81 protein-coding genes, 1 tRNA gene, 1 pseudogene and 1 riboswitch (1 of these 84 only partly in view) are annotated in these 115343 nt (G+C 62.9%); of the genes and pseudogenes, 44 read left to right on the plus strand and 39 right to left on the minus strand.

Translation table 11 applies throughout. The features are described 5' to 3' along the window. The 4 genes in view from PI93_RS11125 to PI93_RS11140 are tightly spaced (at most 45 nt apart) and all read right to left on the minus strand, a layout consistent with a single transcriptional unit that may run on beyond the window. Positions 1 to 1033, minus strand: partial view of an amidase gene (locus tag PI93_RS11125; RefSeq protein WP_039368026.1) — the 5' portion only. The gene continues 353 nt to the left of window position 1, outside the view; the window shows 1033 of its 1386 coding nt (coding positions 1–1033); it begins with the start codon at positions 1031 to 1033; its stop codon lies beyond the left edge, outside the window. Between the two features lie 2 nt (positions 1034 to 1035). Next, the gene (locus tag PI93_RS11130) at positions 1036 to 1758 is read right to left on the minus strand and encodes a GntR family transcriptional regulator (protein WP_080759096.1); all 723 of its coding nucleotides are present in this window, start codon (positions 1756 to 1758) and stop codon (positions 1036 to 1038) included. A 14-nt stretch (positions 1759 to 1772) separates the two neighbouring features. Then, positions 1773 to 2459, minus strand: a complete 687-nt coding sequence (locus PI93_RS11135) for a DUF2848 domain-containing protein (RefSeq protein WP_039368024.1) — start codon at positions 2457 to 2459, stop codon at positions 1773 to 1775. Between the two features lie 45 nt (positions 2460 to 2504). Then, the gene (locus PI93_RS11140) at positions 2505 to 2831 is read right to left on the minus strand and encodes a hypothetical protein (protein WP_144400434.1); all 327 of its coding nucleotides are present in this window, start codon (positions 2829 to 2831) and stop codon (positions 2505 to 2507) included. A gap of 89 nt (positions 2832 to 2920) precedes the next feature. Here PI93_RS11140 and PI93_RS11145 point away from each other — a divergent pair, with 89 nt between their 5' ends. Further along, positions 2921 to 4708: a cation:proton antiporter gene (locus PI93_RS11145; protein WP_039368021.1), complete on the plus strand. Its 1788-nt coding sequence runs from the start codon at positions 2921 to 2923 to the stop codon at positions 4706 to 4708. 111 nt (positions 4709 to 4819) lie between these two features. Here PI93_RS11145 and PI93_RS11150 read toward each other — a convergent pair whose 3' ends face one another. From PI93_RS11150 to PI93_RS11160, 3 genes are all read right to left on the minus strand, one after another. Next, the gene (locus PI93_RS11150; RefSeq protein WP_039368018.1) at positions 4820 to 5386 is read right to left on the minus strand and encodes a PaaI family thioesterase; all 567 of its coding nucleotides are present in this window, start codon (positions 5384 to 5386) and stop codon (positions 4820 to 4822) included. Positions 5387 to 5538: 152 nt separating this feature from the next. Next, positions 5539 to 6270 carry a 3,4-dihydroxy-2-butanone-4-phosphate synthase gene (gene ribB / locus PI93_RS11155; RefSeq protein ID WP_080759095.1) on the minus strand — a complete coding sequence of 244 codons (732 nt, stop codon included), beginning with the start codon at positions 6268 to 6270 and terminating at the stop codon, positions 5539 to 5541. A 97-nt stretch (positions 6271 to 6367) separates the two neighbouring features. Continuing rightward, positions 6368 to 6547: riboswitch (FMN riboswitch) on the minus strand. Between the two features lie 219 nt (positions 6548 to 6766). Next, positions 6767 to 6967: a heavy-metal-associated domain-containing protein gene (locus tag PI93_RS11160; protein WP_039368017.1), complete on the minus strand. Its 201-nt coding sequence runs from the start codon at positions 6965 to 6967 to the stop codon at positions 6767 to 6769. 270 nt (positions 6968 to 7237) lie between these two features. On the opposite strand from PI93_RS11160, the gene PI93_RS11165 reads away from it, so the two are divergent. The 5 genes and pseudogenes from PI93_RS11165 to PI93_RS11185 all read left to right on the plus strand — a co-directional run bounded on the left by PI93_RS11165 (position 7238) and on the right by PI93_RS11185 (position 14586). Continuing rightward, complete coding sequence (locus tag PI93_RS11165; RefSeq protein ID WP_039368014.1) at positions 7238 to 9751, plus strand: heavy metal translocating P-type ATPase; 2514 nt, start codon at positions 7238 to 7240, stop codon at positions 9749 to 9751. 187 nt (positions 9752 to 9938) lie between these two features. After that, the gene (locus tag PI93_RS11170; protein WP_080759099.1) at positions 9939 to 10745 is read left to right on the plus strand and encodes an endonuclease/exonuclease/phosphatase family protein; all 807 of its coding nucleotides are present in this window, start codon (positions 9939 to 9941) and stop codon (positions 10743 to 10745) included. Between the two features lie 7 nt (positions 10746 to 10752). After that, a pseudogene (gene cueR / locus PI93_RS11175) lies at positions 10753 to 11133 on the plus strand (Cu(I)-responsive transcriptional regulator); the annotation flags it as partial. Between the two features lie 489 nt (positions 11134 to 11622). Then, entirely contained in the window at positions 11623 to 11763 is a 141-nt protein-coding gene (locus tag PI93_RS11180; protein WP_072617503.1) for a DUF3563 family protein, read from the plus strand. Between the two features lie 648 nt (positions 11764 to 12411). After that, positions 12412 to 14586: a TonB-dependent receptor gene (locus PI93_RS11185; protein WP_052240520.1), complete on the plus strand. Its 2175-nt coding sequence runs from the start codon at positions 12412 to 12414 to the stop codon at positions 14584 to 14586. 103 nt (positions 14587 to 14689) lie between these two features. Here the strand turns inward: PI93_RS11185 and PI93_RS11190 are convergent, their stop codons facing one another. From PI93_RS11190 to PI93_RS11205, 4 genes are all read right to left on the minus strand, one after another. After that, positions 14690 to 15154, minus strand: a complete 465-nt coding sequence (locus tag PI93_RS11190; protein WP_039368011.1) for a DUF995 domain-containing protein — start codon at positions 15152 to 15154, stop codon at positions 14690 to 14692. Positions 15155 to 15370: 216 nt separating this feature from the next. Further along, positions 15371 to 16036 carry a DUF799 domain-containing protein gene (locus PI93_RS11195; protein WP_039368009.1) on the minus strand — a complete coding sequence of 222 codons (666 nt, stop codon included), beginning with the start codon at positions 16034 to 16036 and terminating at the stop codon, positions 15371 to 15373. Next, on the minus strand, positions 16033 to 16404 hold the full coding sequence (locus tag PI93_RS11200) for a DUF4810 domain-containing protein (RefSeq protein ID WP_039368007.1): 372 nt from the start codon (positions 16402 to 16404) through the stop codon (positions 16033 to 16035). Before PI93_RS11200 ends, PI93_RS11195 begins: the two co-directional genes overlap by 4 nt. A 130-nt stretch (positions 16405 to 16534) precedes the next feature. Then, positions 16535 to 17176 carry a CsgG/HfaB family protein gene (locus PI93_RS11205; protein WP_052240526.1) on the minus strand — a complete coding sequence of 214 codons (642 nt, stop codon included), beginning with the start codon at positions 17174 to 17176 and terminating at the stop codon, positions 16535 to 16537. Positions 17177 to 17470: 294 nt separating this feature from the next. On the opposite strand from PI93_RS11205, the gene PI93_RS11210 reads away from it, so the two are divergent. Then, entirely contained in the window at positions 17471 to 17947 is a 477-nt protein-coding gene (locus PI93_RS11210) for a nuclear transport factor 2 family protein (RefSeq protein ID WP_039368004.1), read from the plus strand. Positions 17948 to 18018: 71 nt separating this feature from the next. Here the strand turns inward: PI93_RS11210 and PI93_RS11215 are convergent, their stop codons facing one another. After that, positions 18019 to 19329: an Nramp family divalent metal transporter gene (locus PI93_RS11215; RefSeq protein WP_039368001.1), complete on the minus strand. Its 1311-nt coding sequence runs from the start codon at positions 19327 to 19329 to the stop codon at positions 18019 to 18021. Positions 19330 to 19477: 148 nt separating this feature from the next. Here PI93_RS11215 and PI93_RS11220 point away from each other — a divergent pair, with 148 nt between their 5' ends. The 5 genes from PI93_RS11220 (at position 19478) to PI93_RS11240 (ending at position 26003) form a co-directional block, all read left to right on the plus strand. Further along, positions 19478 to 20374 (plus strand): hypothetical protein, encoded by an 897-nt coding sequence (locus PI93_RS11220; RefSeq protein WP_052240519.1) that lies wholly within the window; start codon positions 19478 to 19480, stop codon positions 20372 to 20374. Next, positions 20304 to 21911: a Y-family DNA polymerase gene (locus PI93_RS11225; protein ID WP_039367998.1), complete on the plus strand. Its 1608-nt coding sequence runs from the start codon at positions 20304 to 20306 to the stop codon at positions 21909 to 21911. The genes PI93_RS11220 and PI93_RS11225 overlap by 71 nt, the downstream gene beginning before the upstream one ends. A gap of 20 nt (positions 21912 to 21931) precedes the next feature. After that, positions 21932 to 25219: an error-prone DNA polymerase gene (locus PI93_RS11230; protein WP_080759092.1), complete on the plus strand. Its 3288-nt coding sequence runs from the start codon at positions 21932 to 21934 to the stop codon at positions 25217 to 25219. 187 nt (positions 25220 to 25406) lie between these two features. Continuing rightward, entirely contained in the window at positions 25407 to 25628 is a 222-nt protein-coding gene (locus tag PI93_RS11235) for a type II toxin-antitoxin system RelE/ParE family toxin (protein WP_306439126.1), read from the plus strand. Between the two features lie 63 nt (positions 25629 to 25691). Further along, positions 25692 to 26003, plus strand: a complete 312-nt coding sequence (locus PI93_RS11240; RefSeq protein WP_039367990.1) for a HigA family addiction module antitoxin — start codon at positions 25692 to 25694, stop codon at positions 26001 to 26003. A 58-nt stretch (positions 26004 to 26061) separates the two neighbouring features. On the opposite strand, the gene PI93_RS11245 is transcribed toward PI93_RS11240, so the two are convergent. The 6 genes from PI93_RS11245 to PI93_RS11270 all read right to left on the minus strand — a co-directional run bounded on the left by PI93_RS11245 (position 26062) and on the right by PI93_RS11270 (position 35050). Continuing rightward, a complete protein-coding gene (locus PI93_RS11245) occupies positions 26062 to 27432 on the minus strand; it encodes a nucleobase:cation symporter-2 family protein (RefSeq protein WP_039367988.1) in 1371 nt (456 codons plus the stop codon). Positions 27433 to 28030: 598 nt separating this feature from the next. Continuing rightward, the gene (locus PI93_RS11250) at positions 28031 to 29539 is read right to left on the minus strand and encodes an HDOD domain-containing protein (RefSeq protein ID WP_080759091.1); all 1509 of its coding nucleotides are present in this window, start codon (positions 29537 to 29539) and stop codon (positions 28031 to 28033) included. Between the two features lie 17 nt (positions 29540 to 29556). Then, positions 29557 to 31296, minus strand: a complete 1740-nt coding sequence (locus PI93_RS11255) for a putative bifunctional diguanylate cyclase/phosphodiesterase (protein ID WP_052240517.1) — start codon at positions 31294 to 31296, stop codon at positions 29557 to 29559. A 562-nt stretch (positions 31297 to 31858) separates the two neighbouring features. Beyond that, positions 31859 to 32587 (minus strand): cysteate racemase, encoded by a 729-nt coding sequence (cuyB, locus tag PI93_RS11260; protein ID WP_039367984.1) that lies wholly within the window; start codon positions 32585 to 32587, stop codon positions 31859 to 31861. Between the two features lie 95 nt (positions 32588 to 32682). Beyond that, a complete protein-coding gene (locus PI93_RS11265) occupies positions 32683 to 33585 on the minus strand; it encodes a transporter substrate-binding domain-containing protein (RefSeq protein ID WP_039367982.1) in 903 nt (300 codons plus the stop codon). Positions 33586 to 33793: 208 nt separating this feature from the next. After that, a complete protein-coding gene (locus PI93_RS11270; protein ID WP_039368144.1) occupies positions 33794 to 35050 on the minus strand; it encodes a D-amino acid dehydrogenase in 1257 nt (418 codons plus the stop codon). Between the two features lie 222 nt (positions 35051 to 35272). Here PI93_RS11270 and PI93_RS11275 point away from each other — a divergent pair, with 222 nt between their 5' ends. Continuing rightward, positions 35273 to 36232 carry a LysR family transcriptional regulator gene (locus PI93_RS11275; RefSeq protein WP_039367979.1) on the plus strand — a complete coding sequence of 320 codons (960 nt, stop codon included), beginning with the start codon at positions 35273 to 35275 and terminating at the stop codon, positions 36230 to 36232. A gap of 15 nt (positions 36233 to 36247) precedes the next feature. Here the strand turns inward: PI93_RS11275 and PI93_RS11280 are convergent, their stop codons facing one another. After that, entirely contained in the window at positions 36248 to 36868 is a 621-nt protein-coding gene (locus PI93_RS11280; RefSeq protein WP_039367976.1) for a hypothetical protein, read from the minus strand. Between the two features lie 71 nt (positions 36869 to 36939). After that, the gene (dbpA, locus tag PI93_RS11285) at positions 36940 to 38352 is read right to left on the minus strand and encodes an ATP-dependent RNA helicase DbpA (protein WP_039367973.1); all 1413 of its coding nucleotides are present in this window, start codon (positions 38350 to 38352) and stop codon (positions 36940 to 36942) included. A 126-nt stretch (positions 38353 to 38478) separates the two neighbouring features. Between dbpA and PI93_RS11290 the strand changes: the two genes are divergently transcribed. The 5 genes from PI93_RS11290 (at position 38479) to PI93_RS11310 (ending at position 47905) form a co-directional block, all read left to right on the plus strand. Then, positions 38479 to 43524 (plus strand): NAD-glutamate dehydrogenase, encoded by a 5046-nt coding sequence (locus PI93_RS11290; RefSeq protein WP_039367970.1) that lies wholly within the window; start codon positions 38479 to 38481, stop codon positions 43522 to 43524. A gap of 184 nt (positions 43525 to 43708) precedes the next feature. Beyond that, positions 43709 to 44731: a PhnD/SsuA/transferrin family substrate-binding protein gene (locus PI93_RS11295; protein WP_052240515.1), complete on the plus strand. Its 1023-nt coding sequence runs from the start codon at positions 43709 to 43711 to the stop codon at positions 44729 to 44731. Between the two features lie 73 nt (positions 44732 to 44804). After that, entirely contained in the window at positions 44805 to 45338 is a 534-nt protein-coding gene (locus PI93_RS11300; protein WP_039367967.1) for an OsmC family protein, read from the plus strand. A 68-nt stretch (positions 45339 to 45406) separates the two neighbouring features. Further along, positions 45407 to 46522: an LLM class flavin-dependent oxidoreductase gene (locus tag PI93_RS11305; protein ID WP_039367964.1), complete on the plus strand. Its 1116-nt coding sequence runs from the start codon at positions 45407 to 45409 to the stop codon at positions 46520 to 46522. A gap of 162 nt (positions 46523 to 46684) precedes the next feature. Further along, positions 46685 to 47905 (plus strand): MFS transporter, encoded by a 1221-nt coding sequence (locus PI93_RS11310; RefSeq protein WP_039367961.1) that lies wholly within the window; start codon positions 46685 to 46687, stop codon positions 47903 to 47905. A gap of 24 nt (positions 47906 to 47929) precedes the next feature. On the opposite strand, the gene pdxR is transcribed toward PI93_RS11310, so the two are convergent. Further along, positions 47930 to 49498, minus strand: a complete 1569-nt coding sequence (pdxR, locus tag PI93_RS11315) for a MocR-like pyridoxine biosynthesis transcription factor PdxR (RefSeq protein ID WP_052240514.1) — start codon at positions 49496 to 49498, stop codon at positions 47930 to 47932. A 273-nt stretch (positions 49499 to 49771) separates the two neighbouring features. Between pdxR and PI93_RS11320 the strand changes: the two genes are divergently transcribed. Beyond that, positions 49772 to 50497 carry a GNAT family N-acetyltransferase gene (locus PI93_RS11320; RefSeq protein ID WP_039367959.1) on the plus strand — a complete coding sequence of 242 codons (726 nt, stop codon included), beginning with the start codon at positions 49772 to 49774 and terminating at the stop codon, positions 50495 to 50497. A gap of 129 nt (positions 50498 to 50626) precedes the next feature. Here the strand turns inward: PI93_RS11320 and PI93_RS11325 are convergent, their stop codons facing one another. The 3 genes from PI93_RS11325 to PI93_RS11335 form a co-directional block, all read right to left on the minus strand. Next, positions 50627 to 51919: an NCS2 family permease gene (locus PI93_RS11325; RefSeq protein WP_039367957.1), complete on the minus strand. Its 1293-nt coding sequence runs from the start codon at positions 51917 to 51919 to the stop codon at positions 50627 to 50629. Positions 51920 to 52010: 91 nt separating this feature from the next. Then, positions 52011 to 53051 (minus strand): porin, encoded by a 1041-nt coding sequence (locus PI93_RS11330; protein WP_039367955.1) that lies wholly within the window; start codon positions 53049 to 53051, stop codon positions 52011 to 52013. 917 nt (positions 53052 to 53968) lie between these two features. Next, on the minus strand, positions 53969 to 54808 hold the full coding sequence (locus PI93_RS11335; RefSeq protein WP_039367953.1) for a metal-dependent hydrolase: 840 nt from the start codon (positions 54806 to 54808) through the stop codon (positions 53969 to 53971). A gap of 156 nt (positions 54809 to 54964) precedes the next feature. On the opposite strand from PI93_RS11335, the gene PI93_RS11340 reads away from it, so the two are divergent. The 3 genes from PI93_RS11340 (at position 54965) to PI93_RS11350 (ending at position 58911) form a co-directional block, all read left to right on the plus strand. Beyond that, positions 54965 to 55615, plus strand: a complete 651-nt coding sequence (locus tag PI93_RS11340; RefSeq protein WP_224786327.1) for a TetR/AcrR family transcriptional regulator — start codon at positions 54965 to 54967, stop codon at positions 55613 to 55615. A gap of 66 nt (positions 55616 to 55681) precedes the next feature. Further along, the gene (locus tag PI93_RS11345) at positions 55682 to 57289 is read left to right on the plus strand and encodes a Na/Pi cotransporter family protein (RefSeq protein WP_039368137.1); all 1608 of its coding nucleotides are present in this window, start codon (positions 55682 to 55684) and stop codon (positions 57287 to 57289) included. A gap of 395 nt (positions 57290 to 57684) precedes the next feature. After that, positions 57685 to 58911 (plus strand): arabinose transporter, encoded by a 1227-nt coding sequence (locus PI93_RS11350; RefSeq protein WP_080759088.1) that lies wholly within the window; start codon positions 57685 to 57687, stop codon positions 58909 to 58911. Here the strand turns inward: PI93_RS11350 and PI93_RS11355 are convergent. Continuing rightward, a complete protein-coding gene (locus tag PI93_RS11355; RefSeq protein ID WP_236105598.1) occupies positions 58886 to 59734 on the minus strand; it encodes a PhzF family phenazine biosynthesis protein in 849 nt (282 codons plus the stop codon). The genes PI93_RS11350 and PI93_RS11355 overlap by 26 nt on opposite strands. A 687-nt stretch (positions 59735 to 60421) precedes the next feature. Here PI93_RS11355 and PI93_RS11360 point away from each other — a divergent pair. Further along, entirely contained in the window at positions 60422 to 61732 is a 1311-nt protein-coding gene (locus PI93_RS11360) for an MFS transporter (RefSeq protein ID WP_039367944.1), read from the plus strand. Positions 61733 to 61900: 168 nt separating this feature from the next. On the opposite strand, the gene PI93_RS11365 is transcribed toward PI93_RS11360, so the two are convergent. The 5 genes from PI93_RS11365 to PI93_RS11385 form a co-directional block, all read right to left on the minus strand. Beyond that, positions 61901 to 64141, minus strand: a complete 2241-nt coding sequence (locus tag PI93_RS11365; protein ID WP_039367941.1) for an NADP-dependent isocitrate dehydrogenase — start codon at positions 64139 to 64141, stop codon at positions 61901 to 61903. Positions 64142 to 64619: 478 nt separating this feature from the next. Beyond that, a tRNA-Val gene (locus PI93_RS11370) sits at positions 64620 to 64694 on the minus strand. 267 nt (positions 64695 to 64961) lie between these two features. Then, positions 64962 to 65702: a DNA polymerase III subunit epsilon gene (dnaQ, locus tag PI93_RS11375; RefSeq protein ID WP_039367938.1), complete on the minus strand. Its 741-nt coding sequence runs from the start codon at positions 65700 to 65702 to the stop codon at positions 64962 to 64964. A 100-nt stretch (positions 65703 to 65802) separates the two neighbouring features. Then, the gene (gene rnhA / locus PI93_RS11380) at positions 65803 to 66249 is read right to left on the minus strand and encodes a ribonuclease HI (protein WP_039367935.1); all 447 of its coding nucleotides are present in this window, start codon (positions 66247 to 66249) and stop codon (positions 65803 to 65805) included. A gap of 11 nt (positions 66250 to 66260) precedes the next feature. Further along, the gene (locus PI93_RS11385) at positions 66261 to 67121 is read right to left on the minus strand and encodes a methyltransferase domain-containing protein (protein ID WP_039367933.1); all 861 of its coding nucleotides are present in this window, start codon (positions 67119 to 67121) and stop codon (positions 66261 to 66263) included. Positions 67122 to 67135: 14 nt separating this feature from the next. Between PI93_RS11385 and gloB the strand changes: the two genes are divergently transcribed. The 4 genes from gloB (at position 67136) to mdtD (ending at position 74034) form a co-directional block, all read left to right on the plus strand. Further along, positions 67136 to 67963 carry a hydroxyacylglutathione hydrolase gene (gloB, locus tag PI93_RS11390; protein ID WP_052240511.1) on the plus strand — a complete coding sequence of 276 codons (828 nt, stop codon included), beginning with the start codon at positions 67136 to 67138 and terminating at the stop codon, positions 67961 to 67963. A 327-nt stretch (positions 67964 to 68290) separates the two neighbouring features. Then, positions 68291 to 69997, plus strand: coding sequence for a transglycosylase SLT domain-containing protein (locus PI93_RS11395; RefSeq protein WP_039367930.1), 1707 nt, complete (start codon positions 68291 to 68293; stop codon positions 69995 to 69997). A 431-nt stretch (positions 69998 to 70428) separates the two neighbouring features. After that, a complete protein-coding gene (locus PI93_RS11400) occupies positions 70429 to 72330 on the plus strand; it encodes a propionate--CoA ligase (protein WP_039375876.1) in 1902 nt (633 codons plus the stop codon). 249 nt (positions 72331 to 72579) lie between these two features. Next, positions 72580 to 74034, plus strand: coding sequence for a multidrug transporter subunit MdtD (gene mdtD, locus PI93_RS11405; RefSeq protein WP_080759523.1), 1455 nt, complete (start codon positions 72580 to 72582; stop codon positions 74032 to 74034). Positions 74035 to 74169: 135 nt separating this feature from the next. Here mdtD and PI93_RS11410 read toward each other — a convergent pair whose 3' ends face one another. Further along, positions 74170 to 75096, minus strand: coding sequence for a LysR family transcriptional regulator (locus tag PI93_RS11410; protein WP_039375875.1), 927 nt, complete (start codon positions 75094 to 75096; stop codon positions 74170 to 74172). Positions 75097 to 75325: 229 nt separating this feature from the next. Here PI93_RS11410 and PI93_RS11415 point away from each other — a divergent pair, with 229 nt between their 5' ends. Beyond that, positions 75326 to 76723 (plus strand): M20 family metallopeptidase, encoded by a 1398-nt coding sequence (locus tag PI93_RS11415; protein WP_039375874.1) that lies wholly within the window; start codon positions 75326 to 75328, stop codon positions 76721 to 76723. Beyond that, the gene (locus PI93_RS11420) at positions 76720 to 78075 is read left to right on the plus strand and encodes an MFS transporter (RefSeq protein WP_039375871.1); all 1356 of its coding nucleotides are present in this window, start codon (positions 76720 to 76722) and stop codon (positions 78073 to 78075) included. The genes PI93_RS11415 and PI93_RS11420 overlap by 4 nt, the downstream gene beginning before the upstream one ends. 119 nt (positions 78076 to 78194) lie before the next feature. Here PI93_RS11420 and PI93_RS11425 read toward each other — a convergent pair whose 3' ends face one another. From PI93_RS11425 to PI93_RS11440, 4 genes are all read right to left on the minus strand, one after another. Beyond that, positions 78195 to 78479 (minus strand): DUF5076 domain-containing protein, encoded by a 285-nt coding sequence (locus PI93_RS11425; protein ID WP_158453291.1) that lies wholly within the window; start codon positions 78477 to 78479, stop codon positions 78195 to 78197. A gap of 406 nt (positions 78480 to 78885) precedes the next feature. Continuing rightward, positions 78886 to 79494: a hypothetical protein gene (locus tag PI93_RS11430; RefSeq protein WP_144400435.1), complete on the minus strand. Its 609-nt coding sequence runs from the start codon at positions 79492 to 79494 to the stop codon at positions 78886 to 78888. Between the two features lie 471 nt (positions 79495 to 79965). After that, positions 79966 to 90756 (minus strand): hemagglutinin repeat-containing protein, encoded by a 10791-nt coding sequence (locus tag PI93_RS11435; protein ID WP_080759125.1) that lies wholly within the window; start codon positions 90754 to 90756, stop codon positions 79966 to 79968. 9 nt (positions 90757 to 90765) lie between these two features. After that, entirely contained in the window at positions 90766 to 92535 is a 1770-nt protein-coding gene (locus PI93_RS11440; protein ID WP_236105595.1) for a ShlB/FhaC/HecB family hemolysin secretion/activation protein, read from the minus strand. A 597-nt stretch (positions 92536 to 93132) separates the two neighbouring features. On the opposite strand from PI93_RS11440, the gene PI93_RS11445 reads away from it, so the two are divergent. From PI93_RS11445 to PI93_RS11475, 7 genes are all read left to right on the plus strand, one after another. Beyond that, positions 93133 to 95475, plus strand: coding sequence for a bifunctional salicylyl-CoA 5-hydroxylase/oxidoreductase (locus PI93_RS11445; protein ID WP_039368964.1), 2343 nt, complete (start codon positions 93133 to 93135; stop codon positions 95473 to 95475). 9 nt (positions 95476 to 95484) lie between these two features. Then, positions 95485 to 96306, plus strand: coding sequence for an SDR family NAD(P)-dependent oxidoreductase (locus PI93_RS11450; RefSeq protein WP_052240582.1), 822 nt, complete (start codon positions 95485 to 95487; stop codon positions 96304 to 96306). 35 nt (positions 96307 to 96341) lie between these two features. Further along, positions 96342 to 97205, plus strand: a complete 864-nt coding sequence (locus PI93_RS11455; RefSeq protein ID WP_039368963.1) for an enoyl-CoA hydratase family protein — start codon at positions 96342 to 96344, stop codon at positions 97203 to 97205. A 13-nt stretch (positions 97206 to 97218) separates the two neighbouring features. Beyond that, positions 97219 to 98403 carry an acyl-CoA dehydrogenase family protein gene (locus PI93_RS11460; protein ID WP_039368961.1) on the plus strand — a complete coding sequence of 395 codons (1185 nt, stop codon included), beginning with the start codon at positions 97219 to 97221 and terminating at the stop codon, positions 98401 to 98403. Positions 98404 to 98442: 39 nt separating this feature from the next. Then, positions 98443 to 100086: an AMP-binding protein gene (locus PI93_RS11465; protein WP_039368958.1), complete on the plus strand. Its 1644-nt coding sequence runs from the start codon at positions 98443 to 98445 to the stop codon at positions 100084 to 100086. A 70-nt stretch (positions 100087 to 100156) separates the two neighbouring features. Next, complete coding sequence (locus PI93_RS11470; RefSeq protein WP_052240581.1) at positions 100157 to 100627, plus strand: acyl-CoA thioesterase; 471 nt, start codon at positions 100157 to 100159, stop codon at positions 100625 to 100627. Between the two features lie 2 nt (positions 100628 to 100629). Further along, positions 100630 to 101037: a RidA family protein gene (locus PI93_RS11475; RefSeq protein ID WP_039369083.1), complete on the plus strand. Its 408-nt coding sequence runs from the start codon at positions 100630 to 100632 to the stop codon at positions 101035 to 101037. Positions 101038 to 101285: 248 nt separating this feature from the next. On the opposite strand, the gene PI93_RS11480 is transcribed toward PI93_RS11475, so the two are convergent. From PI93_RS11480 to PI93_RS11490, 3 genes are all read right to left on the minus strand, one after another. Next, the gene (locus tag PI93_RS11480; protein ID WP_039368956.1) at positions 101286 to 101831 is read right to left on the minus strand and encodes an ureidoglycolate lyase; all 546 of its coding nucleotides are present in this window, start codon (positions 101829 to 101831) and stop codon (positions 101286 to 101288) included. Positions 101832 to 101926: 95 nt separating this feature from the next. Further along, a complete protein-coding gene (alc, locus tag PI93_RS11485; protein WP_039368954.1) occupies positions 101927 to 102949 on the minus strand; it encodes an allantoicase in 1023 nt (340 codons plus the stop codon). 86 nt (positions 102950 to 103035) lie between these two features. Continuing rightward, complete coding sequence (locus PI93_RS11490; protein WP_039368952.1) at positions 103036 to 104367, minus strand: C4-dicarboxylate transporter DctA; 1332 nt, start codon at positions 104365 to 104367, stop codon at positions 103036 to 103038. Positions 104368 to 104807: 440 nt separating this feature from the next. Between PI93_RS11490 and PI93_RS11495 the strand changes: the two genes are divergently transcribed. From PI93_RS11495 to PI93_RS11530, 8 genes are all read left to right on the plus strand, one after another. After that, positions 104808 to 105575, plus strand: coding sequence for an SDR family NAD(P)-dependent oxidoreductase (locus PI93_RS11495; RefSeq protein WP_039368950.1), 768 nt, complete (start codon positions 104808 to 104810; stop codon positions 105573 to 105575). Further along, complete coding sequence (gene treF / locus PI93_RS11500) at positions 105572 to 107215, plus strand: alpha,alpha-trehalase TreF (RefSeq protein ID WP_080759124.1); 1644 nt, start codon at positions 105572 to 105574, stop codon at positions 107213 to 107215. Before PI93_RS11495 ends, treF begins: the two co-directional genes overlap by 4 nt. Positions 107216 to 107274: 59 nt before the next feature. After that, positions 107275 to 108036 carry a FadR/GntR family transcriptional regulator gene (locus tag PI93_RS11505; RefSeq protein ID WP_039368947.1) on the plus strand — a complete coding sequence of 254 codons (762 nt, stop codon included), beginning with the start codon at positions 107275 to 107277 and terminating at the stop codon, positions 108034 to 108036. Between the two features lie 194 nt (positions 108037 to 108230). Next, the gene (carA, locus tag PI93_RS11510; protein WP_039368944.1) at positions 108231 to 109376 is read left to right on the plus strand and encodes a glutamine-hydrolyzing carbamoyl-phosphate synthase small subunit; all 1146 of its coding nucleotides are present in this window, start codon (positions 108231 to 108233) and stop codon (positions 109374 to 109376) included. A 39-nt stretch (positions 109377 to 109415) separates the two neighbouring features. After that, on the plus strand, positions 109416 to 110084 hold the full coding sequence (gene leuE, locus PI93_RS11515) for a leucine efflux protein LeuE (RefSeq protein ID WP_039368942.1): 669 nt from the start codon (positions 109416 to 109418) through the stop codon (positions 110082 to 110084). A gap of 18 nt (positions 110085 to 110102) precedes the next feature. Next, positions 110103 to 113345: a carbamoyl-phosphate synthase large subunit gene (gene carB, locus PI93_RS11520; RefSeq protein WP_039368939.1), complete on the plus strand. Its 3243-nt coding sequence runs from the start codon at positions 110103 to 110105 to the stop codon at positions 113343 to 113345. 297 nt (positions 113346 to 113642) lie between these two features. Continuing rightward, a complete protein-coding gene (gene greA / locus PI93_RS11525; RefSeq protein ID WP_039368936.1) occupies positions 113643 to 114119 on the plus strand; it encodes a transcription elongation factor GreA in 477 nt (158 codons plus the stop codon). Next, positions 114103 to 114618, plus strand: coding sequence for a DUF4149 domain-containing protein (locus PI93_RS11530; RefSeq protein ID WP_052240580.1), 516 nt, complete (start codon positions 114103 to 114105; stop codon positions 114616 to 114618). The genes greA and PI93_RS11530 overlap by 17 nt, the downstream gene beginning before the upstream one ends. Positions 114619 to 114753: 135 nt before the next feature. Here the strand turns inward: PI93_RS11530 and yhbY are convergent, their stop codons facing one another. Next, positions 114754 to 115254: a ribosome assembly RNA-binding protein YhbY gene (yhbY, locus tag PI93_RS11535; protein ID WP_039368934.1), complete on the minus strand. Its 501-nt coding sequence runs from the start codon at positions 115252 to 115254 to the stop codon at positions 114754 to 114756. Positions 115255 to 115343: the final 89 nt, after the last annotated feature.

The following is a 115343-nucleotide window of genomic DNA, read 5'->3' on the forward strand; positions in this document are numbered from 1 at the left end:
TGGCCGGCTCACCCTTGCGAATGCGCACCAGCACGCGCGGATCGTATTCCTGCGCATGTTCGGCGAGCCGCTTGCGATGCCACGCATACGCCTCGATGGGCGAGAAGCCGAAGCGATTCATCGCGGGCAAGCCATCGAACGGCGTGAACTTGAACTCCACGAGCGTGGCGCCGGCCTTGGCGAGTGCGGCGAGCGCACGCTCGTAGATCGCGATGGCGGCCGGTTCCGCGCCATCCAGCACGACATTCGTCAAGACGCCGAAGCGCATGCCGCGAACATCGCGCGGCGTTGCCGGGGTTTCGTCGACGGCATGACCGCTGAGGATGGCGTCGACCCGGGCGCAGCAATCGACCGAGCGACCGATCGGGCCGACCGAGTCCAGCGAGGTCGACAACGGCAGCGCACCGTCGCGCGGCGTGCGAGAGGCGGTCGGCTTGAAACCCGTGAGGCCGCAGAACGCCGAGGGAATGCGGATCGAGCCCCCCGTGTCGGTGCCGAGTCCGATGGCGGCCATGCCGTCGGCCACCGACGCGGCCGCGCCCGACGACGAACCGCCGGCGATATGACCGGCTTCGCGCTGCCACGGTGAGCGCGGCGTGCCGTAGTGGGGATTGAGCCCCAGGCCCGAGAACGCGAATTCGGTCATGTTGGTGCGCCCGACAATCACGGCGCCTGCCTGGCGCAACCGCGCGACAGCAAGGGCGTCGTGTTCGGCGGGGGGCGCGTCGGACAGGACTTTGGAGCCTGCCCGCGTGACTTGCCCCGCTACGTCGAACAAATCTTTCACCGACACGGGGACGCCCATCAGCGGCGACAGGCGGACACCTGCGCGGCGCAAGGTGTCGAGGCCGTCGGCAGCGTGACGCGCGGCCTGGGCGTCGACCTGCGTGAAGACGACCTTGCCCTGACCGGCGGGATCGGCGATGCGCTCAAGGGCCTGCTCGGTCAGCGCGCGGCTGGTGGTGCGGCCGGCGTCGAGCGCGGCGGCGAGTTCGGACAGCGGGCTTTTCAGATCGATGGCGTCGGTGCTCATGTTCAGATCGCTTTCAGGATGTGAGTGCGGAATTCTTCGATATGCCGGGTGATGGCGCGGCGGGCGCGCTCGGCGTCATGCGCGGCGAGGGCTTCGAATAGCTCGAGATGCTCCTCGTAGACACCTTCCAGATGACTGGGCGTCGAGAGCGCGAGAAACCAGAAGCGCAGCGAGCGTTCGTGCAGGCCGCGTAACAGCTCGGCGAGCGTTTGATTGCGCGAGGCGCGTGAGATGGCCAGATGGAAGTCGCGGTCGATGCGCATCATCGCCGCCACGTCCCGCGTGGCAATTGCATCGCGTGAGCGAGCCAGTACCGCCTCGATGGCGGCGAGGTCGTCGGGCGTAGCGGCGCGTGCCGCCAGCCCCACGCAGTATGTCTCGTTGACCATGCGCACGTCGATGATTTCGAGGGCGTCATTGAGCGAGACAGGCGCGACCATCGCGCCTTTGCGCGGCAGGATGACCAGTAACCCCTCCAGCGCGAGCCTGTGCATCGCCTGATGCACGGGGGTGCGTCCAAGTCCCGTCGACTGCATCAACTGCGCTTCGTTGAGCGTCTCGCCGGGGCGCAGACGCAGCGTAATGATGTCGTGCTTGATGGCTTCGTAAGCACGCTCCGTCAGGCTCCGGCCGTCGGTGGCGGCAGGCGGATCGGCGGGGGCGGCCACGGCAGCGCTTGCGGCGGTGGTGGTGTGGCTTGGCGCGAAAGGGGTGTCGTCGGGCATCAGGTCGGGCGGTGTCAGTCGGCAATGGCCAGCGCCTGCGTGGCGTAGCGATGCCGGATCGTGCGGCCGAGGACAGGGTCGTGCAGTTCGATATCGAACCGCTCGCCGCCAGCCACGCCGCCAATGGCAGCGAGTGTGCCACAGAACATTGCAGCGCCTGCCGGCAGGCCATCCGGGCCGAGTCGGGCCATCAGTTCCTGCGGCGAGAGCAGGCTGGCAACCGTGCCATCCTGATACAGGCGCCGTTCGCCCTCGCGCGTGACCCACGAGCGCAGCGTCAACTGATCCCAATGCGGGGCAACGTCGCCAAAGCGCCAGGCTTGGCGTGCGATCGGCTTTGCGCAGACTTGTTTGGACACCGTCACGCCATAGGCTTCGACTTCGCGGTCGGTGTGGTCCGAACCCACGCTCACGAGCAGATCGTCGCCACAGCGCAACAGCACGCATTCGGCTTCGCCGCTGCTGGTCTGGCCGACGACGTCGATGGTATCGACCTGCGTCAGCAGTGCAGGGGCGAGACGGTAGAAGCACGGCGTGCTCGACGGGCGGCGCACGCCCAGAGCGGCCAACTCGGCAATGTGGTGTTCCACAGCGTCGCGATCACGCCCGGCCCAGCCGGCAATGATCAGCGTGTCGATGGACGCATCGACGTTCGAGGGGGCACTGCCCCCCGATATCTCGAAGGAAAGACGGAAACTCATACGTCGGCAACTCCTGTGAAATTTAATTGATATTTGTGTGATATTTCACATGGCAGCGAGACAAAAAGCAAGAAGAAAAATTTCGTCGAGCATGACGAAAAACGGGAATTTTTTATGAAAAGCCCCGTCAATCTTGGGTTGCGCGCGTGTTCGCCCATCGCGTATATTGGTTCGGCGCCAGTTTCTGGCCGGGTGTTCGTTGGCTTTTGCCAATTTGGCCAACGTGCCGGAGACCCTTCGGGTGGCCGGGCAGGTCAGCGTCCCGGCGGCAGGTCCGTCATGGGCGCGACCGGGCGAACGAACGCAACGTCTATCAAGCCGGCAGCACGCGGCCGGCTTCCCACCTTCATCAAGCATCACGTCTTTCGACATCGCTGCGGCCCGGCAGGGGCGCGGCGTGTGACCGGCGTGGAGTCAAGAACAGCAATATCGGCGCAAACGCCGCGGGGAGAACGTATCGGATGCATCACGCCATCGACTTCATTCAGGATCTGGCCGTCATCATGCTGCTGGCAGGCATCGTGACGGTCATCTTCAACCGGTTCCGGCAGCCGGTCGTACTCGGCTATATCGTGGCGGGTGTGATCATCGGCCCGTACACACCGCCGTTCGCATTGATACATGACGAGAAGACCATCGGCATTCTGGCCGAGCTTGGTGTTGTGTTCCTGATGTTCTCGCTGGGGCTTGAGTTCAGCCTGCGCAAGCTCGCGCGGGTGGGGGTGACCGCATTTGTGGCGGCGATCACCGAAATCGTGCTGATGCTCTGGCTGGGCTACGAGATCGGCCGCTTCTTCGGCTGGAAGGCGATGGACTCGATCTTCCTCGGTGCAATGCTCGCCGTTTCGTCGACCACCATCATCGTCAAGGCGCTCGACGAACTGGGGATGAAGCGCGAGCGATTCGCTCAGCTCATTTTCGGCGTGCTCATCGTCGAAGACGTGCTTGCCATCGGCATGATCGCGCTGCTCTCGGGCATTGCCATCAGCGGTTCGGTCGACGCCGGTGAGGCCACCTTTACGCTGGGCAAGCTGCTGCTGTTCATGGTGGTCTCGCTCGTGGTGGGCATTCTGCTCGTGCCGCGCATTCTCGCTTACGTGGCGAAGTTCAAGAGCGACGAGATGTTGCTGATCGTCGTGCTGGGGCTGTGCTTCGGCTTCTGCCTGCTGGTCATTCAGATGGGTTACAGCGTGGCGCTCGGCGCGTTCCTGATCGGCGCCATCATGGCCGAGGCGCGAGAGTTGCACACGATTGAGCGGCTCGTGGCGCCGCTGCGCGACATGTTCAGTGCCGTGTTCTTCGTCACCATTGGTCTGCTGCTCGACCCGCATGTCCTCGTCACCTACGTCTGGCCGATTCTGGTCATCACGTTGGCCGTCGTGATCGGCAAGATCGTGTCGTGCGGTCTGGGTGCGTATCTCTCGGGACAGGATGGTCGAACGTCGATGCGCGTCGGCATGGGGCTGTCGCAGATCGGCGAGTTCTCGTTCATCATCGCGTCGCTCGGGCTGTCGCTCAAGGTGACCAGCGACTTCCTCTATCCGATTGCCGTGGCTGTGTCGGTCATCACGACGCTGCTCACGCCGTATCTGATCAAGAGCGCCGATCCGGTCACCGGATGGCTCGGCCGCGCAATGCCGGGGCGCCTGTCCTATGTGCTCGGGCAGTACACCCAGTGGTTGCAGAGCATTCAGTTGACGGGGGACAGTGCGGCGCTTGTGACCATCGTGCGACGCATCGTGGTGAGCGTTGCGATCAACCTGGCGCTGGTCGTCACCATCTTCCTCGGTGGCGCGTTCTTCTATCGCCGGCTGGCCGACCTGATGTCGCCGTGGGTGCGTGACCCGAGCCTGCAAAGCGCCGTGGTGTGGGGCGGTGCGCTGGTGATCTCGCTGCCGTTCCTGATCGCGGTGTACCGAAAGCTCAAGTCGCTCTCGCTGTTGCTCGTGGAGTTGTCGGTGCCGCCGAGCCTGACCGGTCGGTACACCCTTCAGGTGCGCCGTGTGGTGGCCGAGATCCTGCCGATCGCCGCCATGGTCGGGGTGATTCTGCTGGTGGCGGCGCTCTCGGCAAGCATTCTGCCGTCGACGGAAATGATTGCGTTGATCGTGGCGGGTACCGTGGTGCTCGCGATCGTGATGCGAAGCTGGTTCGTGCGCATGCACGCCAAGCTGCAAATTGCCCTCAAGGAGACGCTCGAACATCAGCCCGATGGCGAGCAGCACGGCGGCGGTCCGTCGTCGCATTGATTGACGGCGCGCCCGCCGCGATGGGGCGTCGGGTGCTGGGCACACGCAACAAAAAGCCCGCCGGGGTCTCCTCCGGCGGGCTTTTTTATCGTTTGACGCTGTGACGCAGGCTTACGCCTTGCGTGGCGGGAAATCGAAGATCAGACACGTGGTCGTGGCGTGAGCGTAGAGCGTGCCGTCTGGCCCGATGATGCGGCCCTCTGCAATGCCGACCTGACGCCCGACCTGAATGATATTGCCCTCGGCACGCACGCACGGAACATCGCGCGTGAGGGCACGGACCATGTTTGTCTTGAGTTCCAGCGTGGTGTAGCTGCGTCCGGCGGGCAACGTGGAATGAATGGCGCAGGCGACGGCGGAATCCAGCAGGGTGGCGTACCAGCCGCCATGCACGGAGCCGAGTGGGTTGTAATACGGCAACGCGGGCCGGCCCTGAAAGACGGCGCGGCCGTTCGCGACCTCAATGGCCAGGAAGCCGAGCGTCTCGCTGATCGGCGGCATGGGCAGCTTGCCCTCGAACATGGCCTGAAAGATCTCCAGACCGCTCAGGCCGATCACGTCGGACGGCGTGGCAACGCCATAACGCAGCGGACCGTTGCGAGCGAGCCGTTCGCGCACGGCGGCTTCGTCGGCTTCCCATTGCGCCAGTACGCTGGCGGCATCCGATTGGGTATTCATGGTGTCTTCCTCGTAACTTTTATAATGCTAGCGATGTGGCCGATTATAGAAGTCGCCGCGTGCGCTGGGGGCATTCCGCGTTAGAGGGAAGTGTCGAGGCGAGGGCGCCGGTAGCCGTGACTTCTGTCACTGGCGACGCCCTCGTCGCCGACTCAGGCGGCTTGCGCGTGGCTGAGACGGTAGTTGGCCAACTCGTCGATGGTCAGGATCGGCAGGCCGTGCTGCCCGGCAAAGCGTTCGATGTCCGCGCCACGCGTCATCGTGCCGTCCGGGTTCATCAACTCGCACAGCACGGCGGCGGGCTTCAGGCCGGCGAGCATTGCCAGATCGACCGAGCCTTCCGTATGACCGCGGCGCGTGAGCACGCCGCCCGGTTGCGCGCGCAACGGGAAGACGTGGCCCGGACGGGACAGGTCGGAGGGCTGTGCATCGTCGGCAATCGCGGCGCGGATCGTGGTCACGCGATCGGCCGCCGAGACGCCCGTGCTCACGCCCTGACGCGCTTCGATCGTCACCGTGAACGCGGTGCCGTAACGGCTTTGGTTCTGCTCGACCATGGGCGGCAGATCGAGACGGCGCAGCGTTTCGTCGGGCAGGCACAGGCAGACGATACCGCTGCACTCACGGATCAGCATGGCCATGGTGGCCGGCGTGATTTTCTCGGCGGCGACGATCAGATCGGCCTCGTTTTCGCGGTCGAGATCGTCCATCAGAATGACCGGACGGCCTTCGCGCATGGCTTGCAGCGAGGCGGCCAGACGGACTTCGACCGGTGGCAGGTTCGTGAAAGCCGGGTAGGCGTGCAGATCGTCGGTCGTGCCAGCCACGTTGGCCGATGCGATGTCTTGCGGTGCAGCTTGGGTCGTGCGGGTGATAACGGACATGAAACGCTCCTCGCGTAAGTCAATCGGGCGAAAAACGTTTTCGGGGCATGCGAACGGACGTCACCATGGAACGGTATCCCATGGCACGCGGGTATCGACGCATCTTCTCTCATCCGGACTATGACCGTCGGCTCTGGCTTCGCACCAGATCTGCTGACCCTGCCGATGTCACGAAAGCGACGGTGGCAGGCGCTCGCGGGCTCATGACGCAAGCAGCTTGCGCTGCGTGGTGTCACATACCGCCGGTGGGGACTTTCACCCCGCCCTGAAGACGTGTATGCCGCACGCTCGGCGCCGCGAAGTCACTTATCGCGTGGCGTCTTTGCGTATTCGGCGAGAGAGAGCGTAGCACAAGGTGTTGCGAGTTTGCAGGGAAGACTGCGCGGCGCGCGTGGGATTGGGGATGGGGAGGGGAGGGTTTGTTGCAAGCGGGAGGCCGGATGCCGCAACGCCGTGTCAGGCGCGTGGCATCCGGGACGTCATGTGAGGAGGGCGTTCAGGCCGAGGTGCCCTTGACTGTGTAGCCGGCGTCGGTGATGGCGGCGCTGACTTCGGTCGGTGAAAGACGGCTTTCGACGTCGACGCGGCCAGCGCCCAGATCTACGTTGACCTTGGCTGCCGCATCGCGCTCGGTGATCGCCCGCGTGACGGCTTTGACGCAATGACCGCAGCTCATACCTTCGACTTGCACTTGCATGGGGAACTCCTTGAAAGAGGTTTCGGGGGCACTGATCAGATGAACCGATCATAGACCTTCCTACGGCAGGAAGCTCAAGCGCTTTTTCAGAGGATTCGTGAGACTGGTGAGAGGCTGCCCAAACCTGAGCGGTTCACGGCGCGCTATCGTGGGGGCAGACGAGGTTGTCATGGTGCGGACTTCGGCATATGGGCGCGAATCGCTTGACCTTCCTGTCATGGCAAGGTCTATCCTGTGACGCATGATGACACTCCTCCTGGAGATCCGGAAATGACTCAGAACTGGTCGGTCGGTATTGAAGGCATGACCTGCGCTTCGTGTGTAACGCGAGTCGAGAAGGCGTTGCGGCGTGCGCCGGGCGTTGCCAGCGCCAATGTGAATCTCGCGACCGGAACGGCGGCCGTGGAGGCCGCACCCGACGTGACACCCCTCGCGTTGCTGGGTGCCGTCGAGACGGCTGTCAGCGACGCGGGGTATCAAGTCTCGGAGCGGTCGTTCGAGTTGGCGATCGGCGGGATGACCTGTGCGTCATGCGCCGGGCGTGTGGAAAAAGCGCTTCGAAACGTGCCGGGCGTCGTCGAAGCCAACGTCAATCTGGCGACGGAACGTGCTGCCGTGCGGGGCGTGCGTGGTGTTGTCGACGTCGCGGCCCTCACGGCTGCGGTTGAGAAGGCCGGGTATGAAGCGTCGCCGGTGACGGACCCCGCGCAGGCGGCGACCTCGCAGGAGGGCCCCGCGTGGTGGCCGGTGGCGGTGGCGGCGGTATTGTCCCTGCCGTTGCTGTTGCCGATGCTGTTGGCGCCGTTCGGCGTTCATCTGATGCCGCCGCCGTGGGTGCAATGGTTGCTCGCGACACCGGTGCAGTTCTGGCTGGGTGCCCGATTCTATCGGGCCGGGTACAAGGCGGTGCGCGCGGGCAGCGGCAATATGGATTTGCTGGTGGCCTTGGGCACATCGGCGGCCTATGGTCTGAGTCTGTACGAATGGTGGCGGGCTCCTGCGGACAGCATGCCGCATCTCTATTTCGAAGCGGCGGCGGTCGTCATTACGCTGGTGCTGCTTGGCAAGTGGCTCGAAGCGCGGGCGAAGCGTCGCACGGTGGAAGCAATTCGCGCACTCGCGGCCCTGCGTCCGGAGACGGCGCGGGTGCTGCGCGACCCGCTAGGCACGGCGAACGAGGTCACGGTGCCGCTGGCCCAGGTGAAGGTGGGCGATTGGGTTGTGGTGCGGGCCGGTGAGCGTGTGCCGGTCGACGGTGAGATTCGAGACGGCGCAAGCCAGCTCGATGAGTCGTTGCTGACTGGTGAGCCGTTGCCCATCGATAAAGCGGCTGGCGACAAGGTCGTCGGTGGCTCGATTAATGGGGCCGGGACCTTGCGCGTGGAAACAACGGCCGTGGGTGCCGATACAGCACTGGCCCGGATTATCCGGATGGTCGAGGATGCGCAGGCGGGCAAGGCGCCGATCCAACGTGCGGTCGACCGGGTGGCGGCAGTCTTTGTGCCGGTGGTCGTCTTCATTGCGATCGCTACGGTCGTCGGGGGCTTGGCACTCGGTATCGGCCTCGAGGCGGCATTGCTCAACGCGGTGGCGGTGCTGGTCATCGCTTGCCCCTGTGCGCTGGGACTGGCGACACCCGCCGCGATCATGGTCGGCACCGGGGCGGCGGCGCGGCAAGGCATTCTCATCAAGGATGCCGAGGCGCTGGAACTGGCGCACCGGATCAGCGTCGTTGCCTTCGATAAGACGGGGACGTTGACGGAAGGGAAACCGCGTCTGGTGGCCCATCTGCCGGCGCCGGGAACGAGTGCCGAGACCTTGTTGCGCTGGGCCGCTGCGGTGCAGTCGGGAAGTTCGCATCCGCTGGCGAAAGCGGTGACGACTGCCGCACAGGAGGCAGGACTGGGAGCGGCGGTACCGGTGGCATCCGAGATTGCGGCGTTGCCCGGCAGAGGCATGCGGGCGCATGTGGAAGACGCCGGCGATGTGGGCGAGCTGCGCGGTGTCCATCGTCTGCAACTGGGCAATGCGCGGTTGCTGGACGAATTGGGCGTTTCGCAGGGAGCGCTGGCTGACGAGGCTAAACGGCTGGCGGCTGAGGGGCGTACTGTCTCATGGCTGGTCGAGACCGGTGACGGGGAAACAAGTGCGGGGGCGGCGCGGCTGCTTGGGCTGCTGGCGTTCGGTGACACGCTCAAAGCGACGGCGAGGCCGGCCATCGAGCGGTTGCATGCGCTCGGCGTGCGCTGCGTGATGGTGACGGGAGACAACGCGGGCAGCGCCAAGGCCGTCGCCGATGCCTTGGGACTCGACGAAGTTCACGCAGACGTGCTGCCGGAGCACAAAGCGCAAGTCATTGCGCAACTCAAGCGCGATGGGGCGGTCGTAGCCATGGTGGGTGATGGCGTCAACGATGCACCGGCGCTTGCCGCCGCCGATGTCGGCATTGCGATGGGGTCCGGCACCGATGTCGCCATGCAGACGGCGGGCATCACGCTGATGCGGGGTGATCCGTTGCGCGTTGCCGATGCCATCGATGTTTCCCGCCGAACATGGTCAAAGATTCGTCAGAACCTGTTCTGGGCGTTCGCTTACAACGTGATCGGGATTCCGCTGGCGGCCTTCGGGCTGTTGAGCCCGGTGATCGCCGGGGCGGCGATGGCGCTCAGCAGCGTCAGTGTCGTGAGCAATGCGCTGCTGCTGCGCCGATGGCGGCCGGCGGCGCAAGAGGTCAACGCGAGCACTGCCAGTGGGGTTGGCGAGGCTCGTCGCGTCGGCGCCTGAGGGGAGTTTGACGGGCGGTTTGCCCCGGCATAAGGTGAACGGCGCATAATGAATCGATCAGGGGTGACACCGGGGCAGGGTTTGGCCGGTGTATCGCCCAGACTTCTATCTGGCTTGAAATTCGCCAAAAGCGGCATCATCTAGGTGATATCGTCTGTCTTTTGGCGCGGAGTCAATGCTGCCGAATATGAATAGTCTGCATATCGCGAGTTACAACATCCACAAGGGCTTTTCCGCATTCAACCGCTTGCGCGTTCACGAATTGCGCGCCGGATTGGAGGGGCTCGCGCCGGATCTCGTCTTTCTTCAGGAAGTGCAGGGCATGCACCAACGGCATGCGGTGCGTCACAGCAACTGGCCGATACAGCCACAACACGAGTTTCTGGCGCAGGGGATGTGGCACGATCACGCTTATGGGCGCAATGTCGTCTATGAACATGGGCATCACGGCAATGCGATTCTGAGCCGCTATCCGATCGTCAGGTCGGACAACCATGACATCACGACCTATAGTTTCGAGAAGCGCGGCATGCTTCATTGCGAGATTGCCGTGCCGGGCCTGAAGCAGCCGCTGCATTGTCTATGTGTGCATTTGTCGTTGGCAGGGCACGGCCGCCGCCGCCAGTTCGAGATGCTGACGGAGCGCGTTGCCGATGCCATTCCTGCCGATGCGCCGTTGATCATCGCCGGCGATTTCAACGATTGGAGCAATCAGGCAGATCGGCTGCTGGCGGAAAAGCTGGCGCTGACCGAGGTGTTTCAGAACAGTGTGGGGCGTCCTGCACGTAGTTTTCCGAGCGGATTGCCGCTTTTGCGACTTGACCGCATTTATGCACGCGGTTTTCATATCGAAGGGGCGCAAGTATTGCACGGGCGTCCCTGGTCACGGATTTCCGATCACGCGCCTATCAGCGCCCGGCTTGTGCTGTCGGATGACGACAAGTCAATGAACGGTTTCTCCACCCCGTCGTTCAACCCTCGTTCCCCCCAGTGAGGTAGTCATGAACATCGGACAAGCGGCACAGGCCAGCGGCGTGACGGCCAAGATGATCCGGTACTACGAAAGTATCGGCCTGATGCCTCCGAGCCCTCGCTCCGAGGCAGGTTACCGGCGATATGGGGAGCAGGATCTTCATCTGCTTCGTTTCATTCGCCAATCGAGACGATTGGGTTTCGGGATTGACCAGATCCGCCAATTGCTGGCGCTGTGGCAGGATCGTGGCCGTTCCAGTGCGCAGGTGAAGGCGCTTGCCCAATCTCATGTGGACGAACTCAATCAGCGTATTGGCGAACTGGTCGCCATGCGCGACACGCTCTCGCATCTCGCCATGCATTGCCACGGCGACGACCGCCCCGATTGTCCGATTCTGGAAGGCATTGCTGCCGCGGCGCTACCTGACAACGTCGCCACCAAAGCCGAGTGTTCCTCAAACGCGATGACGTCGTGTAGCCCAGCCCAGCAGGCCGCTGCCACAGCGGCTGCGGCGACCGAAGCCCCAGCCCCGGCGGGGAACGCGCTTGGCGAGGGCGAAGGGCAGCCCCGTCACATTCCTCAGGGATAAACCGCTACGGGACGCCGCGACTGGGCGTCCCAAACTTCATATGACGCGCCGCAATAGCGGCGCTTTTTTTATTTCCCGAATTTTGACAGACCCCTGCGGCAGTGCGTCGCAGCGCGGTGTTGTGGCGCGCCAACAATCATTTATCTTATTGATTTTCATGGAATTTATTTGGAATCGATTGCATTCGAAGCGAGTCTCTAGCAGATTTTTTGTGGTTTTCACATATAGGGGCTAACCCTTAACGGGAAAACCCTATATAATGCGAAGCACTGCTGCGATGCAGCACACTAAATGAACTGGAGAAACGTCATGTTTGCCGCCCTGTTTGAAGTCGTGAACACTTGGTTTGAAACTGCTGAACGTCGTCGTCGTGAAGCGTTCCTGGCTGAGTCGAAGGACATCATTGAACTGGAACAACGTATCCGCGCGCTCGAAACCGCCGGTTACTAAGCTGTCTGTAGGAAGTCCTTCCGGACGAACGGTCGTCGCTGGCGCAATCAGGCAAGTCGATCGTCACACCGGGCGATCCCCGTCATCGATGTGATGACGTGCGACGGCGCCCAACCGTCAGTTCGGATGCCAATTCCTGTCGTTCCCAGGATTGGCTCGCGTAAGCCCGCCACGTTGGCGGGCTTTGTCGTTTACGCGTCGAATCGGATGCCGTCTCTCGCGTCTCCTAACGAAACTGGCAGGTTGTCTCAACGGGCCAATGAACCTGCCGGACCGTTGCTCCGGAACGCGCATTGCACCTCAATTCCTCCACCGCATTCGCAGGTCTCCTCATTCATCATTGGTGCAAATGTTATTGATAATCATTTTTATTATCATTAAACTTTCGCCGAATTGAGGTGTCGCGCCAAGGGTGGCGGCTCTCTCGACGGTGCCGGCGTTGTCTGTCGTGCCTCTCCAACGGGGAGGGCGGCCATCGAGCGGTAGGTCTTCCCCTGTTCTGGCACGTCATCCCAGTTGCCGGAGCCCACCACAGCGAAGTTGTTCCTCATGCCGCTCGTCTCCCGTTTGTCGCGTACTACGCGTCTTCCACGTGCTCGCGTCGTTGTACCTGCCTCCACTACCCCACCCCGGTCAATACTGCGCCCGATGGTCGCCGCTTCCGCGCTGGCGTTTGGGACGTTCGTTTTCGGCACGGGGGCGCTGGCGCAGGGCGCACCGGCAGGCGGGGCGACCCAACCGGGAGCGACTGATACCCGGAACGACGTGGCGTTGCCGGCCGTGACGGTGCAGGGTGCTCGGGAGACGTCGCCGAACGAGGTACCGCCTGCGTATGTCGGTGGTCAGGTGGCGCGAGGGATGAGCTTTGGCGTGCTCGGCAATCAGAACAATCTGGATGTTCCCTTCAGCATGAGCGCATACACGTCGAAGATGATCGAAGACCAGCAGGCCCGCACGCTGGCGGACGTGCTGGATAACGATCCGTCGGTGCGGATGTCGCGCGGCTTCGGCAATTTCGCTCAGACGTTTGTCATCCGTGGTTTCACACTGGCCGGTGACGACATTTCTCTCAACGGTCTCTACGGCATCACCCCGCGACAACTCGTATCGACAGAAGCGCTCGAGCGTGTGGAGTTGTTCAAGGGGGCCAACGCGTTTCTTAACGGCGCTTCGCCGGGTGGCTCGTCCATTGGTGGCGGCGTGAACTTGCAACTCAAGCGAGCGGAAGACACGCCGCTTACCCGCGTGACCCTCGACAGTAGCGGTTCGGGGGAACTGGGCGCACATGTAGACGTTGGCCGTCGCTTTGGCAGCGAAGGACAGTTCGGTATTCGCGTGAACCAGGCCGTGCGTGATGGCGAAACGTCCGTCGAGCGCGAGCATCAGAATTCGAACACCACGGCCGTGGCCCTCGATTGGCGCGGCGACAAGTTACGCCTGTCGGCCGACTTCCTCTATCAGAAGGAGCACATTGGCAACGGCCGCGCGCTGTATAACTTTACGGGCAATGGGTTGCCGACGCCGCCCGCCGCAACGTCGAACTACGCACAGTCGTGGAGCTACACCACGTTGGAAGACAGTGTCGGTATTCTGCGCGCCGAGTACGATTTTCTGCCGAACTGGACGGCGTATGTCACTGGCGGCGTGCGTCACACGAACGAAAATGGCGAGTACTCGAACCCAACGTGGAAGGGCTCGCCGAGCACCATCACGGCCACGCGCCTGAACGCGCCGCATCAGGAAGACGCCCTGTCGGGTGAGATGGGCGTGCGCGGGCGCTTCACGACGGGGCCGGTGTCGCATTTCGTGACGGCCGGCGTGTCGGGCACGCGTCTGGACTCTCAGTCAGCATTCACATATGCGCCGGCGTTCTCGACGAGTTTCGTCAATCCACCGCAAGTTCCGTATCCGGCGGCCACATCGCGGGGCGGCAATCTGGACGATCCGCAGACGACGGCACTCACACTGCTGCGTAGCGTCTCGGCCTCGGACACGCTGGGCTTCTTCAACGACCGCGTGCTGGCCACGGTCGGGGTGCGTCACCAGTCGATCGGTGTGAACAACTACGGCTACACCGGCTTGCAGACGCTCGCCTACAACGACGCCATCACCACGCCGCTGTTCGGTCTCGTGATCAAGCCTTGGCAGAACGTCTCGTTGTTTGCGAACCGTAGCGAAGGGCTGGCCGCCGGTACCACGGCGCCGCAGGGCACGCTCAACTACGGTCAGTCGCTGCCGCCGTATCGCTCGAAGCAGATCGAATTCGGGGCGAAGTACGACACGGCGCGTTTGGGTGCGTCGATTGCGTTCTATCAGATCGAGAAGCCGTCGGCTTATACGAACGCGTCCAACGTCTATGTGGCCGACGGACTTGAGCGCCATCGCGGCATCGAAACATCGGTGTACGGAAGCCCGATCAAGGATGTGCGCCTGATCGCCGGCGTGTCCTACATCAACGGCGAGTTGCTCAATCAATCGAACGCGGCCACGAACGGCAATCGTCCGGTGGGCGTGCCGACGTTCCAGTACAACCTCGGCGCGGAGTACGACATTCCTTGGGTGCCGGGGCTGACGCTGAATGCACGCTGGATTCATACCGGCCGCGAGTCCGCGAACATTGCGAACACCGCATCGATTCCGGCATGGGACCGCTTCGATCTCGGCGCGCGTTACGCCACGCAGATTTACGGCAAGCCAACGACCTTGCGCGTAAGCGTGCTCAATGTGACGAACAAGGCGTATTGGTCGAGCGTGTCGTCGAGCAATTACCTCACACTGGGTGCACCGCGCACGGTGCTGCTGTCCATGACGACCGACTTCTGACTCGCCCCCTGACTGCCACACTGACGACGGAAAACGCAGTTGGCGCTCACGCCCCGAACCTGTTCGCAGGCCGGGGCGTTTTTTATTCACGAAGGATCGCCGCCTACTTTTCGATGGTGAATTCGGTCGCGATTGCGGCCCCGTTGGCGAGCGAGGTCACGCCATAGTACTTGTCACCGACCTTGAACATGAAGCGGCACCAGTTCTCGGTGAGTGCCCGCCATTCCATGTTGACGCAGTACGATCCATTGTCGTTGACCGACCAGGTGCCAGTGGCATGGGCGACTTGCACCAATCGTCCGCCCGATCCGAGATTGCCCTTGTTATCGCTGGTGGCATTGAGCGAGCCATTGGTCTCGTTGACCCATTTACGTGTACTGCCGTTGTTGATGATGTTGGTGACATGGGCGCCGGGCATCAGCGAACGCAAGTCGTCAACGCTGAGTTGCTGGCCGTTGGCGTCCTTGAGGTCGGACAGATGCATCGGGTCGGCATAAGCAAGCGACGACAGCGCGAGCAGACTGCTGGCGATGAAGGTGGGGAGAGGGGAAGTGAAGCGGGGAACCATGATGACTCCTGGACGTAGCCCGACTCACGTCGGACGCACACAGGTGTCGTCTGACGTTGTCGTCCCGCGCTCGGGGCACGGTGTAGCTATCGGTCCGGGTCTTGCGTCGTGATGCGTTACCACTATAGGTGACGTGCCGATGTCTGCACAGTCAGGGGCACCCCGGACAGGCGGCCGAACGGAGGGTGGCCTCGGTCCAGGGTGCGGGCACCTCTATCAGTCGGTGCCGTACTTCGGCGAGCGGGGGCCGTAGAGCAGGCCGTTGGCGCGTCCTGCCGAGAGCAGGCGTGCATTTGCCGTGCCTGCCACCGTATAGCCGGCGTTCGACACGCTATTGACGATCTGCTTGACGGCTGCCGTGATCAGCATGCCGATCAGACCACCGCCGCTGTTGTTGTTGCCTTCGTTGTTCGACGCGCTGGCCGAGCCGCTCCACAGCTTGGCACCGTTGCGAAGATCGATGAGGTCGGCCGAGACCGTCACCACCGTGGCGCTATCGAGCACCATGTACTTCGTGCCGTACTGCGAGATCTTGATGTAGAGCGCTGCGTCGGCACCGAAGATCTCGCGCAGCTTGGCCGGGCTGACCTGATGGATGTCACCGGCGACTGTCAGGCCGTTCTGACGGAACGACTCGTCGACCAACGTCACCGGCATCACGTAGTAGCCTGCCTCGCCCAGCGGTACCGTGACCTGCGACAGCACGCTGTAAGTGGCGTCGATGTCAGGCGACTCGTTCAGCGGCGGCAACACCAGAATCGACTTCGGTTTGCTTTCCTTGAAGGCGGTGTAGTCGTAAGGCTTTGCCTGGTGCACCGCGCAGCCCGTCATCACGGCGGCCAGTGCCGCTACCGTCATCCATTGACAGAGTCGCGCCATCATTGCTTGACCTCCGGAGTCTTGTTCTTGAGGAGAAAGTCGATGTAACCGGCCGATTCGGGGAACAGCTGCTTCTCGGTCTGGAATTCCTCGACCATCTTGTCGGACTTGCCGACCGAGGCGTAGAGCAGACCGAGGTGGGCGTGAAAGCCCGGGGGCGCGGCGTTGTTAGTGGACTTGATCTTCTCGAGATCGCGCTCGAGCGCGATGATCTGCGCTTCTTTCGATTCGCCCTTGAAGTATTCGTAGACTTGCGGCTGGTAGCTTTCCCAGTCGTACAGAGGCTTGGGCGGCGTGGCGCAGCCGGTGAGCAGTGCGCCGCCGATGACGGCCGCCACCGCGGCACGACCGGAGAGGAACTTGCGATTCATGGCGATAGATATCCTGACGGGCATGCCGCGGCGAGCACACGCACGCCTGCACTGACGTGCAAGTCTGAATGTGCCGCGCAGTCGTCGCGAGCGACGCACTGCGGCATGCTGCAAAAGTGAGTTGGCTGACTTACTTGCCGGGCTTCCAGGCACCGCTTTCGATGCCGGCGACCAGATTGTTGATGGCGTCGCGCATCGCGAGGTCAAGCACCTTGCCGTTGAGAGTCGAGTCGTAGCCGGCGGTGCCGCCGAAGCCGATCACTTCGCGATTCGACAGCGCGAACTCGCCGGCGCCCCCGCTCGAGTAGACGACTTCCGACGTGGCGATATCGACCACATTCAGGTTGACCTTGGCGTAGGCGATCTGCTCGCGACCACGGCCGAGAATGCCGAAGAGTTGTTTGTCGCCCACTTCCTTGCGGCCGAACTCGACAACGTCACCGGTGATCACGTAGTCGGCGCCCTTGAGCGTTTGCTGCGTCTTCTTGATATCGGCTTCCTGACGAATCTCGGCCATGTTGTCGCGGTCGAGCACGTTGAAGCGATTGGTTTGTTGCAGATGCGTGATCAGGATCGTCTTGGCCTGACTGCCGAGGCGGTCGACGTTATCGGAAAAAACCCCACGCATGTACGAGGAACGATTGTCGAACTTGCCGACAGCGATCGGCGTGCGTACCCCCACGTACGGACGGCTGGCACTTTCCACCTTGGCGACTTGCACGGTGCGCGAGCTTTCGGTGGCGCAACCACCAAGCGCGCCGACGGCGACCATGGCGGCGCTGAGCAGCGCAATGCTGGACTTGCTTTTCTGCACGGTGATACCCCTGTATGTGTTATTCCCGGGCAGGTGTTGCGTGGTGGTGCAGACTTGCCACGGGCATCTGATGTCTTACCGATGTGCTTCGTTTGACTGTTGTTGGTTTCGGTAAGGGGTCCGATCTTAGCATGCGTTTTTGCCCTGTTGATACGCTGTCAAACAACGCATACGCCTGCTGCGGTAAGCAGCAAGCGGCGCTTGGCGATACACTCGCACGGTGTTCCCCTCATGTTTTTGACAGGAGTTGTCATGGCCGACACTGACACCCGCCCGCCGTTTCCGCCCTTCACGCGTGAGACCGCAATTCAGAAGGTTCGCATGGCCGAAGACGGTTGGAATTCGCGCGATCCTGCGCGGGTTGCGTTGGCCTATACCGTCGACAGCCGCTGGCGCAATCGGGCTGAGTTTCCGCGTGGCCGCGACCAGATCGTCGAATTCCTGACGCGCAAATGGCAACGCGAACTCGACTATCGGTTGATCAAGGAGCTGTGGGCGTTTACCGAAAACCGAATTGCGGTGCGGTTCGCTTACGAGTGGCGAGACGACTCGGGCAACTGGTTCCGTTCGTATGGCAATGAGAACTGGGCGTTCGATGCGCAAGGCCTCATGGCCGAGCGTCATGCCAGCATCAACGACTCGCGCATTACCGAGAGCGAACGTCTGTTCCGCTGGCCGCAGGGGCGTCGCCCCGACGATCATCCGGGGCTGAGCGATCTCGGGTTGTAGGGCGGGCAAGACGGCAGCGGCGACGCGTTGCGTGTGCCGCGCGGCCCGCCGCTCATGTCAATCCCGTAGCTTCAACCCAATCCGAAGATCAACAGCAGGTTGGTCGCGGTAATGACGGTGAAGAGGCCCCATGCGAACACTTGCGTGGGACGCCCGATGGTGTCGCCGTTCATCACACGCGGGTCGCTGACCGAGCGGATGAGTGGCCACATGGCGAACGGTAGTTGCAGGCTGAGAAGCACCTGACTCCACACGAGCAACTTGCCGACGGCGCCGTCGCCCAGCCACAGCACGCCGATCAGCGCAGGCACGAGCGCCAGCCCTCGGGTAATCAGACGGCGCTGATAGCAGGGGATCTTCGTTTTCAGAAACCCATCCATGATGACTTGCCCGGCGATGGTCCCGGTGAGCGTCGAGCTTTGCCCGGAGGCGAGCAAGGCAATGCCGAACAGGAACGCCGCTGCACTGCCCGCAATTGGCGTGATGAGCTGATACGCCTGCTCGATATCGGTGACGTTGGTCTGGCCGCTGGCATGAAAGGCCGATCCGGCAAGAATCAGAATGGCCGCGTTCACCCCCATGGCGATGACCAGCGAGACCCAGGTGTCGATACGCACCAGCATGAGTGTGTCGCGCACGTCGCCGTGTTTTCCTCCGACCACGCGTCGTGTCTGAACGACGGAAGAATGCAGGTAGAGGTTGTGGGGCATGATCGTGGCGCCGACGATGCCCAGCGCCAGCACGATGGCATCGCGCCGGTCGTGGCTGGGCGCGCCGGGCACAAGGCCTGCCGCCACGGCGTGCCAGTCGGGCGGCACCATCGCCACCTGCGCCACGAAGCAGAATGCCATCGTACCGATCAACCCGAAGACGATAGCCTCGATCTGACGAAAGCCTTTGCCCTGCAAGCCGAGCACGATCATTGTGTCGAATGCGGTGAGCACGATGCCCCAGGCGATTGGCACACCCAGCAGCAATTTGAACGCGAGCGCACAGCCGAGGACTTCGGCGATATCACAGGCGATGATCGAGATCTCGGCGGTGATCCATTGCACGAGGCGTCCCGCACGGCCATAGCGGTCATAGCTTGCTTGCGCGAGGTCGCGCCCGGCGATCAGTCCCAGCCGGGCGGCAAGCATCTGCAGAAAGATGGCGGCGAGGCTCGACAGCGCGACAACCCAAAGCAGCGAGTACCCGAATTGCGACCCGGCCTGAATATCCGTCGCCCAGTTGCCGGGATCCATGTAACCGATCGCGACGAGCAGTCCGGGGCCGGCGAAGCGTTTGAGTTTGATCCAGCGCGATTCGCGCGCGTCGATAACGATGCTGCCTTTGACTTCAGAGGGGCAGAAGGGCGCAGTGGCGGTGGTCGGTAGCGGCATGGGGGAGGGAGTTCGTCCAATGACGTCAACGTTAGCCGGGCCGGCGTTGGCTCGCAAGCAGGATCATGACGTCAGACGCCGCATCGATCCCCTCGTAAATAGCGCATGAGCTGCTATACTGTATATCCATACAGTATTCGGGTGCGCGATGACCCTGCCGCTTTCCTCTTTGCCTGCCGGGCTGTGGCGTGCCAGCGAACTGGCGCGCTGCCAGCGTGCTGGCCATACCACGGGCTTTGCCGAGCTCGACGCCGAGTTGCCCGGCGCCGGGTGGCCGCATGGTGCGGTGACGGAATTGTTGAGCGAGCGTCCGGGCATCGGTGAATGGCGATTGCTGGCCCCGGCGCTGCGCGATCTCACACAGGCGGGCAAGCCGGTGATGGTGATCGCCCCGCCGATGCTGCCATATGCTCCGGCGCTGGCAGGCTGGGGGATCGACCTGCGCTGGCTCAGCGTCGTGATGCGCCCGCCCCGTCAGACGCGTCCGGCGGCGAGGGCGCGAGGTGAGCGGGGTGAGCGAGGTGGCCGAGGCGGGCGAGAGATCAGGACCGAGGATCGGGACATGCTCTGGTGTGCCGAACAAGCGCTCAAAAGCGCGTGCTGCGGCGCCGTGCTGACCTGGCTTCCCGCCGCGACGCCCGAGCAGATCCGGCGGCTTCAGGTCGCGGCCGGTGGCGGCGAGACGCTGGCCTGGGTGGTCCGCGGGCCCGCCGCCGTGGCAACGGCATCGGCGGCACCGCTGCGGTTGGGGCTGAGCGTGGGAGAGGGGAGCCGTCTCGGCGTGCAGTTTCACAAGCGTCGCGGGCCACCCCGTCTCGAGCCGCTCTGGCTAACGTTGCCTGCGCCCTATACGCGTGCACCGCAACCGGTGACGGGCATTGCCGACGATGAGCGGCCGATACCTGTCAGGCCCGATCCGGCCCCTTCGCTTGCACCGTCCACGGTGTCTTTGGTTTCTGCTTCCGGAGTCTCGCATGGCTTGCTGGATCGCCCTGCATCTGCCGTATCTGGCGCTCGAGATCGCCTCTCCGCTCACACGGGCTGACGCGTCGTCCGACCTGCCGGTCGACACGACGGTCGTGCTTGCACAGTCGCGCGTGTGGCAGGCGAGCGACGCGGCGCGGGCTGCCGGGGTACAACCCGGCATGCGCCGTGGTGGTGTGCTGGCGTTGTTGCCGCAAGCACGGTTTCACGATCGCGACGACGCGGCCGAGACCGTAGCGCTCGAAGCGTTAGCGCTGGCGTTGCTGCGCTTCGGTCCGGATGTCGCCATTGCCCCGCCGCAATGCGTGTTGATCGACGTGGCGCCGAGTCTGCGCCTGTTCGGCGGTCTGGCATCGTTGGCTGCGCAGGTGCTGGAGAGTGCCGAGGCGCTGGGACATCGTGCGTCGCTGGGCGTTGCCGCGACGGCCAGCGCAGCGGTGCTGCTCGCACTGGCTGGCGAACGGGACATGCCAGCGCTGCCGGGACGGATGCCGATTTCGACACCGACACCGACACCGATATCGATATCGATATCGATATCGATATCGATTCCAACGCCGGCCGATCTCCCGCAGCAACTCGATTCGCTTTCGGTAACGTTCCTGACCGAGGCACAGCCGTGGCTCGATTGGCTGGCACAAATTGGCTGCGCGACGCTGGGCGAATTGCGTGCGTTACCTACGGCGGGGCTGCGACGCCGCTGTGGCGCCGATTTGCCTGCCGCGCTTTCCCGGGCCTATGGCGAAGCGCCGGAGTCGCCGAACTGGTATCGCGCACCGCCCCACTTCGAGGCAGTGTTGCCACTGCCCTCGCTCACCTATGACATCGACGTGCTGCTCTTCGGTCTGCGCCGTCTGCTGGCACAACTCACCGGGTGGTTGTCTGCCGGACATCTGGCCACGCGCGCGCTCACGTTGGTGCTCGAGCACGAGCCGCTCGGGCGGCAAACGCTGGCGCCGACGCGTTTCGATATCCGCCTCGCCGAAGCGAGTGCCGCGCCGGCGCACTTGTTGTCATTGTGCAAGGAGCGGCTCGCCCGCTCGCCGTTGGTCGCTCCGGTGCTGACCTTGCGGCTCGACATCACGCAAACGGCTCCGCACGTTGCGCAAAGTGGCTCGTTGCTGCCCGAGGCGGGACGCGCCCGGCAGGATTTTGTGCAACTGATGGAGCGTGTGGCGGCACGTCTGGGCGACGAGCATGTGCGGCGTTTGCAGGTGCGTAGCGATCACCGGCCCGAGGCGGCATTCGTCAGTGTGCCGCACGGCGCGTCAGGGCTTGCGAGACCGAACGCCGATGGCAAGACGTCCGGTACGAGCCGTCATCTGCCGGATGGCGAGCGGCCGTTGCCGCCGCGCCCGGCATGGCTGCTCGATGCGCCGCAGCGGCTGAGTGTGCAGCAGGAGCGTCCGTGGCGGCACGGGCCGTTGCAACTGGTGAGCGGCCCGGAGCGCATCGAAGCGGGCTGGTGGGAGCCGGGCACCGTGACACGCGACTACTTCATTGCGGCCGATACCCAGGGGGCATTGCTGTGGGTGTTTCGTGAGCGTCCTGTGAAAGGGGCGGATGCCGCCTGGTATTTGCATGGCCTGTTCGGCTGAGTCTACGGGTTCCCAGTCTTATGAATGTCGACGATTTCCTGCCATGGCAAGGCCCGACCGAAGGGTTGGCCGCCAACGACGAGAGTATCGAACCGGCGGACCCGCGCGCAGCCGACGACGGCAGCCTGCCGGCCTATGCCGAACTGCACTGTCTGTCGAATTTCTCGTTTCAGCGCGGGGCGTCGCACCCGGAGGAGCTGATCGCGCGCGCGGCGCATCTGGGTTACACCGCGCTGGCGATAACCGACGAGTGTTCGTTGGCCGGCGTGGTTCGCGCACTGGCCGAAGGGGTCAAGCATCGCTCAGTGTCGTTGATCGTGGGCAGTGAGTTTCGTCTGACGCCGCAGAGCGAATCCGACATGCTTGGCACCGTGCATCTGGTCGCACTGGCGCAGCATCGCGAAGGCTACGGCAATCTCTCCGAGATGATTACGCTCGGTCGCATGCGCGGTCCGAAGCGTAGTTATCGTCTGCATGCACAGGACTTCAGCGCACCGTCGGGCGAGCAGGCGCACCTGCGGGGACTGCCGGGGTGTCTGATGATTCTGGTGCCGGACGCCGACGCGAGTCACGAGTGCACCCTCGCGCAAACCCGCTGGGCCGCGCAAACCTTTGGCGAAGGACGTGTGTGGCTGGCGCTGGAGCGCCGTCATCGTGCAGACGACGAAGCGCATCTGGCCCGTTTGCGTGCGATCTCTGCCGAGTGCGGCGTGCCACTCGTCGCCACCGGCCATGTCCTCATGCATGTGCGCTCGCGCAAGCCCTTGCAGGACACGCTGACCGCCATCGGTTTGGGCAAGCCGGTGCAGGCATGCGGGCTGGCGCTTGCCGCCAATGCCGAGCAGCATCTGCGCACGCGGCTGCGACTCGCGTGGCTTTATCCCCCCGATACGCTCGCGGAAACGGTGGCCATTGCCGCGCGATGCCATTTCGATTTGCGTAGCCTGCGTTACGAGTATCCGGAAGAGCTGGTGCCTGCGGGTCATACCCCGGTGACGTATCTGCAGCAGGAAGTCGAGGCGGGCGCGAAGCGACGCTATCCGAACGGGGTGCCACAAAAGGTGCGCAAGCTCATCGAGGACGAACTGGCGCTCATTCGGGAGCTGGAGTATGAGCCTTACTTCCTGACGGTTTACGACATCGTGAGTTTTGCTCGTAGCCAAGACATCCTGTGTCAGGGGCGAGGATCGGCAGCCAACTCGGCGGTGTGCTATTGCCTCGGTATCACCGCAGTGAATCCGGATGAGGCGCAAGTGCTGTTCGGACGTTTTCTGTCAAAGGAGCGTAAAGAGCCACCGGATATCGATGTGGACTTCGAGCATCAGAAACGCGAGATCGTCATCCAGTACATCTACGACAAGTACGGTAACGACCGGGCAGCGTTGGCGGCGACAGTCATCTGTTATCGCATGCGAAGTGCGGTGCGTGACATAGGTCGAGCACTTGGCATCGATCTGTCGATTGTTGAGCAGGTCGCACAGAGCCAGCAATGGTGGGATGGTCGTGACAATCTGCTCGCGCGTATGGCCGCACAAGGACTTTCTCCAGATGCCCCGACCACGCAGTTATGGGCTGATCTGGTCGCGCGGCTGATCGGCTTTCCACGGCATCTTTCGCAGCACGTCGGTGGTTTCGTTATTTCGCGCGACAGGCTCTCGCGGTTGGTGCCTATCGCTCCGGCTGCGATGGAGAAGCGTTACGTCATTCAATGGGACAAGGATGATATCGAGACACTTGAACTGCTCAAAGTCGACGTGCTCGCGCTTGGGATGCTCAGTGCGTTGCGTCGCACGCTCGATCTGCTTGGCGAGTGGCGCGGCGCACCGATGGAACTCGCCGACATTCCACGAGACGATCCGGCGACGTACGGGATGATTCGTCGTGCGGATACTGTAGGCGTTTTTCAGATCGAGTCGCGTGCGCAAATGAGTATGCTGCCGCGTCTGAAACCGGAAAAGTTCTACGACCTTGTCGTTCAGGTTGCGATCGTGCGGCCGGGACCGATTCAGGGCGGCATGGTGCATCCGTATTTGAAGCGACGAAAGATGAGGCAGGAGGACATCCCCTACCCGCGCGAGGAAATCAAGGAAGCGCTTGAGCGCACGCTCGGGGTGCCGATCTTTCAGGAGCAGGTGATGCAGATCGCGATGATCGCCGCCGACTTCACGCCGGGGGATGCCGATCAACTGCGTCGGTCGATGGCTGCATGGAAGCGCAAAGGCGGTCTCGAAAAATTCCAGACGCGCATCGTCGGCGGGATGCTGAAAAACGGCTATCCGCAGGCGTTCGCCGAGGCCATTTGCCGGCAGATCGAGGGGTTTGGCGAGTACGGCTTTCCCGAGAGTCATGCGGCGAGCTTTGCGTTGCTTGCCTATGCGAGTGCGTGGCTCAAGTGCCATGCGCCGGAGATGTTCCTGTGCGGGTTGCTCAACAGTTTGCCGATGGGGTTCTATACGGCATCGCAATTGGTGCAGGATGCGCGGCGCCATCGCGTCGAGGTACGCGCCATCGATGTTTGCGTGAGCGATGTGGAGTCGCGTCCCGAAGCGCGGATCGGACGGTATGGCAATGCACGCCGGCCGGCAGTGCGGTTGGGGCTATCGTTGGTCAGGGGCTTGTCCGACGATGGTGCGAAGGCCATCGAACGGGCGCGCCGGCAACGCCCGTTCACCGACATCGACGATCTGACGGCGCGGGCGGCATTGTCGCGACGGGATCTCGATGCGCTCGCCGCTGCCGATGCGCTCTCGGCATTGCTGGGCGGGCGGCGTCAGGCGCGCTGGACGGTCGCGGCATGGCAGCCGCCGACACCGCTGTTGGGGGCGACCGCGTTGCGCGACGCCGTGCCGGGCAGTCGCGATGAGCAGGTGTCATTGCCGCCGATGCCCGAGGGGCAGGACATCGTGGCCGACTACGCGAGCACCGGGCTGACGCTACGTCGTCACCCGTTGCTGCTGTTGCGGGAGAAGCTCACGAGGATGCGCGTACAAACGGCGAAGGAATTGCAGTCCGAGGGGGTGAACGGCCATCGGGTGCGCACGGCAGGCATCGTGACGGGACGGCAACGGCCGGGCACGGCCAATGGCACGGTCTTCGTGTCGCTGGAAGACGAGACCGGCGTCATCAACGTGATCGTCTGGCCCGATCTGGTCGAGACGCAGCGCAAGGAGTTGCTGGCGTCGTCCTTATTGGGGGTGGAAGGGGTCTGGCAACGCGAGGAGCGAGTGACCCATCTGGTCGCCCATCGCCTGGTCGATCTCTCGTCGTTGCTGGGCGAACTCGCGGTCTCGAGTCGGAACTTTCACTAAGAGGATTTCGATAGGATGGGGTGTCTTCGGTCCCCTGGCCGTGCGTAGCTCCCGTCTCTCTCAATTGACGTAACGGGCACTTCGCTTTAGTATTGGCGCCGTGCGTTAATAACGCGTTGCGTTATTAATCGTGATCGAAAATTTCAAATGCAGGGATACGGCGCAGTTGTTCGACGGATGCAGGGTGATGCGCTGGCGCGCAGTCGAACGGGTCGCCATGCGCAAGCTTCAGCAATTGCACGCGGCCGCGACACTCGGCTTCTTGCGCGCGCCACCGGGCAATCGGCTTGAAGCGCTCCGAGGCACGCGTCTGGGGCAGTACAGCATTCGGATCAACGATCAATGGCGTTTGTGCTTTCGCTTCGATGCGGGCAACGCCTCTGACGTTGAGATCGTGGACTACCACTGATCGGGTGTTTGGGCGCGTTCCGATATGTCTGCTGATTCTGCTAACGATCGACGGAGGACAGTCATGACCCGACAAGTACCGCTCGCAACCCCCGGCGAGATTCTCGCGCAGGAGTGGCTGGGCCCGATGGGAATTTCTCAATACGCGTTGGCGAAAGCCATCGAGGTGCCGCCCCGCCGCATCAACGAAATCGTACTCGGCAAGCGCGCGATCACCGTCGATACGGCTTTGCGTCTTGGCGCGTTCTTCGGTGTCGATGCGCAAAGCTGGCTCAACCTGCAAAATCAATACGATGCAGAAATCGCGCGTGCCAATATGGTCGACGTGTTGCGCGAGATCAAGCGTCGCGCGCGGGACATTCTCTCGGTGGCGTGATGGCCGGGGCATAGCACGGCGGCCGGACCCATGCCCTGGCCGCCATGCCGCCGCGGCATCAGTGCGCGGCGTCGGCCTGCTTGCCGGCCTCCTGTGCCAGCGCGCTGGCTTCTTCCTCGCTTCGCAAACCGTTGAAGTGGGCGTTGAGCAGCACCGCGCTGATCGACGCGAGCAGAATCCCGCTGTGGAAGAACGGCGCAAGGGCGTGCGGCAGCTTCATGAAGAACTTGTCCGAGGCCACCGGAATCATCCCTACCCCAATGCTGATCGCAATGATGTACAGGTTGTAGCGATTCTTCGAGAGATCCACCGTCGAGAGAATCTTCACCCCCGTGGCCGTCACCATACCGAACATCACGATGCCGGCGCCCCCGAGCACGAACTGCGGCACCGATGCCACCACGTGCGCGACCTTGGGGAACATGCCAAGCACAATCAGAATCAGGCCACCCATCGCGCACACCCAGCGGCTTTTCACGCCGGTCACACCGACCAGCCCCACGTTCTGCGAGAACGAGGTGTAGGGGAACGTGTTGAAAATGCCACCGATCACCGTACCCAGTCCGTCGACGCGCAACCCCCGCACCAGCGTCTTCTGATCGACCGGACGCCCGACGATGTCGCCCACCGCGAGGAACATACCGGTCGATTCGATGAACGTCACGAGCATGACCAGCGTCATCGTCGCTATGGCGATCGGATCGAAGCGCGGCACGCCGAAATGGAACGGCATGACGAAGCCGAACCACGCTGCCTCGGACACGCCCGCAAACGACACTTTGCCCAGTGCAATCGCCACGATCGTGCCGAAAAGAATGCCCAGCAGTACCGCGATGTTGGAGAAGAAGCCGCGCACGTACTTGGTGATGAACAGAATGCAAAGCAGTACCGCGAACGACACCCCCAGATAGAGCGGGTTGCCGTAGTCGGGATTGCCGAAGCCGCCCGCCGCCCAGTTGATGCCCACGCCCATGAGCGAGATGCCGATCACCGTGATGACGGTGCCCGTGACCACCGGCGGGAAGAGCCGTAACAGCTTCCCGATGAATGGTGCGATCAGAATGCCGATGATGCCGGCCGCGATGGTCGCGCCATAGATGTCGAGCAGTCCGAGATCCGGATTCGTGCCGATGGCGATCATCGGTGTGACGGCGGTGAAGGTGACCCCCATCATGATCGGCAGACGCAAGCCGAAGATCCAGAGGCCGAGCGTCTGGATCAAGGTCGCGATCCCGCAGGCGAAGAGATCCGCGTTGATCAGGAAGGCGATCTGATCGACCGACATCTTGAGTGCGCCGCCGACGATCAGCGGCACCGCCACCGCCCCCGCATACATCACCAGCACGTGTTGCAATCCCAGCGTGAACAACTTGGGGAGCGGCAGGCGCTCGTCGACCGGATGCACCGGCACAGCAGCAGATTGCGTCATGTCTTCTCCTGATCCAACGGTACGATTTGATTTACATGGCGAAGCTGAGCGTAAATTTTTTACCGGGGCGCAGCGAGTGCAGTCAAAAAGCCGTCGGGTCGACGACATCGCCGCCGTGAGCGATGACCGATCTGCCGTAATAGTGGAAAACTGCGGTATCGCGACATGTTACGCCCTAGCGAGCCGCTGTGGCCGAGTTCCTCGAAAGCCTTACGCCATATAGAGAAACGCCATGGAGCACTCGTTCGCGAGACGTCACCCTCGCAGGCCGGCGACGCTCGAATCGTCCTGCGCATTGCGATGCATTCGAGCGCGCCGCGAAGGATCATATCGAATCCGAAATACTAAAGATTGTGTTTGACGTATGAATCGCGGAGACACATGCGTGCCTCCCGAGCGAGGGCGAGAGGACTTGTCACAGCGAAGGCATCGGGACGAAAACGACGACGATCCACCGGACACGACGAAACATGTGCCCGCTATCGGTCACGATGGGAGAGGCGGGAGCGAATGGCATGCGAAGCCCGGACGAACGCCGGGTCGGTCGTCGCCCAGCCACCGGACATCGGCGGGCGGGCGACGCGTGATGACTTACGACTTAGCGTGTGCCAGTCGTGCCGGTCGAGCCAGACGGCCGACGGGCGAGCGAGTCACCGGTATTGCCGGTGCTGGCGTTTTGTTGCGCCACGCTCTCCAGCTTGCTGGAGATCTCTTCGCCCATATGGTGCAGGAACTCCATTTCCTTGGCGCCGATGCCGCCCGCGCACAATGCGCCGCCCCAGTCGCCGTAGAGCAGTGCCACGGTCTGGTTACGCTGGCGAACCGGCAGCAGGAAGAACGACTTCACGTTCGAGAAGTGCTGGCGGTGCCACAGCGGAATACGCGGCACGATGCGTGGCTCGCGGGCGTTGTCGATCAGAATGGCACGGCCGTTGGTCAGCGCCAGATGGAAGACGTCGGGCTCGAAGGCTTCGGGAAACGTCAGGCCGAGCAGCGGCTGCACGTCGCGTCCGATGCCGAAGCGCATTTCGAACACCTTGCCTGCCGGTGCGCGCACAAACGCCGCGCAATTGACGAAGCCCAGCGACTGAAGAATTGCCTCGAGCGTCAGGTTGAGCAACCCGACGGCATCGGTTTCGCCAGTCGCGGCACGCACTTCCGAGAGACCGTCGGCCAGACGCCGTGCCGAGTCCAGCGGCTTGCCTGCCGGCGGTTGACGCGTGTTCGATGCCCCGGTGCTGATGGCGATGAATTCCTGATGGCTCGTGTCTCGCGCCATCTCTTCGCCCACGGAAACGACCTCGCTGATGTCCAGCGCGAGACGGTCGGCATAACGCTCGGCCAGTTCGGCAAGCCGCGCCGGGTCGGCCCCGCGCGTGAGTTCCGTGACCATCTCGTTGGACATGTTCGCCACGGCGCACAGCCAGTCGGCGTGCGAGAGCGGGGCGTCGCCTTCCAGATCGATCGGGCGCATGCTCGTCGCAATCGACTCGGGCAGTCCCCACTTGCGGGCCGCAGCTTCCGCCAGTTCAGGGAACGAGAGGCTCAACACCTGTTCGCAGGCGTCGCTGTCGCTGATGCCCTGTGCGGCCGCAATGGCCTGAATTTCCACCCATTCGTTCGGGAAGCAATAGGTCACGAGCAGTCGCGCCACATGGTGCAGCAACGTGCAAACGACCGCTTCTTCGCCGTCGCGGATACCGTTCTTCGCCGTGATGTCGCGCGCAAAGGCGCCGGCCAGCGTGGCGCGGGCCAGTTCGCGGGCCATGTCGTCGCGACGAGCGGCAACCTCGCCGAAACCCTCGAGCAGCTTCAGGCTCAGGGCGAGGTGACCGATCGTATCGACGCCCAGAATCATGATCGCGCGCGAGACCGTCGTCACGTTGCAGCCGAACGGCGCATACATGGCGGAGTTGGCCAGGCGGATCACTTTCTGGGTGAGGGCAAAGTCGGAGAGTACCGACGACGCGAGATCGGCCGTGCTCGTGTTCTCGCTTTGCATGGCGGACACAATGCCCGTGACCGAGCGTTGCAGCGACGGGAAGTCGCCGCGCTCGGCCATGCGCTGCCATAGTAATTCGAGCGTTTTTTCTTTGGTAAGACTCATGGTAGCGGGGATATCGGTCAGTGGCCGGCATCCACATTGAGACGCCCGCTCGCAAAGGCCGCCTCGAGTTCTCCCGCAGGCAGGGCTTTCGATACCAGCCAGCCCTGGATGGAATGGCAGCCGCGATCAATCAGCATCTGCCGTTGTTCTTCCGTCTCGACCCCTTCGGCGACAGCCGACAGGCCCAGCTCGCGCGCCAACCCCAGAACGGCAGTCACAATCGTGCGGTCGTTCGGTGACGTCGGCATGTCTTTCACGAAGCTGCGGTCGATTTTGAGCGCGGAGAGCGGGAATCGTTTGAGATATCCCAGGCTCGAGTAGCCCGCACCGAAATCGTCGACGGCGAAACGCACGCCCAGTGTCTGCAACTCGCGCAGGACCAGATTGGCCTGCTCCGGGTCGCGCATGAGCACGCTTTCCGTAATTTCGAGCACCAGCCGGTGACCTTCCACGCCCGAGTCGGCAATCGCTTGCCACACGAGGCTGGGGAACGACGGATGGTGAAATTGCTGCGCCGAGACGTTGACCGACATGTACAGCCCGTCGAGCCGGGTGCGATCCCAGCGCGCGAGTTGCATGCAGGCGGCGCGCAATGCCCAGCCGCCCAGCAGGTTGATCAGGCCATTGGCTTCGGCCAGCGGAATGAATTCGGCCGGCGACACCGGGCCGAGCGCGGGGTGCCAGCGCATGAGCGCCTCGACACCCTTCACGTTCAGCGAGATCGGGTCGCAGATCGGTTGGTAGTGCAAGCTGAATTCGCCGTTGTGAATCGCCTCGAACATGGCCGATTCCAACGAGAACGCCTTACGGTGCAGGTCGCCCAGATCGTCCGTATAGACGAACAACCCGTTGCGGCCGCGATCCTTGGCACAGTACATGGCGGCGTCGGCATGCTTGATGAGCAGGCCGGCCGAGTCGCCATGTTGCGGAAAAAACGACACGCCGATGCTCGTCGTCAGGTGCAGCAACTGATCGCCGACCTGGAACGGTTGCTGCACGGCTGACAGCAGACGCTTCATGATCCCGGCGAGCGCCTGTTCGTTGTCGCAGCCGGGCAGGATCAGTACGAATTCGTCGCCGCCCATGCGCGCGGCCATGTCCGTCTCACGAATCTGTGCGATCAGGCGTTGACCCGCATCGCGCAGGAGCTGATCGCCCACATCGTGGCCGAGCGAATCGTTCACCTTCTTGAAGCCGTCCAGATCGAGCAAGGCGACGGCGAAGTTCGGACCGCCTTCACGGGCGTGTTGAATGGCTTCGACGATGCACTGCTGAATGTACTGACGATTGCCCAGCCCGGTCACCGCATCGCGCACGGCCAGATCGGACAGACGCGCTTCGTTTTCCTTGAAGGCGGTAATGTCTTCGCCATGCACGACGAAAGATGCATTCGCACCGGCGATACGCGGCGTGTATTGTGCAATGCGCAAACGCATCCAGATCCGGTCGGTCAGACCGCGCAACAGGCGAATCGTGCACTGCTGAGGACCGAGGGTCTGGGCGGCGGAGAAGGCGTCTTGCAGCATCGGCACGTCTTCGATGCTGGTCAGCTCGAAGAGCGTGGCGTGGTCGAGGTACTCACGCGAGTACTCGAGCAGACGCAGGGAGGCTTCGGCAATGAAAAGGAAGCGGCCGTCGGCAGCGACATGTGCCGAGAGTCCGCCGGTCAGCTCGACCAGCGCCCGGGATAGTGCGGGCGCCGGCGCCGGGGGGCTGCCCTCGGCGATGGCCGGTGCCACGGTCGAAGGTTCGACCAAAGGCACACCGGCTGGGAGTCGATCTGAACTCATTGTTGTTGTCTGTGCATGCATCACGTCGAGCGCGCTGCCGCTCATTTGCTTCCCCGTTCAGGCAAACGCGCTCATGGCCGGACCGTGGTCCGGCAGGTGTCCGATGGATTGTGGGCCATTATAGCTAAAGACGCCAGCGATTTTGGTAGCCCCAATCCTCGTTTCATGCCGCTTTCCACAGGTTTTCCCGTGTGGGTTTTTTTCTGACAAGACAATCGGGAATTTTTCCTGCATGGCCGTTGGCGTTTGACCGATATTTGCTCTGAAACGCCCATGCCTCGGACCTTTTGCCCACCGTTACACCGTTCGGTGCGATTCTCCTGCGAGCGCCAGTCTACCCAAGCGCAAGGCGCTTGCGGAGGCGGCAATCGTGGATTTTTATCATTGCGATGCAACATCGCCACCGTCATGGCAAAACTCGACGGTGGCGTGTCGCTCGGGCGGGGACATCGGCGGCCACTTATTACGACTGCCAACCACTGCTAAGCGTTGCGCTGTCGATAGCCGTCGATCGGCGCTGACGGCCGGTTCAGGCTTGGGCCGGGCGCTCGTGGGCCAGCGACCACGCGATGCAGGCGCGAGCCAAAGCCGCCGAGGCGTCCAGGCCGAAGCGTCCCAGCGGGGTTTCGCAGGTCGCGAGAGCCACCGGGATTTCGGTGCAACCGAGAATGACGCGTTGCGCGCCGGCGGCGAGCAGTGACTCCATCGCCATGGCGAGCGCTTCACCGCCGCGACGAATGTCGCCGGCCTTCGTGAGCCGGATACCTTCGTTCACCAGCGCCTGGTGGGCGAGCGGTTCAGCCGCCTGAACGAAACGGTAGCCCAGCGCTTCGAGTCGGGGACGGTAGACGTTGGCGTGGTGCGTGCCTTCGGTGGCCATCAGGCCAATGGGGGCGCCCGGGGCGACGCAGGTGGACAACTCGCCGGCGACGGCTTCGACCACGTCGAGCACCGGTAGCCGGGTGCCATGGCGCAAGGCTTCGAGCCAGGCATGGGCGGTATTGCAGGCGATGGCGATGCAGCCGACGCCGGATTGTTCAAGGGCATGTACGCCGTCGAGCATGCCGTCGAGCGGGGAGGCGCCGTCTCGCAGCAGGGCTTCGGTGCGGTCGGGAATCTGGGGAACCGAGTACAGGATGAACGGGATGTGATCCTGGTCGCGGTTGGCCGGGTGTTGATCGACGATCTTGCGGCAGAGGTCGATGCCGGCGGCGGGGCCCATGCCGCCGAGGATGCCGAGCGTGGCGTGCGAATTCATGATGATGGCAATCGGGGGGCAGCGGATACGTGTGGATCGCGGATCGCACGCGGTGCGGGGACTGTGGCCCCCGCACCGCGTACAGCCCGTCAGGATCAGTCGTAAGCCTTGGTGATCGGATCCTTGAACATGGCGCGCATTTCAGGCGTCATCGGGTAGTTCATGTTCTGGTTCTTCGGCGGAACCGGTTGCGTGAACCACTTGTTGTACAGCTTCTCCATTTCGCCGGACTTCTCCATGTCGGCGATGACCGTGTTCACGACCTTGGTGAAGGCCGGGTCATCGCGGCGCAGCATGCACGCGTAGTTTTCAAACTGAAGGTTCGGGCCGACGACTTCGTAACCCTTGGCTTCATCGGCCGGCAGTGCGGCGCGTTGGCCGTACAGCAGCGGCTCGTCCATCACGAAGGCCACGGCACGGCCTTGCTTGACGGTCAGGAAGCCATCCGAGTGTTCCTTCGTCTGGATCAGGTTAAAGCCGATCTCGCCCTTCTTGCCCGACAGAATGCGGTCGGCCGTCGTGCCGGCGGTTGTCGCGATGGTCTTGCCCTTCAGGCTGTTCAGGTCGGTGATGCCCGAACCCGACTTGGCGATCATCTTGATCGAGTACAGGAAGATGTTGTGCGAGAAGCCCACTTGCTTTGCGCGCTCGAACGTATGCGTGGTCGAGCCGCACTCCAGATCGATTGTGCCGTTCTGCATCAGCGCGATACGGTTCTGCGAGGTGATCGGCGTTTCCGTCACCTTCAGGTTCGGCAGGTTCAGGTCTTTCTTGACCGCGTCGACGATCTTGAGCGCGATTTCCTGCGAGTAGCCGATCGTCTTGCCGGTATTGTCCGTGTACGAGAAGGGAATCGACGACTCGCGCACCCCGAGAGCGATCACGCCGGTGTCCTTGATCTTCTTGAGCGTGCCCGTCAGTTCCTGTGCGCTCGCGGTGTGCGCGAACAAGGCGGCAGCAGCGCTGACGAGCAGCAGGGGAGCAAACAGCTTCTTCATGGTCTCTGTCCTATCGGAAGTGATGGCACGGTGGTCCGCGCCGTTGGAATATCAAACGCCAAAAACACTGATACAACCCGACACTGGCTCCCGACGATCCCCGTGGGAGTGATGCCCTGAAACTCCGCGTCCTGCCTCGTTCTGCCTTGTCCTGCTTCGACATCGAGGCCTTCGACCCGGGTGGCCCGCTATGGTCGGCCACGGGAGGTCACCCGGCCAGCCGGGCAAACCCTGCGAGATCGACTGCGGGACGTTTGCCGTCGATGGCGTCGGCAATAACGCGCGCCGCACCCATCGACAAGGTGAAACCCAATCCGCCGTGGCCCACGTTCAGCCACAGATTGCCCAGCTTGCCCGCACGTCCGAGGATCGGACGACCGTGCGGCGTGGCCGGGCGCATGCCTGTCCACTCCAGTGGCGCATGGGCGCTCCCTAGCGCGGGGAACAATCCCGCCGACAGGGTGCGCAAGGCATCGATGCGGTGTGCCGCGATGCGATAGTCGTAACCCACCAGATCGGCAATGCCTGCCACACGAAGATGCTCGCCGAGGCTGGCATAGACAACCTTATTGTCCGCGTCGGTCACCGACACCTGCGGTCGGGCGTCGAGCGGCGCGTTGCGATACGTCAGGCTGTAACCCTTGAGCGGATACAGCGACACCGACTCGCCGACCGTGCGCAGCAATGGCATGGCGGCCAGCCCGTTGGCGACAACGCAGGCGTCGACCGTCACGTCGCCTGTGCGGGTGCGAATCGCTTGCACGCTGCCACCGCGCACGTCGAAGCCGGTGACTTCGCGCTCGAACAGCAGCGTGCCGCCAGCGTGCGCGCCAACGAGCCGCGCCAGTTCCTTGCACAGCAACTGACAATCGCCAGTGCCTTCGCCGGGCGTATGAATGCCGCCCGCCAGTTCGCCGGCGATCTTGCCCAGCGCGGGTTCCAGCGTGGCGCACGTCGCGGCGTCGACACGCCGTTGCGCGTAACCGAGACCATTGGCGAGTTCCAGCGAACGTTCGGCCGCGGCCAGTTTGTTGGCATCGCGATACACCACGAGTTTGCCGCTCAGGCGATAGTCGAACGACACCGACTCCTGCGCAAGAAATTCCAGCATCACCTCGCGGCTGTGCAGGCCGAGCGAGAGCAGGCGCAACGTGGAACTGGCGTTGGCCGGTGCGTTGCAATGTTTGACGAACTCGATCGACCAGCGCCAGAAGTCCGGATCGAACGACGGTCTGATGCGCAGCGGCCCCGTGCGTGAAAACAGCAGCGAAGGCAGTTGCGAGAGAACGCCGGGGGCGGCGAGCGGCGACACATAGCCGTAACTCAACTGGCCACCATTGGCGAAACTCGTCCCGAGGCCCGGACCGCGTCCGGCGTCGATGACGGTGACCTCATGGCCTGCGCGAAGCAACTGATACGCGCTGGCGAGGCCGACGATGCCCGCCCCGATGACTCCAATATGCATGACGATGAATAACAACGAAAAACGCGAAAGAAAGCAAGGCGGAAAATATTCCGGGCGGGAGGACGGGGGGCCTCGCGGCGGGCTTTCTACACCACCTCTGCTACGCAGTGTAGAGCGAGAAAATTCGGTAACCTATGCGGATTTGAGGCAGCATATGTCTTTTAGCTATAGGGTCGGCGTGACTGTCGATCCGGCATTCGGGACAGGGGGACGACGTCAGGCATGAAATTGCGGCATATCGAAACGTTTCGCGCAGTCGTGCTGACCGGCTCGGCCAGCGGCGCGGCGCAGTTGCTTAACGTATCGCAGCCCGTCGTGTCGCGCGTGTTGCAGCACGCCGAGCAGCAACTGGGCTTCAAGCTGTTCGACCGCATCAAGGGCCGGCTCGTGCCGACAGCGGAAGCACGCCGTCTGTATCCCGACGTCGAGCGCATCTTCAGCGATCTGGAACGCCTGCGCACCACGTCGCGCAACCTGCGCCAGCATGGCGTGGGCCATCTGCGCATCGCGGCGACACCGAGTCTCGCGCAGAGCCTCTTGCCCGCCGCTATCGAGCGCATGCGTCGTGCCCATCCGGATGTTGTCTTCGAACTGATCACGCATCACACCACCGAGACGATTACCGCCATCCTGACGTCGTCGGTCGATGTCGGCATCGTCTCGGCTCCGCCGATGGCGGCGGGCATTGTGAGCCGGCCGGTGGCGCAAGGGCATATCGTGCTGGCCGTGCCCGCGTCGTGGCCGAAGCTCTCGCGTCGTGGCCCGGCAAGTGCCGACGCGCTCGTCGGGCGCGATCTCATCAAACTGCACGACGACACGCCGCTCGGCGCGTTGATCAACGAACGTCTCGATCAGACCGCGTTATTGCAGGATGCCGAACTGATGGTGCAGACGTACTCGCTCGCGGCGGCGCTCGTCGAGCATGGTCTGGGCTATGCGTTGCTCGATCAATTCACGGCGGCGAGTGCGCATGTGCAGACGCAGCGACTGTATCGGGTGGCGCCGGCGATTGAGTTTCCGGTCGAGATGTTGCGCCCGGCACACCAGCCGGAGTCCGTGCTCGCGGACACATTGCGCCGGCATCTGGCCGACGTTGCGAGCGAACTCAGCGAGCGCGCCGAGGCGTTGTGCGAGGGGCGGGAGATCGTGTTGACGCCGGGCGACGATGCCGACGAGGGCTAGCCCAGCCGGGCCGACTCAGCGGCAGCTCGGCTCGCTTTTCACTTCAAAGTCGCGAAAAGGTTGCGCCTGAAGCTTGTCGGCGAGTGAGGGGTAGTTCGCCTGCACGAAGCGTCGCGCGCCAGCCATGTCGAATTCGGTGCGTAGCCAGATCTTGCCGTCATGGCTGTCGAGCACCAGGGTGCCCGCGTAGATCACGTCACCCCGGCGAACCTGCACGGTCGGCACCTTGCGGCCCTTGCAATAGCGGAAGCGATAGCTGTTGTCGGCGGGGGTAAATTCCATCGGCCCGAAGCGCTCGTTGCGCATGAGCGGCGAGACACGCATGGCGACGAAGCCGCGCGTGGGCGGATTGCTGTTGAGGGTGCGGGTGACTTTGCCGCCGACGATGCCATTGACCGTCTGCGAGAACTCCGAATAATTCCACGGGCCCCAGGTGCTTTGCAGTGGCGTGTCGAGGCCGACGATGACGATGGCGTACTCGTCGAGGGTGTCTTCGGTGAGGGCGGGGTTGGGCGGAACGCCCTTGGTGCTGCACGCGGCCAGCCAGCCGACGGCCAGCGCCATGAATGCCGAGCGCCGGGTAAGGCGTGCAAAGCGCACGACACGGGAGAACCACAGGGTACGCAGTGACCTCATTGCAGCCTCCATGTCGCGCGTGGCGCTCAGGGGACGATCCGGGTCTCGACGAACCCGGATGGCGACAAACGTTAATCCTGCAGGAATCTTACCTTGACCTTGCGGCCTTTGACACGGCCATCTGCCAGCTTGCGCAGCGCGGTTGGCGCGATGTCGCGGTCCACAGCAATATACGTGAAGTTCTCGAGCACGTTGATCTTGCCGATCTGGGCCGCCGCAAAGCCGGCCTCGCCGGTGAGCGCGCCGAGTACGTCGCCCGGACGAATCTTGTCCTTCTTGCCGCCCAGCATCTGAAGCGTGACCATCGGTGGCAGCAGGTGTGCGCTACCCGACGGCGTGAGTTCCGAGAGCTTGTGCCACGGCACTTCGTGGCCCAGCGCGGCTTCGATATTGCCCACGCGTCCCATCTCGTTCATGCTGGCCAGACTGAACGCCCAGCCGTCCTCGTCGGCACGGCCCGTGCGGCCGATGCGGTGGACGTACACCTCGGGGTCGGGCGTCACGTCGACGTTGATCACCGCTTCGAGTTGCGCGATGTCCAGCCCGCGCGCGGCCACGTCGGTCGCCACGAGTACCGAGCAACTGCGATTGGCGAACTGGATCAGCACCAGATCGCGCTCGCGCTGCTCCAGATCGCCGTGCAGCATCAACGCGTGAAAGCCCTCGGCGCGCAGCACGTCGGTCAGATCCCGGCATTGTGCCCGGGTATTGCAGAACGCGATGGTGCTGACCGGGCGGAAATGGTCCAGCAGTTGGCCGACGGCATGCAAACGCTCGTTTTCGCTCACTTCATAGAAGCGCTGACGAATCTTGCTCGCGTCGTGCTTCTCTTCCAGACGAATTTCGCGCGGCGTGCGCAGCAGGCGTTGGGCGAGCTTGGCGATGCCTTCCGGATAAGTGGCGGAGAAGAGCAGTGTCTGGCGCGAGGCGGGCGTTTGACGCGCAACGGTGGCGATGTCGTCGAAAAAGCCCATGTCGAGCATCCGGTCGGCTTCGTCGAGCACCAGCGTCTTGATGTTGGCGAGCGAAAGCGTGCCGCGCTCCAGGTGGTCCATGATGCGTCCCGGTGTGCCGACGATCACGTGGGCGCCGTGGGCCAGGCTTTCCGCCTGCGGACGCAGCGGCGAGCCGCCGCACAGCGTGAGGACCTTGATGTTGTCTTCGGCGCGTGCGATGCGTCGCACTTCCTGTGCGACCTGTTCGGCGAGTTCGCGCGTGGGGCAAAGCACAGCGGCCTGCACGGCGAAGTCGCGGGCATCGACTTGCTGGAGCACGCCCAGAGAGAAGGCGGCGGTCTTGCCGCTGCCGGTCTTGGCCTGCGCGATGATGTCGTGGCCGGCGAGGATGTCCGGCAAGGACGCCTGCTGGATGGGCGTCATCGAGACGTAACCGAGCCGTGCGAGGTTCTCCTGCATGGCAGGCGAGAGCGGCAGGCTCGAGAAGGGGGCGCTGTCGTTGCGCGATTCGGTGGCTTTTGAGTTCATGCGCAATTATACCGGTCGGGTCGGGCCAGGGCGGGGCTCAGGGTTCACGCCGTTGCCAGCCCGGGGCCCCGGGCGTAGCATGGCTTTGCCTGTCGATGTCTCGTCCATTCCCGCTTGAGGTTGCCCATGCCCGCGAATTCGGAAGAGAAAGTCCGCCAGCACATGGCGGAAGTCGTCACGATGGCCGGGGAGCGTGCGCCGGAGGTGGCCGCGCTGTTCGAACCGTTCGTGCGACATTACTACGGTCTGGCCGATGCCGAGGATGTTGTCTCGCGCAGTGTCGCCGATCTTTATGGTGCGGCGATGGCGCACTGGCAACTTGGCCAGAAGTTCGTCTCCGGCGAGCCTCGCATCCGCATCTATAACCCCACGCTCGATCAGCACGGCTGGCATTGCAGCCATACGGTCATCGAGATCGTCAACGACGACATGCCGTTTCTTGTCGATTCGGTGACGATGGAGATCAACCGGCAGGGGCTCGCCCTGCATTCCGCCTTTCACCCGGTCTACCGCATCAAGCGCGACGCGGCGGGCAAGCGTCTCGCCGTGGCGCCCGGCGGGGGGCTGGTGCGCCCGGCCTCTGCGGGCGAGCGCTCGGGCGCGAATGCCGGGAGCAACGTCGGGGCGCTGCTGGCGTCGGGCGGAGGCAGCGCGGCCGGCGAGGCGGGGGCAGCGACGCAGAACGGCGGCGACACCACGGCCGACGGCAGCCGTTTCGAATCGTATATCCACATCGAAGTCGACCGGTTTTCCGAGCCTGAGCGGATTCAGGCGCTGGCGGATGGCCTGAAACGCGCGCTGGGCGACGTGCGCGCCGCCGTCGAAGACTGGCGTGCGATGCAGGCGGCGGCTCACGCGGCCATCGAAGCCCTCGCGCAGCGTGCCGCGCACAAGGGCGTGAGCCAGCAGGAGCGGGCCGAGATCGACGAGGCGCAGGCGTTCCTCGACTGGATGCTGGCTCGCCATTTCACTTTCCTCGGCTATCGCGACTATGAATTGGTCGAGCGCGACGGCGAGCATTACCTGCAAGGCGTGGCAGGCACCGGTCTGGGGGTACTTCGGGAAGCGCGACGCGACGCCAGTACTCCCGACATCACCCGTCTGTCGCCTGGGGCCATCGGCATCGTTCAGGAAAGCGCGCCGATCTTTCTGACGAAGGCGAATTCGCGAGCCAGCGTGCATCGTCCCGGTTATCTCGACTACGTGGGCGTCAAGCGTTTCGACGCACAGGGGCGCGTGTGCGGGGAGCGTCGTTTCCTGGGCCTGTACACGTCGACTGTCTACATGGTGCCGGCCGACGAAATTCCCTTGGTGCGCCGCAAGGTCGCCGAAGTGATCGGGCGCACCGGGTTCCTGCCGAACGGGCATCTGGCCAAGACACTCGCCACCATTCTCGAACAGTATCCGCGCGACGAACTCTTTCAGATCGACGTCGATCAACTGGCCGATATTGCGCTGGGCATTCTGCGCTTGCAGGAGCGTCAGCGCACGCGCCTGTTCGTGCGACGCGACCGCTTCGACCGTTTCGTGTCCTGTCTGGTGTTTGTCCCGCGCGAGAAGTTCAACACCGATCTGCGTGTGCGTGTGCAGAACCTGTTGCAGGCGGCCTATCACGGCACGAGCGTTGAGTTCACACCGCAGCTCTCCGAGTCGATGCTCGCGCGCATTCACATCACCGTGCGCACCGAGCCGGGGCACGTACCCGAGGTCGATGTGAACGAACTCGAAGCCCGCATTGTCGAGACGACACGTCGCTGGCAGGACGATCTGTCCGACGCACTGCGTGAGCAGTTGGGTGAGGAGCGGGGCACGCGCGCGCTGCGGCGCTATGCGCAGGCATTCCCCGCCGGGTATCGCGAGGATTACGCCGCGCGCGTGGCGGTGCGCGACGTCGAGCTGATCGAACCGTTACTCGATCAAGCGACGCAAGCCGCGCCAGTGCACACCGCACCAGCGGGGGCCACGCCGCTCGCCATGCAGCTTTACCGGCCGCTCGAAGCCCCGTCAGGGACGTTGCGCTTCAAGATCTATCAGGCGGGCGAGCCTATCGCGCTCTCGCGCAGCCTGCCGATGCTCGAACACCTCGGGGTGCGGGTGAACGACGAGCGCCCCTACCGGATCGAGCCCGCCGACGCGGGCGTCGTCTGGATGCACGACTTCGGCATGACGAGTCTGGATGGCGCGGACGTCGATCTGGAACACGCACGCACCCGTTTCGAAGACGCCTTCGCGCGTATCTGGGCGGGCGACGTCGAGAATGACGATCTCAATCGTCTGGTGCTGCAAGCCGGGCTCACGTGGCGCGAGGTGCGCATTCTTCGGGCGTATGCGAAGTACATTCGTCAGGTCGGCTCGACATTCAGCAACGCGTACATCGAGAGTGCGCTGACCGGGAATCCGTCGATTGCGGGCATGCTCGTGCGCTTGTTCCTCGCGCGCTTCGATCCGGCGCTGGGCGAGGAAGTGCGCACGTCGCAGGCAGAACGGCTGCGCGCGCAAATTCACGCGGCGCTCGAAGACGTTCCCAATCTCGACGAGGACCGTATCCTGCGCCAATTCCTCGGCGTGCTCGAAGCGACGTTGCGCACCAACTACTTCCAGACGGACAAGGACGGCGTCACCCAGAAGACTTACCTCTCCTTCAAGTTCGATCCGTCGAAGGTGCCGGGCCTGCCCGAGCCGAAGCCGATGTTCGAGATCTGGGTGTATTCGCCGCGAGTGGAGGGGGTGCACCTGCGTGGCGGACGCGTGGCACGCGGCGGCCTGCGCTGGTCGGATCGTCGCGAAGACTTCCGCACCGAGGTGCTGGGTCTCGTGAAGGCGCAGATGGTGAAGAACACCGTGATCGTGCCGGTCGGTTCGAAGGGCGGCTTCGTGGTGAAGCAGCCGCCGTCGCCGGGGGATCGCGATGCGTATCTGGCCGAGGGCGTGGCGTGCTACCAGACATTCCTGCGCGGCCTGCTGGATCTGACCGACAACTATGTCGACGGCCAACTGGTGCCGCCACCGAAGACCGTGCGCATCGACGGCGACGATCCCTATCTTGTCGTTGCGGCCGACAAGGGCACGGCCACGTTCTCCGATTACGCCAATGCCATTTCGGCGGAGTACGGCTTCTGGCTTGGCGACGCCTTTGCCTCGGGGGGATCGGTCGGCTACGACCACAAGAAGATGGCCATTACCGCGCGCGGCGCGTGGGAGTCGGTGAAGCGTCACTTCAGCGAGATGGGGGTCGACACCCAGTCGCAGGACTTCACGGTGGTCGGCATCGGCGACATGTCGGGCGACGTCTTCGGCAACGGCATGCTGCTCTCGAAGCACATTCGCCTGGTAGCGGCGTTCGACCATCGCCACATCTTCCTCGACCCGAACCCCGATGCGGCAGCGTCATTCGCCGAGCGCGAGCGCATGTTCCAACTGCCGCGCTCCAGTTGGGCCGACTACGACACCCGTCTCATCTCCGAGGGCGGCGGCGTATTCCCGCGCACGGCCAAGACCATCGCGCTTTCGCCGCAGGTGCGCGAGTTGATCGGCACCGAGGCCACCGAATTGCCACCGACCGATCTGCTGCGCGCGCTGTTGAAGGCGCCGGTCGATCTGCTCTACAACGGCGGCATCGGGACCTATGTGAAGGCGAGCACCGAGACGCACGCGCAGGTGGGCGATCGCGCCAACGACGGTTTGCGAGTGAATGGCGCGGAGCTGCGCTGCAAGGTGGTCGCCGAAGGCGGCAATCTCGGACTGACGCAACTTGGGCGCATCGAGTACGCGCAGCACGGCGGGCGTATCAATACGGATGCCATCGACAATTCGGCGGGCGTCGATTGTTCCGATCACGAGGTCAACATCAAGATTCTGCTCGGTCTGGTGGTGACCGATGGCGAAATGACGCTCAAGCAGCGCAATACGTTGCTCGCGGAAATGACGGAAGAGGTCGGCACGCTCGTGCTGCGCGACAACTATCTGCAAACGCAGGCGCTGTCGCTGGGACGCCTGCGCGCCGCCGCGGCGCTCGACGGCGATGCGCGCTTCATGCGCTATCTCGAACGCGCCCAGCGGCTGGTGCGCGCCATCGAGTTCCTGCCCGACGACGACGCCCTCGATGCGCGGCGCGCGGCGGGCGCGGGTCTGACGTCGCCCGAGCGGGCGGTGCTCATGGCCTACAGCAAGATGTGGCTCTACGACGTATTGTTGGCGAGCGATCTGCCCGATGCCGGTTTCGTTGCCGAGGGATTGCCGTCGTACTTCCCCACGCCGTTGGCAAGTCGGTGTGGTGCGGCGATGCTGCGGCATCCGCTGAAACGAGAAATTCTCGCCACCATGCACGCCAATGCGCTCGTCAACCGGGCGGGGGTGACGTTTGTGCATCGGCTGAGCGAGGAGACGGGCGCGGAGCCGGCCGACGTTGTGCGGGCCAGTCTGGCCGCGCGCGGCGCCTACCGTCTCGACGCGCTGTGGCGCGAGGTCGATGCGCTCGACGCACGGGTCTCGCACGAGACACAGGCGTCGCTCTTTACGGCCATCGCGCAGTGGCACGAGCAGGCGACATTGTGGTTCCTGCGCCGGCGCCTGACCGATGTGCCGCAGACCGTCGAGCGGTTGCGCAGTGTGCTCGATCCGATTCTGCCGACGCTCGACACGCTGGTCAGCGGCGAGGCGGCCGACGACGCGCGCGTCAAATCCCAGGCGATGATCGATGCCGGGGTGCCGACATCGCTTGCGCAAACCGCAGCGGGCATTGGCGCACGGGTCGCGCTGCTCGATATCGCCGAGGTCGCCAGCACCAGCGGGCGTGAGCCGGCGCTTGCCGCGCAGGTGTACTTCGCGCTCGATACGCCGCTTGGTTACGGCTGGTTGCATAGCGGTGTGCTGGGCCTGCCGATGCAGACCCATTGGCAGCGGCTCGCGCGGGCTACGTTGCTCGAAGAGTTATCGGTGCTCAGGCGACGTCTGACGGCGAGCGTGCTCGAGGGTGGCGAGCGGCCTGACGTCGATGCCGGCGACGTCAGCGATCAGAGTCCGGCGGGTCAATTGGTCGCCGGGTGGCAGCGCACGCATGCGGAAGCGTTGGCGCGTTATCACCGCGTGCTTGCCGATCAGGTGGCCGTGGGCAATGCGGATCTCGCCATGCTCTCGGTCAGCCTGAAGGCGTTGGCGGAGGTCGGACGCTGACGCGTGGCGAGTGACGTGCGGTACGGTGTCGCGCAGCTATCGGCGATCGAAGCATGCGGTGATTCGACGGGATTGCATATGCGGCGTGAGCGCAATTCCTTGTGGCGAATGATTGGTTGGGCGAGGGCGGCACGGGTGGTGTAATCGACGCGGATTTCGCTTTTTTACCGCAGAGGACACCCCCGTGGGTCGTAGACGTTTTCTTTCCCGCACGCTTCGTCTGGCGGGCGCTGCCGCGTTTGGTCTGCCGCCGCTAGTCGCTTCTTTTCCTGCCTATTCCCGTGACGAGTCCGGCGCCGCGCAGGCGATCCCCGCCGGGGTGACGCTGCGCGTCGGTCTGGCGAGCCGCCTGGGGCCGGACGTTCAACTTCAGATCGCTGGGGCATTGCGCGACCTGCCGTATCGCATCGAATGGGCGAGCTTCGATGCGGCGCCGCCGGCACTCGAGGCGTTGCTTGGCGGACATATCGATGTCTTCTCCGGCGGCGATACGCCCACGCTCGCGATTGCGGCGCGCCCGGGCAATGCCTTCGTGGTGGGGGCGCAGAACAATGGCCTGTATGGCGCGCTGCTGGTGCGCGGCGATTCGCCGCTGCATCAGGTCAGCGAACTCAAAGGCAAGCGCGTGGCGGTGTTTCGCGGCTCGGGCTTTCACAACAGTCTCGTGTCGATCATCGAACAGGCGGGGTTGCGCTGGCAGGATATCGAGCCCGTCTATCTGACACCTGCCGACGGTCTGGCCGGGCTGATCAGCGGCAAGGTCGATGCGTGGGGCATCTGGGATCCGAATGCCGCGATTGCCCAGCGTCAATATGGCGCGCGCATTCTCGCGACACCGCAACGGCTGTCCTACTCTTTCCAGTTTGCAAGCAAATCCGTGCTCGACGACAGCGCCCGGCGCGCTGCGCTACAGGACTATCTCGTGCGGGCACAGACCGCCGCCGACTGGGTGCGAACGCATCCGCAGGCATGGGCTGGCAAACAGACGGAAACCGCGCGTTTGTCGCCTGACGCCGCTGCGCTCGCGGCAAGCCGCACAGGCGGGCAATTCACGCCCATCGACGACGCGCTCATCGCCACCGTGCAGCAGGAGGCCGATCGCTTCGCGTCGCTCGGCATCATCGCGCGGCCGGTAGAGGTGCGTTCCGTTTTCGATGCCCGCTTCAACACCGTATTGGCGGCGGCTGCCGCGCGTGCGACGGCCTGATGACGTCGTCAGCTTCCGTGGCCTTCGTGCCATTCCTCCCATCCATTCCATCGACGTAGAAGACGAGGTCTCCGTGAGCAACTTGCGTGAATATCTGCTGCAAAAGAAAGGCGCCGTGACGAGTTGGCGAAACAAGATCCGCGACGACGGTTCGCAACCGGCGCAGTTGAGCGCGCGCGTCACAGCGGAAGGGCGCACCGGTGTGCGTCGAATTCGTGTGCGCGACTTCCAGATCATCTTCGACAGCGGGCCCGAACTGGCCGGCCATTCGCTGGGGCCGGGTTCGCAGGAGATGCAACTTGGGGTGCTGGGCACCTGCCTCACGCACATCTTTCTGACGCAGGCCGCGCTGCAGGACGTGCCGCTCGATACCATCAATGTCGAGGTCACGGCCAACATCGATCATCGGGGCGGTCAACCGGGATTCGAGGACGTGCCCGTCTATCCGGTCAATGTGCGCTACACGGCGCATATCGAGTCGCCGGCGTCGCGAGAGCAGATCGCTGCACTGCATGAAGCGGTCGAGCGCACGTGCCCGATCTACAACTTCCTGATCAATCCGCAAACGATTCAGGGCCAGATCGAACACACGCGCACCGCTGCGTGAGTGCGTGAAACGATTCCCGGCGTGGCGCGAGGTCACGCCGGTAGCGACTGATTTACGGATACCCTGTCATGCCCATCGAGATCCTCGGCACCGTATCGCACAGCCGTGTCACCGAGACCACCGGATTGCGCGGCGCCAGTGCCTTTGAACCGGAATACATTGCGGCGCTTGCGCGTGCCCATGAGCAGGCGGGCTACGACCGCGTGCTGATCGGTCACGAGTCGTGGCGTCCCGACGCGTTCCAGATTGCCGCTTATGTTCTGTATCAAACGTCGCGTCTCGGCGCACTCGTGGCGCATCGTCCCGGCTTCACACAACCGACGCTGGCGGCGCGTCAGGCGCTCACATTGGAGCGTCTGGCCGGGGCAGGGCGCGTGGCGTTGCACATCATCACCGGTGGCGACGAAGCGGATCAGCGTCGTGATGGTGACGACGTACCGCACGACGCACGTTACGCGCGAACCGACGAGTATCTCGATGTCCTCAAACGCGTGTGGCGCGAGCCGTCGCCATTCGCGCATCAGGGGGACTTCTACCGTGTCGACGGTGCGTTTTCGGCAGTCAAGCCACATCATCCCGATTCGATCAGGTTATCGTTCGCGGGGGCATCGGATGGGGCGGTGCGAGTGGGGGCGAAGCATGCCGACATCTACATGCTCTGGGGCGAGCCGCTTGCACCGACGCAGGCGTTCGTCGAGCGCGTCCAGGCAGAGGCGGCGCGACATGGACGGCAGGTGCGTTTCAGCGTGTCGCAGCGGCCGATTCTGGGGGCGACCGAATCGGAGGCGTGGGAGCGCGCCGAGCACATCTTCGAGACATCGCGCCGGGAGCTGGAAGCTGCTGCGAAAGCCGAGGGGCCGCGCTTTTCGTCGCCGGTGCGTAGCTCCGTCGGTGCGAAGCGCCTCAACGCCGTGGCGCAGGAGCAGGACATCGCGGACGAGCGTCTCTGGCTCAAATACACGCGTCTGCTCGGGGCAGGCGGCTCGACCTCGGCGTTGGTCGGCACCCCGGAGCAAGTGGCGCAGGCCTATCTCCGTTATTACGACATTGGCGTGAGCGCCTTCTACATTCGCGGCTGGAATCTGCTCGACGACACCGTGGAGTACGGTCAGACGCTGATCCCGTTGCTGCGCGAAGGGGCGGCCGAGCGTGACCGGGTACTGGCGAGCGCGGCCCATCGCTAGCCGAAAACCCGGCTCGCCAACCTTTATTAAGCGTTTACACAAAAGACGCGAAACGGCGTATGATCCGGGAAAACCCTAGGATTGAACTGACTCGCGCGAATGCTTGCCCGTCGCGCGGGATGGCGCGTCCTGGGGTTTCGTCGATTCCTGATCCCCTGCGCAATGCCCAACGACACCCGCCCTGCGAACGGTCAGTTCGCCACGACGCTGCAAATCGTCTCCACCGTGTTCTTCACGTTCCTTTGCTATCTGACGATCGGTTTGCCGCTCGCGGTATTGCCGTCGTTCGTGCATGTGGATCTGGCTTACAGCTCGGTCGTGGCCGGCCTGGCCATCAGTGTTCAATATCTGGCGACGCTGCTCTCGCGCCCTTACGCCGGTCGCACGGCCGATGCCTGGGGACCCAAGCGCACGGTGCTGTGCGGACTGGTCGCGTGCGGCGCGTCCGGCTTGCTCGTGGCGCTGGCTGGCGTGTTTTCCGGCGTAGCGTGGCTGTCGCTGCTCAGCCTGATTCTCGGGCGTCTCGTGTTGGGTTTCGGTGAGAGTTGGGTGTCGACGGGCGCGATCATGTGGGGCATTGGTCAGGTCGGGCCGTCGCATACCGCGCGCGTCATCTCGTGGAATGGTGTGGCGACCTACGGCGCGCTGGCACTGGGCGCGCCGCTGGGCGTTGCGCTCGACAATACCTATGGCATCGAAGCGCTGGGCGGCGCGATTGCGCTGTCCGGCGTGGTGGGGTTGCTGCTCGCGCGTATGAAGCGTGCGACATCTGTAATCCATGGCGAACGCCTCGCATTCCGTGCGGTGCTCGGCCGCGTGTTGCCGTTTGGCATGGGCCTCGCGCTGGGCTCGATCGGCTTTGGCGCCATTTCCACCTTCATCACCCTTTACTACGCAAGCCATCACTGGGACAACGCCGCGCTGGCGCTGACGGCGTTCGGCTTGTGCTTCATGGGCGTGCGGTTGTTGCTTGGCAGCAGCATCGGACGCTTCGGCGGCTACCGTGTCGCGATGGTGTCGTTCGCGCTCGAAGCGTTTGGCCTGATCGTGCTGGGCATTGCGCCGACAGGCTTCACGGCGCTGCTGGGCGCGGCGCTCTCGGGGGCAGGTTTCTCGCTGGTGTTTCCGTCGCTGGGCGTAGCAGCCGTCAACCTCGTGCCCGCACAGAACCGTGGTGCGGCACTGGGCGCGTACTCCGTGTTTCTCGACGTGGCGCTTGGCGTGACGGGGCCGGTAGCGGGTCTGATCGTCGGGGCTTACGGCTATGCCGAGGTCTACCTGTGCGCGGCAATCGCCGCCGTTGCGGCAGTCTTGCTGACGCTGTGGATGGCGAGGGCAGCACAGGCACGCGAAGCCGAGAAGAAAGTCGTGCAGACGGCCTAGGCGTCATACCTTGCGGCGGCGCGATCAACCTGCCGTCCGCTTCTGTGTTGCCACGATGGCGGCCAGCCGCTTGATCAGGCCGGGGATACGCGAAGCGTCGGTATCGCCGTAGCCGATCACGAGGCCGTTGTCCGTGGGTTGCGGGTCGAGTGCAAAGCTCGACAGGGCGCGGGGGCCGATGCCTTCGCGTTGCGCAGCGGCCACGATGGCCTTGTCGGGGAATGCGGGGTCGAGCCGTACCGTCAGATGCAGGCCGCAGCGCTCCCCGATCACCGCATACGCCGGGTCGAAATACCGGGCCAGCGCATCGCGCAATGCGGTCTGACGTTCCCGATACAGGCGCCGCATGCGGCCCAGATGTCGCGCGAACTGACCACTCCGGATGAAATCGGCCAAGGCGAGTTGCTCGAAGCGGTGACCGCCGCGCAGGAGTTCGTCGAGCGCGTCGCGCGCTTGTGTGGCGAGTGCTGTCGGCAGAATCAGGAAGCCGAGACGCAGCGCGGGAAACATCGTTTTGCTGAACGTCCCCACATAGACGACCGGGCTCTCCGGCACCATGCCTTGCATGGCGGCGATGGGTTCGCCCTGATGGCGAAACTCGCTGTCGTAATCGTCTTCGAGAATCCATGTGCCGTGACGCCGGGCTTGAGCGATCAGGTCGAGACGGCGCGATGCCGACAGCACACTGCCCAGTGGATATTGATGCGAGGGCGTGACATACACCAGTCGCGGTGGCGACGTCTCCCAAAGACCTTCCGGAATCACAATCCCTTCGTCGTCGACGCGCAGCGCTTGCAGGCGCACATCGCTCGAATGAAACGCGGCTTTGGCGCCGCGATAGCCGGGGTCTTCCATCCAGACCGTATCGCCCGGATCGGTCAGTAGACGCACGCAGAGAATCAGAGCTTCGTGCGCACCTTCCGTGATGACCACTTGCGAGGCATCGCAGCGCACGCCGCGAGAGATGCGGAGGTGACCGGCGATGGCGTCGCGCAGTGCGGGCTCCCCCAGCGGGTCGCCGTAGTGGTAGTGCCGTGGCTGGGCTTCGCGCATGACACGTTCGAGCGTGCGACGCCAGGTACTGGCGGGGAAGCGAGTGAGCGCGGGCACCCCTGGCGTGAATGGAAGGGGTGTTTCGTCGGCGCGTGCGGCGTGCCGGGTGGATGGCAGACGTTGAATGCGCCGAGAGGCGGCGGGTGTCGTGGCCGGTTCGTCCAGCGCAGGGGGCAACGTGAGCGCTTCTGCCTTTTGCTTGGCGGCTTCGGCGGCGAAGTGTGGATCGAGCGAGAGTTGTGCGACGCGGGTGCCGAGTCGATGGGGGACGATAAAGCCTTCTGCGGCGAGTTGATCGTAGACGATCGAGACCGTATTACGGGAGACGGCGAGGTCTTCGGCGAGCGTGCGGGAGGCGGGAAGCCGGGCACCGGCGGGCAGGCGTCCTTCGAGAATGGCGTGTTTGAGTCGGGAGAGGAGTTGTTTTTGGAGTGACGTGCTGCGTCCGGGGCCCACGGCGAGGGGGCTATCGAAGAGTGCGGCGACGTTTTCCGGCGAGTGATCGTGGGTGGCGGTGCGGCCTTTCGGGGCGATAGTCATGGCGACGGACGAAATAGAGGGAGAGAAAATAGCCTGGTGGGTGTTCAGGCAGCACCGAGGGCGTGTGAGGCCGGACCGGGGCCCCCTTCCGCTGCGAGTTGGGTCACTGTCTGAGTGGCGGAAGGGGGCTCCGGTCTGGCTTGCGAGGAGGGGTTTCGCGCGAACAGTGGCACCATGAAATTCTCGAATGATGGTGCTTTTAATCGTACCACCGAAGCGCTACTTTGAGCATCATGAGCGAAATAGGGATCGCATTTCCGGAGAACGAAGGACATGACCGAAGCATTGAACTTCAACGAATACGAACAACCCATTGGCCCTGCGCTGCCGGACTGGAAGCCGCGTGCGCAACCGCCGCGCACGCCGATAGAGGGGAGATACTGCCGGGTCGAGCCGTTGGATGTGGAGCGTCATGCCAGGGAGTTGTACGAGGCATATGCGAGTGCTGCCGACGGTCGCGACTGGACGTACATGAGTGGTGGCCCGTTCCCGGACTTCGATAGCTACTATGCGTATGCGACCAAGTTGTCTGCATCGACGGATCCGTTGCATCACGCGATCATTGATCGGGAGACGGGCAAGGCGGTGGGGACGTTGGCGCTCATGCGCATCGATGCGGCGAACGGTGTGGTCGAAGTCGGCCACGTCGCGTATTCCCCGTTGCTCAAGCGCACGCGTGCGGGAACCGAGGCGCAATACTTGTTGATGCGTCGTGCTTTCGACGAGTTGGGGTATCGCCGTTACGAGTGGAAATGCGATTCGTTGAATGCTCCGTCGCGCAGAGCGGCGGCGCGTTACGGTTTCACCTTCGAGGGCATATTCCGTCAGGCGATTGTGTACCGGGGCCGTAGCCGTGACACCGCGTGGTTCTCGATTACCGATGGCGAATGGCCGGCGATCAGCCGTGGATTCGAGCAATGGTTGTCGCCTGAGAACTTCGATGCGCAGGGGCAGCATCGCGCGAGTCTGGCCGCATTGATTTCGATGGCGAAGGCGTAAGTTCGCGCAAGGGCGACTCGCTGTCATCCGTTGCGTCGTCGCTTCGTTGCCTCGAAAAGTGAAACGGCCCGCCGGGGAATCCCTCCGGCGGGCCGTTTTGTCAGCGGGGTGTCGAGTCTGTCGAACCGATCAGCCCGGGAAGAACACGTACTTCAGCACGAAGAGGACAGCGATCACCCAGGCGGCCGGGTGAACTTCCTTCGCGCGGCCCGTGAACAGCTTGAGCACGGCGTAGGAGATGAAGCCGAAGGCCAGACCCGTGGCGATCGAGTACGTGAACGGCATGGCCAGCGCGGTCAGTGCGGCCGGCGTCGCTTCCGTAATGTCGTCCCATTCCACGTCGAGCAGTTCGCGCAGCATCAGACCGGCGACATAGAGCAGCGCCGGGGCGGCTGCGTAAGCGGGGACCGACCCGGCCAGCGGTGCGATGAACAGCGCGAGGATGAAGAGTACGGCGATCGTGAGCGCGGTGAGGCCCGTGCGGCCGCCGGCCTGAACGCCCGACGCGCTTTCCACGTAGGCGGTCGTGCTGCTCGTACCCAGCAGCGAGCCGATGAAAATCGCGATCGAATCGGCGAAAAGTGCGCGTCCCAGGCCCTTGTAATGCGTGCCTTCGAGCAGGCCGGCGCGTTTCGCCACGCCCATCAGCGTGCCCGTCGCGTCGAACACTTCTACCAGCACGAACGCCAGAATCACGTGAACGAAACCGGCGTGCAGTGCGCCCGGAATGTCGAGTTGCAGGAACGTCGGGGCCAGGCTCGGGGGCATCGCGAAGACACCCTGGAACTGGTTCAGGCCCAGCACCATCGAGAGTACCGTCACCACCAGAATGCCGATCAGGATGGCGCCACGAACGCGCAGGGCGTCGAGCACGGCGATCAGGAAGAAGCCGAAGATCGCCAGCAATGCTTGCGGCGAGTGGAGGTCACCCAGACCGATTTTCGTTGCCGGGTTTGCCACGACCACACCGGCATTACCGAGTGCGATGATCGCGAGGAACAGCCCGATACCGGCCGCAATCGCACATCGTAGCGATTTGGGTACCCCGGCAATCAGCCATGATCGTATGCCTGTCACCGTCAGGATGATGAACAGACAGCCGGAGATAAACACCGCCCCCAGTGCCTGCTGCCATGTGTAGCCCATGGCGCCCACGACCGTGAAGGCGAAGAAGGCGTTCAGCCCCATGCCCGGCGCCATGCCGATCGGGTAATTCGCGACGAACGCCATGACCACCGAGCCGATCGCGGCCGCAAGACACGTCGCCACGAACACGGCGCTCTTGTCCATGCCGGTCGTGCCGAGGATGTTGGGGTTGACGAAAATAATGTAGGACATGGTCAGGAAGGTCGTAAGACCTGCCACCATTTCTGTCCGTACACTGGAGCCATGCTCCTCGAGTTTGAAGAATTTGGTCAGCAACGTGCTCTCCTTGTGACTTTGTTATGCCGTTGTCCGTGTGCAGCGGGGGCGCGCGCATTGTACTGCGCGCGAACCCGTGCAGCGGAGTTTGTCAGAACTTGGTGCGCATGCCCACCCCGAAAGTATTCCCGGCTTCGAGCCCGGAAACCTTGTCGTTCAGGTAGGCCACGTAGAGATCGGTACGCTTGGAGAGGTTGTAATCGTAGCCGAGCGCCCAGGTGTTGCGGCTCGTGTCGTTCATGCCCGAATTCTTCGTATAGGCGAACGATGCCATCACGCTGCCCCCGCCGAGCGGCACCGAGACACCCAACTGACCGCCGTTCGACGTCAGATTGCCGCCAGTGATGGTGTTCTTGATGTACTGATACTGGCCGTAGAGTTTGACCACCTGAAAATCGTACGTCAGACCCGCTTGCAGGGCCTGCTGATTTCGGAATCCGGTGATGCCGGCCTGATCGTCGGGCGTCGAATCGAACTTCACCTGCTGATACGCAAGCGTGGCGGCGAGCGGGCCGTGGAAATACATCGCGGCGGCGCTCCACTTGTTCTGGCCCATTTCGCCGGCCTTGTTGCCGAACGCATACGAGAAGCTGGCGCCGAGCCCCTTATAGTCCGGCGTGGCGTACATCACGGCGTTGTTCCAACCGGAATCACCGACGATCCCCTGACCGGCCAGGCCGAGGAACGTGTGATAGACCATCGGGCTGAACGTATAAGAATCGACGAACGGGTTGAAGAGAATCGTCGAGACGAAATAAGACGTCGTGAGACGCCCCATCGTGACCGTGCCGAGCGTGTTCGATTGCAACCCGACGTAGGCATTGCGTGAGAAGAAGCTGTCGCCGGTAAAGCGGCCGTAACGTCCGCTCTGTGGCAGGAAGAAGTCCTCGAGCGTGAAGATCGCCTTGAGTCCGTCGCCGAGATCCTCCGAACCCTTCATGCCCCAGTAGGAGGTGGACATCCCGCCACCGCCTTGCGTCCATGCGCGTTCGCCGCCCGGTGCTTTCGCGGCACCCACCCAGGCATCGACCTGACCGTAGAGCGATACGTTGGATTGCGCTTGGGCGACGCCCGCCGCGCCGCAAACCGCGAGGGCGAGCGCGCCCCGCAGCCAACCTGCTGCCTTGCTCATGTATGTGTCTCCGTCTCGTTTTAGTTTGTGCGTGCCTCTGAACTTCTCTTATTCACCGAAGAGTGCAAGGGGCACGCCTGAGTCATTGACACACTGACTTCGCTTAGCGCGGGTATCGGTGCTGCTTTGAGGCGTGATCATTATTATCAAGTTGCCTCATGGGATATATCACCTGGTTCTGATACTCGGTATTCCGTTGTTGACGGCACAATTTTCGGGTTAACACTGGCGGTTGACCTATTGCACGCGGTTTGCGGTCTGCCATCGGCGGGGTCCCCGTTTTCGTCGCTCCACGAAATTCGCTTTGGAAAACGGGGACCCCACCGACGGCCATCTCCATACCTCCAATCCGATGCAACCTTCCCCGCTACGCCCGCCAGCACAATCGCTCACCTCGGCTATCACGACGACACCCCCTGATCCAACGCGAAGGGTCTCGTCGCCCGTCCCCACGTGCTTCGCAACAGATGGGGCCCGAGCGACGAGACCCTCGACATCCCACCAGTGCCTCAACCGCCCAGTCCACAAGCGCCATGCCTACCGACAGCGTTGCACCACCGTTGGGATGCCGGCGTCTTGCGTCTTTCCAGATGACACTCGTGAACCGGGCGTAATGAAGTGCTTGGGGGGTATCGAGGCTCTCGACGACCGGGCCCCATCTGTTGCGAAGCACGTGGGGACGGTTGGCGAGAGCCTGGGCGTTGGATGAGGGGGTGTCGTCGTGAAGATGGAGGTGGGCGGGAGGGGCGAGGTGGGGAGGGGGATGGGTTGCGACGATACGAGGGGGGAGTTTCGAGCCGTCGGGCCAGTCCCCGTTTTCCAAAGCGAATGTCGTGGAGCGACGAAAACGGGGGCTGGCCCGGCGGCCGACCACTGACGGTGAGTGCTCGTCAGCCGTCAGCGGTCCGCAAAACGCGTCAACGAACCGCGCGCCAACTAGCGTGATGTGCCTCGAGCCAGTTTTCGGCGAGCGTCGGATCTCCGTGGCGGTTCGGATGAAACGAGGGCGCGAGGTACTTGAGCATCGGCCCGGTGCTGCGCCACACAACGCCATCGCGACCGAAAAACATGGTGGTGAAACCCCACCATGTCCGTGGCTTGAAGAGCGTGCGATCGTGCCAGAGGTTGTTGATCGTCTGCGCGTGACTCTCCAGCGCGAACATGATGAGCACGTAGAGATAGGTGAGGATGCGCTGACGCTCGCTGCCACCTAGCGCGCGATACAAATCGAACGCCACTGCCTTGTGCTCCGTTTCTTCAGCCGCGTGCCAGCGCCACATCAGGCGCATCTTCGGCTCAGCCTTCGCGAGCCAACGGTCGTACCGAAGTGCGCCGTCGCCGAATACCGCAGTGCAGTGCTCGTAAGCCGCGGTCACGGCGAGCATGTACATCGGCGAGAGCTTGCGGCGGCGAGCCCATTGAATGCGCCTCGTCGCCCAGTGCTCCCAATGATTGACCAGTCCTTGCTTCGCCAATTGCGCGTTGTACTGGCCATGCAGATGACGATGCGTCGCTTCCTGGCCAATGAACTGTGCGATGTCGGCACGCAGCTTGTCGTAGCGGGCGTCGTCGGGCAGACAATCCATCGTGTCGCGTACCGAGTCGATGAACGACTGCTCGCCAACGGGAAAGCTCATCGACAGAGCGTTGTAGTACATCGTGCGGTACGCATCGCCGCTATGCCAATGACGCTCGAAGCCATTGGCCAGATCGACAGTCAGCTTGCGCACGGTCAGGGCGGAAAGGTCGTTGCTCATGGTGTCTTGCCTCTCTGGCGGTAATGACGAATTCGCGGCGCCGGGAAATGCACAAGCGCCACGTGATCGGCGTCACTTGAGTTTCGTCGTAAATGTGAGCATTATTCATTTTCCAGGCGTCTTGCCGCAACTCGCTTCCCGCTCAGGTTTTTCGATATGTCCGCATCCAAGCCGCCCACTCCCCCGAACGCCCCGTCTGCCATGCGAAAGCGGCCGATGCAGGCACGCGCGCAGCACACCGTCGAGACGATTTTCGAGGCCACTGCTCAGGTTCTCGACGAAGAAGGGGAGGCGGCGCTCACCACCAACCGCATTGCCAGGAAGGCCGGTTTTTCCATCGGCACGCTTTACCAGTACTTCCCGACCAAAGAAGCGATTCTGCTGGCGATGATCGCGCGCGAACGCCGCCGCGTGATGGACGAACTCAACGAGCGCATCGCGCGCGCCGCCGAAGAAGGCGCCGATCCCGAGCGGGTCATTCGTGAGCGGCTTCGGGTGCTCATCGAAGCGTTCGGTGCGGGCGGGCGCGTGAAGCGCTCGCTCATCAAAATGGCGTGGCAACTCGATCACCACGAGAACATCATGCAGGCCATGCGCGAGGCGGCCGAACATATTGCCGTTGCCATGTCGCGGCGCGATGCGCCCGAGATGCGTCCGCCCACCGCCGCCACGGTTTTCGTGCTCACGCGCGCTGTCATGGGGACGCTTCGCTCCGCCGCGCTCGAAGACTCCCCGTTGCTTGGCACTCCGGAATTCGAAGACGAGCTTTACCGGTTATGCTGGGGCCTGTTGCGCGCAGACGGCTAAGGTTCAGAGCACCGGCCGGCGTACCCCTCCGATAGATCCAGCAGTTCGTACACAGGAACGCGTTGCATGGGCGAAATCGTCAAGGCGGTCAGCATTCTGGCCGGCGGCGTCGGTATCTTCCTCATCGGTATGGCGATGATGACCGATGGCCTCAAGCTCGCCGCAGGCCCGGCGCTCGAGCGCATTCTGGCCGGTGCGACCCGTACCCGCTGGCAAGCCTTCGCCTCCGGCGTGCTGGTCACCGCCATCACCCAATCGTCCTCGGTCGTCACCATCGCCACGATCGGCTTCGTCAACGCCGGTCTGCTCAAACTCGGCGGCGCTCTCTGGCTGATGTTCGGCTCCAACCTCGGCTCGACCATGATGGGGTGGATCGTCGCCGTCATCGGTCTGAAATTCAATATCGATGCCTTTGCGCTGCCGATGATCGCGACCGGTGTGGCGCTGCGGCTGACGGGCTCAGGTTCTCGACGCGGCGCCATCGGTAACGCGCTGGCCGGCTTCGGTCTGCTCTTCTTCGGTATTTCGCTGCTCCAGTCGGCATTCATCGACATGGCCGGCATGATCCGCATGCCTGACGGCGACGGGCCGCTCGACGTGCTGCTGCAAGTGGTCGTCGGCTTCATCCTCACCTGTATCGTGCAGTCGTCCGCCGCTGCGATGGCCATCACGCTGACCGCCGCGCAGAACGGCCTGCTGAGCGCGCAGGGGGCGGCGGCCGTTGTCATCGGCGCGAACGTTGGAACCACCGTGACCGCCGTCATCGCCGCGATCGGGGCAACGCCCAACGCCCGGCGCGCCGCGATGGCACACGTCGCCTTCAATGTCGTGGCCGCGTTGGTGGCATTGTTGCTGCTGCCTTGGATGATTCGCGCCATCACTGCCGGCATGTCGTGGATGGGCTACGCCACGGACCCGGCCATCAAGCTCGCGATCTTTCATACGACGTTCAACGTGCTTGGCGTACTGTTGATGATTCCGCTCGCTACGCCGCTCCTGCATTGGTTGCAACGCCGCTTTCGTACCCGCGAGGAAGACGAGGGCGCCCCGCAGTTTCTTGACGACAACGTGCTGCAAGTGCCACAACTGGCCGTGGATGCCCTCAAGCGCGAGGTCGAACGGCTGGGTGTGATGAGCCGCCATATGGTGCGAGGTGCACTGACCGGGATGAGTGCCGGGGTGCTGGCGCAGGAACACGCGTCCGTCACCCGGCTGAGCAGCGTGTGTCAGACGTTCGCCGAGCGCATGAGTCGGGCCGCGATCGAAGCGGCCTCCGCAGAAGCGCTCGCCGATACCCTTCGTACCCTGCGTTACTACGACAGTGCCGCCGAACAGGCGATTGCCGCCGCCGCGCTGCACGACCAGACCGGTACTGCGACAGGACACGCCGACGTCTACACCGCCTTCGTGCGGGAGTCGACCGCGCTCCTCGATCATGTCGAAAGCGATACGCTGCCCGCCGACGGCGGCGACTCGCTCGCCACGCACGCCTCCGCCATGGAGGCCGCCTATGGCGGACTCAAAGCCAAACTGCTGGCCGATGGTGCCGCAGGAACAGTGCGCATCTCCATCATGGAAGAAGCGTTGCGCCGCTACAGCGCACTGCGCCGCGCGCTTCAACAGACGATCAAGGCCAGCACCCATCGCGCCAAAGGCACCGATCCGATCGATTGACCTCAAATTTGCGGCGTCGCCACACTGCGTGAACGCACCTTGCGTTACGTCAGGGGCGTCGCTAGAATGCAAACTGATTTTTGGTACGCGGCAATGTTCTGTGCCGATGCCACGTAAGCGTTCACGTGAACCAACGCATTCTCCGCGACAGCGGCCGGTCCTTCCGGCTCGTCGGTCGAGGGGCGTGCGTTCGTGAGTGAACCGCCGGGCTGCCCATTCAGCGCTATTCCCCGGTTCTCTACGCGCCACAAGCGCCTTCTCCCCCGATCTGCCTGTACCGCCTGTTGGCACCGACGCCTTTGTCGCGGTCGTTTGTTTTCGCCGGTTCGCGTCTGACGCCTGACGTTCGACGTCGCAAGCCTGACGTTCGCCGGCACCCCATGGAGTCCTCTCGCATGTCGTCGTCTTCCGCTGCACGGGCTGAATCAGCCAAGTCTGCGGCCCCCCAAGCGGCCGCCGTGCCTGCCAACGCCACGGCGTTGCTGGTGCGCTTCTCTCTCAACGTTTTTCTGGCCTGCCTGACCATCGGTATGTCGCTCTCCGTCGTGCCCTTGTTCGTGCACGACACGCTCGGATATCACAACGTCATTGTCGGCTTCGCCGTGGGTATCCAGTCGCTCGCTACCGTGCTCACACGCAAGTTCGCGGGACGTACCGCCGACCAGCGTGGTGCGCGCGTTGCCCTTCAGCGCGGTTTGCTATTCGTCGGCCTGTCCGGCATCGCGCTGCTCGCCACCAGTCTTGTGACCTTCGCACCCGCACCGCGACTCGGTGTGTTGACGCTCGCCCGGTTGTTGCTCGGAGTGGGCGAAAGCCTTTGCATTACCGGCACGCTGACGTGGGCCATCGGCAGCCTCGGCGCGGCACAATCCGGGCGTGTCATGTCGTGGACAGGGGCTGCGGTGTTCGGCGGTTTTGCCGTGGGGGCACCGCTGGGATTAGCCCTTTTTGGCAGCACTGCGCTCGTGGGCGTCGCCGTGGCGATCTGCCTGCTGCCGTTGGCTGGCTGGGCGGTGATCACGCGCATTCCGGGTGTCGCCCCCGCACACCACGCCGGCGGCGCGCTGCCGTACTCGCAGGTGCTGCGCATCGTGTTCCTGCCGGGCCTCGCGCTCGCGCTGCAAGGTGTGGGCTTCGCCGTTGTCGGTGCGTTCGTGGTGCTGTACTTCGACGCGTCGCGCTGGTCGGGGGCCGCCATCGCACTGTCGGCATTCGGTTTGGCGTTCGTGCTGATGCGCCTGATCGGCGGACGCTGGCCCGAGCGCTTCGGCAATCTGCGCGTCGCCCAGATCTCGCTGGCGGTCGAGGCGCTCGGACTGCTGCTCGTCTGGCAAGCGCCAGTCGCATGGCTGGCATTGCTCGGCACGGCGCTTGCCGGGGCAGGGGCGTCGCTGATCTTCCCCTCGCTGGGCATCGAAGTGGTCAAGCGCGCCCCTGCCGCGAGTCGTGGCACCAGCCTCGGCACGTATGCCGCGTTTCAGGACGTCGCCATTCTGCTGACCGGCCCGCTGGCCGGGGCCGTGGCCAATCCGTTCGGCTATCGCGCGGTGTTCCTGTGCGGTGCCGTGGCCGCCGTGCTCGGGGTGATGGTGGTCGTCATATTGCGTGCACGTCACCGCTGATCCAGCAGCCCTTGGCGGCGTCGAGCGGATCGCGTAGCGTCACGGTGATGGCGGAGGGGCGCCCCATCGCCACCCCCTGACGCACCACGACGCCGCGCTCGCCGGGCGCAAGCCAGCCATAGCGGCGCGCACCGTAGAGCAGAGCGGCGGCGGCTATACCGGTTGCCGCATCTTCCGGATAGCCGGATGCGCGCGGAAACTGACGCGCCTGCAATACCGGCAGGGCGCGTCCGTCGCCAACGTCTTCGCGGGCGCAAGGGTAGAGGCCCGTGGACCCGATGGCGTCGCACGTGGCGAGCATTGTGGTGAAGTCGGGCGTCAACGCCTGCAACTGGTCGACGCTGCGCAACGGCACCAGCGTCTTCACACGGCTGGTCGCTGCATGACAGATACCTTCGAGGGCGATGTCGTCGGGCGAAATCCGCAGTGCTGCACAAATCGCTGCGATGGCGCTCGCATCGATGACCGGTTCGGTCCGCCCGGACGGCTGGCTCACCTCGATGTGCTCGCCGTCTGCCGCAAGCCGGCCTTCGACTTGCCCGCTGAGCGTCTCGATCGTGACGGGACTGCCATCCCATCGTCCGGCACGGCGCAATACCCACAACGCGCCCAGCGTGGCGTGACCGCACATCTCCATCTCGTGATTCGGGACGAAGAAACGAAAGCGCCAGGCGTTGCCCGCGTGCTCCGGGGCCATGACGAACGCACTTTCATGCCCGTAGTGCGCCGCAACGGCACGCATGTCGTCAGCTGTCATGGCATCGGCGTCGAGCACGATGGGGGCCGGATTGCCGCCTTGCGCGGCCGCCGGAAAGACGCTCACCAACGAAACCGTCGCCGGCGCGGGAAGGGGGAGAGGTGCGGGTGATGTCATGGCAATAGGGGTTCGGAGAAGGGATCGAGGGAAGGGCTGGCGATGGATGCGGTCGCTCTCGCGACGAGCACGGCAAGGCAACGCCGAATGCAGTCGGAAAGATCCAAGATTACGCGCTATCCGGCGCGCGTGTCAGGGGCTTCAACCCTGAATTTCCGATAGCTTTTCGGACGTATCCCGCTAGCAATACGCTTGTCAGCCGCCGGTCGCACCGTCACGCGTGGCGTTTCGAAGTTGACGTCCAGCGCAACGTCGTGGTGTGTCAGTTCACGCGGAGCGTCGCATCGACGCGACATTCTCGTCAGCCGCGAATTCAGACGACAACCCACGATCGAGGAAGCGTTCGAAATGAAGCGGTGTCCTATGGTTTACAATCCGGTCGGCCTCCCAATAACGAAAGGGGATGGCAGGGTGAGAAACGTCGCGCAACGGCTGACTGGCCGGGAGCGACGTCCGGAGACAATGCTTCCGGACTCCGCGTAATCGGTTCTCGTACAGCGAGAATCGTGAGGTCTGTCAGAGCCGTCGAGTAGGTAAGGCAGCGTGATCGGTGCGAGTGGTCCAGAGGCAGCGTTGCAGTCGTGATTCTGGCTGTGTCAGCGGACAAAAGCGCAGCCAAGCTTCGAAGTGGAGACCATGAGTACTATCGCTAGCGGTGTCAAACCCAACGCGCATACGCGCGAGATCGAGGCGCAAGCCTATGCAAAAGCGACCTGGCGTTTGTTGCCGTTCCTTTTCCTGTGTTACGTCGCGGCCTATCTTGACCGCGTGAATGTCGGCTTTGCCAAGCTGCAAATGCTGAACGACCTCCAGTTCAGCGAGACCGTCTACGGTCTGGGCGCCGGGATCTTCTTCATCGGCTACTTCTTCTTCGAGGTGCCGAGCAACATCATCATGCACAAGGTCGGTGCGCGTCGCTGGATCGCGCGCATCATGATCTCGTGGGCGGTCCTCTCCGCCGCTACGCTGCTCGTGAAGACGCCGACACAGTTCTATCTCGTGCGCTTCTTCCTCGGCGTGGCCGAGGCGGGTTTCTTCCCCGGCATCGTGCTGTATCTGACGTACTGGTTCCCGGCGCAACGACGTGGCCGCATGAACGCCCTCTTCATGATTGGCATTCCCATCGCGGGCGTGTTCGGCGGGCCGCTCTCGGGCTGGATTCTCGCGGCGTTCAATGGCGTTGGCGGTTGGGCCGCATGGCAATGGCTGTTCTTCATCGAAGCCATTCCGTCGGTAATTCTGGGTGTGGTGACGCTGATGTATCTGCCGAACGGCATTCGCGCAGCGTCCTGGCTGTCGGAAGACGAGAAGGCGATTCTCGAGCACAACATTGCTCAGGACAGCGCAGGCAAGGCCGAGCAATCGGTCGCCTCGGTGTTCTCGAACGGCCGTGTGTGGCTCATGGCCGCGATCTACTTCTGCTGCATGATGGGCCTGTATGGCATCGGCTTCTACCTGCCGACGCTCATCAAGGCCAGCGGTGTGAAGAGCGCGCTCGACGTTGGCCTGCTCACCGCTATTCCTTACGCCTGTGCCGTGGTCAGCATGATTGGTGTCGCGCGTAGCTCGGACCGCACGCGTGAGCGTCGCTGGCACTTTGCCGTGGTGTCGTTTGCCGGCGCCGTGGGACTGTACCTGAGCACGGTGTGGGGTAACAACGTGCCGCTCGCGATGGTCGCCCTTTCGGTCGGCACGGCAGGCATGCTTGCCACGATGCCCGTCTTCTGGACCTACCCGAGCGCGTTGCTCGTTGGCGGTTCGGCGGCAGCGGCCATCGGCATGATCAATTCGATCGGCAACCTCGCAGGCTTCGTGAGCCCGTTCGTGATCGGCTGGCTCAAGGACGTGACGCAAAGCACCAACGCGGGCATGTACTGCGTGTCGGCGGCGCTTGCTGTTGGCGCCTTGCTGGCGCTCACGCAATCGAAGGCGCAGGTCAATCGCTGATTGATCCACGGTCTGATGGGGCGAGAGGCGGCATTGTCCGCGCTCGCATCATCGACTTGAAGCCAATAAAAAAGCTGGCATATGCCAGCTTTTTTATTAGGTGCTACCGGGCGATCCTCGCAGACCGCCCGGCGTTCGACAAACCTCGTCGAACGTTTTCCCGATGCCTTACGCCTTCGCGACGCTTTCCAGCGCGGCGTTGAACGTCTTGCTCGGGCGCATGACCTGTTCGAGCTTCTCGAAGTCCGGCTTGTAGTAGCCGCCGATGTCCGTCGACTTGCCTTGCACGTCGGCGAGTTCGCCCACGATGGTCTTCTCGTTCTCGGTCAGTTGCTTGGCCAGCGGTGCGAAGGTCTTGGCCAGATCGGCGTCGTCCGTTTGCGCGGCCAGTTCCTGCGCCCAGTACATCGCCAGATAGAACTGGCTGCCACGGTTGTCCAGCTCGCCGGTCTTCGGCGACGGATTCTTGTTGTTGTCGAGCAGCTTGCCGGTCGCAGCGTCCAGCGTCTTGGCGAGGATCTTGGCACGTTGGTTGCCCGTCTTGATGCCCAGGTCTTCCAGCGAGACGGCCAATGCCAGGAATTCGCCCAGCGAGTCCCAGCGCAGGTGGTTCTCTTCCACCAATTGCTTGACGTGCTTCGGCGCCGAACCGCCGGCACCCGTTTCGTACATGCCGCCACCTGCCATCAGCGGCACGATCGACAGCATCTTGGCGCTGGTGCCCAGTTCCATGATCGGGAACAGGTCGGTCAGATAATCGCGCAGAATGTTGCCGGTCACCGAGATGGTGTCCAGACCGCGGATCACGCGCTCAAGCGTGTAACGCATGGCGCGCACTTGCGACATGATCTGGATGTCGAGGCCATTGGTGTCGTAATCCTTCAGGTAGGTTTCGACCTTCTTGATCAGTTCGGCTTCGTGCGGACGATACGGGTCGAGCCAGAACACGGCCGGCATGCCCGAGTTGCGCACGCGATTCACAGCGAGCTTCACCCAGTCGCGGATCGGGGCGTCCTTGACCTGGCACATACGCCAGATGTCGCCGGCTTCCACGTTCTGCGAGAGCAGCACTTCGCCCGTAGCGATGTCGACGATGTTCGCCACGCCGTCTTCGGCGATTTCGAACGTCTTGTCGTGCGAGCCGTATTCTTCTGCCTTCTGCGCCATCAGGCCCACGTTCGGCACCGTACCCATCGTGGTCGGATCGAACGCGCCATTCGTCTTGCAGAAGTTGATGATTTCCTGATAAATGCGAGCGAACGTGCTTTCCGGGATCACAGCCTTCGTGTCTTTCGGACGGCCATCGGCGCCCCACATCTTGCCGCCGATGCGGATCATGGCTGGCATCGAGGCGTCGACGATCACGTCGTTCGGTGCGTGCAGGTTCGAGATGCCCTTGGCCGAGTCGACCATCGCCAGTTCCGGGCGGTGCTCGTGGCAGGCGTGCAGATCGCGGATGATCTCTTCACGCTTCGAGCTGGGCAGCGATTCGATCTTTTCGTACAGATTGACGAGACCGTTGTTGACGTTCACGCCCAGTTCGTCGAACAGCTTGCCGTGCTTTTCGAAGGCTTCCTTGTAGAAGATCTTCACGGCGTGGCCGAACACGATCGGGTGCGAGACCTTCATCATGGTGGCCTTCACGTGCAGCGAGAACATCACGCCGGTCTTGCGCGCGTCTTCCATCTGCTCTTCGTAGAACTCGCACAGCGCTTTCTTGCTCATGAACATGCTGTCGATGATTTCGCCGTCGAGCAGCGAGACCTTCGGCTTGAGCACGATTGTCTTGCCGCTCTTGGTCACGAGTTCCATCTTGACGTCACGGGCGCGGTCGAGGGTCATCGACTTTTCGCCGTGGTAGAAGTCGCCATGCTTCATGTGCGCGACGTGCGTGCGCGACGCCATGCTCCACTCGCCCATGCTGTGCGGGTGCTTCTTGGCGTAGTTCTTGACGGCGAGCGGTGCGCGGCGATCCGAGTTGCCTTCGCGCAGCACCGGGTTCACGGCCGAACCCAGGCACTTCGAGTAGCGCTTCTGGATGGCCTTTTCTTCGTCGGTCTTCGGATCTTCCGGGTAATCCGGAATCTTGTAGCCCTTCGATTGCAGTTCCTTGATGGCGCTCTGCAACTGGAACACCGACGCGCTGATGTTCGGCAGCTTGATGATGTTCGTGCTCGGGTCTTGCGTCAGACGGCCCAGCTCAGCGAGGTTATCCGGCACGCGCTGTTCTTCCGTCAGGAATTCGGGGAATTCGCCGAGGATACGGCCCGACACGGAAATGTCGCTCGTCTCGACCGACACGCCCGCCGGTGCCGTGAACGTGCGAATGATCGGGAGGAAAGAGCCGGTGGCCAGAAGCGGTGCTTCGTCGGTCAGGGTGTAGATGATGCTGGGTTGCTGCGTACTCATCGCTGGTCTCGGATTCAAGAAGCAGGGAAAGGTGGGGGAACGCCGCTGACTGAGGTGACAGTCTGCTAGCCAAGACAAATTTCCCTGATTGTGACACGGGGCGGGGGCAAAACTGAAATGCCTTTTCGTAATGTGAATGCTTATGTCTTATATAAGACTGGCTCTGAAGGTCCCATAACTTCGTGAAAAACCCCGCAACATGAGGCGGGGCTTCGGTATGGCGGGATCGGGCGTCGCAAAGAGGAAAAGCAAATGCCGATCAGATTTTTTGTTTGGTAGAAAAAATCTATGATTTCACGCGCCGGAGTGGGGCGGGGGAAGGCGAGCCATGGGAATGAGGGGGGCTCGTGTGGGGCAATTCGAGCGCACGTGTTTAGGGGGAGGGGATTTTGACGAAGGACTAATGAAAAAACCCCGGAAGCCATCGGGCGCCGGGGTTTTTTGTGTGGGCATCGATAGGAATCGCTTGCCACTTATCTGGTGGGTGGTACAGGGATTGAACCTGTGACCCCTGCCGTGTGAAGGCAGTGCTCTACCGCTGAGCTAACCACCCAAATCATTAACTAAATCAATGATCTAGTGCCGATTGCTGAAGCTTTCGTTTCGCAATCAGGAGCAGAACTTTAACTGTTTTCACAGAAGCCTGCAACCTTTCTTTTGTTCTTTTTTGCTGCCGTCGTGACGATATCTCTCGATCACTTCACGTCGTTTCTTGCGATGACTCGCAAGCAGCAAAGACAGCGATTATAGGGGCGTTTTTTTCGTTTGGGAAGGGCTTCGTGCGAAATTTTCGCAAAGTCTCGGTTCGTTCTGCACGAGCTTACGCGGCGGGCGGCGCATCGCCTTCGGGCGGTGCCGGTTCCTTGCGCCACACGCACGTTCCCTTCATGCCCTTGTCGATACCGTTAAGCACGTCGTCGTGAAGCGCGATTTCTTCGGTCGCGGCTGCGATGACCGGCAGATCGAACTGGCGCAGCGAAATCTTTTCGCGATGCGCACCTGCCTCGCCGCCATCGCTATCGTCCGCATCGATGACAAGACTTTCCTGACCGCGCGTCATGGCGAGGTAGACATCGGCGAGCAGTTCCGCGTCGAGCAATGCGCCGTGCAATGTACGGTGTGCATTGTTCACGCCGAGACGTTCGCAAAGGGCGTCGAGCGAATTGCGTCGGCCGGGGAACATCTCGCGCGCTCGCATCAGCGTGTCGATCAGGCCCGAGCAGTGCTGCATGAACGGCGGCCAACCGAGTCGGCCGTACTCCATATCGAGGAAGCCCAGGTCGAACGCTGCATTGTGGATGATGATCTCGGCTCCACGGCAATACTCGCGCAACTGTTCCGCGATTTCGGCGAACTTCGGCTTGTCGGAGAGGAATTCGGTGGTCAGCCCGTGCACCGCCAGAGCGCCCGGGTCGCTGTCGCGCTCGGGGTTGATGTAAAAGTGCAGGTTGTTGCCGGTCAGGCGGCGATTGACCAGTTCGACGCAACCGATTTCCAGCAGACGGTCGCCCGTCTTGGCGTTCAGGCCGGTGGTTTCGGTATCGAGGATCAGTTGTCGCATGATGTTCGGTAAGTCTCGTGTGCTTTCGGAATTGGCGCGCTGGGGCGATAGTGCCTCACGCAACGCGCGGAGGGTGCTTCAGGGGATCGTCGCCAGCGTGCTAACCGCGACGCAGGCTTTCCACGCCACGATTGGCCAACTGGTCGGCAGCTTCATTGCCTTCGTGTCCGGCGTGGCCCTTCACCCAGCGCCAGTCGATCTCGTGCTTCTGCGAAACGGCGTCGAGCGTCTGCCAGAGATCGGCGTTCTTCACCGGCTCCTTGGCGGCCGTCTTCCAACCGCGCGCCTTCCAGCCGTGAATCCACTCGCTGATCCCCTTTTGCACGTACTGCGAGTCGGTATGGAGCACCACATGGCAGGGTTTGTTCAGGGCTTCGAGCGCGCGAATGACGGCGAGAAGCTCCATGCGATTGTTGGTCGTGTTGGCTTCGCCACCGAACATTTCCTTGCGGTGTTTGCCCGCGACGAGCAGGGCGCCCCAACCGCCGGGGCCGGGATTGCCTTTGCAGGCACCGTCGGTATAGATCTCAACTTGCGGCAAGGTCATCTCTCAAACAATCAATCGGGCGCGTCGGTCGCTTCAGCCAACTGGCGATGCGTGGTGTTGGGCGTGGCGACCGGTGCCGCCGCTGGCTGGAGGCCGAGTATACGCTTGCGGACTTTGCCGACCAAGCGCATGCCGCGCACCCGCTTGACCGCCCGCACCGCATAGAGCGCGCCGAAGATCGGCCACCAGCGATCGCCGGCCGGCTCCATGAACTCGAAGCGTTGCAGCCAGTGGTCGCCGCGCAGGGGCGGACGGTAGCAGCCGAAGCGTCCGCGATCGATATCGAACGACAGGAGCTTGAGCCAGTCTTTCAGGCGCGTAAATGCGATGAGGTCGGCCCCGGGTGGCAGAAACGGCGCACCGGCGAGCCGGCCCAGCTCCTCGCGGGCTCCCCACAGGCTCAGATTGTTGAAGCCGGTGATGATGACCTGCCCCTCAGGAACGAGAATGCGCTCGACTTCGCGCAGGATGTCGTGAGGGTTCTCGGCAAACTCGAGCACATGCGGCAGTACCACAAGGTCGGTACTTGCCGTGGCGATGGGTAACTCGTCGAACCGGCTGACAAGAATGTCGCGGGCGACCATGACGGCGGGGCCGGCATCGCACGACGGTGTGCTGCCCGTCGTGTCGCTGGCGGCCTTGGTCATGAGCGGTGGGGCTTCGGCGCCGCGTGCGGCGGGAAGAATGAGGCCGCGATAAGGCATGCGGTTTTCGCGTAGCGTATCCAGCTCGGGACGGCCAAGTTGCAGCGCGTGATAGCCGAACAGATCCCCGACCCATTGATCGAAGAGGGCCTGTTCCCATGCAAGCGCGTAGCGGCCTGGCGGTGAGACGAGCCAGACGGGCCAGTCTATAATCGGACGTTCTGACATGGTGGCGAGTATATATGGATGCGCACGCAGATGCGGCGAGTGAGCCGTCGGCCGGTACACTGACCGTCTTCCCCGTTCCCGCGTTCCAGGACAATTATCTCTGGGTCGTCGATAACGGCAAAGATGCCGTGGTCGTCGACCCGGGCGACGCCGCGCCGGTGCTCGCTTATCTGAAATCGCGCGGCCTCACGCTGCGCGCCATTCTCATCACACACAAGCACGCTGATCACATCGGCGGTGTCGACACGCTGCTCGAGCATTTCGACGTTCCGGTGCACGGCCCGGCTCACGAAGCCATCGCTTGTGTCGATCATCCGCACGAGGGGGGCGAGACGGTTCATATCGCGTCTCCGGCCATGACGCTCAAGGTGATCGATGTGCCCGGTCACACGTCGGGACATATCGCGTACTTCCTCGGCGCCGGGGTGGCAGGCGCGCCCCATCTGTTCTGCGGCGACACGCTGTTCTCGTGCGGTTGCGGCCGGCTGTTCGAAGGTACCCCCGCGCAGATGCTCGCGTCGCTCGATGCGCTTGCGGCACTCCCGCCCGAGACACTCGTGCATTGCGCGCACGAATACACGCTCTCGAATATTCGCTTTGCGCTGGCCGTCGACCCGGATAACGCGGCCCTCGCGGCGTGGCATCGGGAGGCTACGGCGCTTCGTGCTGCCGGACGCCCGACGTTACCCACCACGCTCGCTCAGGAGCGTTTGACGAACCCTTTCCTGCGCAGCGACGCCCCGGCGGTCGTCGCGGCCGCCGAAGCCCATGCCGGCCGCGCAACGCTCTCCCGCGAGGCGGTATTCGCGACGGTGCGCGGCTGGAAAGATTCCTTCCGCTGATCGTGAATGCGTCATGCTGTCAATAGCATGACGCGTCATGATCTCTGGCATAAGGCGGACGTTGACAGCTTCATATACGTCTGCTCAGCCTCGCAAAATCACCCCGGATATGAAGTTTCGGTGTCGTCTCGATGGCATCGTATACGCCACTTTCGTGTGTCTCATCGGCCACAAGGGCATCGGCGGAATTTAGGGATAACCCCTATTTTTGGGGCGTTTGGGCGTAAATTTTGCAAAAAAAATAGGCAGAAAGGTTGACGCATCTGAAGGGTTTCCTTACCATCCTTGCCAATTTCATGAAGATGTCACCCAATTCGAGCCCGATCAATGCGACTTATCGTTAGCTTGCTACTGACGCTGCTTCTAGCGGCTTGCGCCAGCACAGCGCCGACCACAGGTGCGTCGAATTCCACCCCCGAAGCGCAGAGCAAGTCGCCTCTCGCGTCGAACGCCAAAGGCAAGCAACGCGTCTCCAGCGATCAGACCATCGATCTGGACAACGACTCGCTGGGCGACTTGGCGTACGGCAGCGACGACGCCGATCTCTGGTCACGCATTCGTCACGGTTTCGCCATCCCCGATCTGGATACCGACCTCGCACAGGACCGCACGCAGTGGTATGCACAGCGTCCTGAATACGTCGAGCGCATGATCCAGCGGTCGAACAAGTATCTGTTCCACATCGTTGAAGAACTCGATCGTCGTCATATGCCGACGGAACTGGCGTTGTTGCCGTTCGTGGAAAGCGCGTACAACCCTCAGGCACTGTCGACGGCCAAGGCCGCCGGTATGTGGCAGTTCATTCCCAGCACGGGCAAGACGTACAACCTGAAGCAGAACATGTGGCAGGACGAGCGCCGCGATGTGCTCGCCTCGACGACCGCCGCGCTCGATTACCTCTCGAAGCTTTATGCGATGTTCGGCGACTGGCATCTGGCGCTTGCGGCCTATAACTGGGGCGAGGGCAACGTGCAGCGCGCGATCGACCGCAACCAGGCGCAAGGTCTGCCGACCGATTACCTGAGCCTGCGTATGCCGACCGAGACACGTTATTACGTGCCGAAGCTGCAGGCGATCAAGAACATCATTGCGCATCCCGACCTCTATAGCGTGAAGCTGCCGGAGATTCCGAATCACCCGTATTTCGTCAGCGTGACCACCAAGCGCGACATCGACGTGGCCCTGGCGGCGAAGCTGGCCGATTTGCCGCTCGACGAATTCCGCGCGCTGAACCCGTCGTTCCGCAAGCCGGTGATTCTCGGCGCTGCGCAGCCGCAAATTCTGTTGCCGTTCGACAGCGCGGAGGTGTTCCAGCGTCGTCTGAAGGGCTACGACAAGCCGCTCTCGAGCTGGACTACGTACACGTCGTCCTCGCGTGAGCGTCCGGAAGATGTGGCGAACAAGCTCGGCGTCGACGCTGCCGTCATCCGCTCGGTCAACAACATTGCACCGCGCATGCGTCTGAAGGCAGGCTCGACCCTGCTCGTGCCGCGCTCGGACGACATCGATCAGGACATCAGCGCGTCGGTGGCCAGCAATGCGGTGCTCGCCCTGGAACCGGATCTTCCCGATACCCGCAAGGTCATGGTGCGTGCGCGCAAGCACGACACGCTCGCGAGCGTGGCCTCGCGTAGCGGTGTGAGTGTGGCGCAGATCAAGAGCTGGAATCGTCTGCGTCGCGATACGCTCACGTCTGGCCAACTGCTGGTACTGCATGTCCCGGTCAAGGACGCGTCGCGTGTGATGGCGGCTTCCGCCGCACCGGCGGCCGCGGCTGCCAAGGACGACGACGACGCCCCGCGCACGCGCATGGTGCGTGGAAAGAATGGCAAGATGATTCGCGTGGTCGACCGTCGCCCGGCCGCCAGCACCGCCAAAACGGCGGTGGCGAGCAGCAAGACGGCGCCGGCCAAGGTCGCTTCGAAAGCCCCTGCCAAGGCCGTTGCCAAGGCCCCGGCAAAGGCGGTTGCCAAGACCGCTGCCAAGCCGGCCGCAAAGACCCCAGCGAAGGTCACGAAGACGGCGCAGCGCTAAGCGGCCGGCCTTCCATTTTCGCTGGGCCGGCAATCGCCGCATCGCCAGCATCGAACAAAACGCCCGTGAGGATTGCCCTCACGGGCGTTTTGTTTTACAGGGCGCGAATGTTTCCCGCATCGCTCGACGGGCTCTACATCGGCTTCGGACACGCCGCTCTTGCGTCATCTGACTCGGCGTAATCCCCTAGCGTTTCGCGCACCGTTGGGTGCTGCCCGGTAAGCCTTCCGTAAGCGTCAACGCGCACACTGAACGCGAGGCACGCCACGCGTGTCCGACGATTTCATTGCACCGTAATGCATTGCCGGTCGATGGCGACACGCCACCGGCCCTGCCGGCCCGATCCGGCGCCGCGCCAACTCCGTTCCCTCCGGCACCGTCGGAGCGGCATGACGAGCGCGCGAGCCCATTCCTATAGGCAAGGAGACACCATGACTTCGTATGCGTCGTTTCACACCCGCTCGATCACTCCCGATTCGCGTGCGGCTTTCTGGGAGGAGCAGGCCCGGCTGATCGACTGGGAGACGCCCTTCACGCAGGTCCTCGACTACGACAAGCCGCCGTTTGCCCGCTGGTTCGTCGGTGGCAGAACAAATCTGTGTCACAACGCCGTGGATCGTCACCTGCCGTCGCGTGGCACGCAAAACGCGCTGATCTGGGTCTCGACGGAGACCGAGCAGGAGCGCGTCTATACATATGACGAGCTGGCCGCGGAAGTCAATCGCATGGCGGCGTCGCTGCAATCGCTCGGTGTGACGCGCGGCGAGCGCGTATTGATCTACATGCCGATGGTGCCCGAGGCGTTGTTTGCCATGCTCGCATGCACGCGACTCGGCGCGATCCATTCGGTCGTGTTCGGCGGGTTCGCTTCGGTCAATCTGGCCGCGCGCATCGACGACGCGCAACCGAAAGTCATCGTTTCGGCCGACGCCGGATCGCGTAACGGCAAGGTTGTCCCCTATAAACCGTTGCTCGACGAGGGCATCGCACTGGCACAGCACAAGCCGCCGAGCGTATTGCTGATTGACCGGGGGCTGGCGCCGATGACGCGTGTAGCGGGGCGCGACGTCGACTACGCGCCATTGCGTGAGCAACATCTCGACGCGTTGATTCCGTGCGAATGGCTCGAGTCGAGCGAACCGTCTTACGTCCTTTATACGTCGGGCACGACGGGCAAGCCGAAAGGCGTACAACGCGACACCGGCGGGTATGCCGTCGCGTTGGCGTCGTCGATGCAGCACATATTCTGCGCGAAGCCCGGCGACACGATGTTCTGCGCGTCCGACATCGGCTGGGTGGTCGGGCACAGCTATATCGTGTATGCGCCGCTGCTCGCGGGCATTGCGACGGTGATGTACGAAGGCACGCCGATTCGCCCTGATGGCGGGATCTGGTGGCGCATCGTCGAGAAGTACAAGGTGACGCAACTCTTCACCGCGCCGACGGCGATCCGTGTGCTCAAGAAACAGGACCCGGCGTATCTGACACAGTACGACCTGTCGTCGCTGCGACTGATCTTCCTCGCGGGCGAACCGCTCGACGAGCCGACGGCACGCTGGCTCACGGACGGCGTCGGCAAGCCGGTCGTCGACAACTACTGGCAGACAGAGACCGGCTGGCCGATTCTCGGCATGGCGCGTGGCGTCGAGGTCTTGCCGGGCAAGCTCGGATCACCGGGCAAGCCGGTGTACGGCTACGACGTGAAGCTCGTGGATGAGGCGACGGGCGAGGACTGCGGCCCGAATCAGAAGGGTGTGCTGGCCATCGAAGGGCCGCTGCCGCCCGGGTGCATGAGCACCGTGTGGGGCGACGACGCGCGTTTCGTCAACACCTATTGGCAGACGGTGCCGGGCCGCATGCTGTACTCGAGTTTCGATTGGGGCGTGCGCGACGAGGACGGCTATTACTTCATTCTTGGCCGCACCGACGATGTCATCAACGTTGCGGGTCACCGACTTGGCTCGCGCGAGATCGAGGAGAGCATTGCCAGTCACCCCGCGGTCGCGGAAGTGGCCGTCATCGGCGCGCAGGATGCGCTCAAGGGGCAAGTGGCGATGGCGTTCGCGGTGCTGCGTCAACCGGAGTTGGTGGCAACGCCAGAGGCGCGTCTGGCGCTGGAGGGCGATGTCATGAAGACGGTGGATAAGCAGTTGGGGGCGGTGGCGCGCCCGGCGCGGGTGTTCTTCGTCGCCATGCTGCCCAAGACGCGCTCCGGCAAGCTGCTGCGGCGTGCGATTCAGGCGATCTGCGAAGGCCGGGAGACGGGCGATCTGATAACGCTCGAGGACCCGGCGGCGCTCGAACAGGTGCGCGATGCGGTGAAGGGCGTGTAGTTGGCCGGGAGGCTCAGAGCGAGGGGACTCCCGCAATGAAGGTCAGAGCCAAGCGGGCGGCGCATCCGATTTTTCGGACTGCGCCGCAGTGCATTTTGGCGGGCACTAGGGTTAGATATCGGTAATCGACGTCGCATTGCGACATGGCGTCTGCCATCGCCGGTATGATTTCGCGAGTTGTCTGCCGGATTGACGGCTGCCTCATCCATGGCAGACGCTTGCGCCCATGACCGTTCATTGCTCATCGACATGACTTCACCCAATCCGGCCGCCTGGCGGCAGAAAGCGATGCTCTTTGTGGTGTCCGTCGGCTTCTTCATGCAGACGCTGGACTCCACGATCGTCAATACGGCGCTGCCGGCGATGGCGCGCGATCTCGGACAATCGCCATTGCACATGCAGGCGGTGGTCATTGCCTATGCGCTGACCATGGCCGTCACGATTCCGTTGTCGGGATGGCTGGCGGACCGGTTGGGCACGCGCGTGGTGTTTTCCAGCGCGTTGACGATCTTCTCCATCGGCTCTGCGATGTGCGCCTATTCCAGCACGCTGGATGCGCTCGTCTGGTGGCGCGTGGTGCAAGGCTTTGGCGGCGCGATGCTGCTGCCGGTCGGGCGGTTGGCGGTGCTGCGTACCTTCCCGCGTGAGCAGTACTTGCAGGCGCTCGCGTTTGTTGCGGTGCCGGGCATGATCGGTCCTCTGATCGGCCCGACACTGGGCGGATGGCTGGTCAAGGTGGCGTCATGGCATTGGGTGTTCCTGATCAACGTGCCGGTCGGCGTGGCGGGTTGTGTGGCGGCACACTTCTTCCTGATCAATGCGCGCGCGCCGCATCAGACGTCGTTTGATATCAAGGGATACCTGCTGCTCTCTGTCGGCATGGTGGCAACGTCGCTGGCACTCGACCGGCACGCCGATATGGCGGGCGCGCATGCCCTCATGCTGGTATTGCTGGTGGTGGGATTCGCCGGCTTCGTGGCCTATGGGTTGTATGCGAATCGAACGCCGCAGCCGCTGTTCTCGCTCGCGATGTTCCGGGTGCATACGTTCAGTGTCGGGTTGCTTGGCAACCTCTTTGCGCGCATCGGCATCGCGGCGGTGCCTTATCTCGTGCCGCTGCTGCTGCAAGTGAGTCTCGGTTATACGGCGTTCGAAGCGGGGTTGCTGATGCTGCCGATCACCATTACCGGGATTTTTGCCAAGAGCCTCGCGACCCATTTGGTCATGCGTTACGGCTATCGGCCTGTGCTGGTATGGAACACGATTCTGGCCGGAGGGGTGATGGCGAGTTTCGCGGTGGTGACTCCTCACTATCCCGTGCCGTTGCTCATCATCCAGTTGGGCATACTCGGCGGTATCAATTCGATTCAGTTCACGGCCATGAACACGCTGACGCTGAAGGACCTGAATCCGGATGACGCGAGCGGTGGAAACAGTCTTTTCTCACTGGTGCAAATGCTGGCGATGAGCTTTGGTCTGACGGTGGGCGGGGCGTTGCTGGTGACGTTTACCGGTGCGTTTGGGGAGAGTGCGGGCGTTGGGGCGCTGCCTGCGTTCCGTGCGACGTTCGCGTGCGTCGGCTTGATCACTTGTTGTTCGGCTTGGATTTTTGCGCAGCTGACCGACCGTGAGCAAATGGCCACCGACGACGGCGATGCGCAGGCACAGGCCGTGGCAGCGACGCCGCCGCCTCCGGCGAATTAGGGGATGGGACGGAGATGATTTGAGGTGGCACGCCGCACCTCGCTGCCTATTGCCGCGATGGGCGCGATGGGTGCGATGGGCGATAGATTCACGGATGACAAAAGCGGGCGGCGGCTCGGAAGCCCCGCATCCGCCTCAGGCACGTGAGGTCAACGGTGTATCGAGAATTTCCGGCGCGCGAATGGCATCGATCAACAGGCCGAGAAAGGCTTCGACGGGGGCGGGCAGGGTGCGTCCGGCCATCGTCTGCACTTGCAGTGAGCGCTGATGCAGCGCGGGGTTCCGGATCGGAATGGCGACGAGTCCCTCGGGCGTCAGGCGGCTGCGCACTGTGAGCAGGCCTGTGAGCGTGACCGCATTTCCCGAGCGCACGAAGCTGTGCAAGGCGGCGTGATAGTTGCTGACGAACACGGGCTCGAACAGCAGGCCTTCGAGTGTGCAGCACAGGTCGAACATCTGCCGGATGGTCACGCCGGCGTTCGATAGCGCCAGCGGGTAGGGCAGCAGATCGGCTAACGCGACGTCGCGTCGTTTGGAGAGCGGGTGCCGCTTGGCCATCAGGGCATAGATCGGCGCCGGCTGTGTGTGAACGACCTGCACTCCTTTCTCCGGCGCGACGCTGAAACACACGGCGATATCGGCCTCGCCGTCGCGCACGCGCACGGTGGCGTCGAACGGCGAGACAACGTCGAGCAGGAAGTGCGCGCCTGGGTACGCCTCTCGAAAGCGTGCAAAGACCTGCGGCAGGAAGTCTCGCGCGACCCCTTCGGCACTGGCGACGCGAATCGTCGCGCGCCCCACCTCTGCGAGTCCCCGGATTTCCGATGTCACGCGCTCGGCGTCGAGCAGTACCCGACGCGCGTGATCGGCGAGCAACTCACCGGCTTCGCTTAACACCATGCCACGCGGCCTGCGCTCGAATAGCGGTGTGCCCAGGTCTTCTTCGAGCTTTGCGATCTGGCGGCTCAGGGCGGAGACGGCCACATGCAGGCGTTCCGAGGCACGACTCAGTGAGCCTGTGCGGGCGACTTCGAGAAAGTAACGCAGCGCGTGAGTTTGCATGGGTAAGCGCTCGGATGACGAAAGGGGAAGGGGGCGGCCGAGTCCGTGTTCGGCCGGGATTTTGCTTTGCCGAAACGGCAAAGAAACCTTCGAAATATTATCATTGTTGTCAAAAATACCCGCTCCTAGAATGGCCTGAACGGTTGTGCCGCAGCGTGCTACCGACACGCGTCGCAGTGATGTGCGAGACAAGGCCGCCGTGCCCTCATCAGCCATCTGGAGACAAGCAGTGACACGTAGCGCAGCGATTTCCCAAGCCACCGCCCAATACGATTCGGGCGCGTTCCTCGATACCCTCAACCGTCGCGTTGCCTACAAGACCGAGAGTCAGGAGGCGGACAGCGGCGATGTGCTGCACGCCTATCTCTCGGAGGAAATGACACCTGCGCTCGCGGCGCTGGGCTTTACGTCGCGCATCGTGCCCAATCCGGTGCCGGGCGGCGGGCCGTTCCTGATCGCGCAACGCCATGAGAGCGACAACGTGCCGACGGTGCTTACCTATGGGCATGGCGACGTGGTGCGGGGCTACGACGCGCAATGGCGCGACGGGCTCAAGCCATGGGAGATCGTGGTGGAGGGCGACCGCTGGTACGGACGCGGCACCGCCGACAACAAGGGCCAGCACACGATCAATCTGGCGGCGCTGTCGGAGGTATTGGCGTTGCGTGGCGGCAAGCTTGGCTACAACGTGAAGATGATTGTGGAGATGGGCGAGGAGATGGGCTCGCCGGGATTGCACGCGATTTGCGAGCAATTGCGCGACGAGTTGCGTGCCGATGTGCTGATCGCTTCCGACGGGCCGCGATTGGCGGCGGAGCGTCCCACGGTGTTCCTGGGCTCGCGCGGTCTGGTCAATTTCAAGCTCAGCCTGAATTTGCGCGAAGGAGGTCACCATTCGGGCAACTGGGGCGGGCTGTTGCGCAATCCGGGGGTCGTGCTGGCGAACGCGATTGCGTCGATTGTCGATGGGAACGGAAAGATCCTTGTGGAAGGGCTTCGTCCGCCCGAGATGCCCGCGTCGGTGCGGCGCGCGCTCGCCGGGCTGGAGGTTGGCGGTGGGCCGAACGATCCCGAAGTCGACGTGGACTACGGCGAGCCGGGCCTGACACCGACCGAGCGCGTGATCGGCTGGAACAACATCGAGGTGTTGGCGTTCAAGACGGGCAACCCCGAGAAGCCCGTCAATGCCATTCCGTCTTACGCCTATGCGCATATGCAGATCCGTTTCGTTGTCGGCACCGATTGGGAGCGGCTCGGCGAGATCATGCGTGCGCATCTGGACGCCCATGGCTTCCCGATGGTCGAGGTCGAAGTCGAGCGTGGTGTGATGGCGACGCGCCTTGACCCGGAAGACCCATGGGTACAGTGGGCACTCGCGTCGATGCGAGAGACGACCGGCAAGCCGCCGGTACTGCTGCCGAATCTCGGCGGCACACTGCCGAACGACGTGTTCGCGGATGTGCTCGGCCTGCCCACGCTGTGGGTGCCGCACTCGTACCCGGCATGCTCGCAGCACGCGCCGGACGAGCATTTGCTCGGATCGGTCGCGCGTGAGGCGTTGCAGATCATGGCGGGGCTGTTCTGGGATCTGGGGGATGTGGACCTCAAAGAGGGGAAGCCGCGATGAACAGCACCGCTGCCGCCGCCGGGGCGGGCCAGACTAACGGCGCATCGAGCGCCGACAAGGAGGGCGCGCGCACGGATGTGCCCGTCTACAAGCTGATTGTCGCGACGTCCATCGGGAACGCGCTCGAATGGTATGACCTGATCGTCTACGGCTACTTTGCGGTAACGATCTCGAAGCTGTTCTTTCCCGCACACGACGAGACCGTGTCGTTGCTGATGGCCCTGGGAACGTTTGCGTTGTCGTATCTGGCGCGTCCGCTCGGAGCCTTCGTGTTGGGGGCGTATGCGGATCGTCACGGGCGTCGTGCGTCGTTGATGCTATCGATCGCGATGATGACTGTGGGCACCGGGCTTATCGCGTTCATGCCGACCTATGCGGCGATTGGCGTATGGGCGCCGATCGGCATCTTCGTGTCGCGGCTGATGCAAGGGTTTTCGGCGGGCGGCGAGTTTGGCAGTTCGACAGCGTTTCTCGTCGAGCATGTGCCGAACCGGCCGGGCTTCATGTCGAGCTGGCAGTTTGCGAGTCAGGGGGCGAGCACGTTGTTGGCGTCGGCGTTCGGGGCGGTCCTCACGGGTGCGCTGACGCAGCCGCAACTCGAATCCTGGGGATGGCGCATTCCGTTCCTGTTCGGGATGCTGGTCGGCCCGATCGGGCTGTACATCCGGAAGTATGTGGACGAGACGCCTGCGTTCGAGCGCGACGTCGCACGCAAGAGTGCTGCGCGGGCAGAAGAGGGTGACGCGGGCAAATCGCCGGTATGGGAGGTCTTGGCGACGCAGAAATCGCGTTTGCTGGTGTCTATCGGCGCGCTGGTGCTGACGACGACGGCGAACTACATGATCTTGTACATGCCGACGTATGCCACGAAACAGCTGGGTTTACCGCCGTCGCAAGGTTTCATTGCAACGCTGGTGACGGGCTTCGTGATCATGACGCTGACGCCCTTCGTCGGCCATTGGTCGGATAAGGTCGGGCGGGTTCGCATCATGCTGGTGGCCGGGGTGTTGTTCCTGTGCACGGTGTATCCGGCGTTTGCTTTCATGAACGCTCATGCGTCGCTGGCGACGATGATGGTGGTGATGCTGTGGGTCGGCACGTTGAAGGCGGTGTACTTTGCGCCGATACCGGCACTGATGTCGTCGCTGTTCCCGACGCGCACGCGCGCCACGGGCATGGCCGTTGGCTACAACCTCGGCACGACGATCTTCGGCGGCTTCACGCCGTTGGCGGTGGCGTGGTTGATTGCGGCGTCGGGCAACAAGCTGGCGCCGGGGCTGTATCTGATGATGGGTGCGGTGATCAGTCTGACGACGCTGCTGATCGCCAGGGCGCGGATGGGGGCGCGTTGATAGCGTGAAGGGTGGGCTGGAAAGCCCGGGGGGAGGCGCTCGACGGCGTTGCGTGTGAGGGTTACGCGCGAGGCCGGCGTGGCGCCTTCCTGCTTTGAAGCGGGGGAGGGGGTGGGGCTTTAGTGATGTTGCTGTGACGCGCTGTCGCTTGGTATTGCGGTAGGGGTGCTGAGTTCCTGAAGGAAGTGATCCCGAACGAGGGTCAGCGAGTCGGTATCTGTGCGCGGATAGTTTTGTTGCAGTGTGGTCGATACCTGCCGGGCGACGTCGGCGAGAATCACGCCCCAGATGGCCTCTTCCGACAACAGTTTCGATTCCTGATACATCCCGATTTTCATTGAGCAGTACATCGTCTGATCTGCGGTCCAGACGCGGAGCATCTCTACGGCGTCCTCGTCGTACATCACGGAATCGGGGATCGGGCACTCGTGCATCGCATTCCTCACTTGACGTTATTGGCTCGCGAGAGCCTTTTGCTTGGGGTGGGCAGCGTTCTCAGGATTCTTTCCGGCGGAAACCAATGTCGATGATGACGTGGTGGATCTCCCAAACCCATCAGGTGTCGGCCGTAGATTGCTTTGGTACTTGTCTGATAAGTGGGGCGGCGCCGAAGCGTTTGAGCCGAGCCGCCCAGTGGGAAAGAGGTGTTTCATTCTCCGCTATGGAAGCGCATTTGCCCGCGACGTTTGTCACCATCGTGCGCGATGACCGTGCTGTAGTCTCGCTGGTGCCGTTGTCTGCGCGAGTCGAAACATCGCCATGCGCCGGTCAATCTTTGGGGGGGCGCAAACGTCGATCGTTCCGAATGTTCTAATTGATTTCAATAGGACTTAATAATGTGGTTCCTTCCTGATTGCGGATTTCGAAAACCATGACCGAGCATTCTCGTCCATTGCTATAGGAGCCCACTTCGTAGTCTTTTCCTGGTTTAGGAACGAAGCTAACAATCTCGCTTGAGCAACGTTTTTTATTCTTTATGCTCTTGATGGATCCGTCGGGATTATGAAAAAAATTACCAACCGTGATAAACGAATTTTTGACTTGCAATTCGCGTCCGGCAGGGATGACAAACTCTCGATAAAATATCTTTGAAAGTAGATCGCTATTCTGTTGAATATTCTTCGTGTTCTCGGTTTCGCTAATGCCGATGCTTTCATTTTTCACTGTTCCGAAAAATGAGCTAAATGCATCTCCCGTGCTGCCGCCAACGTTCACTTCAACAAATTCTCCTTGGGAAACTTCGACCGTCATGGACGTCGATTTTCCATTCTGTCCGAATAAGCGGATGCGTGCCGAGTTGGATGGGTCATATTGTTGGCTGATGGCAGGAAGATGCGTATTGACGCATGCCGACAATAAAAAAGCCGCTGCCGAAGTAATCAAGATTTTTTGAGTCATTGTGAATTTTTTTGCATCCATGGAGAAAATCCATATTTGTAGAAATTTTTGACCAGCGATCTGCTGCCAATTTTATTGTTGAGTTGTTTTTTATTGTTTTCTTCTGTTTTGCAAGTGTTCGGCATCCCATTTTTGGAGGGTTGTAAATATACTGTGAGTGGAATGATTTTTAAATTGTTTGTATTTAATTTATTGATTTGTGGTGGTTTTTTGTGTGTTTTGGCGTTGGGGTGGCTTATTTTTTTTGATAAATATTTGTGTTTATATTTTCCTGTAATAAAAAAACCATAAGACCATTCCGGTTGGAATTCCTACTAATGATATTTTTAGGTATTGGTATACTTCATTTGTGGAAAATGGGAAGCTGTGTTTTGGGTCCCAAATTATTAGTGATGTTAAAATTCCGGAGGCTATTCCGGCAACAAAAAGTCCAATTGGAATTGATGTGCACAAATAAAGTAATATGAAAATAGATTTTTTGCTTATCATGGGTTAATTGTCGGATAGATTTTTGATTTTATTTTGCATTATTTCTGAAGTGATTGAGTCGGCGATATTGCCTGATATGGATGGAAGTGGGTGCTGAGGGACTGGTTTTGTGATTGTCCAAAATCCTGTGGGGACCCACTCGTACTGCTTTGATATCGGGTTCATAATTTTGTCCATAGGTATTTTAATAACGTTGCCAACGGCATAGCCAGTGGATGCGCCAGCGCCACTTAATAATCCTGCGATAAACGGGTCGTCGCCTTTTATTTCGGCAGAATAGTAACCACCCACCGCGTTCCACGTCACAGTCGTGTTGTAACCCTTGCTTGCAGTTATTGATCCGATGACGGCAGATCCAATGAGATCTGTTAGGTTGACATTTTTATTGATGCCATATTGAATCGCAGCACTTGTCCCGCTGGTGACGCCTGCAGCAATCAATTTCTCCTTCCCGCTCGCTCCTGTGATAAAAGATTTCGCGCTCATCACAATCACCGGCCAATTTGTGGGGTCGCCAACCACTGAAAGAACCCTGTCCGTTGTCGATATATTGTCTTTCAAGAACTTTAGATCCTTGCTATTAAGATATTCGACCAACGCTGATGCTCCGGAGTCTTTCATTTTTTCACTCATTCTCACCTGAAATCCGTTCTCGTCTATCGCGACACTTGTGCTGGCTCGAATAAGTTCCTCCCACGTTACACAAGCCACACCGCCACCAGCGCACGCTTCAGTCAATTCTTTGCTGTTTTTGTTGCTGATGCCGATATATTTCTCAATAACCTCCTTGCAATTTCCGCCTGATGTTTTGCACGAAGAAAATTCCCTATCGAGATCTCGCGCTTCTTTTTCGTTTAGGTAATTATTTTCAACTTCGATTTTCGCACTGGTGGTAGCCGTAGCGATATCGCCTCCCGAAACGGCAGCAATCCCCGCCACCACGCTTGTCACCAGATTCGCGTGAGTTTCCTTTGCCTCTGCACTCAAGTCTTTGCCGGACTTTTCGCCTGCCTTGCCCAGAAGGTTGTTGAGCACGACGCTCGCCGACGCACCCATCGCTCCCGCGCCGCAGTTTCCGCCTGAGGCCGCCGCTCCCGCACAACCCACGATGCCTTGCAAGGCCGCACGTGCCGTCTCGCTATTCAATTCGTCGGCAATTGCCTTGACCTTTTCTGCGCCCAAGCTCTGTAGGTAATTCACTGCGCCGCGCGTGACCATGTCGCCCATGCCAGCCGTCACGTTCCCTGCGGCAGCGGCGACAATTGCCGTGACGATACGGCGGTAATCGCCACCAGGACCCCATTTCTGCGCGTCGACCAGTTGTGCGTCCAACTCGGCCCGCCTGGCCGGATCCGTCTCCTTATCCCGCGCTTTTTTCAGCTCATCAGCCTCCTTAGCCCGATTCCCCACAAACGTGCCGACTTCGCGTTGCAACGTCTGCATGATTTCGAAGCTGGTTTCGATTTGCTCCTTGTCGAATTTGTTGGTGAGGGCACCGCTGCCATCCCGGTCGGATGACACATCGCGATTGACGCCAGCCACGGTCTCTTCTGCCGTCTGTCCAGTTCGCTCGCGTTGGCTCGCCTCGTTGGTGATCTCGATCACGCCCGCACTGATGCCACTGCGGGTCGTGCTCGACGCGCTGTCGCCCGCCGCCACCACAACCGGTGGTTTAATGCTCACCGGCCCCGTCTTCGGCAGTTCGCTGCCGGGCGTGGCGTTAGCGCCGGTCTGCGCGTCGCCCTTTTGGTCCGTGCCGACCTTGGCGTTCTCCCCGCCACCCGCGCTGAAACCGCCACCCAGACTGATACCGAAGGCGTCGTACTCTGCGTGGTTTTCAACGTCGCGCGTCGTCAACGAACCAGTTTTCAGACGGTTCCTATCCTCATCAGCCGCCTTATCGGTCGACGCGATGATGGCGCCGGTCAGATCAGTGTTGCCTTTGACGGTGACGTCGAAACCGCCGTCGCCCGCCTTGATCCCCGACTGCTCCGTCACGCTCGCGAAATCGCTATTGATCTGCTGATGGCTGACGTTGATGCTGCCGGATGCGCCACCCGCGCTACCCAGACCGACCGTGGCGCTGCCGCTAATCGATTGATCCTTGGACGCATAGACGCTCGTGTCCTGCAGGCTTTCGATGTTCAAATCGCCACCGATATCGGCGACGACCCGCTCGCCAACCACCGTCCCACCCCGAATATTGGTGTCGCCGCCTGAAGCAATCTCTGCGGCGCCGCCCGCCACGATATGGCTGTTGCGTTGCGTCACGTCCTTGCCGTCCGCTTTGCCGCGCGACGCGCTGGCGTTGGCCGTCACCCCCATCGACGAGCCATTGGCGCCCAGGGAAATACCCAGCCCGATACCGCCGGACACGCCGGAGGATGTGCGGTGGTGTTCTGAGGTGTCCTTGGCCGCGAGGATGTCGAGCGTGCCGTCAGACGTGAGCTTGACGTCCTTCCCGGCGGCGATCTCACTACCGCGCACGAGCAGCGACGATTGATCGCCGTCCCCGGTGGCCGTGACGCTTACGTTACCGCCCGCACGAACCGCCGAGCCGTTAGACGTGGTGCTGTCATTGGTCTCGCGGCTCGTCTGCTTCGATCCACCCACCGTGATCGAGACGTTGACGTTGGCCGCATCCTTGAGGTTCTTGACTGAATCGGCAGCGTTCTTCACTGCGAGTCCGCCCGCCGCGACACCGAGGGCCTTCATGCGAGCGTCGTCGACCTTGCTCACGGCCTTACTCATCTGGCCAACGGTCTGGGCTGCGTCGAGCAGCGGACTGGATACGGCGATCGTCAATCCCGCCTGCTTCACCTCCCGCTCATGCACGCGCTGCTCGGATTCCGCGCTCTCCGTAATCGAAACGCGTTTTCCCGCGATATTCACATCGCCGTCGCGCGCAACGACCGTGCTGCCTTCTTGCTGATAGTCGTCGCCTGCGCGAATCGCCACATCGCCGCTGATCGAGCCAACGACACTGCCCGTCTGGCTCACGTCCTCGCGCCGCTGCTTCTCCTTCTCGGATCGACTGCCGATGGTGACGCTGAAGCCACTGCCAAAGACACCCGTCGTCGTCTTTTCCGTCACGCTCAGCGAGTTGCTCTCGTCGGCGGCAGACGCGATCGTCACGTTGCGTTTTGCGCCGAGGGTCATGTCGCCATCCGCGACGACTTGCGACCCGGTGATGGTGACGTCGCGGCCTGCCGCAATCGTGACGGCGTCGCCTGAGAGCGTGCTGCCCGTCGTGCGGGTGCCGTGGCTGTCGCGGTAGCTTTCCTCCGTCGTGGACGAGAGCAGGCCGTTACGGGTGCTTTGCGACCAGCGCGTGTCGTCATATCGGGCTGAGGCGCCGCCGACCGTCACGTCTCCGGTCGCGATGATCTTGAGGTCCGCAGTGCCTGCCGCGTTCGAAGATGGCTTTGTGCCGGACACCTTGTCATCGCTCGGGCCGGCGCTCAGATAGGCGCCAAGAATCTTGACATCGCCGGGCGTACCTTCGCCGCTCGTGACATAGGCGGTGACACCGCGTTCATTCAGCAGTCGTCCAACGGCCTCGGCTTGCCCTGCGGCAATGCCAATGCCGCCTGTCCCGCGGATTCGACTGCCTTGTACGCTTTCCGCATAGGAATCGACCGTCGCCGCGTAGGTGTCGCCGTTCACGCGTGCCGTGTCCGTGACGGTGTCGATCGCCGCACCGATCTCGACATCTCTTGCCGCAGCGATCACGACACGCTTGCCTGCATCGACGTCGGCACCGGTGCCAGAAACGTCGCGTCCGGCCATGAAGGTCGCGTCGCCTCCCGCATGAATGGCGGATGAGACGTTTTCCGTGACTTGAGTCCGACTATGACTCTCGCTCGATCCGCCGCCGAATTCGCGACCCGACGCTATCGTTCCTAGCGACAGGTTGCGCCCGGCAGCGAGATCGACGTTGTTCCCAGCGTCGATCGCCGCGCCGGTGACGGAGAGGTCCCGACCGGCGGTAATCACCACGCCGTCTCGCGCATCGACGTGGCCCAGCGATTCGATGGTCGTGGTCTTGCCGCTCTGGGAATCTTTGACCCATTCGTTGGTGCGACGCTCGCTTGTGACAACAACATCGCGTCCCGCTGTGACCTGAACGCGCTCGCCCGCGATCTCGCCGCCGATATTCCTGAAATCACGCTGCGCGATGACGTCGACCGCGCCAGCCTCGCTTTTTTCAGCAGACCCGCCGATACCTCCCGAGCCACCGATCACGCCGCGATTCTCAACGTCGAACGCGCGGATTCGCGTGCTTGAATCGCCAACGATCTGGCCGCTGTTACTGACCTGATTCGTTGCCTCGACGATGACGTCTCGCCCCGTCACCAACGCGCCGCCGGGTTGCATCACGACGCGCTTGCCATGCGCGAGGTATACCGTCGGCACCAGAACCGTGGTGGACGTGCCATCGGGCAGCGTCACCGTCTGGCGGACCAACCAGACGATGTCGTCGGTGAGGGCCCGCATCTGCTCAGGCGTCAGGCGAATGCCCACGCGGAGTTCCAGATCGCGGCCCGCTCTCGCACCTTGCGCGAGAAGCGTCCGGAATTCCGCATCGATGGCTGCCGATGCGCCGCTGTCGTGACCGTTCAGTGAGGCGCGTCCGGTCAATTCCAGAATCTGCTCGCGCACCAGCTTCGCTTCGTAGAAGCCGTCGCCGATGCGGCGCTCGACACTGGCAGGGGCTATGCCGAGAAGATCCAGCATGTAGTTGCTGGAGACGAAGGTGCCACGGTCGGTAAATCGGGAGTCGGTCTCCACGAGGTACGGGTGGTCGGGCGTCTCGACTACGCTGAAGAGGACGCTGCGTGGAAGCGTCAGCCCGGGCATGCCGGCGGAAGCCGTGTCGAGGGTTTGCAGGGCACCTGAAACGTCAGGCACGATGGGCGTAGCAACCGGCGTGCCGACTGGCGCAGGCTTGCCCGTGGAGACGGTTGCCTGGCCGGCGTCGACGGCAACGCGTTGCGACGTACCGACATCGCTATCCGTTTGACGGCTCCCGATGACGGTCCCGTCAACCGTCGCCGTTTCAATCGTGATGTCGCGGCCACGAAGGTGGGTGGTCCCGTTCGACGAGATCACGCTTTGAAGACCGCCTACGATGGATCGGCGTTCGGCGACATCGAATTTGACGTTAATGATCGAACGGTCGCTGTTTCCCCGCTTTTCGTGCCAATACAGATCGGACGATTGCTCGGTGCGTTCCACGCGCTCCAGCCCGATGCTGCGGCTCGTGATCTGAGCGCCATTGCCACGCACGTGAATGTTGCCGCCGGCACTGATCGTCGCTGCATGATTCAATGCGGTGCCGTTGTCGACGTTCAGACGAATCGTGCCTTGCGACGTGAGGATGGCCGGGTCGGCAACGTCGCCCAGGACATCGGTCTTGGTGTGGGTCGTGATGTAACGGCGGAATTCGTTGTGGTCGCGATTGTCGGGAATGCCATAGCCGCGACGGAAGATGCGCGCGCCTTCGTCGACAGCACCGGTGATGGTGCTCCTCGACTGATCGACTACCGTCGGGCGAATATGCACCGCCGGGTCGAAATCGGGCCAGAACTGAATGACCCAGTTACCCTGGCCGTCGTCGTGAATGACCTCGAAATGCTGAACGGCGCGTTGGGTGATGGTGCGGGTGTCGTATTCTCCCGGGTAGCCGATTCGGTTGTACACCTCGACGATGGGTTTTTTCAGCGAGAACGTATTGGCGTCGACATCGAGCGCCGTCAGCCCGTGTTTCGGAATCGTGACGCTAATGGGACTGCCCACCGCATTTAACTTCTCGCTGGAGAGTGCGGCGCGGGCTTCCCGAGACCAACGCCATTGCGTGAAAGCCTGATTTCGGGGGTTGGGCACAATACGGGAGAGCGTGATCTCCTTGCCGTCAGAGTCGGTGGACTTAAAGAACTCCCGAATCATCGCCGGCTCACCGTCGACGCTCAGGCTGTGGCTTTCATGCATCGTCGGTAGCTCCTGACACGTGCCGCCACCCGCAGCGCATCGCGCGCGGCTGTCGGCGTCAGGGATGGCCACATAACCGGCAATCCACAGATCGCGGACCTGACGCGTTTCCTCTTCCTGCGCACCCCGCACAAAGTTGACGAAGCTTCGATCGTTCACGAACTCGCGTGTCGCGATATCGACGTCTGCACCGGCCTCTACAACGGCCGACCGATTGATGAATCGTTCTGACTGCTGCGTCAGGAATCCCTGGTCATCGCGCGCTTCGCCAGCGGCGATGCGCAGGTCGGCAAGGCTGTATAGCGTCGCGCCGTTCTCGTTGAGAACATCGCCGGTTGCGAAGAGGTCGAGTCCTCGCGTCGCCGCCAGCACAGCACGATCTCCCGTGTTGCTCACGCGCTCGCCGTCAAAGCGGATTCGACCGCCGATAACCGCCCCGGTATTGATGAACCGAACGCTGCGCAGCCTGACGTCGTCGCCGTCGATGCGAGTCTCGTTGGTGATGTCGCCGGCCACGTTGAGGTGAACCGATCCGCCTCGGATACGGCCTTGCTCTGCATTGACGAGATGGGCGGCGCTCACGGTGAGTTGCCTGATCGCCCCGAGCGCGCCGTGCACGCGTAGCAAGCCGCCGACGTCGAGCGTCAGATTGCCGTTCGCCTGCCAACCGTGATCGGCGCCGTAGGTGAAGTCGCCCGGCAGCGCGATGTTCAGGTCATTTCCCGCGCGCAATCGCGCGGTGCCGAGCAAGCTGCCGGTGCGGAGTTTCAGGTTCTGGTTGACCGCAATTTCGCCCGAACGATGATCCAGTTCATCGACCGCGACGGACGCGTCACGCCGTGCCTGCACGTTTCCGGTGTTCTCGAACGCCCGGGTTCGCTGGGTGTCTTGCCAGGTGATGCTCATATCCGCGCCGGAAAACATCGTGCCGGCGTTGCCGAGCTTGTCCCGCACGCTCAGCGAAAGATCGGTCCCGGCACTGATGTGGGCATTCGGTCCGTTCATCAACGCGAACGTCGTCATCGAAACGCCGCCGTTGCCGCCAATCAGCCCGATGGGGCGATGGGGCATCGAGGTTGGCGTCGAGTCGCGCGTCAGTGCGTTCACTATCGCTTCGGCGGTGATGGACAGATGGCCGCCCTGCCGAGTGCCGTTGACGATCCGGCCGTCAGTATTGTCAAGCGTTGCGGCGCGCACGCTGAGGTCGCTGTCCCCGCCAATCGATGGATCTCCCGCGGTTTCGATGCTGCCGCGTGTGTTGTCGAGCCCACCGTTCGTCGCCAGCTTCAGCGCCTTGCCTGCATGGACGCGGCCGTCAATGTTCGACATGTCACCTGCCGAAGTGATGGCAAGCGCGCCGTTGGCTAGCAGACGCCCTAGCCGGTTGTCGACGTCTGCGGTTGAGATGAGCGAAAGCGATGTGCCAGCGGCGATTCGTGCGCCGTCGATGTTGTCGATGCCGCTTGCCCGTAGGTTGATGGCCCCGTTACCCGCGATGCTGCCCGCATGTTCCGGCGTGCGCCCCGAAGATGCACGATTGCGCAGCCGCTCAACGGTGGCAATGTCGATGGCACCCGTTCCCGCATTGGCAAAACGGCCACCTGCGTTATCGAGCGCCCGCGCCGACACGTCCATCCGCCCACGAGCGTCGCTGACCTCGACCTTGCCGTCGGCGTTGTCGAACTGGTCGGTCACGCGGATGCGCAACGCGTCGCGGGCGCTCACCTGACCGGCGCGGTTGGCGAAGCTGCCGCCGATCTCGGCGTCCAGGCGGCCGCCCGCCGCGAGGTATCCCGCGGGGTTGGCGACGTCGGCGGCAACCTTCAGGGCGAGAGCATCGCCGGCATGCAGACGGCCGTCGGCGTTGTCCAGACTGCCTGCCTCGACCGAGAGATTGGCGTTCGCTGCAACTGATCCGCCGTCGGAGTTGTCCAGCGTGTTCCGGACAATGACCTCCGTTCTCGCATGACCGCTGTTCAGCAGCTTGCCTTTGGCGTTGTTGACGCGGGCGGCGTTCAACAGCAACGTGTCGCTGGCTTCGACGGAACCCGCACGGTTGTCGAACGTATCGCCAACGTTCAGCGATACGGCGGCAGCGGCCAGTTCTCCCGATACATTGCTCAACTGCTCCGCAACGATCGACTTCAGGTTCCGCATGGCGGTCATGCGGCCGTCGGTGTTGTCCGCCGATTTGGCATCGAGCCGCAAGTCGCCGTTCGTGCCGATGCGTCCACCTCGGTTATCGACCGTCTGTCCATTGACAAGGAGAACGCCGTCCCCGGCGTGCGCCACGGTGCCTTTCTCATTCTCGAATTCGGAGATGTCGATCGTGGCGTCGCGCGTGGCCAGATGAATCGAACCTGAGCGATTGCTTAAGCGGTCGGCAATACGCAAACGCGCCAGATCGTGTGTGCCGGTGCCGGTCTGGATGATTTTTCCCGAGCGATTTGTCAGTGTCCGGGCGGACACGGCAAGCGAACTCGCCTGAAGCTCGCCGAGTGAGTTGTCGACGGCGTCGGCGTCAAGGGTCAGGGCCTCGCCGGTAGCCAGGGTGCCGCGGGTGTTGTCGAAGACGCCCCGAGCCGCAACGGCGGCCTGATGTCGCGCGACGATGCGTCCGCCAATGTTCAGCAGATCGCCTGCGGCGTTTGCGAGAAGCGAGCCCTGGGTTGTCCAGACGCCGTGATTGATGAGCGAGGTGGCGTCGAGCCGGACGTTGCCGCGTCCGGCGATCTCACCCACTGTGGTGTCGAGGCGGCCGTTCTCGATGCCTTTGTCGGCGTACAGGTGAAGGTCGGCTTTACCGAGGGCGAGGATGCGCCCGCCGAGGTTCTCGATATGGTCTGCCTTCAGCGAAAACAGCCCGCCGGTTTGCATCAACCCGCCCGTATTCGTCAACTGGCCACGCAGAGCTGCGCTTAGCGATTGTTTGACGGAGAGCGTGCCTCGATCGTTGCGCCAGTCGTTCGCCTCGATGGACATGGCGCCATTGGTAGCGACAGTACCCCCCACGTTTTCGACCGTACCGGTGCCGAGAACGAACTTGCCCGTGCCGGCGTGCTCGATCTTGCCCGCCGTGTTGTCGAGTTGGCCGGCGCTCAGCAACACGTCGTTGCTGTTTGCGACAATCTGGCCCGCGCGATTGCTCAGCGAACCGGACAGGGTCATCCGGAGCGGGGCGGTGGCTTGCCACTGCTCGATGCGTCCCTGATGGTTACGCAACCCGGCGCCGTCGAGGACGAGGCCGGAGGTGCGCAGCGTCGCACCATCGTGAATCACGTCGCGATGTGCGGTGATCTGCGTCATCCCGCCGACCTGCGTTGTGGCGTGAGCCATCGTAACGACGCCACCACGCGCGTTCATCCGGAGTCCGTACAGCACAGTCGACGTCGAGCGTGTCAGGTCGATGGCGTCTGCAAGCAGCCGTATGTCGCCGGTGGCGGTGTGGTTGCCTCCTGCCTGAAGCAAGCCGGTCGTCGTAAGCGAAATGTTCCCCGTCGCGCCCCGTGTCCCATCGGCGTTAGCGCCTGCCACGATGACGCCCGACGAGGCGAGCGCCGCAGCATTCGCAACGAGATGCCGGCCCGCAGACGCTTTGCCGGTGTGGCGCCACGTGCCTGCGGCGTCGAGCGTGACGTCGCGAGCGCCACGCAGGCTGCCTGCGCTAAGCAGATTCCGCCCGGTGTCGAGCATCAATTGACCGTCGGCCGTGATGTCGCCGCTGATTGACAGGTCACCCGCGGCCTTGACACGGAGGTCCTCGCGGGCTTGCAGCTTGCCGCCAATCTGAAGTTGTCCGGTCGAGTTCAGCACCAACGCCCCTCGATTGGCGGTGACTTTCCCATCGAGATTGACGCCTACCCCCGCTTCCGTGCCGATAAGTCGGATCTTTCCGGCATACATGCCACCGAGTCGGGAGAGGTCCAGCGCAAACGCGGGCGCGGTGCCCGACGACGTCTGGCGCTCGCGGATATCGAATGATGCTGCGTCGATGTCGTTCAGGCCGGCAATGACGTCCAACTGCTGCGCATGCACAGCGGCGTTGACCTCGACGGCGCGAGCGAGCAGGGCGGCATGTTCGAGATTGCCGGCGTTCAGGCCCGCGCCGGTAATGCGCAGGTGGCCATCCGTGACACGAAAGGCGTCGAGAGAACCGCTGCCGCCAAACACCGGCATGCCGGTCGTGAGGACGCCGCGAGACGTGTTGACGAAGCCACAGCCGTCGCAGGTCAGACCATTGGGATTGCTGATAATGACTTCGGCCCGACGCCCAGCGACTTCGAGATAGCCGGCGAGGCTCGATGGCAGCGCACCGGTGACCTGATTGACGATGATGCGTGCGGGGGCGCCGGTGAGATTGGGATTGCCCGGCACAAGTCCACCCATCTGCGTTTGCACGATGGTGTGCGAATTGTTGAGGATTGCGCCCTGCGTCGGGACATCGAACTGCTGATACTGGTTCTGCGAAACACCCGCCGCGCTGGGCGCGGTGATGTTAACGAGCGGCAGGCCGTTGGGCGTCACGCTCACGCCGGGTGCGTGCGGCCCGGGGGCAGCGACAATTTGCGACCACGCCGTGACCGGCAAGCCGAGGGCGACGAGCGCGACCAGTGCGGGCGTGACGGCGGCACTGACCGGGCGCAACAGGTTTTGATGAGGTGTGGACGCTATCGGGCCACCCGCCCCCCGTCGGCGCGCAGTGCGCCCGCTGCCGGGAGTACGCCCACGGCGAACGTTTTCGCCGACGGCGACCCATTGGCGTTGGACATGGCTGAAGATCAGACGAAAGCAACGTGTGTTCATGGGTGGGACTCAGTAGCGAAGGGCGAGCGAGATGCCAGCAACAGCGGCATGGGTCGGGAATCGGGAGGGAGCGCAGAGGGGGCGGGCGATGAAGACGTCGTAACTGGCATTGCCCCAGGGGCCGCCATAGGTGCCGATTTGTCCGCGCAGGCCGACGACCGCGCCGGCGAGTTGGGTGCCGGGAAGAAAGCGGGCGCTCGGGCCGAACACGCGCCCGTAATCCACGCCGGCGTACACCGCGTGTGCACTGGCGCCGATCGGGACATGCAACTCGTTGCGAAGGAAGAACCCGCGCTCGGCGCTCAAGGTCTGGTCGCCGGTAAAGCCGCGCACGCTGTACCGTCCGCCGATGGCGATCTGGTCGACCGCCCATAACGCATTCGCCGTGGTCTGGCCGTGGAACATGCCGACGTATCTGGCGGGGAGCGCCGACATCCGTAAAGGCACGGACCACTGCACATCCATCGTGAACATGCGGTAGCGATAGGTTTGTGGTGTTGGCTGGCGAGTGACGGGATCGCGCAGATCGTCTTGGGCGCCGAACCACGGCATGCCTTGCCGGTAGTTCAGTGCGATGTCGGCTTGCGCGTTGCCGAGGTATTGCCGGTGGGTGACGCCGGCCTGAAAGTAGGTGTTGTTCCGATACTGCTGCGAGATTTCGAAGTCTTCGATGAAGCTCTTGCCGAAGCGGCGTCCGAGCCGCGCGTCGATCGCCGTCTTGCCGAGACTGTCGCGATATACGACCCGCTCGATCCGGAGTTCTGCCGTCTGATTGCGACCGCTCGAGACGAACGACTCGTTGGCGCCCGCAATGCGTTGGAAGTACGCACGTGTGCTGCCGAAGACCGAGACCGTGTTGTAACCCCAGGGTATCGAATAGCTGGCGCTGCCCCCCTTGGTGCCGAACCGGTCGTCGCCGGTCGACAAGTCGTGCTGAACGGCGACATCCAGCAGGTCGTTCAACCCGAGCGGGTTGTCGATGCCGATGGCCAACTGTCCTTGCAGGCGCCCCGTGTCGCGCGTGCCGCTGTTGTCGACGGAAGCCAGCAGACGCCAGGCGCGTTGCCGTTTTACGTCGATTACCACGTCGCTCGATCCCGGTATGCCGCCGGGTTCGATGCGGATATCGGCGTCCTGACTCGGCATACGTTTGAGTTGCTCGAGCCCCTGCTCCAGTGCTGTGAGCGAGAGCATGTCGCCAGCGCGTAGCGGCATGGCAGAACGCCAGCTACCGCGCACGTCGGGGTCGGCGAAGCGGACCGCCGAGACTTTCCCCGGGATGAGCTGGAGCTTCAGGTCTCCGCGCGCCAGATCCTGTTCGGGAATGATCACGCGTGTCGTGACCCAACCCCGTGCAAGGATTGCCTCGGTCGCCACGGCGGCGATCCGGGCGACCCCGTCGGCGCCCGCGCATTGCCCGACAAACGGGGCAAGTGCCGATTCGACGAACGCGAACGATGGCGGAGGTGGCGAGTCGTCGAGCCTGGTCACGGCGACGCTGCGCAATACGACGCACGGCGACTCGACCGCCAGCGTTTTGCCATCGAAGGAGGACGCGCCTTGAGTTGCGGAGGGCAGCCGAACGTCCGGTGCGTCTGCACGGCGTTCGCGCTCCTCGGCTTCGCGGCGCTGGCGCTCTAGCTGTTCGTCATGAACGCCTTGCCGGACGGCCTCGCTGAACCCCGGCGGGGTGGGGGCTTGCGCTGCGGCTGCGGCGCAAGCGAGGGCGAGCCAGCACGCGAGTGCGCCGGATCGCAGAATCGCCGGGGGATGCGACACGATATGCGACACGCAAGGTGTGTAACGCGCGTGATGTGTGTCGTGGATGTCACGCGCAAATTGGTGAGCGCGATGCGGGAGAGATGCGGGGGAGACCTGAGGGTCGCGATATGCCACGGGTTGCACAGCCCTTGTTGTTGATCGGATCGATGCATCGCGTCATCACGTCCGCAACGGCGTCCGCGATAGCGGAGATCGGTGCGAACGCCAGCGCGAATGCGGCGAAAGGGCGCAACAGTGAGCACGGCGGGCATGCAACAGCAGGGGGGGCTTACACCCTGGCGTCAGGCCAGAGGTCGAATCGAAACGCAGATGACAAGACGGCGGCGATTCTGGCGGATGGGCGGCGTGGGAGTTTTGGGATTTGAACCCGACACTCGGGTTTCCGGGAACCTTGAATCGGGAACTCGCGTTTCCGGAGACCTTCGACGGCGGGCATCGATATCGCTTGTCTAAGGGCTTTCCCTCCCCTTGCGGCGACGGGGCTTGCCGACCTTGCCGCCGGAAATTTTTTCCTCTAGTATTTTAGGCATAAACTATTTACGATTTAACAAAGGTCGGCTAGCGCAACGCGATCTGTGAATCCGGAGGTTGGAGATGAATATCGTCTGTATCGGCGGCGGTCCTGCGGGCCTGTATTTCGGGCTGTTGATGAAGCTGCGCGAACCTTCCCATCGTGTAGTGGTGGTCGAGCGCAATCGGCCCTACGACACGTTTGGCTGGGGCGTGGTGTTCTCCGACGCCACCATGGACAACCTCCAGGAAGCCGATCCTGTGAGCGCCGCGCAGATCAACGACGCCTTCAACCATTGGGACGATATCGACATCCACTTCGAAGGCCGCACCATCACCTCCGGCGGTCACGGATTCATCGGCATCGGCCGCAAGAAGCTGCTCAACATTCTGCAGGCGCGCTGTGAAGCCCTCGGCGTCGAACTGGTCTTCGAGACGGATGTGTCCGACGATCAGGAAATCGCCCGCCGTTATCAGGCTGATCTGGTGATCGCCTCCGATGGCCTGAACAGCCGAATCCGCACCCGTTACGCCGATACCTACCGCCCCGATATCGATACGCGCCAGAACCGCTTTGTCTGGCTCGGTACGCATCAACGTTTCGACGCTTTCACGTTCGCCTTCGAGAAGACGGAACACGGCTGGTTTCAGGCGCATGCCTATCAGTTCGACGCCGATACCTCGACGTTCATCGTCGAGACGCCCGAGGAGGTCTGGCGCGCTCACGGGATCGATCAGATGAGTCAGGAAGAGGGCGTGAAGTTCTGCGAAAACCTCTTCGCGAAGTACCTTGGCGGCCATGAACTCATGAGCAACGCCAAGCACCTTCGCGGCTCGGCCATCTGGATTCGCTTCCCGCGCGTGATCTGCGAGCACTGGGTGCATTGGAGCGATATCGACGGCAAACGCGTGCCGGTCGTGCTCATGGGCGACGCCGCGCACACCGCGCACTTCTCCATCGGTTCCGGCACCAAGCTCGCGCTGGAAGACTCCATTGCGCTCGCCGACGGCCTTGGCAAGCAAGGTATCGACGCCCTGCCGGGCGTGCTGGCCGATTACGAAGCCGCCCGCAGCGTCGAAGTGCTCAAGATTCAGAACGCCGCCCGCAACTCGACCGAATGGTTCGAAACCGTCGAGCGTTACGCGCGCTTTTCGCCGGAACAATTCGCCTATTCGTTGCTGACCCGCTCGCAACGCATTTCCCACGAGAATCTGCGTGTGCGCGACGCTGCCTACGTCGAAGGCTACGAGGACTGGCTCGCGGCGCAGGCCGGGGTGAAACGCGCCGAAGGCCAGCACGCGATTCCGCCGATGTTCACGCCGTTCCGTGCGCGCGAACTCACGCTCAAGAACCGGATCGTGATGTCGCCGATGGCCATGTACTCGGCCGTCGACGGCGTGCCGGGCGACTTCCACCTCGTGCACCTCGGCAGCCGCGCGCTGGGCGGCGCGGGGATGATCGTCGCCGAGATGACCTGTGTGTCGCCCGACGCGCGCATCACGCCAGGGTGCCCCGGCCTGTGGAACGACGCGCAGCGCGACGCATGGAAGCGCATCGTGGACTTCGTGCACGCCGGTAGCGATGCGAAGATCGCCATGCAGATCGGCCACGCCGGTCGCAAGGGCTCGACGCGCCTCGCCTGGGACGGTATCGATCAGCCCCTCGCCGATGGCAACTGGCCGCTGATCTCGGCATCGCCGCTGCCCTACATCGAGGACGTATCGCAAACGCCGCGCGAGATGACGCGCGCCGATATGGATCGCGTCAAGGACGACTTCGTGCAAGCGGCCCGTCGCGCCGCCGAAGCGGGCTTCGATTGGCTGGAGTTGCACTGCGCCCACGGGTATCTGCTCTCGAGCTTCATCTCGCCGCTCACGAACCAGCGCACCGACGAGTACGGCGGCTCGCTGGAGAACCGCCTGCGCTATCCGCTCGAAGTCTTCCATGCCGTGCGCGATGTCTGGCCCTCGGCCAAGCCGATGTCGGTACGGATCTCGGCCCACGATTGGGTCGAGGGCGGCATCACGCCGGACGACGCGGTCGCAATCGCGCGCGCATTCAAGGACGCCGGTGCGGATCTCATCGACTGCTCGTCGGGGCAGGTCAGCAAGGCCGAAAAGCCGGTGTACGGTCGCATGTTCCAGACGCCGTTCGCCGATCGCGTGCGCAACGAAGCGGGGATTCCGACGATTGCCGTTGGCGCGATCTTCGAGGCGGATCACGTGAACAGCATCATCGCGTCGGGCCGCGCCGATCTGTGTGCGCTGGCGCGTCCGCATCTGGCCGATCCGTTCTGGACGCTGCATGAAGCTGCCAGGATCGGCTACAAGGATTTGCCGTGGCCAGCGCAGTACTATGCGGGCAAACGGCAGTACGAGACCAATCTGGAGCGTGCTGCCGCTTACGCTCAACAGATCGGTAAATAAGGACAGTTCATGACGTCAACGACAACCGCGGCGAGTGCCGCTCCGGGTTCGCCGACATCGCTCAAGGGCGTGCACGCGCTGGTGACGGGAGGCGCGCGCGGCATTGGCGAAGCGGTGGCCCGCTCGCTGCTGGCGCAAGGCGCACGCGTGACGCTGCTCGGACGCAGCGAAGCCACGCTCGCCAGCGGCACGCAGACATTGGCCGAGTACGGCGAAGTCGCGTGGGTCAGCGCGGACATTTCCGACGCTGTTGCGGTAGACGCCGCCTTCGCCCGCGCGGCGGAGCGGTTCGGTCCCGTGCAGGTCCTCGTGAATAACGCCGGGCAAGCCGTCAGCGCGCCGTTCGGCAAGACGGACAGTGCGCTTTGGCAGCAAATGATCGACGTCAACCTGACGGGCACGTTTCACTGCATTGGCGCCGCACTGCCGGCCATGCTCGCGGCAGGCTGGGGCCGCATCGTGAACGTTGCGAGTACCGCCGGGCTGATCGGTTACCCGTATGTGACGGCGTATTGCGCGGCCAAGCATGGTGTTGTCGGGCTAACGCGTGCGCTGGCGCTCGAAGTGGCGAAAAAGGGCGTGACGGTCAACGCGGTCTGCCCGGGGTACACGGAAACGGACATCGTGCGCGACGCCGTGGCGAACATTGTCGCCAAGACCGGACGCAGTGAAGACGACGCCCGCGCGGAATTGGCCAAGCGCAATCCGCAGGGGCGTCTGGTGCAGCCGCAGGAGGTTGCCGACACCGTGCTCTGGCTCTGCCAGCCGGGCGCAGGTGCCGTGACAGGACAGTCGATCGCGGTCGCTGGCGGTGAAGTCACCGTCGGCTGAGCGCGAATCCCAAACCCATTCAAGGAGATCGGCCCATGAGCGACGTGAAACTGACGATGGCGCATCACAAGCGCCCGTTCGCGAACTATGAAGCCAAGCACTTTCTGTGGTCGGTGTCGAACGACGCGCAAGGGCGTCCGAGTATCGGCACGATCACGCTGAACCGTCCCGAGAAGAAGAATCCGTTGACGTTCGACTCGTATGCCGAACTGCGCGATCTGTTTCGCGGGCTGGTCTACGCGACGGACATCAAGACGGTCGTGGTGACGGGCGCGGGCGGCAATTTCTGCTCGGGCGGCGACGTCCACGAAATCATTGGCCCGCTCACGCAGATGAGCATGCCGGAGTTGCTGGATTTCACTCGCATGACGGGCGATCTGGTCAAGGCGATGCGTGCCTGCCCGCAGCCGATCATCAGCGCGATCGACGGCATTTGCGCCGGCGCGGGCGCAATGGTGGCGCTTGCCTCGGACATGCGTCTGGGCACGCCGCAGACGAAGACTGCCTTCCTGTTCGTGCGCGTGGGTCTGGCGGGCGCCGATATGGGCGCTTGCACGCTGCTGCCGCGCATGATCGGTCAGGGGCGGGCATCGGAGTTGCTCTACACCGGTCGCGTGATGACGGCCGAGGAAGGGCAGCAATGGGGCTTCTTCAATGCGCTGCACGACGGCGGCGCGGTGCTTAGTGCCGCGCAGACGCTGGCCGATCAGATCGCCTGCGGTCCGACCTTCGCGCACGGCGTGACGAAGAAGCTGCTGCATCAGGAATGGAACATGGGCGTAGACGAGGCCATCGAGGCGGAAGCCGAGGCGCAGGCGATCTGCATGCAGACGAAGGATTTCCGTCGCGCTTACGACGCCTTCGTGGCGAAACAGAAACCGGTGTTCCAGGGCGACTGACGCGAGCGAGACGATGAGCGATATCACTCCCCACAATGCACGCAACGCCGAGTTTCTGGCGTGGCCGTTTTTTGACGACGCGCATCGCCGTCTGGGCACGGAGCTGGACGCCTGGTGTTCGCGCGAACTGAAGGTCGATCATCACGCGGACACCGATGCCACGTGCGTGGCGCTGGTGCGCCAACTGGGACGCGCTGGCTGGCTGAAGTATTGCGTGCCCGCGAGTCATGGCGGTGCGCTGGACAAGCTCGATTCGCGTGCGTTGTGTGTGTTGCGTGAAACGCTCGCGCGTCACGACGGCCTCGCGGACTTTGCCTTTGCGATGCAGGGGCTGGGCAGCGGTGCGATCACGCTCGCAGGCAGCGAGGCGCTCAAGCAGCGCTATCTGCCGCGTGTGGCCTCGGGCGAGGCGGTCGCGGCGTTCGCCCTGTCGGAGCCGAACGCCGGTTCTGACGTGGCGGCCATGGCCTGCACGGCCACGCTGGACGGCGACGACTATGTGCTCAATGGCGAGAAGACCTGGATTTCGAATGGCGGGATCGCGGACTTCTATTGTGTTTTCGTTCGCACGGGCGAAGCGCCGGGCGCGCGCGGCATCAGCGCTTTCGTGGTGGATGCGAATACCCCGGGGCTGACGATCGCGGAGCGCATCGACGTGAGTGCTCCGCATCCGCTCGCGCGTCTGAAGTTCGAGAACTGCCGTGTGCCGGTCTCGCAGCGCCTTGGCGAAGCCGGGCAGGGCTTCAAGGTCGCGATGATGACGCTGGATATTTTCCGCGCTTCGGTGGCGGCGGCGTCGTTGGGTTTTGCTCGTCGTGCGCTCGACGAAGGGTTGGCGCGCGCGAAGTCGCGCGAGATGTTCGGACAGACGCTCGCGGACTTCCAGATTACGCAGGCCGCACTGGGCGACATGGCGACGTCGGTGGACGCGGCGGCCTTGCTGACGTATCGCGCGGCCTGGCAGCGCGATGTGCAGGGGCAGCGCACGACACGCGAAGCGGCGATGGCGAAGATGTTTGCGACAGAATCGGCGCAGCAGGTCATTGACCGCGCCTTGCAGATGTTCGGTGGTGCAGGGGTGGTGTCGGGCGCCATCGTGGAGCGTCTGTATCGGGAGATTCGCTCGCTTCGGATCTATGAAGGGGCAACGGAAGTACAAAAGCTGATCATCGCGCGAGAACTGCTCAAGGACGCCTGAGCGCTGTCATTGAGCCTTACCGGGGGCAAGGAGAAGCACATGGAACGATCTGGACATCTCGACACTTTCGCGCGCGACAATCTGCCGCCCGCCGATCAGTGGCCCGAGTTTCTGCTGGACAATCCGGATGTGGCATACCCGGCGCGCATCAATTGCGCTGCCGAACTGCTGGATCGTGTGATCGAGGAGGGCCGCGGCGACGCGCCCGCGATCTATTCGGTGGAGAACGGCACGCCGACGGTCACGACGTATCTCGGTTTGCGCGAGATGGTGGATCGCATCGCTCATGTGCTTCGGGGCGACATGGGATTGGTGCCGGGCAATCGCGTGTTGCTGCGCGGCCCGAACAATCTGTTCATGGCCGCCGCGTGGCTTGCGGTGATCAAGGCGGGACTGGTCGGGGTGCCGACGATGCCGCTGCTCCGTGCGAAGGAACTCAAGCAGATCGTCGACAAGGCGGAGATTGGCGCCGCCTTGTGCGACGGCCGTCTGAAGGAGGAGCTTGAGTTCAATCGCCAGTCGACGCACGAGTACTTCTGTCCGGCGTTGAGGCAGGTGGTGTATTTCCACGAGGTGGGTGAGGACTCACTGGAGGCGCGGATGGCGCGTCAGCCGGCGAGTTTCGAGGCCTGCGACACGGCGGTGGACGATGTGTGTCTGATCGCCTTCACCAGTGGTACGACGGGCCAGCCGAAGGGCACGATGCATTTTCATCGCGACGTGCTTGCGATGTGCGATCTGTTTCCCCGTCATGTGCTGAAGCCGGGGCCGGACGATATTTTCTGTGGCACCCCCCCGTTAGCGTTCACTTTCGGTACGGGCGGCCTGTTGACGTTCCCTTTGCGTGTCGGCGCGGCGACGGTATTGCTGGAGAAGCTCACGCCGGACAGTCTGTTGCAGGCGATCGAGCAGTACCGCGCGACGGTCTGTTTCACGGCGCCGACGTTCTATCGTCAGATGGCGGCGCTGGTGGGCAAGTACGATCTGTCGAGTCTGAAGAAGACGGTATCGGCAGGCGAGGCATTGCCCGATGCTACGCGTCAGTTGTGGAAGCAGGCATCGGGCATCGAGATGATCGACGGCATTGGCGGCACGGAGATGATCCACATTTTCATCTCGGCAGCGAACGGCGACGTGGTGCCGGGAGCGATTGGCAAGCCGGTGCCGGGCTATATCGCGATGATCGTGGACGAGAACATGCAGCCGCTGCCGCCGGGCAAGGTGGGCAAGCTGGCGGTGAAGGGGCCGACCGGGTGCCGATATCTCGCGGACTCGCGCCAGACGAATTATGTGAAGAACGGCTGGAATCTGCCGGGCGACACGTTCATGTGCGACGAAGCGGGCAATTACTACTATCAGGCCCGTTCGGACGACATGATTGTCTCGGCCGGGTACAACATCGCTGGCCCGGAGGTGGAGTCGGCACTGTTGCAGCATCCGGCGGTGGCGGAGTGCGGTGTGGTCGGTGCGAGCGATGAGGCACGCGGCCAGATCGTGAAGGCGTATGTGGTACTCAAGGCCGGCGAGGCGCGCGATGACTCGATGGTGAAGGCGCTTCAGGAGTATGTGAAGGCTAACATCGCGCCGTACAAATACCCTCGGGCGATTGAGTTTGTCGACGCGCTGCCTCGCACGGAAACGGGTAAGCTGCAACGCTTCAAGCTCCGGCAGATGGGGCAGTGAGGTCAGAGGGGAGCGCTCCAGTCGGCGCTCACTCACTTAGTCGATCCTGCACGCAGGGGAGGAAAGAATGATGTCGGAGACCGACGTGAGCGCACACGCATTCGTCAAGCCGTTGCTGGTGCGTTTCAAGCACTGCGATCCGGCGGGCATCGTGTTTTATCCGCGCTATTTCGAAATGATCAACGATCTGGTCGAAGACTGGTGCGCGGAAGGACTCAATCTGTCGTTCGGCGAGATGCATTTGCGCGACGGCATGGGCGTGCCGACCGCCAACATCGAATGCCGCTTCAGTGCCCCCAGTTTTCTGGGCGAGACGCTACTGCGCTCGCTGGAAGTTACGCGCCTCGGTCGCTCGTCCATGACGCTGCGCATCCGGTTCGCCGGTGCCAACGACGAGACGCGTCTACAAGCCACGCTGGTACTGGTCTGGGTCGCGAAAGGCGAGGGCGGAAGACCCTCTCCAATCGCCGTACCCCCGGCCCAACGCGAGGCCATTGTGCGCTTTGCCGCACCCGATTCTGTCATTGAAGGAGTGTCCTGATGCTGCAAGTTCTGCAACCGCCCGAATGGGCGAAACCGCGCGGCTACGCCAACGGCATGGCGTTCGAGATGACGGCCGGCAGCCGCATCGTGTTTGTCGGCGGTCAAATTGGCTGGAACGGACAGCAACGTTTCGAAACGGATGATTTCGCTCTGCAAGTGCGCCAGACACTCGAGAATATCGTCGCGATCCTGGCCGAAGGTAACGCCAAGCCCGAACATATCGTGCGCATGACCTGGTACGTGAAGAATAAGCAGGAGTACGTGGAAAGCTATCGGGCTATCGGTGAACACTATCGCGATATCATCGGACGCCATTTTCCCGCTATGACGGCTGTGGAAGTCGCCGATCTTGTTGAAGACGAAGCCAAGGTTGAGATCGAAGTGACCGCGGTTGTGCCCGCCGCTTAAGTTTCTTGTTGGTGAGTGGTTGCTTTTTGGGGGCTTTTACACCTCCCCCCCAGACGGACCGGGGCCCCTTTCCGCCTCTCAGACATAAACCCAACTCGCTGCAGAAAGGCGCCCCGGTCCGTCTCCCTCCCTCTTTGCGGTACTTCTCGCCTCAACCCCACTCCCTTCGTTTTCTCTCCCCACCAATGCAAAACGCCGGGCTCATCCCGGCGTTTTCGCTGTCTTGCTGCCTTTTCCTGCTGCCTTCTCTATGCCGCCTTCTGCGCCGCTTGCGCTGCATCCAACGCCGCCTGCGTCAGCAAATACACGCCCGGCAAATCCTGCTCGTCACAATTGTGACCCTTACCACCCCGATCCACCACTACGAAGTCACTCACTTCGTGTAATGCCAACAACGGGTGATGCCATACGCCTCGCGCATAATTCACGCCCTGCCAACCATCCGACACGAACGCCCGCATCCGACTCACATCCAACTCGCCCGCCGGCGCTACCACCACCAGATGCGGCGTTGTCTTCAACGGAATGAACGCCTGACTCCCCAACGGATGACGCTCCAGCATCTTCACCTCATACGGCAACTGCCTCGGCTGACCACGGAATACATTCACCAAGGTGCGCCCACCCTCCGGGCCCAGATCCACCGTCGCCAGATCGTGAAACCGCTCAGTCGTCCCGCCGTTGATCGCGAAATGCTTCGCCCCCGTCAACTCGATCACGTCGCCAAACTCCGCAAACGCCTCCCGCGTCAATCGCTCTATCTTCAACGCCAGACCCGCCATGTCACGCTCCATTTTTTTCCCCTGCCTAGCCCTTCGTCGCCTCTCGCATTCCCCCACTTTCTCCGGGACGCGAGAGGTCTTCTTTTTGCTGAGGTTGCTGACTTCGGTTATGCCTGCTTGTCGCTCAGACGGCCCCACAGACGCAGGCGCGACACGCCGCCGTCCGGGATGATGTTGAAGCGGATGTGCGTGATCGCCCCCAACTTCTGTACTTGCTCTTCAAAGAAGAACTGCTTGTCCATCGCCAACTTCTGCTCGGGCAACAACACCGGCCAGAACATGGACTGGGTGATCAACGATTGTTCCGTGCCGCCCGTCACATAGGCCGCCTGAATGGAGCAACGATCCGGGAAGTTGCCCTTGAAGTGCGCCGTGTCGACTTCGATCTTGCCAATCTCGCCCGGCTGCGCCAACGCAATGATCGCCCAGTCATTCCCCGGCTCACGTCGCCGACGCGTCTCCCAGCCATCGCCCATGTTCACGCCACGGCCCGGCATCAGCAGGTTCGACGCCAACCCGAAATGCTGGTTGTTCGCCGCAACGACATAGCCACCGTTTTCCATCGCAATCAGGTCGATCAGCTCGTCGCGCGAGCGTCCCGCCCAATCGCTCTGGGGCAAGCCATACAGACGCAGGCGCGCCAGACCGCCATCGGGGTACAGGTTCACGCGCACATGGGTGACCGGGCGCTGGTTGCCAATCGCATGGTAATGATGCGAGTTGCCTTGCAGCGTGGTCGAGGCGAGCAGTTCGAACCACTCGGCGCCCTCGCCGGGTGCGCCGTTAGGGCTGTAGCAGCCCTCGAGCGAGGCGGCCGGCGGGAAGTTGCCGGTGAAGTGACTGGTGTCCAGATCGACGCCAAACAACACGCCGGCACGCGCGAGCTTGACCACGCACCAGTCGTAACCGTTCACGCGCTTGCGACGCGTCTCCCAACCATCCATCCACTTGCCGTTGTCGTCGTACTTGCCGGGGATGAACACGGCCGGCTCGGGGTTGAGCATGCGCTCTTTGGCCGCGAAGAATTCGTCGCTGGCAACGAGCGCCTGCGCTCCCAGACGCGGATCGGCCAGATTGACGTAACGGCGCACGAATTCCGGTGCGTTCGGGTCTTGCGGGACGAGGGCCATGTTGCTTTTCACTCCAGATAAAGGGGCCGACGTCTCGCGTCGGCAGAAACTGTGTTCGGTGTCTCTCGTGGCTTATGCCGTGAGGTTTATGGCGTCAGGGCCGCACTGGTCGGGGCTGCGCCCTCGGCAGTCGCGTCTGCGGATGTCGCTATCGGCTCGTAGGGCAGGGCGCCATCCAGGACTTTGTGCGCTCTCGCAAAGTCGACGTCTTTTTCCCAGGCCGCCACAACGAGCGTCGCCACGCAGTTGCCCAGCAGGTTGGTCATGGCGCGCGCAATGCCCACGAACCAGTCGACCGGCAGGATCAGCACCAGACCGATGACGGGGATCGCCGGAATGGCCGCCAATGTCGCCGCCAGTATGACGATGGCCGATCCTGGAATGCCGTGCGCCCCCTTGGACGTGAGCAATGACACGAGGATGACGAGAATCAGGTCGTGCATCGACAACGGTGTATTGGTCGCCTGCGCAATGAAGATGACGGCAAGCGTCAGATAGATGGAGAAGCCGTCGAGGTTGAAGGAGTAGCCAGTCGGCACGACGAGCCCCACGGTGGACTTCTTAATGCCCATCCACTCGAGCTTGCGCATGATCGCAGGCAACACGGCATCCGACGACGCTGTGCCCAACACGATGGACAACTCTTCACGGAAGTATTTGATGAACTTGAAGATGTTGAAGCCCGCCAGCCGCAACACGCCCCCCAATACGACGGTCACGAAGACGAAGCAGCTCAGGTAGAACACGAGCACCAGCAGCCCCAACTGCTTGAGCGACGACGCGCCGTATTTGCCGGTCGTGAACGCGACGGCACCCAATACGCCGAGCGGTGCGAGCCGGATGATGAACGCCATCACGCGGAAGAAGACATGGCTCAGATCTTCAATGAAGCGCGCGACCGGACGGCCCCGCTCGCCAAGGGCCGCCAACGCACAGCCGAACATGACGGAGAACACCAGGATTTGCAGGATGTCACCCTTGGCAAAGGCGTCGGTAATGGTGTCGGGAATGATCTTCAGCAAGAACCCCGCGGTGTCTTTCAACCCCTTGGCATTCTCGGTGTACGCCGCCATCGCACTCGGATCGAGACTGCGAATGTCGATGTTCATCCCCTCGCCCGGACGCGTTACCCAGGCCAACACGGCACCGATCACCAACGCGAAGGTGGTGATGATCTCGAAGTACAAGACCGCCTTGATACCCACGCGGCCGACTTTGCGCAAATCACCCGCGCTCGCCATGCCACTCACGACGACACAGAAGACGATCGGTCCGATGACCATCTTGATCAGCTTCAGAAAGCCATCGCCCAACGGACGTAACGACTCTCCCAACTGCGGAAACCAAATGCCAAGCGCCACACCCACTATCAACGCAATGACGACTCGGCCAAACAACGAACGGAACAGCTTGGGCATGGTGTGTCTCCTCTGCCTGCGCAAATCACTCTCTCGGATTTCGCGATCTCTACGTCGGACGGACGGCTCTCGGGGGCTGATTTCTGTACCGCAACAACGACTTGGCGCGTTTGGCGCCGGTCAACACCGTCAGTGTAATAAGACAAGTCATACCGGTCTGACCAGTGGTGTTATGGCGAATATTAGAAAGCCAATATAGTCCGGTCAAGACGCGGCTTCTGAGGGGATTCCCTATGGTGGGGCGATGCGCCACGGCTTGTTTCGGTCCACGCGACGATCCCCTCGGCTTTGTCGGTTTTGCTGGCTGAATCCCCCGGAATTTCGGGTGAACTTCACTTTGCGCCGTCAGGTCGCACTTGTATCTGGCGCGCGGCCCCTTCGCCTTGTGCTACCTCGGGCAACGTGCACAGATCCCCCAACAACGACAGAAGGGAGGCGCCATGCGGATGAAGGACATGGTGGTGCTTGTTACCGGTAGTGCCCAGGGCATCGGACGCGCCATCGCGATCCGTCTCGCACAAGAAGGCGCGCGTATTGTGGTGGAAGACAGGCTGGACAACGCGATGGCTGAACAGACGCTCGATGCGGTTCGCACCGCCGGCAGCGACGGCTGTGTGATCGCCGGTGATGTTGGCTGCGCCGCAGACGACCGCGCGGTCATCGCGCAAGCGGTCAAGGCAATGGGGCGCATCGATGTGCTGGTGAACAACGCAGGCGTGGAGCGTCGTGCCGCATTCCTCGATGTGACGGAAGCGGACTACGATCTGGTGATGAACGTGAATCTGAAAGGCGCTTTCTTTCTCACGCAGGCTTTCGTGCAGCACCTGCGCGATACGAAGCGCGGCGGACGCATCGTCAATGTCAGTTCGGTTCACGAGGAATTGCCGTTTCCCCACTTCACGAGCTATTGCGCAAGCAAAGGCGGCATGAAGATGATGATGCGCAACCTTGCCATTGAACTTGCCCCGCTTGGGATCACGGTCAACAACGTTGCCCCCGGGGCCGTCGGCACACCGATCAATCAGCAACTCCTCGCGAACAAGGCGCAATTGGGAGCGCTGATCGCGAACATTCCGCTCGGCCGCCTCGCCGATCCGAGCGAAGTCGCCAACGCCGTGCTGTTTCTCGCCTCGCCCGAAGCCAGCTATGTCACCGGCACCACGCTGTTCGTCGACGGTGGCTTGCTCTGGAACTACTCGGAGCAATGACGATGACGGACACCGCCCAACGTACGCTCGCACTCGGCGGCATGACACCCGATGTCTCGCATTGCGCGCCCTCGGATGGACTTACGCCCGCCGACCGCTATCAGGAATTGTTCGTCGCCGTGCAGACGCAGCGCATCTTTCCCGACAGCAAGACGTTCGTGGACTGCGTGCCCGCACTCGCACCGGAAGAGATTCTGCGCCGGTATCGCGAGGACGCCGCCAGGCCCGGCTTCGATCTTTCGCGCTTCGTGGCCACCCATTTCACGCATGAACGCCCGCCCGCCAGTCACTATGTGTCCGACCCGGGGCAGGGACTCGTCGAGCATATCGACGGACTTTGGGAGGTGCTCACCAGATACCCCGAAGCGCATCCGGCCTATAGCTCGCTATTGCCAATTCCCCGGCCGTATGTCGTGCCGGGTGGTCGCTTCCATGAGCTCTATTACTGGGACTCGTATTTCACGATGCTGGGCCTCGCGCGCAGCGGCCGGCACGATCTGCTGGCGAGCATGGCGGACAATTTTTCGTTTCTCATCGATACCTACGGCCATATTCCGAACGGCAACCGCACCTATTATCTGAGTCGCTCGCAACCCCCGATGTACGGACTGATGGTGGCGCTGTTCGAGTCGCACGGTGTGGCGCGCGCCTTGCGTTATTTACCCCATCTGCGTCGCGAGTACGACTACTGGATGGACGGCGAGGCCTCGCTTGTGCCCGGCGACGCCTATCGGCATCTCGTGCGAATGCCAGACGGTTCGTTTCTCAATCGCTATTGGGACGAGCGCGACACGCCCCGGGAAGAGGGCTATCTGGAAGACGTGAGTACGGCGCGTAACGCACCGGATCGCGCGGCGGGTGAGGTGTATCGCGATCTTCGTGCCGGTGCCGCGTCGGGCTGGGACTTCAGCTCGCGCTGGCTGGACAACGCCAACGATCTCTCGTCGATCCGCACGACGGCCATCGTGCCGGTCGATCTGAATAGTTTTCTTTATGCCTCGGAAGTGCAAATTTCCCGGCTGAGCGACAGCGGCGGCGATACGCAGACGGCTCAGGCGTTTGCCATGCGAGCACAGGCGCGGCGCGAGGCGATGACGCGCTATCTCTGGGGGGAAAGCGAGGGCGCCTTTCTCGATTACGACTGGCAGCGGGGCGAGCAACGTCCGCAGTTGTCGGCGGCGCTGGCCGCGCCGCTCTTCGTCGGGCTGGCGTCGCCCGTGCAGGCGAGCCGCTCGGCACAGACGATGGCCGAGCGGCTCCTCGCGGCCGGCGGACTGCGCACGACGCAGGCGTCGAGCCTCCAGCAATGGGACCCGCCCAATGGCTGGGCACCGCTGCAATGGATCGCGCTTCACGGGCTTCGCAAGTACGGCGAGAACCGGCTTGCCAACGAGATCGCCCATCGGTGGCTCGCAACGGTCAGTGCGCTCTACGGCCGCGAAAGCAAACTCGTGGAAAAGTACTCGCTCCATACGAGCGACGCGATGTGCGCCAGTGGCGGTGGAGGCGGGGAGTATCCGCTTCAGGATGGCTTTGGCTGGACCAACGGCGTTGTGCGACGCCTCCTGGGCGATCATCCGGATCACCACGCCCATCAGGTGACGGCACAGGGCCGCCCACCCCGGCGCACGCGCGGGTAGTTTGATATTTGGCGTCGTACAATGCGCGATACGTCCCCCCGCATTCCCTGTGAGGCCTCATGAAGCATTCGGCGCATGCCGTAACCGACGCCGCCGTCGCCATCATTCGCGAGCGTATTGAACGTCAGGTCTATCCGGCCGGCGCCATGCTGCCCTCGCAACGCCAACTCGCCGAAGAGCTGGCGATCAGCCGGGCCTCGCTGCGCGAAGCGCTCTCTACGCTCGAAGCGCTCGGCATGGTTGCCATCAGGCCGGGCAAGGGTGTGTATGTGAACGATGCCTCGGCGCGTCTGGGCGTGGCGTGGCGCTTTGCGGACCAAATCTCGCTCGCCGATACCTACCAACTGCGCTACGCCCTGGAGGGCTTCTCCGCCCGGCTCGCCGCCCACGCCGCGAGCACCAGCGAAATCGAGTGGCTCACGGATAACGTCGAGATGATGAAGGGGGCGCTGATCGACGGCGATGTCGATACCGCCGCCCAACTCGACTTCGCGTTCCACCTGCGGATCGTCGGGCTCGCGGGGAATGCGGCCATCGCGGATATTCTGCGCGGCAGCACCGAAATCGTCATGGAAAGCCAGCGCTTGCCGTTCTACCAACGCGAATTGGTGCTTTCTACCTATCATGAACATCAGGAGATCCTCGAGGCGCTGCGACGCCGTGACGGCGCTGCCGCAGGGGCCGCAATGGAGCGCCATATCGTGCTGGCGGCCCAGCGGGCGGGCATTCACTTCCCTATCCCCTCTGCGTATTCGTCTGCCGGCGGCCTTGCCCCCCGGGAGAACGCAGAGCGTACTGATGTGTCACACGTTCAGCTTTGAGATGATTGGGATTTGCGCTATACTTTGAAGGTTTTAGTCATTTAACCCTCACCCTAGCGCCTACCCGCCTGACATCTCGTCCGCAGTCCGAGCATCCGCTGTGCGCATATTCCGCGCAATTCCGGTGCCCGCGCTGATGTCATCGCGGCGGACGATGGGGCTGGCAGCCGGGGTGAACCCTTCAGGAGTTTCCCGTGCTGCCGTCATTCCCACCCGCCATTCTCGCGCTCGCTGACGGCACGGTCTTTCGTGGGTACGCCATCGGCGCTGCCGGTCACACCATCGGTGAAGTCGTGTTCAATACCGCCATCACCGGCTATCAGGAAATCCTCACCGACCCCAGCTATGCGCGTCAGATCGTCACGTTGACGTATCCGCACATTGGCAACACGGGCGTCAACGGTGAAGACGTCGAAGCCACGAAAGTCCATGCCGCAGGCCTGATCATCAAGGATCTGCCGATCCTGGACTCGAATTTCCGAGCCAACAAGACGCTGTCGCAATACCTGAAGGACGAAGGCGTCGTTGCCATCGCCGGCATCGACACGCGCCGACTCACCCGTATCCTGCGCGAGAAGGGGGCTCAAAACGGTTGCATTCTCGCCGGTGAAGAAGCCGACGAAGGCAAAGCCATCGCCCTGGCCCAATCCTTCCCGGGACTCGCCGGTATGGACCTCGCCAAGGTCGTTTCGACCACGGAGAAGTACTCGTGGACGGAAACGGAATGGCGTCTGGGTGAAGGCTACGGCGAGCAGAAGGACCCGAAATTCCATGTGGTGGCCCTCGACTATGGCGTCAAGCGCAACATCCTGCGCATGCTCGCCGAGCGTGGCTGCAAGGTCACGGTGCTGCCCGCCCAAAGCTCGGCCGACGACGTGTTCGCCCTGAATCCGGACGGCGTGTTCCTCTCGAACGGCCCCGGCGACCCCGAGCCGTGCGATTACGCGATTGCCGCCACGAAGACCTTCCTCGAGCGCCGTATCCCGACGTTCGGCATCTGCCTCGGCCACCAGATCATGGGCCTGGCCGTCGGTGCCAAGACGCTCAAGATGAAGACCGGCCACCACGGTGCCAACCACCCGGTCAAGGATCTCGCGACCGGCCGTGTGGTCATCACGTCGCAGAACCATGGCTTTGCCGTGGATGCGAACAGCCTGCCGGCCAATGCGCGTGTCTCGCACGTGTCGCTGTTCGACGGCACGCTGCAAGGCTTCGAGCTGACGGATCGCCCGGCGTTCTGCTTCCAGGGTCACCCGGAAGCGTCGCCCGGCCCGCACGACATCGGCTATCTGTTCGACCGCTTCGTGCAGTCGATGGCCGACGCCAAGCAGCCCGCGTAAGCACAGGCTCGACGAGACAAGGATAAGGACGCACGCATCATGCTCGGAAACTCGATCGGCATCGTCAACCTCTGGACCTATCTGGCCGGGGTGGTGGTGGTCATTCTGCTGCCGGGACCGAACTCGCTCTATGTGCTGTCGGTGGCAGCCCAGCGCGGTGTTCGCCACGGTTACGCAGGGGCGTGCGGCGTGTTCCTCGGCGACACCATCCTCATGACGCTGGCCGCCGCCGGGGTCGCATCGCTGCTGCACGCGCAACCGGCGCTGTTCTTCGTGGTGAAGTACCTCGGTGCGGCCTACCTGTGCTGGATGGGACTGAACATGCTGCGCGGTGCGATCGCCAATGCGCGGGCCGCACGGGCCAACGACGGCGCAGCGGTTGCGGCACCCAGGCAGGTCGACGCGGATCACCCGTTCAAGCGCGCACTGTTCATCAGCTTGCTGAACCCGAAGGCCATCCTGTTCTGCGTGTCGTTTTTCATCCAGTTCGTCGATCCGGGCTACGCCTACCCCGCCGTGTCGTTTGCGGTGCTGGGCGTGATCGTGCAGACCTGTAGTTTCCTGTATCTGAGCACGCTGATCCTGGCCGGTTACCGCCTGGCCGAGCACTTCCGGCAACGTCGCCGGTTGAGCGCCGGGGCAACCGGCGGCGTGGGCGCGCTGTTCGTCGGCTTCGGTGTGAAGCTCGCGACCGCGACGCTGAGTTAAATTTTTGTTGAGAACGTTATGCCAAAGCGCACAGACATCAAGAGCATCCTCATCATCGGCGCCGGCCCGATCATCATCGGTCAGGCATGCGAGTTCGACTATTCCGGCGCACAAGCCTGCAAGGCGCTGCGCGAGGAAGGCTACAAGGTCATCCTGATCAACAGCAACCCTGCCACGATCATGACCGACCCGGATACGGCCGATGTGACCTACATCGAACCGATTACCTGGGAAGTCGTCGAGCGCATCATTGCCAAGGAACGCCCGGATGCCATCCTGCCGACGATGGGTGGCCAGACCGCGCTCAATTGCGCGCTCGACCTGCATCGCCACGGCGTGCTCGACAAGTACAAGGTGGAACTGATCGGCGCCTCGCCGGAAGCCATCGACAAGGCCGAAGACCGTCTGAAGTTCAAGGACGCCATGACCAAGATCGGTCTGGGGTCGGCCAAGTCGGGCATCGCCCACTCGATGGAAGACGCCCTCGCGGTGCAGGCCCAGATCACTGCCGAAATTGGCGGCAGCGGCTACCCGATGGTGATCCGTCCGTCGTTCACGCTCGGCGGTTCGGGCGGCGGCATTGCGTACAACCGCGAGGAATTCGAAGAGATCTGCAAGCGCGGTCTCGACCTCTCGCCCACGCGCGAACTGCTCATCGAAGAGTCGCTGCTGGGCTGGAAGGAGTACGAGATGGAAGTCGTGCGCGACCGCGCCGATAACTGCATCATCGTCTGCTCGATCGAAAACCTCGACCCGATGGGCGTGCACACCGGTGACTCGATCACCGTCGCACCGGCCCAGACGCTGACCGACAAGGAATACCAACTGCTGCGTAACGCATCGCTGGCAGTGCTGCGCGAGATCGGCGTGGAGACGGGCGGCTCGAACGTCCAGTTCTCGATCAACCCGAAGGACGGCCGTATGGTCGTCATCGAAATGAACCCGCGGGTGTCGCGCTCGTCGGCCCTCGCGTCGAAGGCGACCGGTTTCCCGATCGCGAAGATCGCCGCCAAGCTGGCGATCGGCTACACGCTCGACGAACTGCGCAACGAAATCACCGGCGGCGCTACGCCGGCCTCGTTCGAGCCGACCATCGATTACGTCGTGACCAAGGTGCCGCGTTTCGCCTTCGAGAAGTTCCGCGAAGCCGATGCCCGCCTGACCACGCAGATGAAGTCGGTCGGCGAAGTGATGGCCATGGGTCGCACGTTCCAGGAATCGTTCCAGAAGGCCATGCGCGGTCTGGAAGTCGGCGTGGACGGTCTGGATGAAAAGTCGACCGACCGCGACGAGATCGTGGCCGAAATCGGCGAACCGGGCCCGGATCGCATCTGGTACGTGGGCGATGCCTTCCGCCTGGGCATGAGCCTCGAAGAGGTGTACGCCGAGACGGCCATCGACCCGTGGTTCCTCGCTCAACTCGAAGCCATCGTCAAGAAAGAGCAGGCACTGGCCGGCCGCACGCTGGAAAGCCTGACGACTGAAGAACTGCGTTTCCTCAAGCAAAGCGGGTTCTCGGATCGTCGTCTGGCCAAGCTGCTCGGCACCGACCAGAGCGCCGTGCGCCGTGCCCGTATCGCGCAGAAGGTGCGCCCGGTCTACAAGCGCGTGGACACCTGCGCCGCGGAATTCTCGACCAACACCGCCTACATGTACTCGACCTACGAGGAAGAGTGCGAAGCCCAGCCTACCGACAAGAAGAAGGTCATGGTGCTCGGCGGCGGCCCGAACCGTATCGGTCAGGGGATCGAGTTCGACTACTGCTGCGTGCACGCGGCCCTCGCGCTGCGTGAAGACGGGTACGAGACCATCATGGTCAACTGCAACCCGGAAACGGTGTCGACCGACTACGACACGTCGGATCGTCTGTACTTCGAGCCGGTGACGCTGGAAGACGTGCTGGAAATCGTCGACCTCGAAAAGCCGGTCGGTGTGATCGTGCAGTACGGCGGTCAGACCCCGCTCAAGCTCGCTCTCGATCTCGAAGCGAACGGCGTGCCCATCGTTGGCACGAGCCCCGACATGATCGACGCCGCCGAAGACCGCGAGCGTTTCCAGAAGCTGTTGCATGACCTCGGCCTGCGTCAGCCGCCGAACCGCACGGCCCGTGCCGAAGACGAAGCACTGAAGCTCGCCGCCGAAATCGGGTATCCGCTGGTCGTGCGCCCGTCCTACGTGCTGGGTGGCCGCGCCATGGAAATCGTCCACGAGCCGCGCGACCTCGAACGCTACATGCGCGAAGCCGTCAAGGTGAGCCACGACAGCCCGGTGCTGCTCGACCGCTTCCTCGACGATGCCATCGAGTGCGACGTCGACTGCATCTCGGACGGCACGGACGTCTACATCGGCGGCGTGATGGAGCACATCGAACAGGCCGGCGTCCACTCGGGCGACTCGGCCTGCTCGCTGCCGCCGTACTCGCTGTCGGCCGAGACGATTGCCGAACTCAAGCGCCAGACGGCCGCGATGGCCCGTGCGCTGAACGTGGTCGGCCTGATGAACGTGCAGTTTGCGATCCAGCAGGGCAATGGCGTCGACACGATCTACGTGCTCGAAGTCAACCCGCGCGCCTCGCGCACGGTCCCGTATGTCTCGAAGGCGACCGGCCGCCAGTTGGCCAAGATCGCCGCGCGCGCCATGGTCGGGCAGTCGCTCAAGTCGCAAGGCGTGACGAGCGAAGTCACGCCGCCGTACTTCAGCGTCAAGGAAGCGGTGTTCCCGTTCGTGAAGTTCCCGGGCGTCGACCCGGTGCTCGGACCGGAAATGCGCTCGACCGGTGAAGTGATGGGGGTGGGCCGCACGTTCGGCGAGGCGCTCTTCAAATCGCAACTGGCCGCTGGCTCGCGCTTGCCGGCCTCGGGCACGGTGCTGCTCACGGTGAAGGACGCCGACAAGCCGCGCGCGGTCGAAGTCGCCCGCATGCTGCACGCGCTGGGCTACCCGATCGTCGCAACGCGTGGTACGGCAGCGGCGATCGAAGCGGCGGGCATCCCGGTGCGGGTGGTCAACAAGGTGAAGGACGGGCGTCCGCACATTGTCGATATGATCAAGAACGGCGAGATCGCACTGGTGTTCACCACGGTGGACGAGACTCGCACGGCGATTGCCGATTCGCGCTCGATCCGTATGTCGGCACAGGCTCACAAGGTCACGTATTACACGACGATCTCGGGTGCGCGCGCCGCCGTGGAGGGCCTGAAGTACCTGCAGAACCTCGAGGTGTATGACCTCCAGGGCCTGCATGCTTTGCTGCCGGCCTGAATGTCTGCCGCCTGAGGCGCACAGAAGGAAGTCAGCGGGGTAAATGCCCGGTGGCGGTGAGCCGCCCCGGGCAACGTCGCAAAAAATGGCGCGCTCGCCGGGGAACCGATCTCCGCCGGGGGCGCCAAATGCTTCGTATGTGGCGGAATGTCGCGCGCTCAGCCCTCCGGTTGGCAGCATCGGCAACTCTGCTACACTAACGCCACATAGGTGTCACAGCCGCGGTCAAGCGGCGTTCGCAAAAAGTGCGAATGCGGCTTTGCTGCGGCAATTTTTTTGTCTTTCGGAACAACGCGCATGAGTACCATTCCTCTGACCAAACGAGGCGCCGAGCTGCTCAAGGAAGAGCTGCACCGCCTGAAGTCCGTCGAACGTCCGAACGTGATCACTGCAATTGCTGAAGCCCGTGCGCAGGGCGATCTGTCGGAAAACGCGGAATACGACGCCGCGAAAGAGAAGCAGGGCTTCATCGAGGGGCGTATCGCCGATCTCGAGTCGAAGCTCTCGGCGGCCCAGATCATCGACCCGTCGGCACTCGATGCCGAAGGCCGCGTGGTGTTTGCCGCGACCGTCGAGCTCGAAGACCTCGAGAACGGCGGCACGGTGCAGTATCAGATCGTCGGCGACGATGAGGCCGATCTGGAGCACGGCAAGATTTCGGTGAGTTCGCCGATCGCCCGTGCGCTCATTGGCAAGTACGCAGGCGATGTGGCCGAAGTGCAGGCCCCGAGCGGCGTGCGTGAGTACGAGATCATCGATGTCCGCTACGTCTGATGTGACGTCTGCCGGCGGCGCGCCGCGGCTGGAACGGCTGTTCCGCCTGGTCGCGACCGTCTGGTGCGGTAGTCAGTGGGCTATCGGCTACATCGTTGCGCCTACGCTTTTCGCCGTGCTGGAGTCCCGCACGGTCGCCGGCACGGTCGCTGGCCGGTTGTTTCACACGCAGGCCTGGCTGAGTCTGGTCTGCGGCGTGCTGCTGGTCTGGCTGGCAACGGCACTCATCGCACGGACGAGCGACGCTCGCGCCGCAAGAGGTTATCGCGGCCTGCGCTGGCTGGCGGTGGCGATGATGGTCTGCGTGCTGATCAGCTGGTTCGGCTTGCAGCCGTTCATGGCGGATCTGCGGGCGCAGGCCGAAGCGTCGGGCGTGGAGATCGGCCGATCGCCGTTTGCTGCACGTTTCGGCATGCTTCACGGCATTTCAAGCGGCATCTATTTGCTGCAAAGCTTGCTTGGCATCGTGCTGGTCTGGCGTCAGCCGGTGCGCGGCTAATTGCCGCAGCGCGCGCGACGGCACTCGCCTCGTGGCTTGTCACCCGATTGCATACGCATAAAAAAACGCGCCCGACGATGTCTGGGCGCGTCTTTTTGAGGGCTGGCGGAACGGGCTCGATCCGCCACCGTCCGCTTAGTCGTTGCGCTGGCGCTTGACGCTGGTCTGGCGCTTCTTGGCGCGCTTGACGATACCACCGGCGGTCATGCGTTCGTTGCCAGCAACGGTCACTTTCTTGACGGTGGGACGACGTCCCGCGTTGGTGCTGTTCTTGACGACCGTGACAGTGCGCGGGGCGCGGCCCTTGACCGTTGCGCCCGTACCGCCGGTTCTGCCGCGAACCGGCATCTCCTTTTCGTCCGGCGTGGGGCGGTACAGGACGAGCAGCTTGCCGATGTGTTGCACCGGTGCGGCGCCGAGCTGGTCGCAGATGGATTCGTAAATGGCCACGCGCGCGTCGCGTTCGTCGCCGAAGACGCGCACCTTGATCAGTTCGTGGGCCTTCAGAGCGCCGTCGATTTCCTTGAGCACCGCCGGCGTCAAGCCGTCGGCGCCGATCAGAACGACAGGATTCAGCGCATGGGCGGCGGAGCGCAAGTCGGCGCGTTGCGCCGGGGTCAGGGTCAAAGCGGGCATAGAGGACAGACGAGACAAACGAGTTAGGATGCGCCCGCAAGCGGTGGCCGCAACGCCTGCAGTAACTGCTGGCTGGCAAACGGATTTTG

Source organism: Pandoraea fibrosis, assembly GCF_000807775.2.
Classification (GTDB): Bacteria; Pseudomonadota; Gammaproteobacteria; order Burkholderiales; family Burkholderiaceae; genus Pandoraea; species Pandoraea fibrosis.

Excerpts from the sequence above, each read along its gene's own strand:
- carB (WP_039368939.1), top strand. The coding sequence starts at position 110,103 with ATGCCAAAGCGCACAGACATCAAGAGCATCCTCATCATCGGCGCCGGC.
- PI93_RS11480 (WP_039368956.1), bottom strand. The coding sequence starts at position 101,831 with ATGGAGCGTGACATGGCGGGTCTGGCGTTGAAGATAGAGCGATTGACG.
- PI93_RS11395 (WP_039367930.1), top strand. The coding sequence starts at position 68,291 with ATGCGACTTATCGTTAGCTTGCTACTGACGCTGCTTCTAGCGGCTTGC.
- PI93_RS11165 (WP_039368014.1), top strand. The coding sequence starts at position 7,238 with ATGACTCAGAACTGGTCGGTCGGTATTGAAGGCATGACCTGCGCTTCG.
- PI93_RS11335 (WP_039367953.1), bottom strand. The coding sequence starts at position 54,808 with ATGAGCAACGACCTTTCCGCCCTGACCGTGCGCAAGCTGACTGTCGAT.
- PI93_RS11340 (WP_224786327.1), top strand. The coding sequence starts at position 54,965 with ATGTCCGCATCCAAGCCGCCCACTCCCCCGAACGCCCCGTCTGCCATG.
- PI93_RS11265 (WP_039367982.1), bottom strand. The coding sequence starts at position 33,585 with ATGAAGAAGCTGTTTGCTCCCCTGCTGCTCGTCAGCGCTGCTGCCGCC.
- PI93_RS11205 (WP_052240526.1), bottom strand. The coding sequence starts at position 17,176 with ATGGTCGCCGTCGGCGCGCTTGGTGGTTGCGCCACCGAAAGCTCGCGC.
- PI93_RS11190 (WP_039368011.1), bottom strand. The coding sequence starts at position 15,154 with ATGGTTCCCCGCTTCACTTCCCCTCTCCCCACCTTCATCGCCAGCAGT.
- PI93_RS11215 (WP_039368001.1), bottom strand. The coding sequence starts at position 19,329 with ATGCCGCTACCGACCACCGCCACTGCGCCCTTCTGCCCCTCTGAAGTC.
- PI93_RS11160 (WP_039368017.1), bottom strand. The coding sequence starts at position 6,967 with ATGCAAGTGCAAGTCGAAGGTATGAGCTGCGGTCATTGCGTCAAAGCC.
- PI93_RS11280 (WP_039367976.1), bottom strand. The coding sequence starts at position 36,868 with ATGAGGTCACTGCGTACCCTGTGGTTCTCCCGTGTCGTGCGCTTTGCA.
- PI93_RS11220 (WP_052240519.1), top strand. The coding sequence starts at position 19,478 with ATGACCCTGCCGCTTTCCTCTTTGCCTGCCGGGCTGTGGCGTGCCAGC.
- PI93_RS11410 (WP_039375875.1), bottom strand. The coding sequence starts at position 75,096 with ATGCAAACTCACGCGCTGCGTTACTTTCTCGAAGTCGCCCGCACAGGC.
- PI93_RS11425 (WP_158453291.1), bottom strand. The coding sequence starts at position 78,479 with ATGTACGACGAGGACGCCGTAGAGATGCTCCGCGTCTGGACCGCAGAT.
- PI93_RS11250 (WP_080759091.1), bottom strand. The coding sequence starts at position 29,539 with ATGAGTCTTACCAAAGAAAAAACGCTCGAATTACTATGGCAGCGCATG.
- PI93_RS11365 (WP_039367941.1), bottom strand. The coding sequence starts at position 64,141 with ATGAGTACGCAGCAACCCAGCATCATCTACACCCTGACCGACGAAGCA.
- PI93_RS11195 (WP_039368009.1), bottom strand. The coding sequence starts at position 16,036 with ATGATGGCGCGACTCTGTCAATGGATGACGGTAGCGGCACTGGCCGCC.
- PI93_RS11235 (WP_306439126.1), top strand. The coding sequence starts at position 25,407 with ATGCGCTGGCGCGCAGTCGAACGGGTCGCCATGCGCAAGCTTCAGCAA.
- rnhA (WP_039367935.1), bottom strand. The coding sequence starts at position 66,249 with ATGACCTTGCCGCAAGTTGAGATCTATACCGACGGTGCCTGCAAAGGC.
- leuE (WP_039368942.1), top strand. The coding sequence starts at position 109,416 with ATGCTCGGAAACTCGATCGGCATCGTCAACCTCTGGACCTATCTGGCC.
- PI93_RS11530 (WP_052240580.1), top strand. The coding sequence starts at position 114,103 with ATGTCCGCTACGTCTGATGTGACGTCTGCCGGCGGCGCGCCGCGGCTG.
- PI93_RS11430 (WP_144400435.1), bottom strand. The coding sequence starts at position 79,494 with ATGGATGCAAAAAAATTCACAATGACTCAAAAAATCTTGATTACTTCG.
- PI93_RS11130 (WP_080759096.1), bottom strand. The coding sequence starts at position 1,758 with ATGCCCGACGACACCCCTTTCGCGCCAAGCCACACCACCACCGCCGCA.
- PI93_RS11490 (WP_039368952.1), bottom strand. The coding sequence starts at position 104,367 with ATGCCCAAGCTGTTCCGTTCGTTGTTTGGCCGAGTCGTCATTGCGTTG.
- ribB (WP_080759095.1), bottom strand. The coding sequence starts at position 6,270 with ATGTCCGTTATCACCCGCACGACCCAAGCTGCACCGCAAGACATCGCA.
- PI93_RS11185 (WP_052240520.1), top strand. The coding sequence starts at position 12,412 with ATGGTCGCCGCTTCCGCGCTGGCGTTTGGGACGTTCGTTTTCGGCACG.
- PI93_RS11310 (WP_039367961.1), top strand. The coding sequence starts at position 46,685 with ATGCCCAACGACACCCGCCCTGCGAACGGTCAGTTCGCCACGACGCTG.
- PI93_RS11275 (WP_039367979.1), top strand. The coding sequence starts at position 35,273 with ATGAAATTGCGGCATATCGAAACGTTTCGCGCAGTCGTGCTGACCGGC.
- PI93_RS11140 (WP_144400434.1), bottom strand. The coding sequence starts at position 2,831 with ATGTCGAAAGACGTGATGCTTGATGAAGGTGGGAAGCCGGCCGCGTGC.
- treF (WP_080759124.1), top strand. The coding sequence starts at position 105,572 with ATGACGATGACGGACACCGCCCAACGTACGCTCGCACTCGGCGGCATG.
- PI93_RS11470 (WP_052240581.1), top strand. The coding sequence starts at position 100,157 with ATGTCGGAGACCGACGTGAGCGCACACGCATTCGTCAAGCCGTTGCTG.
- PI93_RS11450 (WP_052240582.1), top strand. The coding sequence starts at position 95,485 with ATGACGTCAACGACAACCGCGGCGAGTGCCGCTCCGGGTTCGCCGACA.
- dbpA (WP_039367973.1), bottom strand. The coding sequence starts at position 38,352 with ATGAACTCAAAAGCCACCGAATCGCGCAACGACAGCGCCCCCTTCTCG.
- PI93_RS11150 (WP_039368018.1), bottom strand. The coding sequence starts at position 5,386 with ATGAATACCCAATCGGATGCCGCCAGCGTACTGGCGCAATGGGAAGCC.
- PI93_RS11225 (WP_039367998.1), top strand. The coding sequence starts at position 20,304 with ATGGCTTGCTGGATCGCCCTGCATCTGCCGTATCTGGCGCTCGAGATC.
- mdtD (WP_080759523.1), top strand. The coding sequence starts at position 72,580 with ATGACTTCACCCAATCCGGCCGCCTGGCGGCAGAAAGCGATGCTCTTT.
- PI93_RS11145 (WP_039368021.1), top strand. The coding sequence starts at position 2,921 with ATGCATCACGCCATCGACTTCATTCAGGATCTGGCCGTCATCATGCTG.
- gloB (WP_052240511.1), top strand. The coding sequence starts at position 67,136 with ATGGATGCGCACGCAGATGCGGCGAGTGAGCCGTCGGCCGGTACACTG.
- PI93_RS11180 (WP_072617503.1), top strand. The coding sequence starts at position 11,623 with ATGTTTGCCGCCCTGTTTGAAGTCGTGAACACTTGGTTTGAAACTGCT.
- yhbY (WP_039368934.1), bottom strand. The coding sequence starts at position 115,254 with ATGCCCGCTTTGACCCTGACCCCGGCGCAACGCGCCGACTTGCGCTCC.
- pdxR (WP_052240514.1), bottom strand. The coding sequence starts at position 49,498 with ATGACTATCGCCCCGAAAGGCCGCACCGCCACCCACGATCACTCGCCG.
- PI93_RS11305 (WP_039367964.1), top strand. The coding sequence starts at position 45,407 with ATGCCCATCGAGATCCTCGGCACCGTATCGCACAGCCGTGTCACCGAG.
- dnaQ (WP_039367938.1), bottom strand. The coding sequence starts at position 65,702 with ATGCGACAACTGATCCTCGATACCGAAACCACCGGCCTGAACGCCAAG.
- PI93_RS11455 (WP_039368963.1), top strand. The coding sequence starts at position 96,342 with ATGAGCGACGTGAAACTGACGATGGCGCATCACAAGCGCCCGTTCGCG.
- PI93_RS11460 (WP_039368961.1), top strand. The coding sequence starts at position 97,219 with ATGAGCGATATCACTCCCCACAATGCACGCAACGCCGAGTTTCTGGCG.
- cuyB (WP_039367984.1), bottom strand. The coding sequence starts at position 32,587 with ATGAATTCGCACGCCACGCTCGGCATCCTCGGCGGCATGGGCCCCGCC.
- PI93_RS11385 (WP_039367933.1), bottom strand. The coding sequence starts at position 67,121 with ATGTCAGAACGTCCGATTATAGACTGGCCCGTCTGGCTCGTCTCACCG.
- PI93_RS11400 (WP_039375876.1), top strand. The coding sequence starts at position 70,429 with ATGACTTCGTATGCGTCGTTTCACACCCGCTCGATCACTCCCGATTCG.
- PI93_RS11345 (WP_039368137.1), top strand. The coding sequence starts at position 55,682 with ATGGGCGAAATCGTCAAGGCGGTCAGCATTCTGGCCGGCGGCGTCGGT.
- PI93_RS11290 (WP_039367970.1), top strand. The coding sequence starts at position 38,479 with ATGCCCGCGAATTCGGAAGAGAAAGTCCGCCAGCACATGGCGGAAGTC.
- PI93_RS11445 (WP_039368964.1), top strand. The coding sequence starts at position 93,133 with ATGAATATCGTCTGTATCGGCGGCGGTCCTGCGGGCCTGTATTTCGGG.
- PI93_RS11360 (WP_039367944.1), top strand. The coding sequence starts at position 60,422 with ATGAGTACTATCGCTAGCGGTGTCAAACCCAACGCGCATACGCGCGAG.
- PI93_RS11270 (WP_039368144.1), bottom strand. The coding sequence starts at position 35,050 with ATGCATATTGGAGTCATCGGGGCGGGCATCGTCGGCCTCGCCAGCGCG.
- PI93_RS11200 (WP_039368007.1), bottom strand. The coding sequence starts at position 16,404 with ATGAATCGCAAGTTCCTCTCCGGTCGTGCCGCGGTGGCGGCCGTCATC.
- PI93_RS11505 (WP_039368947.1), top strand. The coding sequence starts at position 107,275 with ATGAAGCATTCGGCGCATGCCGTAACCGACGCCGCCGTCGCCATCATT.
- PI93_RS11210 (WP_039368004.1), top strand. The coding sequence starts at position 17,471 with ATGGCCGACACTGACACCCGCCCGCCGTTTCCGCCCTTCACGCGTGAG.
- greA (WP_039368936.1), top strand. The coding sequence starts at position 113,643 with ATGAGTACCATTCCTCTGACCAAACGAGGCGCCGAGCTGCTCAAGGAA.
- PI93_RS11495 (WP_039368950.1), top strand. The coding sequence starts at position 104,808 with ATGCGGATGAAGGACATGGTGGTGCTTGTTACCGGTAGTGCCCAGGGC.
- PI93_RS11330 (WP_039367955.1), bottom strand. The coding sequence starts at position 53,051 with ATGAGCAAGGCAGCAGGTTGGCTGCGGGGCGCGCTCGCCCTCGCGGTT.
- PI93_RS11350 (WP_080759088.1), top strand. The coding sequence starts at position 57,685 with ATGTCGTCGTCTTCCGCTGCACGGGCTGAATCAGCCAAGTCTGCGGCC.
- PI93_RS11320 (WP_039367959.1), top strand. The coding sequence starts at position 49,772 with ATGACCGAAGCATTGAACTTCAACGAATACGAACAACCCATTGGCCCT.
- PI93_RS11435 (WP_080759125.1), bottom strand. The coding sequence starts at position 90,756 with ATGAACACACGTTGCTTTCGTCTGATCTTCAGCCATGTCCAACGCCAA.
- PI93_RS11245 (WP_039367988.1), bottom strand. The coding sequence starts at position 27,432 with ATGACGCAATCTGCTGCTGTGCCGGTGCATCCGGTCGACGAGCGCCTG.
- PI93_RS11465 (WP_039368958.1), top strand. The coding sequence starts at position 98,443 with ATGGAACGATCTGGACATCTCGACACTTTCGCGCGCGACAATCTGCCG.
- PI93_RS11135 (WP_039368024.1), bottom strand. The coding sequence starts at position 2,459 with ATGAGTTTCCGTCTTTCCTTCGAGATATCGGGGGGCAGTGCCCCCTCG.
- PI93_RS11230 (WP_080759092.1), top strand. The coding sequence starts at position 21,932 with ATGAATGTCGACGATTTCCTGCCATGGCAAGGCCCGACCGAAGGGTTG.
- PI93_RS11420 (WP_039375871.1), top strand. The coding sequence starts at position 76,720 with ATGAACAGCACCGCTGCCGCCGCCGGGGCGGGCCAGACTAACGGCGCA.
- PI93_RS11170 (WP_080759099.1), top strand. The coding sequence starts at position 9,939 with ATGAATAGTCTGCATATCGCGAGTTACAACATCCACAAGGGCTTTTCC.
- alc (WP_039368954.1), bottom strand. The coding sequence starts at position 102,949 with ATGGCCCTCGTCCCGCAAGACCCGAACGCACCGGAATTCGTGCGCCGT.
- PI93_RS11240 (WP_039367990.1), top strand. The coding sequence starts at position 25,692 with ATGACCCGACAAGTACCGCTCGCAACCCCCGGCGAGATTCTCGCGCAG.